General features: G+C 65.8%; 102 protein-coding genes, 1 other RNA gene and 3 pseudogenes (2 of these 106 only partly in view). 29 read left to right on the forward strand and 77 right to left on the reverse strand.

The window, feature by feature from the left end:
* Together ruvB and BMI01S_RS02550 are read left to right on the forward strand one after the other, a co-directional pair.
* A protein-coding gene (gene ruvB, locus BMI01S_RS02545) for a Holliday junction branch migration DNA helicase RuvB (RefSeq protein ID WP_028230088.1) crosses the window boundary here: on the forward strand, positions 1-380 show its 3' end. Its footprint begins 697 nt before the window's first position; only the last 380 of its 1077 coding nucleotides appear in the window; the start codon falls outside the window, past its left edge; the stop codon is at positions 378-380.
* Between the two features lie 37 nt (positions 381-417).
* On the forward strand, positions 418-1377 hold the full coding sequence (locus tag BMI01S_RS02550; RefSeq protein WP_028230087.1) for an oxygenase MpaB family protein: 960 nt from the start codon (positions 418-420) through the stop codon (positions 1375-1377).
* Between the two features lie 85 nt (positions 1378-1462).
* Here BMI01S_RS02550 and BMI01S_RS02555 read toward each other — a convergent pair whose 3' ends face one another.
* The 4 genes from BMI01S_RS02555 to tyrS all read right to left on the reverse strand — a co-directional run bounded on the left by BMI01S_RS02555 (position 1463) and on the right by tyrS (position 5353).
* Entirely contained in the window at positions 1463-2617 is a 1155-nt protein-coding gene (locus BMI01S_RS02555; protein WP_028230086.1) for a branched-chain amino acid ABC transporter substrate-binding protein, read from the reverse strand.
* Between the two features lie 316 nt (positions 2618-2933).
* Positions 2934-3617 (reverse strand): histidine phosphatase family protein, encoded by a 684-nt coding sequence (locus BMI01S_RS02560; protein ID WP_028209431.1) that lies wholly within the window; start codon positions 3615-3617, stop codon positions 2934-2936.
* Between the two features lie 3 nt (positions 3618-3620).
* Positions 3621-4091, reverse strand: coding sequence for a D-aminoacyl-tRNA deacylase (gene dtd / locus BMI01S_RS02565; protein WP_028230085.1), 471 nt, complete (start codon positions 4089-4091; stop codon positions 3621-3623).
* Positions 4088-5353, reverse strand: a complete 1266-nt coding sequence (tyrS, locus tag BMI01S_RS02570; protein WP_028230084.1) for a tyrosine--tRNA ligase — start codon at positions 5351-5353, stop codon at positions 4088-4090. The genes dtd and tyrS overlap by 4 nt, the downstream gene beginning before the upstream one ends.
* A 264-nt stretch (positions 5354-5617) precedes the next feature.
* Between tyrS and BMI01S_RS02575 the strand changes: the two are divergent.
* From BMI01S_RS02575 to BMI01S_RS02585, 3 genes and pseudogenes are all read left to right on the forward strand, one after another.
* A pseudogene (locus tag BMI01S_RS02575) lies at positions 5618-6197 on the forward strand (IS607 family transposase).
* Positions 6191-7387 (forward strand): RNA-guided endonuclease InsQ/TnpB family protein, encoded by a 1197-nt coding sequence (locus tag BMI01S_RS02580; protein WP_028230083.1) that lies wholly within the window; start codon positions 6191-6193, stop codon positions 7385-7387. The pseudogene BMI01S_RS02575 and the gene BMI01S_RS02580 overlap by 7 nt, the downstream one beginning before the upstream one ends.
* A 58-nt stretch (positions 7388-7445) precedes the next feature.
* Positions 7446-8600, forward strand: a complete 1155-nt coding sequence (locus BMI01S_RS02585) for an anhydro-N-acetylmuramic acid kinase (protein ID WP_028230082.1) — start codon at positions 7446-7448, stop codon at positions 8598-8600.
* 88 nt (positions 8601-8688) lie between these two features.
* On the opposite strand, the gene erpA is transcribed toward BMI01S_RS02585, so the two are convergent.
* The 3 genes from erpA to rplM form a co-directional block, all read right to left on the reverse strand.
* A complete protein-coding gene (gene erpA, locus BMI01S_RS02590) occupies positions 8689-9054 on the reverse strand; it encodes an iron-sulfur cluster insertion protein ErpA (protein WP_028209426.1) in 366 nt (121 codons plus the stop codon).
* A gap of 220 nt (positions 9055-9274) precedes the next feature.
* Positions 9275-9667 (reverse strand): 30S ribosomal protein S9, encoded by a 393-nt coding sequence (gene rpsI / locus BMI01S_RS02595; RefSeq protein WP_028209425.1) that lies wholly within the window; start codon positions 9665-9667, stop codon positions 9275-9277.
* Positions 9668-9678: 11 nt separating this feature from the next.
* Positions 9679-10107 (reverse strand): 50S ribosomal protein L13, encoded by a 429-nt coding sequence (gene rplM / locus BMI01S_RS02600; protein ID WP_027795838.1) that lies wholly within the window; start codon positions 10105-10107, stop codon positions 9679-9681.
* 635 nt (positions 10108-10742) lie between these two features.
* Between rplM and BMI01S_RS02605 the strand changes: the two genes are divergently transcribed.
* Positions 10743-11165 carry an OsmC family protein gene (locus BMI01S_RS02605; protein WP_028209424.1) on the forward strand — a complete coding sequence of 141 codons (423 nt, stop codon included), beginning with the start codon at positions 10743-10745 and terminating at the stop codon, positions 11163-11165.
* Positions 11166-11248: 83 nt separating this feature from the next.
* On the opposite strand, the gene rnpB is transcribed toward BMI01S_RS02605, so the two are convergent.
* From rnpB to BMI01S_RS40615, 4 genes are all read right to left on the reverse strand, one after another.
* An RNA gene (gene rnpB / locus BMI01S_RS38000) (RNase P RNA component class A) lies at positions 11249-11668 on the reverse strand.
* A 66-nt stretch (positions 11669-11734) separates the two neighbouring features.
* A complete protein-coding gene (locus BMI01S_RS02610) occupies positions 11735-12685 on the reverse strand; it encodes a DUF3025 domain-containing protein (protein WP_407668926.1) in 951 nt (316 codons plus the stop codon).
* Positions 12682-13737 (reverse strand): dihydroorotase, encoded by a 1056-nt coding sequence (gene pyrC, locus BMI01S_RS02615; RefSeq protein WP_028230080.1) that lies wholly within the window; start codon positions 13735-13737, stop codon positions 12682-12684. Before pyrC ends, BMI01S_RS02610 begins: the two co-directional genes overlap by 4 nt.
* A gap of 62 nt (positions 13738-13799) precedes the next feature.
* On the reverse strand, positions 13800-14162 hold the full coding sequence (locus BMI01S_RS40615; RefSeq protein ID WP_154671137.1) for a hypothetical protein: 363 nt from the start codon (positions 14160-14162) through the stop codon (positions 13800-13802).
* Here BMI01S_RS40615 and BMI01S_RS02625 point away from each other — a divergent pair.
* Positions 14161-15069 (forward strand): class II glutamine amidotransferase, encoded by a 909-nt coding sequence (locus tag BMI01S_RS02625; protein ID WP_081723312.1) that lies wholly within the window; start codon positions 14161-14163, stop codon positions 15067-15069. The genes BMI01S_RS40615 and BMI01S_RS02625 overlap by 2 nt on opposite strands.
* A 96-nt stretch (positions 15070-15165) precedes the next feature.
* Here the strand turns inward: BMI01S_RS02625 and BMI01S_RS02630 are convergent, their stop codons facing one another.
* The 6 genes from BMI01S_RS02630 to BMI01S_RS02655 all read right to left on the reverse strand — a co-directional run bounded on the left by BMI01S_RS02630 (position 15166) and on the right by BMI01S_RS02655 (position 21023).
* The gene (locus BMI01S_RS02630) at positions 15166-15891 is read right to left on the reverse strand and encodes an amino acid ABC transporter ATP-binding protein (protein WP_028209421.1); all 726 of its coding nucleotides are present in this window, start codon (positions 15889-15891) and stop codon (positions 15166-15168) included.
* Positions 15888-16565, reverse strand: a complete 678-nt coding sequence (gene gltK, locus BMI01S_RS02635) for a glutamate/aspartate ABC transporter permease GltK (RefSeq protein ID WP_028209420.1) — start codon at positions 16563-16565, stop codon at positions 15888-15890. The genes BMI01S_RS02630 and gltK overlap by 4 nt, the downstream gene beginning before the upstream one ends.
* On the reverse strand, positions 16565-17305 hold the full coding sequence (locus BMI01S_RS02640; protein WP_028230077.1) for an amino acid ABC transporter permease: 741 nt from the start codon (positions 17303-17305) through the stop codon (positions 16565-16567). Before BMI01S_RS02640 ends, gltK begins: the two co-directional genes overlap by 1 nt.
* Before the next feature lie 85 nt (positions 17306-17390).
* Positions 17391-18284, reverse strand: coding sequence for a glutamate/aspartate ABC transporter substrate-binding protein (locus BMI01S_RS02645; RefSeq protein ID WP_028209418.1), 894 nt, complete (start codon positions 18282-18284; stop codon positions 17391-17393).
* A 241-nt stretch (positions 18285-18525) separates the two neighbouring features.
* Positions 18526-19812 carry a Glu/Leu/Phe/Val family dehydrogenase gene (locus BMI01S_RS02650; RefSeq protein WP_028209417.1) on the reverse strand — a complete coding sequence of 429 codons (1287 nt, stop codon included), beginning with the start codon at positions 19810-19812 and terminating at the stop codon, positions 18526-18528.
* 227 nt (positions 19813-20039) lie between these two features.
* Positions 20040-21023 carry a LysR family transcriptional regulator gene (locus tag BMI01S_RS02655; RefSeq protein WP_028209416.1) on the reverse strand — a complete coding sequence of 328 codons (984 nt, stop codon included), beginning with the start codon at positions 21021-21023 and terminating at the stop codon, positions 20040-20042.
* Between the two features lie 341 nt (positions 21024-21364).
* Between BMI01S_RS02655 and purB the strand changes: the two genes are divergently transcribed.
* The gene (gene purB / locus BMI01S_RS02660; RefSeq protein WP_028230076.1) at positions 21365-22753 is read left to right on the forward strand and encodes an adenylosuccinate lyase; all 1389 of its coding nucleotides are present in this window, start codon (positions 21365-21367) and stop codon (positions 22751-22753) included.
* Positions 22754-22837: 84 nt separating this feature from the next.
* Here purB and BMI01S_RS02665 read toward each other — a convergent pair whose 3' ends face one another.
* The 4 genes from BMI01S_RS02665 to edd all read right to left on the reverse strand — a co-directional run bounded on the left by BMI01S_RS02665 (position 22838) and on the right by edd (position 27622).
* The gene (locus tag BMI01S_RS02665) at positions 22838-23344 is read right to left on the reverse strand and encodes a gluconokinase (protein WP_028209414.1); all 507 of its coding nucleotides are present in this window, start codon (positions 23342-23344) and stop codon (positions 22838-22840) included.
* 48 nt (positions 23345-23392) lie between these two features.
* Positions 23393-24754, reverse strand: a complete 1362-nt coding sequence (locus BMI01S_RS02670) for a GntP family permease (RefSeq protein ID WP_028230075.1) — start codon at positions 24752-24754, stop codon at positions 23393-23395.
* A 301-nt stretch (positions 24755-25055) separates the two neighbouring features.
* Entirely contained in the window at positions 25056-25697 is a 642-nt protein-coding gene (gene eda / locus BMI01S_RS02675) for a bifunctional 4-hydroxy-2-oxoglutarate aldolase/2-dehydro-3-deoxy-phosphogluconate aldolase (RefSeq protein WP_028209412.1), read from the reverse strand.
* 23 nt (positions 25698-25720) lie between these two features.
* Entirely contained in the window at positions 25721-27622 is a 1902-nt protein-coding gene (edd, locus tag BMI01S_RS02680) for a phosphogluconate dehydratase (RefSeq protein WP_028230074.1), read from the reverse strand.
* A 288-nt stretch (positions 27623-27910) separates the two neighbouring features.
* Here edd and BMI01S_RS02685 point away from each other — a divergent pair, with 288 nt between their 5' ends.
* Complete coding sequence (locus BMI01S_RS02685) at positions 27911-28768, forward strand: MurR/RpiR family transcriptional regulator (RefSeq protein ID WP_028230073.1); 858 nt, start codon at positions 27911-27913, stop codon at positions 28766-28768.
* Between the two features lie 103 nt (positions 28769-28871).
* On the opposite strand, the gene BMI01S_RS02690 is transcribed toward BMI01S_RS02685, so the two are convergent.
* From BMI01S_RS02690 to BMI01S_RS02730, 9 genes are all read right to left on the reverse strand, one after another.
* Positions 28872-29288 carry a CopD family protein gene (locus BMI01S_RS02690; RefSeq protein WP_036017489.1) on the reverse strand — a complete coding sequence of 139 codons (417 nt, stop codon included), beginning with the start codon at positions 29286-29288 and terminating at the stop codon, positions 28872-28874.
* Positions 29289-29351: 63 nt separating this feature from the next.
* On the reverse strand, positions 29352-30623 hold the full coding sequence (locus BMI01S_RS02695) for a glutamate-5-semialdehyde dehydrogenase (protein ID WP_028209408.1): 1272 nt from the start codon (positions 30621-30623) through the stop codon (positions 29352-29354).
* A gap of 243 nt (positions 30624-30866) precedes the next feature.
* On the reverse strand, positions 30867-32048 hold the full coding sequence (gene holA, locus BMI01S_RS02700; RefSeq protein ID WP_028230072.1) for a DNA polymerase III subunit delta: 1182 nt from the start codon (positions 32046-32048) through the stop codon (positions 30867-30869).
* A gap of 43 nt (positions 32049-32091) precedes the next feature.
* Complete coding sequence (locus BMI01S_RS02705; protein ID WP_028230071.1) at positions 32092-32655, reverse strand: LPS-assembly lipoprotein LptE; 564 nt, start codon at positions 32653-32655, stop codon at positions 32092-32094.
* A gap of 100 nt (positions 32656-32755) precedes the next feature.
* Positions 32756-35350, reverse strand: coding sequence for a leucine--tRNA ligase (gene leuS, locus BMI01S_RS02710; protein ID WP_028230070.1), 2595 nt, complete (start codon positions 35348-35350; stop codon positions 32756-32758).
* A 153-nt stretch (positions 35351-35503) separates the two neighbouring features.
* Entirely contained in the window at positions 35504-35935 is a 432-nt protein-coding gene (locus BMI01S_RS02715) for an ExbD/TolR family protein (protein WP_028209404.1), read from the reverse strand.
* A gap of 11 nt (positions 35936-35946) precedes the next feature.
* On the reverse strand, positions 35947-36675 hold the full coding sequence (locus BMI01S_RS02720) for a MotA/TolQ/ExbB proton channel family protein (RefSeq protein ID WP_028209403.1): 729 nt from the start codon (positions 36673-36675) through the stop codon (positions 35947-35949).
* A gap of 59 nt (positions 36676-36734) precedes the next feature.
* Complete coding sequence (gene dapB / locus BMI01S_RS02725; protein WP_028230069.1) at positions 36735-37532, reverse strand: 4-hydroxy-tetrahydrodipicolinate reductase; 798 nt, start codon at positions 37530-37532, stop codon at positions 36735-36737.
* A 205-nt stretch (positions 37533-37737) separates the two neighbouring features.
* Positions 37738-38679, reverse strand: coding sequence for an outer membrane protein assembly factor BamE (locus BMI01S_RS02730; protein WP_028230068.1), 942 nt, complete (start codon positions 38677-38679; stop codon positions 37738-37740).
* Between the two features lie 137 nt (positions 38680-38816).
* On the opposite strand from BMI01S_RS02730, the gene fur reads away from it, so the two are divergent.
* On the forward strand, positions 38817-39245 hold the full coding sequence (gene fur, locus BMI01S_RS02735; RefSeq protein WP_028209400.1) for a ferric iron uptake transcriptional regulator: 429 nt from the start codon (positions 38817-38819) through the stop codon (positions 39243-39245).
* Between the two features lie 132 nt (positions 39246-39377).
* On the opposite strand, the gene BMI01S_RS02740 is transcribed toward fur, so the two are convergent.
* The 3 genes from BMI01S_RS02740 to BMI01S_RS02750 are packed head-to-tail and all read right to left on the reverse strand — an operon-like array spanning position 39378 to position 42325.
* Positions 39378-39890, reverse strand: coding sequence for an ureidoglycolate lyase (locus BMI01S_RS02740; protein ID WP_028230067.1), 513 nt, complete (start codon positions 39888-39890; stop codon positions 39378-39380).
* A 13-nt stretch (positions 39891-39903) separates the two neighbouring features.
* Positions 39904-40923, reverse strand: coding sequence for an allantoicase (alc, locus tag BMI01S_RS02745; RefSeq protein WP_028230066.1), 1020 nt, complete (start codon positions 40921-40923; stop codon positions 39904-39906).
* Between the two features lie 58 nt (positions 40924-40981).
* On the reverse strand, positions 40982-42325 hold the full coding sequence (locus BMI01S_RS02750; protein WP_042288204.1) for a C4-dicarboxylate transporter DctA: 1344 nt from the start codon (positions 42323-42325) through the stop codon (positions 40982-40984).
* Positions 42326-42596: 271 nt separating this feature from the next.
* On the opposite strand from BMI01S_RS02750, the gene BMI01S_RS02755 reads away from it, so the two are divergent.
* Positions 42597-43322: a FadR/GntR family transcriptional regulator gene (locus BMI01S_RS02755; RefSeq protein WP_042288207.1), complete on the forward strand. Its 726-nt coding sequence runs from the start codon at positions 42597-42599 to the stop codon at positions 43320-43322.
* 54 nt (positions 43323-43376) lie between these two features.
* Here the strand turns inward: BMI01S_RS02755 and gap are convergent, their stop codons facing one another.
* Entirely contained in the window at positions 43377-44387 is a 1011-nt protein-coding gene (gene gap, locus BMI01S_RS02760; RefSeq protein WP_028209397.1) for a type I glyceraldehyde-3-phosphate dehydrogenase, read from the reverse strand.
* A gap of 137 nt (positions 44388-44524) precedes the next feature.
* Complete coding sequence (gene tkt, locus BMI01S_RS02765; protein WP_042288210.1) at positions 44525-46567, reverse strand: transketolase; 2043 nt, start codon at positions 46565-46567, stop codon at positions 44525-44527.
* Positions 46568-46941: 374 nt separating this feature from the next.
* On the opposite strand from tkt, the gene speE reads away from it, so the two are divergent.
* From speE to BMI01S_RS02780, 3 genes are all read left to right on the forward strand, one after another.
* Positions 46942-47808 (forward strand): polyamine aminopropyltransferase, encoded by an 867-nt coding sequence (gene speE / locus BMI01S_RS02770; protein ID WP_028230064.1) that lies wholly within the window; start codon positions 46942-46944, stop codon positions 47806-47808.
* 107 nt (positions 47809-47915) lie between these two features.
* Positions 47916-48329, forward strand: a complete 414-nt coding sequence (locus BMI01S_RS02775; protein ID WP_028230063.1) for a VOC family protein — start codon at positions 47916-47918, stop codon at positions 48327-48329.
* Between the two features lie 19 nt (positions 48330-48348).
* Positions 48349-49089, forward strand: a complete 741-nt coding sequence (locus tag BMI01S_RS02780) for a 16S rRNA (uracil(1498)-N(3))-methyltransferase (protein WP_028230062.1) — start codon at positions 48349-48351, stop codon at positions 49087-49089.
* A 108-nt stretch (positions 49090-49197) separates the two neighbouring features.
* Here the strand turns inward: BMI01S_RS02780 and BMI01S_RS02785 are convergent, their stop codons facing one another.
* The 3 genes from BMI01S_RS02785 to BMI01S_RS02795 form a co-directional block, all read right to left on the reverse strand.
* On the reverse strand, positions 49198-49755 hold the full coding sequence (locus BMI01S_RS02785; RefSeq protein ID WP_036044223.1) for a barstar family protein: 558 nt from the start codon (positions 49753-49755) through the stop codon (positions 49198-49200).
* Positions 49756-49762: 7 nt separating this feature from the next.
* Positions 49763-50161 carry a ribonuclease gene (locus BMI01S_RS02790; protein WP_028209391.1) on the reverse strand — a complete coding sequence of 133 codons (399 nt, stop codon included), beginning with the start codon at positions 50159-50161 and terminating at the stop codon, positions 49763-49765.
* Positions 50162-50476: 315 nt separating this feature from the next.
* The gene (locus tag BMI01S_RS02795) at positions 50477-52771 is read right to left on the reverse strand and encodes an NADP-dependent malic enzyme (RefSeq protein ID WP_042288214.1); all 2295 of its coding nucleotides are present in this window, start codon (positions 52769-52771) and stop codon (positions 50477-50479) included.
* A gap of 186 nt (positions 52772-52957) precedes the next feature.
* Here BMI01S_RS02795 and thiL point away from each other — a divergent pair, with 186 nt between their 5' ends.
* The 4 genes from thiL to BMI01S_RS02815 are packed head-to-tail and all read left to right on the forward strand — an operon-like array spanning position 52958 to position 55689.
* Positions 52958-53959, forward strand: coding sequence for a thiamine-phosphate kinase (thiL, locus tag BMI01S_RS02800; RefSeq protein WP_028230060.1), 1002 nt, complete (start codon positions 52958-52960; stop codon positions 53957-53959).
* Positions 53949-54551 (forward strand): phosphatidylglycerophosphatase A family protein, encoded by a 603-nt coding sequence (locus tag BMI01S_RS02805; RefSeq protein ID WP_028230059.1) that lies wholly within the window; start codon positions 53949-53951, stop codon positions 54549-54551. Before thiL ends, BMI01S_RS02805 begins: the two co-directional genes overlap by 11 nt.
* Before the next feature lie 47 nt (positions 54552-54598).
* A complete protein-coding gene (locus BMI01S_RS02810; protein ID WP_028230058.1) occupies positions 54599-55099 on the forward strand; it encodes a CinA family protein in 501 nt (166 codons plus the stop codon).
* 53 nt (positions 55100-55152) lie between these two features.
* Entirely contained in the window at positions 55153-55689 is a 537-nt protein-coding gene (locus BMI01S_RS02815; RefSeq protein ID WP_028230057.1) for a cupin domain-containing protein, read from the forward strand.
* A 76-nt stretch (positions 55690-55765) separates the two neighbouring features.
* Here BMI01S_RS02815 and pyrF read toward each other — a convergent pair whose 3' ends face one another.
* The 14 genes from pyrF to BMI01S_RS02885 form a co-directional block, all read right to left on the reverse strand.
* Positions 55766-56581 carry an orotidine-5'-phosphate decarboxylase gene (gene pyrF, locus BMI01S_RS02820; RefSeq protein WP_028209384.1) on the reverse strand — a complete coding sequence of 272 codons (816 nt, stop codon included), beginning with the start codon at positions 56579-56581 and terminating at the stop codon, positions 55766-55768.
* Between the two features lie 168 nt (positions 56582-56749).
* Positions 56750-57925 carry an aldose 1-epimerase gene (locus BMI01S_RS02825; RefSeq protein ID WP_042288217.1) on the reverse strand — a complete coding sequence of 392 codons (1176 nt, stop codon included), beginning with the start codon at positions 57923-57925 and terminating at the stop codon, positions 56750-56752.
* 309 nt (positions 57926-58234) lie between these two features.
* Positions 58235-59149: an SMP-30/gluconolactonase/LRE family protein gene (locus BMI01S_RS02830; RefSeq protein WP_028230056.1), complete on the reverse strand. Its 915-nt coding sequence runs from the start codon at positions 59147-59149 to the stop codon at positions 58235-58237.
* Positions 59146-59946: an SDR family NAD(P)-dependent oxidoreductase gene (locus BMI01S_RS02835; protein ID WP_028230055.1), complete on the reverse strand. Its 801-nt coding sequence runs from the start codon at positions 59944-59946 to the stop codon at positions 59146-59148. The genes BMI01S_RS02830 and BMI01S_RS02835 overlap by 4 nt, the downstream gene beginning before the upstream one ends.
* A 36-nt stretch (positions 59947-59982) precedes the next feature.
* Complete coding sequence (araH, locus tag BMI01S_RS02840; RefSeq protein ID WP_028230054.1) at positions 59983-60999, reverse strand: L-arabinose ABC transporter permease AraH; 1017 nt, start codon at positions 60997-60999, stop codon at positions 59983-59985.
* A 23-nt stretch (positions 61000-61022) separates the two neighbouring features.
* Positions 61023-62534 (reverse strand): L-arabinose ABC transporter ATP-binding protein AraG, encoded by a 1512-nt coding sequence (gene araG, locus BMI01S_RS02845; protein WP_028230053.1) that lies wholly within the window; start codon positions 62532-62534, stop codon positions 61023-61025.
* Between the two features lie 124 nt (positions 62535-62658).
* On the reverse strand, positions 62659-63660 hold the full coding sequence (locus BMI01S_RS02850) for an arabinose ABC transporter substrate-binding protein (protein WP_028230052.1): 1002 nt from the start codon (positions 63658-63660) through the stop codon (positions 62659-62661).
* Between the two features lie 143 nt (positions 63661-63803).
* Entirely contained in the window at positions 63804-64595 is a 792-nt protein-coding gene (locus tag BMI01S_RS02855) for an SDR family oxidoreductase (protein WP_028230051.1), read from the reverse strand.
* A complete protein-coding gene (locus BMI01S_RS02860) occupies positions 64592-65281 on the reverse strand; it encodes a 2-dehydro-3-deoxy-6-phosphogalactonate aldolase (RefSeq protein WP_028209377.1) in 690 nt (229 codons plus the stop codon). Before BMI01S_RS02860 ends, BMI01S_RS02855 begins: the two co-directional genes overlap by 4 nt.
* Positions 65282-65368: 87 nt before the next feature.
* On the reverse strand, positions 65369-66391 hold the full coding sequence (locus tag BMI01S_RS02865; RefSeq protein ID WP_042288221.1) for a 2-dehydro-3-deoxygalactonokinase: 1023 nt from the start codon (positions 66389-66391) through the stop codon (positions 65369-65371).
* Positions 66388-67320 (reverse strand): IclR family transcriptional regulator, encoded by a 933-nt coding sequence (locus BMI01S_RS02870; protein WP_028230050.1) that lies wholly within the window; start codon positions 67318-67320, stop codon positions 66388-66390. The genes BMI01S_RS02865 and BMI01S_RS02870 overlap by 4 nt, the downstream gene beginning before the upstream one ends.
* A gap of 470 nt (positions 67321-67790) precedes the next feature.
* On the reverse strand, positions 67791-68180 hold the full coding sequence (locus BMI01S_RS02875; RefSeq protein WP_028230049.1) for a RidA family protein: 390 nt from the start codon (positions 68178-68180) through the stop codon (positions 67791-67793).
* Positions 68181-68268: 88 nt separating this feature from the next.
* Positions 68269-69750 (reverse strand): N-acyl-D-amino-acid deacylase family protein, encoded by a 1482-nt coding sequence (locus BMI01S_RS02880; protein WP_028230048.1) that lies wholly within the window; start codon positions 69748-69750, stop codon positions 68269-68271.
* Positions 69751-69771: 21 nt separating this feature from the next.
* Positions 69772-70686, reverse strand: a complete 915-nt coding sequence (locus tag BMI01S_RS02885; RefSeq protein WP_028230047.1) for a MurR/RpiR family transcriptional regulator — start codon at positions 70684-70686, stop codon at positions 69772-69774.
* A gap of 127 nt (positions 70687-70813) precedes the next feature.
* Here BMI01S_RS02885 and BMI01S_RS02890 point away from each other — a divergent pair, with 127 nt between their 5' ends.
* Positions 70814-72094, forward strand: a complete 1281-nt coding sequence (locus BMI01S_RS02890) for an amino acid deaminase (protein WP_028230046.1) — start codon at positions 70814-70816, stop codon at positions 72092-72094.
* 97 nt (positions 72095-72191) lie between these two features.
* Here the strand turns inward: BMI01S_RS02890 and BMI01S_RS02895 are convergent, their stop codons facing one another.
* Together BMI01S_RS02895 and BMI01S_RS02900 are read right to left on the reverse strand one after the other, a co-directional pair.
* Positions 72192-72677: a MarR family winged helix-turn-helix transcriptional regulator gene (locus tag BMI01S_RS02895; protein ID WP_028209371.1), complete on the reverse strand. Its 486-nt coding sequence runs from the start codon at positions 72675-72677 to the stop codon at positions 72192-72194.
* A 65-nt stretch (positions 72678-72742) separates the two neighbouring features.
* Positions 72743-74338, reverse strand: a complete 1596-nt coding sequence (locus tag BMI01S_RS02900) for an MDR family MFS transporter (RefSeq protein ID WP_028230045.1) — start codon at positions 74336-74338, stop codon at positions 72743-72745.
* A gap of 130 nt (positions 74339-74468) precedes the next feature.
* Here BMI01S_RS02900 and BMI01S_RS02905 point away from each other — a divergent pair, with 130 nt between their 5' ends.
* Positions 74469-75356, forward strand: a complete 888-nt coding sequence (locus tag BMI01S_RS02905; RefSeq protein ID WP_028230044.1) for an EcsC family protein — start codon at positions 74469-74471, stop codon at positions 75354-75356.
* Here the strand turns inward: BMI01S_RS02905 and BMI01S_RS02910 are convergent.
* From BMI01S_RS02910 to BMI01S_RS42865, 4 genes and pseudogenes are all read right to left on the reverse strand, one after another.
* Positions 75326-76294 (reverse strand): alpha/beta hydrolase, encoded by a 969-nt coding sequence (locus BMI01S_RS02910; RefSeq protein ID WP_028230043.1) that lies wholly within the window; start codon positions 76292-76294, stop codon positions 75326-75328. The genes BMI01S_RS02905 and BMI01S_RS02910 overlap by 31 nt on opposite strands.
* A 141-nt stretch (positions 76295-76435) precedes the next feature.
* Positions 76436-76870 carry a CHRD domain-containing protein gene (locus BMI01S_RS02915; RefSeq protein WP_028209367.1) on the reverse strand — a complete coding sequence of 145 codons (435 nt, stop codon included), beginning with the start codon at positions 76868-76870 and terminating at the stop codon, positions 76436-76438.
* Between the two features lie 333 nt (positions 76871-77203).
* Complete coding sequence (locus BMI01S_RS02920) at positions 77204-78400, reverse strand: RNA-guided endonuclease InsQ/TnpB family protein (protein WP_028209366.1); 1197 nt, start codon at positions 78398-78400, stop codon at positions 77204-77206.
* Positions 78394-78667: pseudogene (locus tag BMI01S_RS42865) on the reverse strand (IS607 family transposase); the annotation flags it as partial. The gene BMI01S_RS02920 and the pseudogene BMI01S_RS42865, both read right to left, overlap by 7 nt.
* Positions 78668-79296: 629 nt before the next feature.
* On the opposite strand from BMI01S_RS42865, the pseudogene BMI01S_RS02930 reads away from it, so the two are divergent.
* A pseudogene (locus BMI01S_RS02930) lies at positions 79297-79657 on the forward strand (LysR family transcriptional regulator); the annotation flags it as partial.
* A gap of 125 nt (positions 79658-79782) precedes the next feature.
* On the opposite strand, the gene BMI01S_RS02935 reads toward BMI01S_RS02930, so the two are convergent.
* From BMI01S_RS02935 to hcp, 4 genes are all read right to left on the reverse strand, one after another.
* Positions 79783-80754: a threo-3-hydroxy-L-aspartate ammonia-lyase gene (locus BMI01S_RS02935; protein WP_028230041.1), complete on the reverse strand. Its 972-nt coding sequence runs from the start codon at positions 80752-80754 to the stop codon at positions 79783-79785.
* A complete protein-coding gene (locus tag BMI01S_RS02940; RefSeq protein ID WP_036044221.1) occupies positions 80751-81419 on the reverse strand; it encodes a helix-turn-helix transcriptional regulator in 669 nt (222 codons plus the stop codon). Before BMI01S_RS02940 ends, BMI01S_RS02935 begins: the two co-directional genes overlap by 4 nt.
* Before the next feature lie 167 nt (positions 81420-81586).
* Positions 81587-82609, reverse strand: coding sequence for a 2Fe-2S iron-sulfur cluster binding domain-containing protein (locus BMI01S_RS02945; protein WP_028230040.1), 1023 nt, complete (start codon positions 82607-82609; stop codon positions 81587-81589).
* 17 nt (positions 82610-82626) lie between these two features.
* Complete coding sequence (gene hcp, locus BMI01S_RS02950; protein WP_028230039.1) at positions 82627-84294, reverse strand: hydroxylamine reductase; 1668 nt, start codon at positions 84292-84294, stop codon at positions 82627-82629.
* A 322-nt stretch (positions 84295-84616) separates the two neighbouring features.
* Here hcp and BMI01S_RS02955 point away from each other — a divergent pair, with 322 nt between their 5' ends.
* Entirely contained in the window at positions 84617-84919 is a 303-nt protein-coding gene (locus BMI01S_RS02955; RefSeq protein ID WP_028209360.1) for a type II toxin-antitoxin system HigB family toxin, read from the forward strand.
* A gap of 5 nt (positions 84920-84924) precedes the next feature.
* On the forward strand, positions 84925-85329 hold the full coding sequence (locus BMI01S_RS02960) for a helix-turn-helix domain-containing protein (protein WP_042288227.1): 405 nt from the start codon (positions 84925-84927) through the stop codon (positions 85327-85329).
* 83 nt (positions 85330-85412) lie between these two features.
* Here BMI01S_RS02960 and BMI01S_RS02965 read toward each other — a convergent pair whose 3' ends face one another.
* Together BMI01S_RS02965 and BMI01S_RS02970 are read right to left on the reverse strand one after the other, a co-directional pair.
* Positions 85413-85943 (reverse strand): single-stranded DNA-binding protein, encoded by a 531-nt coding sequence (locus BMI01S_RS02965; protein WP_028209359.1) that lies wholly within the window; start codon positions 85941-85943, stop codon positions 85413-85415.
* Between the two features lie 161 nt (positions 85944-86104).
* A complete protein-coding gene (locus tag BMI01S_RS02970; RefSeq protein ID WP_306303678.1) occupies positions 86105-87298 on the reverse strand; it encodes an MFS transporter in 1194 nt (397 codons plus the stop codon).
* A gap of 228 nt (positions 87299-87526) precedes the next feature.
* On the opposite strand from BMI01S_RS02970, the gene uvrA reads away from it, so the two are divergent.
* Positions 87527-90418 carry an excinuclease ABC subunit UvrA gene (gene uvrA / locus BMI01S_RS02975; protein ID WP_028230037.1) on the forward strand — a complete coding sequence of 964 codons (2892 nt, stop codon included), beginning with the start codon at positions 87527-87529 and terminating at the stop codon, positions 90416-90418.
* Between the two features lie 113 nt (positions 90419-90531).
* Complete coding sequence (locus tag BMI01S_RS02980) at positions 90532-91617, forward strand: AI-2E family transporter (protein ID WP_028209356.1); 1086 nt, start codon at positions 90532-90534, stop codon at positions 91615-91617.
* 30 nt (positions 91618-91647) lie between these two features.
* Here the strand turns inward: BMI01S_RS02980 and BMI01S_RS02985 are convergent, their stop codons facing one another.
* The 13 genes from BMI01S_RS02985 to BMI01S_RS03045 all read right to left on the reverse strand — a co-directional run bounded on the left by BMI01S_RS02985 (position 91648) and on the right by BMI01S_RS03045 (position 109841).
* Positions 91648-92370 (reverse strand): response regulator, encoded by a 723-nt coding sequence (locus BMI01S_RS02985; RefSeq protein WP_028230036.1) that lies wholly within the window; start codon positions 92368-92370, stop codon positions 91648-91650.
* 68 nt (positions 92371-92438) lie between these two features.
* Positions 92439-94421, reverse strand: a complete 1983-nt coding sequence (locus BMI01S_RS02990) for a type IV pili methyl-accepting chemotaxis transducer N-terminal domain-containing protein (RefSeq protein ID WP_028230035.1) — start codon at positions 94419-94421, stop codon at positions 92439-92441.
* A 307-nt stretch (positions 94422-94728) separates the two neighbouring features.
* Positions 94729-95412, reverse strand: a complete 684-nt coding sequence (gene narI / locus BMI01S_RS02995; protein ID WP_028230034.1) for a respiratory nitrate reductase subunit gamma — start codon at positions 95410-95412, stop codon at positions 94729-94731.
* Complete coding sequence (gene narJ, locus BMI01S_RS03000; RefSeq protein WP_042288231.1) at positions 95409-96131, reverse strand: nitrate reductase molybdenum cofactor assembly chaperone; 723 nt, start codon at positions 96129-96131, stop codon at positions 95409-95411. Before narJ ends, narI begins: the two co-directional genes overlap by 4 nt.
* Positions 96132-96148: 17 nt before the next feature.
* Positions 96149-97702 carry a nitrate reductase subunit beta gene (narH, locus tag BMI01S_RS03005; protein ID WP_028230033.1) on the reverse strand — a complete coding sequence of 518 codons (1554 nt, stop codon included), beginning with the start codon at positions 97700-97702 and terminating at the stop codon, positions 96149-96151.
* On the reverse strand, positions 97699-101436 hold the full coding sequence (locus BMI01S_RS03010; RefSeq protein ID WP_028230032.1) for a nitrate reductase subunit alpha: 3738 nt from the start codon (positions 101434-101436) through the stop codon (positions 97699-97701). Before BMI01S_RS03010 ends, narH begins: the two co-directional genes overlap by 4 nt.
* A 216-nt stretch (positions 101437-101652) precedes the next feature.
* Positions 101653-103047, reverse strand: coding sequence for a NarK family nitrate/nitrite MFS transporter (locus BMI01S_RS03015; RefSeq protein WP_028230031.1), 1395 nt, complete (start codon positions 103045-103047; stop codon positions 101653-101655).
* A 64-nt stretch (positions 103048-103111) separates the two neighbouring features.
* A complete protein-coding gene (locus tag BMI01S_RS03020; RefSeq protein ID WP_042288233.1) occupies positions 103112-104443 on the reverse strand; it encodes an MFS transporter in 1332 nt (443 codons plus the stop codon).
* Between the two features lie 237 nt (positions 104444-104680).
* Entirely contained in the window at positions 104681-105550 is an 870-nt protein-coding gene (gene purU / locus BMI01S_RS03025) for a formyltetrahydrofolate deformylase (RefSeq protein WP_028209355.1), read from the reverse strand.
* A gap of 74 nt (positions 105551-105624) precedes the next feature.
* Entirely contained in the window at positions 105625-106494 is an 870-nt protein-coding gene (locus BMI01S_RS03030) for an NUDIX hydrolase (RefSeq protein WP_028230029.1), read from the reverse strand.
* An 18-nt stretch (positions 106495-106512) separates the two neighbouring features.
* Positions 106513-107127, reverse strand: coding sequence for a LysE family translocator (locus BMI01S_RS03035; RefSeq protein ID WP_028230028.1), 615 nt, complete (start codon positions 107125-107127; stop codon positions 106513-106515).
* 32 nt (positions 107128-107159) lie between these two features.
* Complete coding sequence (locus BMI01S_RS03040; protein WP_028209352.1) at positions 107160-107726, reverse strand: adenine phosphoribosyltransferase; 567 nt, start codon at positions 107724-107726, stop codon at positions 107160-107162.
* A 99-nt stretch (positions 107727-107825) separates the two neighbouring features.
* Positions 107826-109841 carry a cation:proton antiporter domain-containing protein gene (locus BMI01S_RS03045; protein ID WP_028230027.1) on the reverse strand — a complete coding sequence of 672 codons (2016 nt, stop codon included), beginning with the start codon at positions 109839-109841 and terminating at the stop codon, positions 107826-107828.
* Between the two features lie 197 nt (positions 109842-110038).
* On the opposite strand from BMI01S_RS03045, the gene kdsD reads away from it, so the two are divergent.
* The 4 genes in view from kdsD to lptA are tightly spaced (at most 31 nt apart) and all read left to right on the forward strand, a layout consistent with a single transcriptional unit that may run on beyond the window.
* Entirely contained in the window at positions 110039-111025 is a 987-nt protein-coding gene (kdsD, locus tag BMI01S_RS03050; RefSeq protein ID WP_028209350.1) for an arabinose 5-phosphate isomerase KdsD, read from the forward strand.
* On the forward strand, positions 111025-111579 hold the full coding sequence (locus BMI01S_RS03055; protein WP_028230026.1) for a KdsC family phosphatase: 555 nt from the start codon (positions 111025-111027) through the stop codon (positions 111577-111579). Before kdsD ends, BMI01S_RS03055 begins: the two co-directional genes overlap by 1 nt.
* Positions 111576-112175 (forward strand): LPS export ABC transporter periplasmic protein LptC, encoded by a 600-nt coding sequence (gene lptC / locus BMI01S_RS03060; protein WP_028209348.1) that lies wholly within the window; start codon positions 111576-111578, stop codon positions 112173-112175. The genes BMI01S_RS03055 and lptC overlap by 4 nt, the downstream gene beginning before the upstream one ends.
* Before the next feature lie 31 nt (positions 112176-112206).
* Positions 112207-112648: the 5' portion of a lipopolysaccharide transport periplasmic protein LptA gene (gene lptA, locus BMI01S_RS03065; RefSeq protein WP_028230025.1), read on the forward strand. The gene runs 254 nt beyond the window's last position; 442 of the gene's 696 nt are visible here — the first part of the coding sequence; its start codon is at positions 112207-112209; the stop codon falls past the right edge of the window.

Here is a 112648-nt window from a genome sequence, read left to right on the forward strand (position 1 = left end):
TCGCGAACCGCCTGCTGCGCCGTGTGCGCGACTATGCCGAGGTGAAGGCAGACGGCGCGATCACCGCGAGCGTCGCCGACGCCGCGCTGCGCATGCTCGACGTCGATCCCGTGGGCTTCGACCTGATGGACCGCAAGCTGCTCGAAGCCATCCTGCACAAGTTCGATGGCGGCCCGGTGGGCGTGGACAACCTTGCGGCCGCGATCGGCGAGGAGCGCGACACGATCGAAGACGTGCTCGAGCCGTATCTGATTCAGCAAGGCTATCTGCAGCGCACGCCACGCGGCCGCGTGGCCACGCAGCTCAGCTATCGCCACTTCGGCCTCACCGTGCCGGACCAGGCATCGACGGGCGAATTGTGGGATCCGGACGCGTCATAAGGCGCGCGATCAACCACGCAGCGAGCGAGAGAACACGATGTCCGACCACGCCGGCCGTCCTCACAACGCTGCCGAACCGACCGGATTCGCCGCTCAGTTCGCATGGCGCCTGCGCATGACGCTCGCCGAGAGCGTCACGCATCTCACGACGGGCAGCGGCCCGAGACTCGATTACTCCCACCCGCCGGGCGACCCTGGCCTCTTCGGACCCGACGCCGTCTGCTGGACAGTCCACGCCGATTTCGCCGCGATGATGGCGGGCGGCGTCAGCGCGCTGCTGCTGCAGGCGCTGCATCCGCTCGCGCTCGCGGGCGTCTGGGACCACTCGACGTTTCGCTCGGACATCCTCGGGCGGCTGCGACGCACCGCAACGTTCATCTCGGGCACGACCTACGGCAGCCGCGACGATGCGCTCGCGCTCATCGAGCGCGTCAAGCACATCCATCTCGCCGTGACCGGCATTGCGCCCGACGGCCGCCCCTATCGCGCGAGCGATCCCGCGCTGCTGACCTGGGTGCACGTGGCCGAGGTTTCAAGCTTTCTCGGCGCGTATTTGCGCTACGTGAATCCCGCGCTGGCAGCCGGCGCACAGGATCAGTACTACGCCGAAGTCGCCCGCATCGCCGAACTGCTCGGCGCGACGAACGTACCGCGCTCGCGCGCCGAAATCGCTGCGTATCTTCGGTCGATGGAGCCCGAACTCGTTGCCAGCGAGCGCACGGCCGAGGTCGTACGCGTGCTCATGGAAGCGCCCGCGCCGCGCCCCGGAATGCGCCCCGCCGGGGCGCTGATCAGGAACGCCGGTATCGACCTGTTGCCGCCGTTTGCGCAACGGATGCTCGGCTTCGACACCTTCGCCTTGGCGCGCCGCGCCGTCGTGCGGCCGGGCATGCGCGCGATTGCGCCGGTGTTGCGCTGGGCGCTCGTCAACGGTGTCTCGAAACGGGCGCGGCGGCGGGCGGCGGCGAAGCCTCCGCCGGCAACGCCTTCGCAATAGGGACTGGCGCTATCCAATCAAGAACGGCCAACCCGCTCACGCAGGTTGGCCGTCTCGCTTGCAGCGCGTCGATGCGCCAGCGTGCTTACATCTTCACCACGTCGAGCAGCGTCTTCTTGCCCGCCTTGTAGTTGTACAGCGAGATCACGCCGTGCTTGAGGTCGCCTTTCGAATCGAAGATCGTCTCGCCAATCACGCCCTTGTAGTCCGTGCTCGGGATCTGCGCGAGGACCTTGGCGTGGTCGGTGGATTTCGCGCGCTTCATCGCGTCGACGATGATGAACACCGCGTCGTAGGTGAACGGCGCATCGAATTCGATCGGGTGACCGAAACGCTTCTCGTACTTCGCGGCGAAGGCCGCGCCGCCGTTCATGCGCTCGACCGCCATGCCGGCCTGCGAGCAGACGACGTTGTCCGTCGCCGCACCTGCGAGCTGCGCGAGGCTTTCCGTGCACACGCCGTCGCCCGACAGCACCTTCGCGCGCAGGCCGAGCTGCCGCGCCTGCTTCGCGAACGGGCCGCCGGTGGCGTCCATGCCGCCGTACATGATCGCGTCGGGGTTTTCGCCCTTGATCTTGGTCAGGATCGCGCGGAAGTCCACGGCCTTGTCGTTGGTCGCGTCGTGCGAGAGCACCTTGATGCCGAGCGCCTTCGCCGTCTTTTCGAACTCGTTCGCGAGACCCTGCCCGTACGCCGTCGAATCGTCGACCACGGCGACGGTCTTGACGTTCAGGTTCTTCGCCGCGTAGTCGGCAAGCGCCGGGCCTTGCTGGGCATCGGTCGCGACCACGCGATAGGTGGTCTTGAAGCCCTGCTGCGTGTACGAAGGATTCGTCGACGACGGCGAGATCTGCACGATGCCCGCATCGCTGTAGATCTTCGAAGCCGGGATCGAGGCACCCGAGTTCAGGTGGCCGATCACGGCGACGACCTTGTCGTCGACGAGCTTCTGCGCGACCTGGGTGGCCTGGCGCGGGTCGGCGGCGTCGTCCTGCCCGTCGAGCACGAGCGTGACTTTCTGGCCGTCGATCGTAAGGCCCTTGGCGTTGATTTCCTCGACGGCGAGGCGCGCGCCGTTTTCATTGTCCTTGCCGAGGTGCGCGGAACCGCCCGTGAGCGGGCCAACGTGGCCGATCCTGACGACCTGATCGGCCGCCGCCGCCGAGTGGTTAGCCGACAGCGCTGCGAGCGCCATGACTGCCGCGCTCAGCGGCGGCAGCTTGTGAAGCTTGAACGTCATTGATCTTTCTCCTGCGGTTTTTTTGGGGATACCCGGTTCGAATGCAACCCTCGGGTCGCAGCCTCACGCGTGGGATGCGTGCGCGCCCCTCTTCGACGCGAAGCCAGGCGTCGCGCCTGGCGGCTCGAACACGAAAGGTTGGATGGATATTAGCAGGACGCTTAAAATTCGGTTGGCTTTTGGAAAGAAACCGAAAGCATCCGGAAAGGATGAGACGCGCCGCAATGGCAGCGCGGACCGGGAACGGCGCGGATATGAAGAAAGGGGAAACGACAGCACGCGCGCGAGCGTGCCGCGCGCTTGAACGAAGTGCGGCTTAGCGCCCCGCCTCGGGCGCGCGCTTGAAACCGTCGTCGGCGCTGATGCCGCCGAGATGCGTTACGTCGCCCCAAGCGACGATGCCTGCCTGCGTCACGTAGTCGTCGCGCTCGAAATCGACGACGTTCACGCTCGTGTTGAGGAGCGGCCACGCACGCGGCGCGTCGAGCGCGAGGCCGTTTGCGAAGCGGTACACGCAGTCGAGCACGCCGCCATGCGCGACGCACGCAATGCGCCCGCCCGGATGCATGGCCAGGATCGGCTCCAGCGCATGGAGCACGCGGTGATAGAACTCGCGCTGCGACTCGCCCTCGGGCGGTGCGAAGCCGGGGTCGCGTGTTTGCCAGTGCGCGTACTCGTCCGGGAAACGCTCGGCGATCTCGTCGCTGTCATGGCCCTGGAATGCGCCATAGTTGCGCTCGCGCAGGCCTTCGGTGAGCTGCACCGGCAAACCCAGCGCCGCCGCGATGGGTTGGGCAGTCTGTTGCGCCCGCAACAGATCGCTCGACCAGATTGCATCGAGCTGCGCGCCCGCCCGCACTTCTTGCACGAGCCGCGCGCCCAGTTGCTGCGCCTGCGCCACGCCGCTTTCAGCGAGCGGAATGTCGATATGCCCCTGGATGCGCTTGATGCGATTCCAGTCCGTTTCGCCGTGGCGGATGAAGAGGATTTGCGTGTTCATGATTCAGTTGCGCACTTGCAGCCAGAACGTCACGGGGCCGTCGTTGACGAGCGACACCTGCATTTCGGCGCCGAACTCGCCGGTCTCGACGATCGGATGCTTCTCGCGTGCGGCCGCGACGAAGTAGTCGAACAGACGCCGCCCTTCTTCCGGCGGCGCGGCGGGCGTGAAGCTCGGGCGCAGGCCGCTGTTCGTGTCGGCGGCGAGCGTGAACTGCGAGACGAGCAGCAGGCCGCCAGAGGCGCCATTGCCGTCGATGTTCTGCACACCCAGGTTCATCTTGCCGGCGGTGTCGCTGAATACGCGATAACCGAGCAGCTTGGCGAGCAGCTTGTCGGCGCTGGCCTCGGTGTCGCCGCGTTCCGCGCAAACGAGCGCGAGCAGCCCCTGGCCGATCGCGCCGGTCACGCGCTCGCCGCCGCTGTCCGCCACGCGGACCTCGGCGCGGCGCACGCGCTGGATCAGCGCAATCATGCGGTGAGCGTCACGCGAGCGAAGCGGCGCTTACCGACCTGCACGACGAACTCGCCCGCCTCGACCTTCAGGCCCTTGTCGGAGACCGTCGCACCATCGATCTTCACGCCGCCTTGCTCGATATTGCGCAGCGCTTCGCTCGTGGACGGCACGAGGCCCGCCTGCTTGAGCAGCTGGCCGATGGCGAGCGGCGCGCCCGCGAGCGTGACCGAGGCAATGTCGTCCGGCACGCCGCCCTTCGCGCGGTGGTTGAAGTCTTCGAGCGCGCGCTCGGCGTCGGCCTGCGAGTGGAAGCGCGCGACGATTTCCTGCGCGAGCAGCACCTTGAAGTCGCGCGGATTGCGGCCCGCTGCGATCTCGCGCTTGAAGCCTTCGATCTCTTCCATCGGCCGGAACGAGAGCAGCGTGAAGTAACGCCACATCAGCGTGTCGGAAATGCTCATGAGCTTGCCGAACATGTCGTTGGGTTTCTCGCTGATGCCGACGTAGTTGTTCTTCGACTTCGACATCTTCTCGATGCCATCGAGGCCTTCGAGCAGCGGCATCGTGAGAATGCACTGCTGGTCCTGGCCGTACTGCTTTTGCAGTTCGCGGCCAACGAGGAGATTGAACTTCTGGTCCGTGCCGCCGAGTTCCAGATCGGCATTGAGTGCGACCGAGTCGTAGCCCTGCATGAGCGGGTACAGGAATTCGTGGATCGAGATGGGCACGCCGCTCTGAAAGCGCTTGGTGAAGTCCTCGCGCTCCAGAATGCGCGCGACCGTGTAGCGCGACGCGAGCTTGATCATGCCGTCGGCGCCGAGCGGCATCGACCATTCGCTGTTGTAGCGGATTTCGGTCTTGTCGCGGTCGAGCACGAGCGCGGCCTGATCGAAGTACGTCTTCGCGTTCGACTCGATCTGCTCGCGCGTGAGCGGCGGGCGCGTGGCGTTGCGCCCCGACGGGTCGCCGATCAACGAGGTGAAGTCGCCGATCAGGAAGATCACGGTATGACCGAGATCCTGCAACTGGCGCATCTTGTTGAGGACGACCGTGTGGCCGATGTGGATGTCGGGCGCGGTCGGATCGAGGCCGAGCTTGATGCGCAGCGGCTTGCCCGTGGCCGCGCTGCGAGCGAGCTTCTGCTCGAATTCTGCTTCGATCAGGAGTTCGTCCACACCGCGCCTGGTGACGGCGAGCGCGTGACGGACTTCGTCGGTGACCGGAAAGGCGTCTTTTGCGCCGCTGTTGGGCCCGTTGGGGGAGGTGGACTCGGTGCTCATGCTTCGATCGGTTCTGTCGTTAAGTCTGGGTCTAGACCGCGATTTTACGTGATTCGACTCGCCTGGCAGAGGTTTGCGGGTTGCGTGCGCGGCGTTTGCTCGCCGCACCCATCGGGCGAAATCGCTTTTGGCGAGGAGAATACGCGTAACAGTCGTCCATTGCGCTTACGCTCGGACCGCATTGCTCCGATAATCTTCGCGCAGGGCTTTAACTGCTGATCGCGTGATATTGCGCATTTTTGGTCATTTGTGTACATTTTGAGCGTGTCACGCAAACAGGTCAGTATCAACGAAGCCGACTCATTCCTGGGCGTATCCGCGCAAACATTGCGGCGCTGGGAGCGCGAAGGCAAGCTCATAGCAGATGAACGTACCGAAGGCGGTAGGCGTCGTTATGACCTCGCGCGCCTTCGGCCTGAGCAGTTTCATGCGCCTGAAGCCGCGCGGCGCACGATCGCCTACCCGTGTGTCGAGCCATGACCAGAAGGATGATCTGGAGCGGCAGAAGCAGGTGCTTGAACTTTACTGCGCCCGGCAGGGGTGGACATTCGAAGTGGTCGCGGATCCTGGATCGGGCATGAACTACCACAAGAAGGGCCTAAAGCGCCTGCTTGAGGACCGGCTGCTGCGCTTCGGCGCGGAACTGGTGTTCGCCATCTGCGAGGCGAAGAACGTGGAAGTGGTGATCCTCAATCGGGGCGAGGATATGACGTTCGAGGAAGATCTGGCCAGGGACGTGCTGGAGATCATCACAGTCTTCAGCGCCCGGCTCTACGGCAGTCGTTCGCGCAAGAACCAGAAGCTGATCGATGGGGTGCGCAAGGCCATAGAGGACGCATGCTGATCGCCCATCGCGTCGCGCTCGACCCGAACAACACACAGGCAACGTACTTCGTCCGTGCGGCCGGAACCGCACGCTTTGCCTATAACTGGGCGCTCGCCGAGTGGCAGCGTCAATACGAGGCCTGGAAGGCCGACAACGCGTTGCCCAAACCGTCGCAGATGGCGCTTCGGCGGCAGTTGAACGCGCTCAAGCGCGAGCAGTTCCCGTGGATGCTGGAGGTGACCAAGAACGCGCCCCAGATGGCGATCATCCAGCTCGGGCAGGCGTTCCAGAACTTCTTCGCGGGCCGCGCGCGCTATCCGAAGTTCCGCAAGAAACGCGTCCACGACCGCTTCTCCCTCACCAACGACCAGTTCAGTGTCGACGGTTCACGCATTCGCATCCCCAATCTTGGCTGGGTACGCATGCGCGAGTCGTTGCGCTTGACCGGCAAGATCATGTCGGCCACGATCTCCCGCGTGGCTGACCGCTGGTTTGCCAGCATAACCGTCGATGTGCCCGATAGCTCGCACCTGCCCCAAGCCGACAACCAAGGCGTGGGCGGTGTGGACCTGGGCGTTTCGGCCCTCGCGGCGATCTCGACGGGAGAGAAGGTGATCGGCCCGAAGGCTCAGACGGTCTTGCTGGGTCGCCTGCGTCGGCTCTCGCGCAGCCTGTCGCGCAAGCAGAAAGGATCGGCAAACCGCCGCAAGGCGAAGGCGAAGCTCGCAAAGTTGCACGCGCGTATCGCCTCAATCCGCCTGGATGCCCTGCACAAGCTCACGACGGATCTCACGCGCCGGTTTCACATCATCGGCGTGGAAGACCTGAACGTGCGCGGCATGATGAAGAATCCGCACCTGGCACGCAGCATCGCCGACATGAGCTTCTTTGAATTCAGGCGGCAGCTGGAGTACAAGGCCGGGATGCGTGGCGGGGTGATCGTCGCTGCCGACCGGTTCTTTGCGAGCAGCAAGACCTGCTCGGCATGCGGCCATAAGCTGGAAAAGCTCGCCCTGTCGGTGCGCGAATGGACGTGTCCCGCGTGCGGGACAATTCACGACCGCGATGTGAACGCGGCCGTGAACCTGAGAAACAACGCCGTGAGTTCCACGGTGTCAGCCCGCGGAGAGGAAGGCGCTGGTCTTCGTCGAAAAACGAAGACGAAACCGGCCTCAGCGAAGCAGGAAGCCAGCTTTGTTCCTGTTTGATCAGGAATGAGCAGTCTGGCAGAACGGCACTGGATTGCATTCACGAAAGGAGCACAACGTGGCGCGACGCGACGCACGAAACGAGAGCGCACACGCCGCCGACGGCGTGTATTTCGGCCTGATGTCGGGCACCAGCATGGATGGGGTGGACGGCATTGCCGTTCGCTTCGAGACGGGCCAGCGGCCGGTGGTGCTGGCCGAGGCGTTCGTCGGGTTCGCGCAAGGGCTGCGCGAGGCACTTTTTTCACTGCAACAGCCGGGCGCGAATGAGATCGAGCGCGTGGCGCTCGCCGGCAACGCGCTAGCGGCCCGCTATGCGGTTTGCTGCCACGAGTTGCTGCGCGCGGGCAGTATTTCCCCCGCCGAAGTGCGGGCGATCGGTGCGCACGGCCAGACCGTGCGGCATCGGCCCGAAAAGGGCTACACGGTGCAGATCCAGAACCCGGCGCTCCTCGCGGAACTCGCGCACATCGACGTGATCGCCGATTTCCGCAGCCGCGACGTCGCCTCGGGCGGCCAGGGCGCGCCGCTGGTGCCCGCGTTCCACGCGACCGTGTTCGGGTCCCATGAAGAAACACGCGTGGTCTGCAACCTGGGCGGCATCAGCAACATCACGGTGCTCTCGGCAACGGGCGCGGTGCACGGCTTCGACTGCGGCCCGGCCAATGCGCTGCTCGATCTCTGGGCCGAGCGGCATCTGGGCAAGCCTTACGACGAAAGCGGCAAGTTCGCCGCGAGCGGCACGCCGCATCAGCCGCTCTTGAACGCCCTGCTCGACGAGCCCTTCTTCGTGCAGCCGCCACCCAAGAGCACGGGCCGCGATCTTTTCAACGCGCAATGGCTCGACGACAAGCTCAAGGCATTCGAATCGCTGTCGCCCGCCGACGTGCAGGCCACGCTCGTCGCGCTGACCGCCGTCAGCGTGGCGCGCGAGATCGAGCGTCACGCGAGCGATTGCCGCGCCGTGTATGTCTGCGGCGGCGGCGCGCGCAATCCGGTGTTGATGGCGGCGCTGCAGAAAGCGCTCGAAACGGGCGGTGTGGCGGGCGTGACCGTCACGACGACCGAGGCGCTCGGCGTGCCGCCGCACCAGGTGGAGCCGCTCGCCTTCGCGTGGCTCGCCATGCGCTGCGTGGCGCGGGAGCCGGGCAATCTTTCGGCCGTCACGGGAGCGGCGGGCGAGCGCGTGCTGGGCGCGATGTATCCGCGCTGAGCAGGCTGCATATACGGAGCATGCTGGACGCGTAACAATAAAAAACGGGGCCGAAGCCCCGTTTCCCTGGATCAGCAGACGCTATCGCTCAAACCGAGAACGACGAGCCGCAACCGCAGGTAGTGGTCGCGTTCGGGTTCTTGATGACGAATTGCGCGCCGTTCAGATCGTCCTTGTAGTCGATCTCGGCGCCGACGAGGTACTGGTAGCTCATCGAGTCGATCAGAAGCTGGACGCCGTTGCGGTTCATCACGGTGTCGTCTTCGTTGATCGTCTCGTCGAACGTGAATCCATACTGGAAGCCCGAACAGCCGCCGCCCTGCACGAATACGCGCAGCTTCAGCTCCGGGTTGCCTTCCTCGTCGATCAGTTGCTTGACCTTGTCAGCCGCTGCTTCGGTGAAAACGAAGGGACCGGGCATTTCGGTCGCGGTAGTTTCGGTGACAGCGCTCATTCGAACTCTCCAAAAAAGCTTCTAGCCGCTATTGTAGGGCTCTTCCCGATATCGTGCTTAAGCCCACAAAATCAAGGGTTTCTCCAGTTTGTCGACGCTTGCGCGCGGTAGCTGTATCAGCCCGACAAACGAAAAAGCCGCCCGGCGCCGGAGAGCGCGGACGGCTTTTGCAGCAGCGCTGTGCTCTGCGAGGAGCACAGGCCGAAGTGCCAATCTGGGATTAACGCTTCGAGAACTGCTTGCGGCGGCGTGCCTTGTGGAAACCGACCTTCTTACGTTCCACTTCACGTGCGTCGCGGGTGACGAAGCCAGCTTGCGACAGTGCCGGCTTGAGCGTCGCGTCGTAATCCATCAGCGCGCGCGTGATGCCGTGGCGAACTGCGCCGGCCTGGCCGGTTTCGCCGCCGCCCGTCACGTTCACCTTGATGTCGAACGTCGTGCCGTGGTTCGTGAGTTCCAGCGGCTGACGCACGATCATGAGCGACGTTTCGCGCGAGAAGTAGTCGGCGATGGGCTTGCCGTTGACGACGATTTCGCCCTTGCCCGACTTGATGAAGACACGGGCGACGGCGCTCTTGCGGCGGCCCGTACCGTAATTCCAGTTACCGATCATGTGGGCTCCCCTTAGATCTCGAGCGCCTTCGGCTGTTGTGCCGAGTGCGGGTGCGTTGCGTCTGCGTAGACCTTCAGCTTCTTGATCATCGCGTAGCCGAGCGGGCCCTTCGGCAGCATGCCCTTCACGGCCTTCTCGAGCGCGCGGCCCGGGAAGCGTTCCTGCATCTTGCCGAACGTCGTTTCGTAGATACCGCCCGGGTAGCCCGAGTGACGGTAGTACTTCTTGTCGGTGGTCTTGTTGCCCGTGACCTTCAGCTTGCCGGCGTTGATGATGATGATGAAATCACCAGTGTCGACGTGCGGGGTGAACTCAGGCTTGTGCTTGCCGCGAAGACGGCGTGCCACTTCGCTGGCGACACGGCCGAGAACCTTATCCGTCGCGTCAATCACGTACCATTCGCGCTGCACTTCATGTGCCTTGGCGGAAAAAGTCTTCATGATCGATCCAAAAAAATATGCTGTGCCCTGTGCTTCTTTTGTCCTGCTTGTATGGTGACGCTCGTTGGCGCCGGCGCAGGCTCTCCCTGGTTCGAGTTTCCCCGTCTCCGCTCGGGCATGGATGCGGAGAACCTACGATTATAAAGGGAAAATTGGCCGCACGTCAAAATTTGCAGTCAACGAGGGCAAAGCAGCATGAGCGCGACGGACGAAAAAAAGCCCGAACGCGTTTGCTCGGGCTTAATCCACCTTTTGGAGGAGGGTGGAGGAGACATGCTGAGGTGTCGTGAAGCACGACAACCAACGAGATGAATTATACGGATTGGCCTTGTGCGGCGCAAGAAGATTTGCATTGCGAAATGCTGAACCACGATATGAAACGAAGAAGCTGCGAGTGGTGCGCAAGAAAATCCTTGTTTATCAGACACTTGATGCCAACGGCTACGGAGGCCACCTCAAGCGACATAGAGCGAAACCCCTAACCTGACCAGGGAAATCCGTCTCCAAGACAGCATCTTGCATTGCAGCATTCAAGGACAATTGTCGAGGCGCGCGCCGCCACGTCCCCTCGGACATACCAGTAAAGCGCGGGCTACAATGCCGTCTGAATCAAGAAACCGCGCAGGGGCACTCGCATGGAATGCAAAGTTAGCTGGATGGGTCAGGACGGCATGGCGTTCGCAGCCGAAACGGGCAGCGGCCATCTCGTCAACATGGACGGCGCGCCGGAAGGCGGCGGCCACAATCTCGCGCCGCGGCCCATGGAAATGGTGCTGCTCGGCACCGGCGGCTGCACGGCCTATGACGTGGTGCTGATCCTCAAGAAGAGCCGCCAGGAAGTGAGCGGCTGCAACGTCACGCTCAAGGCCGAGCGTGCCAGCGAAGACCCGAAGGTGTTCACCAGGATCCACTTCCACTTCACCGTGACCGGCAAGAATCTCAACCCGGCCACCGTGGAGCGGGCGATCAACCTGTCGCATGACAAGTACTGCTCGGCGTCGATCATGATCGGCAAGACGGCCGAGATCACGCATTCGTTCGAGATCGTTGCCGCCTAAGCTCAGCGGCAAAAATCGGCGGCGAAAAGAAAAAGCCGGCGCGGTTCTTCGATGAACCGCGCCGGCTTTTTGCATCGATGAGGCGGCAAAGCAGGCCGATAAGCCGGATTCTGTGCACACGCCGCGTCCGAAGACGCGCCGCGCGTGGCAGCCATTCCTCTAGGCGCGCCATTGCTGACGCGCTCAAGCTTCCTACCCGCAGACGAGACGGGGGCCCCATCCTGCATCCGTAGATGCGCGCCTGCCTACTTGGAATTGCTCCGGGTGGAGGTTGCCGTGCCGCCTACGTCGCCGCAGACGCGGTGCGCTCTTACCGCACCGTTTCACCCTTACCTGATCCCGACCGAAATCGGGCCATCGGCGGTCTGTTCTCTGTTGCCCTGTTCCGCGTGTCGCCACGGATGGCCGTTAGCCATCACCCTGCCCTGTGGAGTCCGGACTTTCCTCGCCCCCGCTGCTTCAACCCACCGAAGCCTTGGAGCCGCGACTGCCTGGCCTGCTTTGCGAGGCGCGATCTTAGCACGGCCGGGCAGACCGCACAGGGGGCCGGATCGCCGCGTGCTCTCCGTTCAGCGTGCGCGGCGGCCAGGACGGAAGACCGTCGTGTCGTCGTAGAACGCCGGGTCTGCGTTGGGCGGCCACCAGCCCGGGATGCCTAGCACCGGCAACGGGGCAAAGCTGCGGCCGTCGAGCATCGCGGCGTTTTCCAGGGTTGCGCTCACCGTTTCGTCCAGATGCGCATCGCGTTGCGCCCGCGACCAGGTGAACCAGGCTTCGGGCACCTCGACGACCCAGGCGTGCGCCGTGCACGCCGGATACGGCGCAATCAGCTTTTCGAGCAGCGCGTGCCCGAAGACGCGGACTTCGCAGCGCGCGCTGCCATCGCTCCCGCTCTCCAGGAGGTCCGGCGACTCCCAGGCCGCCCGCTGCGCGACGAACAGCGTGCGCCAGTCGAAGCCGCGCAGCGCCGCGACGAGCGCCGGGTCGGATGACGCGTACAGCACCGCATTCTCGTCGAACAGCGTAAGCGCGTCACGCACGCCGCCGCGCGTGGGACCCACGCCCAGCGCGTCGATCGCCGCGGCCTGGCGCGCGTTCAGCGCCGCCTTGATGCGAGGAAACGAGAACCAGGCGAGCGCGTTGAAAAAATCGTGCAGGTTGTGGCGCGTCGGCACGCAGCCCGTCGCGGCGATATGCGCCTCGTAGGCCGCGCCCTCGGGCAGATCGTCCTGGGCGATGAAGGAGAGCGGCTGGCCGCGGCCCGTCTGGCGGGCGGCGGCGCGCGCATCGGCGTTCAGTTCGTCGAGATACGGCGTGTAGCCCGCTAGCGCGGCCTGCTGCCAGCGCCGGCCGCGCGCGGCATGTTGCGCGAACCACGGCCGCGCCCAGTCGATATCGGCAAAGCCGCCGGCCGGCAGCGTCCGGCGCGGCGCACGCGCCAACATCGCTGCGCTCGCATCGCCGGTCGTGGCTGCAGCGATCGTTGCGCCCGCAGCCACACCGTGCCCCGCCTCGTTCAAGCGAGCTTCCAGCCGATCGGCTCGCCGCCGCGCAGCGGCACGACGGGCGTATCGCCCGCTTCGACCTCGGCCGGCAGCGTCCAGGTTTCGCGGCGCAGCGTGACCGTTTCGGTCGCGCGCGGCAAGCCGTAGAAGTCCGCGCCGTAGAAGCTCGCGAAGCCTTCGAGTTTGTCGAGCGCACCTGCGTTGTCGAACGCCTCGGCGTAGAGCTCGAGCGCGTGCAGCGCCGTGTAGCAGCCCGCGCAGCCGCAGGCGTGCTCCTTCAGCCCCTTCGGATGCGGTGCGCTATCGGTGCCGAGGAAGAAGCGATGGTCGCCCGAGGTCGCCGCTTCCACCAGCGCGACGCGATGCGTCTCGCGCTTGAGCACGGGCAGGCAGTAATAGTGCGGACGGATGCCGCCCTGGAAGATCGCGTTGCGGTTGTAGAGCAGGTGATGCGCGGTGATCGTGGCGCCCAGCAGGCCGGGTGCTGCTTGATCGGCGCGGATGTAGTCGACGGCGTCCTTCGTCGTGATGTGCTCGAACACCACCTTGAGCCCGGGGAAATCGCGGCGCGTCGGAATCATCACGCGGTCGATGAAGACTTTTTCGCGGTCGAAGAGATCGATGTCGGCGCTCGTCACTTCACCATGCACGAGGAGCGGCATGCCCACTTCCTGCATCGCTTCGAGCGTTTTCGCGCACTTGCGGATGTCGGTTACGCCGGCGTCCGAGTTCGTCGTCGCGCCGGCCGGATACAGCTTCACCCCGTGCACGAAGCCACTCGCCTTCGCGCGGCGGATTTCCTCGGGCGGCGTGTTGTCGGTCAGATAGAGCGTCATCAGCGGCTCGAACGTCGAGCCCGCCGGCAGCGCCGCGAGAATGCGCTCGCGATAGTCGGCGGCCTGCTCCGTCGTGGTGACCGGCGGCTTGAGGTTCGGCATGATGATCGCGCGGCCGAACTGGCGCGCCGTATGCGGCAGCACCGCCGCCAGCATGGCGCCGTCGCGCACGTGCAGGTGCCAGTCGTCGGGACGGGCGAGCGTAAGAGTCGTGGGGGAAGAGGCGTTCATGGCAAGAGTTCAGGCGCGGTAATGAATCGACAGCGAGGTCAACAACAGCGTCAACAGCAGAGTCAACAGCGGAATGAATGAACGGCGCCTGGCTCGAGGAAACGCGCGCAGGTTGCCGGAAATTCCGGGCATATCAGCAGCAGCGCGGGAAAGCGCACGGCGTCGGCCGATGCAAGACCACCGCGAGCACCGAGCGCACCGTCGCGTGCATACGACAATTCGCGAAGGCCATGCGGCTGCGCGTGCCGTTCAACGCATGCCTGCTTTGCATCCGACAAATTTCGTATTGGCGACGCGCAGGCCGGTGATATGCTTGGAAAATCATCATTGTACCGGTTCATGCAACAACTCAGCGGCGGGTTCTGCGTGCCACCATGGCCGCCGCGTCGAGTTGCCTTAGCTGCATCACGCACCATCAGCACCATGTGCCAACTTCTCGGAATGAACTGCGCCGCGCCAACGGACGTCACGTTCTCCTTCACAGGATTCGCGGCGCGCGGCGGCGCCACCGACCACCACGCCGACGGCTGGGGTATCGCATTCTTCGAGGACAAGGCCTGCCGCCTCTTCATCGACAACGAGGCTTCGGCGCGTTCGCCGATCGCCGAGATGGTCAAGCACTATCCGATCAAGTCGCGCAACACGATCGCGCATATCCGCAAGGCCACGCAAGGCAATTGCGCGCTCGAGAACAGTCATCCGTTCCAGCGCGAGCTGTGGGGCCGGCACTGGATCTTCGCCCACAACGGCGACCTGGAGGGCTTCGATCCGGTGCTGTCGGGCGTGTACCAGCCGGTCGGCACGACCGATAGCGAGCGGGCGTTCTGCATGCTCCTGCAGGGCCTTCGCAACGCGTTCCCCGGTGCCCAGCCGCCGCTCGACGAACTGTTTGCCGCGCTCGAATCGCTCACGCGCGAAGTCACGCAGTTCGGCGTGTTCAACTTCCTGATGTCGAACGGCCAGGCGCTGTTCGCGCATTGCTCGACGCACCTCCACTATCTCGTGCGCCGCTGGCCGTTTTCGACGGCGCATCTCGTCGACGCCGATGTTTCCATCGACTTCGCCAAGTACACGACGCCCGAGGACCGCGTGGCCGTGATCGCCACCGCGCCGCTCACCGACAACGAAGTCTGGACCCGCTTCGCGCCCGGCGACCTCATGATGTTCCAGCACGGCGATGTGATCGCCAGGACGAGTGTTCCGGTGCCGCAGAAAGTGCTCGACAAGCTCGCCAACCCTTGCCTCGATGCCTCCGCCAGCGCGCCGCGCGCGGCGCAGCCGGGCGAGGTGGACCCGGAAGCCGTCGCCGCACTGCAGACCTGGGGCGAGTAACGCAAGCGCCGCACCGCGCGTTCAGCCGCGAGAAATAAGAAAAGCCGCGCATCGAGCGCGGCTTTTCGCTTGCTGCAAGCGTAGGAACGAGCAGACTCAGTGGAGGATCTTCGCGAGGAAGTCCTTCGCGCGGTCCGATTTCGGGCTCGCAAAGAAGGCTTCCTTCTGGTCGTCCTCGACGATGGCGCCCTTGTCCATGAAGATCACGCGGTGCGCGACCTTCTTCGCAAAGCCCATTTCGTGCGTCACGCACATCATCGTCATGCCTTCCTGGGCAAGCTCCACCATCACGTCGAGCACCTCGTTGATCATCTCGGGGTCGAGCGCCGACGTCGGCTCGTCGAACAGCATGGCGATGGGGTCCATCGACAACGCGCGCGCGATGGCCACGCGCTGCTGCTGGCCGCCCGAGAGCTGGCCCGGGAATTTGTCGGCATGCGCGCGCAGGCCCACACGGTCGAGCAGTTTCAGGCCCTTTTGCGTCGCCTCGTCCTTGCCGCGGCCCAGCACCTTGATCTGCGCGAGCGTGAGATTCTCGGTGATCGACAGATGCGGGAACAGTTCGAAGTGCTGGAACACCATGCCCACCTTCGAGCGCAGCTTCGAGAGGTTGGTGCGCTTGTCGCCCACCGACTCGCCGTTCACGAGGATCTCGCCCTGCTGGAACGGCTCGAGCCCGTTGACGGTCTTGATGAGCGTGGACTTGCCCGAGCCCGAAGGCCCGCACACCACCACCACCTCACCCTTCTTCACTTCCGTCGTGCAGTCGGTCAGCACCTGGAACTGGCCGTACCACTTCGAAACGTTCTTGATTGAAATCATCTTGCGACCTTTTTCTGAAGACCTTTCACAAGGCTCGACGCGATCACGCAGATCACGAAATAGCATGCGCCCGCGAACAGTACCATCTCGACCATCGTCCCGTCACGGTCACCGATGTTGGTGGCCGTGCGGAAGAAGTCCGCGAGGCTGATCACGTACACGAGCGAGGTGTCCTGGAAAAGCACGATGGCCTGCGTGAGCAGCAGCGGCACCATCGCGCGGAACGCCTGCGGCAGGATCACGTAGCGCATGGCCTGGCCGTAGCGCATGCCGAGCGCGAACGCGGCGTTGACCTGCCCGCGCGCCACCGCCTGAATACCCGCGCGAATGATCTCCGAATAATACGCGGCCTCGAACAGCGAGAACGCGACCATCGCCGAGGCGAGGCGAATGTCGATGTCGGGCGAGAGACCCAGCACGTTTTGCAGCACCTGCGGCACGATCAGGAAGAACCACAGCAGCACCATCACGAGCGGGATCGAGCGAAAGATCGTGACATAGCCCTTGGCGAACCATTCGAGCGGCTTCACGCTCGAGAGCCGCATGAGCGCGAGCAGCGTGCCCCAGACAATGCCGACCACGATCGCGCACAGCGTGATCTTGAACGTGATGATCGCGCCCGTCCACAGCGTGGGCAATGCGCCAGGAATGCCGCTCCAGTCGAAGTGATGCATCACTTGCCTCCGATGTAGCCGGGCAGACGCGACTTCGCCTCGACCCAGCGCATGAGCGTCATGACGACGAGGTTGATGAGCACGTACGCGAGCGTGACGGCGATGAACGATTCATAGGTCTGCGCCGTGTAGTCGACGAGCTGGCGCGCCTGGGCGGACAGATCGAGCAGACCGATCGTCGAGGCGACCGCCGAATTCTTGAAGATGTTGAGGAATTCGGAGGTGAGCGGCGGCACGATGATGCGGTACGCGACCGGCAGCAGCACGTAGCGGTACGTCTGCCACTGCGTGAAGCCCATCGCGAGCCCGGCGGCGCGCTGGCCGCGCGGCAGCGCGTTGATGCCCGAGCGCACCTGTTCGCACACGCGCGCCGCGGTGAAGAGCCCGAGACAGACGACCGACGCCGAGAAGAACTGCACACCCGGCGGCGCCTGCTTGAACGCCGTGCCGATCGATTGCGGCACGATTTCAGGCAGCACGAAGTACCAGATGAAGAACTGCGCGATGAGCGGAATATTGCGGAAGATCGCCACATAGGCGGTGCCGATACCCGCGAGCACCCTGTTCGGCACCGTGCGCAGCACCCCGAAGAACGACCCGACGATGAGCGCGATCACCCATGCGCACAGCGACACCGAGACCGTTACCCAGAGGCCGGAGAGGATCCAGCCGAGATAAGTGGTCGGTTCGCCCGTCGAAACCGGGCTGAGCAGAATGCCCCAGTTCCAGTGATAGGACATAAAGAGACTCCAACAAAAAGAACGGAAGAAGCGGCGCTTCTTCCGTTCCGTGTTTGACGCTGGGTCGACGTTGGCCGCGGCTGCGTTAGTCGATTGCCTTGTCGTTCGGGTTCTTGAACAGCGCCCGCATGTCGTCGCTCATCGGGAAGTTCAGGTTGAGGCCCTTCGGCGGAATCGGCGACTCGAACCACTTCTTGTAGATCGTCTCGCCTTCGCCCGAGGTCTGCACCTTGGCGATGGCGTCGTCGGCGACCTTCTTGAACTCGGGGTCGTTCTTGCGCATCATGCAGCCGTACGCTTCACGCGACTGCGGCTGACCGACGATCACGAAATCGCCGGGATTGTTCGACTTGGCGCGCTCGCCCGCGAGCAGCGCGTCGTCCATCATGAACGCCACCGCGCGGCCCGTGGAGAGCGTCATGAACGACTCGCCATGGTCCTTCGCGCTGATGATATTCATGCCCATGCTCTTGTCCTGGTTCATCTTGCGCAGGAGGCGCTCGGACGTCGTGCCCGCCGTCGTCACGACGGTCTTGCCCTTGAGGTCGGCGAAGTCCTTGATCCCGGAGTCCTTCTTCGTCATGAGGCGCGTGCCGATCACGAAAATCGTGTTCGTGAAGGCGGCCTGCTGCTGACGTTCGGTATTGTTCGTGGTCGAGCCGCACTCGATGTCCACCGTGCCGTTCTGCACGAGCGGAATGCGGTTTTGCGACGTGACGGGCACGAGCTTGACCTTCAGGTTAGGCATGTTCAGCTTCTGCTTGACCGCCTCGACGATCTTCATCGCGTAGTCTTGCGAATAGCCGATCACATTCTGCTTGTCGTCGTAATACGAGAAGGGGATGGACGACTCGCGATGGCCGAGCGAAATGACGCCCGTGTCCTTGATCTTCTTGAGCGTGCCCGCGTCCTGCGCGAAAGCGCTGGTGGCGAAGCAACCAAGGAGTGCGAGCAGCGCGGCGGTCTGTTTGATTTGCATTGTTTTCTCCGGTACAAGAACCGCCGTTAGTTTATCAAAGTAATTTTTCTGAAAGAACCGAGAGTGACCCTGGCGCCACGCTCCCATGGGCCCAAGGTGCGAAGGCGGACGCCCCCTTGTGGAGGACGTCCGCCTTCTCTGCGCCTTGATGTGCAGCGCAAAAACTTGTCACCGTTTCGTCACTTGGCCGCGCGCCTTGCCCGGCACGGCGCGCAGCGTCTCACGCTCGTGACGAGGGCGATCAGGGATACAGGCCGCGCATTTCGCGCGCCATGAGGATGCGCTTGCAGGCGACGATGAACGCTGCGGTACGCATCGAAACCTTCTGCTCGCTCGCGACCTGCCACACGGCCGTGAATGCTTCGCGCATCACACGTTCGAGACGTTCGTTAATCTCGTTCTCGGTCCAGAAGAAGCTCGAGAAGTCCTGCACCCACTCGAAGTACGAAACGGTCACGCCGCCCGCGTTGGCCACCACGTCGGGGATCACGAGGATGCCCTTGTCGTGCAGGATGTCATCGGCTGCCGTCGTGGTCGGGCCGTTCGCGCCTTCCACGATGATCTTCGTGCGGATCTTGCCCGCGTTCTTCTCGGTGATCTGGTTTTCCAGCGCGGCCGGGATGAGGATGTCGGTTTCGACGGTCCAGAATTCGTCGTTCGCCATCACTTCGGCGCCCGCGAAGCCGGCCACGCCGCCCGTCTTCGCGACGTGCTCGAGCAGCGCTTCGGCATTCATGCCGCTCGACTTGTAGAGCGAGCCGGTGTGGTCCTGAACGGCGACGATCTTCGCGCCCGCTTCCTGGTAGAGGCGCGCTGCGATGCCGCCGACGTTACCGAAGCCCTGCACGGCAATGCGCGCGCCTTCGATCGACAGACCCGTGCGACGAGCCGCTTCGCAGCCCACGACGAACACGCCGCGGCCCGTTGCCTCGCGGCGGCCGAGCGACCCGCCGAGCGAGATGGGCTTGCCCGTCACGACGCCCGTGGCCGTCTGGCCCTGGTTCATCGAGTAGGTGTCCATCATCCACGCCATGATCTGCTCGTTCGTGTTGACGTCCGGCGCGGGAATGTCGGTGTTCGGTCCGATGATGATGCCGATTTCGCTGGTGTAGCGGCGCGTCACGCGCTCGAGCTCACCGCGCGAAAGCGTGCGCGGATCGACGCGGATGCCACCCTTCGCGCCGCCGTACGGCACGTTCACTGCAGCGTTCTTCACCGACATCCACGCGGACAGCGCCATCACTTCGGAGAGCGTAACGTCCTGGTGATAACGCACGCCGCCCTTGCCGGGACCGCGCGAGACGTTGTGCTGGACACGATAGCCTTCGAAGTGAGCAACGGTGCCGTTATCGAGTTCGATCGGGCAGTCGACGATCAGGATGCGCTTAGGACGCTTGAGCGTTTCGAGCCAGCGCGAGAGCGAGCCGAGGTACGGCGCCACACGATCGACCTGACGAAGATAGTTGCCCCAGGGGCCGAGATCGTCGGCGTGGAGATAGGAGGGAACCGACTGCAGTTGGGATGACATGAACGCTCCAATGGAACAAGTGGTGCCATTGTCAGAAAACGCCCATACGAAATCCAATGCCGTTTGATTATCCCGTTATGCTTTTCTTGCATAACCTCCAGGAAGTCGAAAAAACGTGTCGCCGGAGGCTCGTTCGGGCGGTAGCGGCTGAAATAGCCTGACTGTTTCGAGCTTGCTTGTGCGTGGTCTACCGCACTCGTTGCGAGCGCGGTACACCGCAGCTTGCGTCAATTCGAGCGCCCGCTGCGCACCGCCGCGCCCTCGCCCTGCGCGCGTTCGTCGCTCACTGCCTCCCACAGTTCGCGCACGAGCGCCTGGCGCGCGTCGTCGCCTTGCGTCGCGAGTTTGTCCCGATACAGGCGAATCTCCATGTCGAGCGTGAACTGTCCCTCCGGGACGCCGCGCGTGCCGCGATCGAGCCGGATCAGCTCGCCCTGGGCCACCGCGTCCTCCACCGCGCTGTGCGGCAAAAAGGCGATGCCATGCCCCGCCAGCGTCATTGCCTTGAGCCCTTCCGCCATATCGGTTTCGTACACACGGTCCAGATAGAGCCGCGCCGGTGCGTTGGCAACGATCACCTCGGTCATGCGGCCGAGATACGCGTTCGGCGTATAGGAGAGGTACGGGGTGGGCGCATCGGGCGTGCCGGGCAGCGTGTAGCGCGCGCGCCCGGCTCGCTGGGGCGCGGAGTACGGGCTGATCGACTCGATGCCGAGGGTCAGCGTGTCGTAACGCGCGGGATCGAGCGTCACGGGATGGCTCGGGTGGTGATAGCCCATCACGAGGTCGCAGCCGCCCTCCACCAGCGAGAGCACGGCGTCGTGCACGTTCAGCGCGCGCAGCCGCGTGTGGATGCGGCCGAGCTTCGCCTCGATGTGCTGCAGCCAGCGCGGAAAGTAGGTGAGCGACAGCGTGTGCGGCACCGCGAATTCGATGGTCGCCTCGGGCGTGGCCGTATGGCCGCGCAAAAGCGTGCGCGCCTCGTGGAACTGGGAGAGCATCGCGAGCGCCTGCTCGTAGAAGACCTGCCCTGCCGCGGTGAGGCGGGTCGGATAAACCGAACGATCGATCAATTCGGTGCCTAGCCACGCTTCGAGCGCCTGGATGCGGCGCGAGAAGGCCGGTTGGGTCACGTGGCGCAGTTCGGCCGAGCGGCTGAAACTATGCGTCTCCGCGAGCGAAACGAAGTCTTCGAGCCATTTGAGTTCCATGCGAGGCCATGAAGCAGATGTGAAGTCCGCATTCTAGGCCCGCAGGCGTGCGCCTGGGGGATGGCGGCGTCGGCGGATTTTGCGGCGGCGTCTGCCGGTTGCACCTGCGGGACTGTCGGCCACCCCGCCGCTTGCCGCCCGGCACCCTCGCCATGCCGCTCCGAGGCGTGGCCGTGCCGACGGGCGGTCCGGGATGCCGCTCCCCAGTCCCCGCCTCGCCCCCTGTCGACGAGGTGATAAAATACGCGGTTCCCGCCGTCGCGAATCTGACCGCAACCGACTGCCAATTCACCGCCAACCGACCGCTAACTGAGCGTAACGACCTCCGTTACGTCCCCATCATGTCCGACACTCGTCCCGATACCCTGTTCGCGCTCAACGCGCTCTCCCCGCTCGACGGCCGCTACGCCTCGAAAACCGAAGCCCTGCGCGACTGGCTCTCGGAAGCCGCGTTCATGCGCAACCGCGTGAAGGTCGAGATCCACTGGCTGATCGCGCTCTCGCAGGCCGGCTTCGCGGAAGTGCCGCGCTTTTCGGAAGCGTCGGAGCAATTCCTGCTCAAGCTCGCCGAGAACTTCACGGCGCACGACGCCGCGCGCATCAAGGAAATCGAGCGCGTGACGAACCACGACGTGAAGGCCGTGGAGTACTGGCTCAAGGAGTCGGTGAAGGGTCAGCCGGAACTCGAGCGCGCAAGCGAATTCATCCACTTCGCCTGCACCTCGGAAGACATCAACAACACGTCGCACGGCCTGATGCTCGCGGGCGCCCGCGAGCATGTCATCCTGCCCGCGTTGCGCTCGGTGCATCAGCGCCTCGTGGCGCTCGCGCACGCGCAGGCCGATCAGCCGATGCTCTCGCGCACGCACGGCCAGCCGGCGAGCCCGACGACGCTCGGCAAGGAAATCGCCAACGTCGCGGCGCGTCTTTCGCGCGCGATCCAGCGCATCGAAAAGGTCGAACTGCTCGGCAAGATGAACGGCGCCGTGGGCAACTTCAACGCGCACCTCTCGGCGTATCCGGAATTCGACTGGGAAGCGTTCTCGAAGAACGTCGTCGAGCAGCGCCTGAAGCTCACGTTCAATCCGTACACGATCCAGATCGAGCCGCATGACTACATGGCCGAACTCTTCGACGCCATCGCGCGCGCGAACACGATCCTGCTCGATCTCGATCGCGACGTTTGGGGCTACATTTCGCTCGGCTACTTCAAGCAGAAGACGAAGGCCGGCGAGATCGGCTCGTCGACGATGCCGCACAAGGTCAATCCGATCGACTTCGAAAACTCGGAAGGCAATCTCGGTCTCGCAAACGCGACGCTGCGCCACCTCGCCGACAAGCTGCCCGTCTCGCGCTGGCAGCGCGATCTCACGGACTCGACGGTGCTGCGCAACATCGGCGTGGCGTTCGGCTACTCCCTGCTCGCCTATGACGCGCTGATCCGCGGCATCGACAAGCTCGAAGTGAATCCCCAGCGCCTGAACGACGACCTCGACGCGACGTGGGAAGTGCTCGCCGAGCCGGTGCAGACGGTGATGCGCCGCTATGGCATCGAGAACCCGTACGAGCAGCTGAAGGAACTCACGCGCGGCAAGGGCATCACGCGCGAGGCGCTGCAGACGTTCGTGTCCGGCCTCGCGATTCCCGAAGACGCGAAGAAGCGCCTGCTCGATATGACGCCTGCGTCGTATGTGGGCAAGGCGGCGGAACTGGCGAAGCGCATTTCGTAAGCACGCCATCGCCGTGTAGGCTGCGGCAAAGAAAAAGGCGCTCGATAATCCGGGCGCCTTTTTTCGTTTACCGCCGATTGCGCATCACAGCTTCGCGCCGCGCGCCTCGAGTTGCTTCATCACCTCGTCGACGATCTGCTCGGGGGTGAGCTCGATGCTCACCTCGATCGCCTCGTCCGCAGCCGGCACCTCGAGCGTCTCGAGCTGGCTTTGCAGCAGCGACGGGTCGAAGAAGTGGCCGGTGCGCGAAGCGAGGCGCTCGTGCAGCACCTCGAACGAGCCCTTCAGGTAGACGAAACAGACGTCGCGGTCGTTGCCGCGCAGGATGTCGCGGTACGAGCGCTTGAGCGACGAGCAGGTGAACACGGCCGTTTCGTGGGCGCGCTGCTTTTCCTCGATCGCCGCGCGAATCGCGCGCAGCCACGGCCAGCGGTCCTCGTCGGTGAGCGGGATGCCGTCGTGCATCTTCTTCTTGTTGGCTTCGCTGTGGAAGGCGTCGCCGTCGGTGAAGGCGCACTCGAGGCGTTCGGCGAGCATCTCGCCGATGCGTGTCTTGCCTGCGCCCGACACGCCCATTGCTATCAGAATCATCAACTGCTCCCTGGCGGGCCTGGCGGGCCCATGCAACATCGTTACTCGTTACAACACCGCTGCGAGGGCGAACGTGAGGCCGAGGCCCAGCAGCGAAATAATGGTCTCCAGCAGCGACCAGGTCTTGAACGTCTGACCCACGGTCATGCCGAAATACTCCTTGATCAGCCAGAATCCGCCGTCGTTGACGTGCGAGAAAATCAGCGAGCCCGAGCCCGTGGCGAGCACGAGCAGTTCCGGCTTCACCGTCATGGCGCTGGCCGAGGCGATCGGCGCGACGATGCCGCAGGCCGTGGTCATGGCGACCGTGGCCGAACCCGTCGCGAGACGGATCAGCGCGGCCACGAGCCAGCCGAGCAACAGCGGCGACAGATGCTCGTTCTGCGCGAGTTCGACGATCTGCTTCGACACGCCGCTGTCCATCAGCACGCGGCCGAAGCCGCCGCCCGCGCCGACGATCAGCGTGATGCCGGCGATCGGCGCGAGGCAGTCGCCGCAGAACTTCTGGATCTGCTCGCGCGTGAAGCCGCGCTGCGCGCCGAAGGTCCAGAAGCTCACCAGCACGGCGATGAGCAGCGCGACGTCCGAGGTGCCGACAAAGTGCAGGAGATTGTTCGGCAGCGTCTTCGGCGTGAAGACGAGATCGGCCCAGCTGCCGACCAGCATCAGGATCACCGGCAGCAGGATCGTGAAGAGCGTGATGCCGAAGCCCGGCAGTTCGCTATCGGGCTTGGGATCGGCCTTGCTCACGAACTGGTCGGAGAGCGGATTGCTCTCCGGAAGCTTGATGTAGCGGTGAATGAAGAGCGCAAAGAGCGGCCCGGCGATGACCGCCGTAGGCACGCCCACGATCAGGCCGTAAGCGATGGTCTTGCCGATATCGGCGTGATACGCCTGCACGGCCAGCAGCGCGGCCGGGTGCGGCGGAATCAGTCCGTGCACGACGGAGAGGCCCGCCACCATCGGCAGGCCGATCAGCAGCAGCGACTTGCCGGTGCGCTTGGCGACGTTGAACGCGATCGGAATGAGCAGCACGAAGCCGACCTCGAAGAACACCGGCAGGCCGACGATGATCGCGACGAACATCATCGCCCAGTGGATGTTCTTCTCGCCGAACCAGCGGATGAGCGTCGTGGCGACGCGTTCGGCGCCGCCCGATTCGGCCATCATCTTGCCGAGCATCGTGCCGAGGCCCACCACGATGGCGATGTGTCCGAGCGTGTTGCCGTTGCCGGTCTCGAACGACTTGACGATCTGTTCCATCGGCATGCCGACGGCGAGACCGAGCAGCAGTGAAACGATGATCAGGACGAGAAACGGATAAACCTTGAAGCGCGTGATCAGCAGGATCAGCGCGGCGATTGCGACGAGCGCGTAAATCAGCAGCATGCTGCCGTGGGCCACTCCCATGAGGCTCTTCTCCAGATAGTTGTTCGACGTTCTTTCGCCCGTGCGCCGACGCGATTGCGCGCAGCGGCTACCGCTCACGCGGCACGTGGAACGAAAGGACCGGCCGTCGCCGGGCCGGGGGATTGTAGAGCTTATAACGACTTTCGGTGCGGCGTGCCTGAAAGACGAGCGAGCCGCGCAGGGCGCGCGCCTGAAAGGCGCGGTTTGCGCGGCTCGTTGCGCCCCTCCAACCCCAGGGCACGCGGCGTTCCAGTCATCATTGCGCCGCAACATGCGGCGCGGTCCAGCGCGATCAGCGAAATCAGCGCACCGGGCGCGACAGCTCGCTCGCGGCGTGCGCGAGGCGCGTGACCTCGTCCCAGTTCTGCGCGGCGAGCGCGGCCTTCGGCGTGAGCCACGAACCGCCCACGCACACGACGTTGGGCAGCGCGAGGAAGGTCGGCGCCGATTCGGCGGTGATGCCGCCCGTCGGGCAGAACTTGAGCGTCGGGAACGGGCCGTGGAATGCCTGCAGCATGTTCAGGCCGCCCGCCGGCACCGCCGGGAAGAACTTCACGATCTCGTAGCCGAGTTCCATCGCGACGATGATGTCGGTCGGCGTCATGACGCCCGGCAGAAGCGGCAGGCCCGCGTCGAGCGACGCCTGGTGAATTTCGCGCGTGAGGCCCGGCGAGACGCCGAACTGCGCGCCGGCCTTTTTCGCGAGCGCGCAGTGCTCGGGCTTCGTGATCGTGCCCACGCCCACGACGATGTCCGGCGCGATCTGCGCGGCGCGCTCGATCGCTTCGAGGCCGGCCGCCGTGCGCAGCGTGATTTCCAGCACCTTCACGCCGCCCGCGTGGAGCGCGCGCGAAACGTGCTCGCCCTGCTCCGGCGTTTCGAATGCGAGCACCGGAATGACGGGACCCAGGCGGACGATGTCGGCCACTGTGCTGTTTGCCATGTTCAGGCTCCTTGATGATGAAATCAGTTCGCGGCGTGGGCCGCGGGGCTGGCCACAGGCGTGGCCGGTGCAGCCGGCGCAGTCGTGGCCTGCTCGCCCACGAGCGGCCCGAACACCGTTGCGCCCAGTTCGGCCGGCGCGGCGGCGGCGCGGAACACGCCGAACAGCTCGCGGCCGAAGCCCACTTCGTTGAGTTCCTGATGCGCGGGCTGGGCGACCGGGCGGGCATCCCATTCTGCCGCGTCCACTTCGACGTCGAGCACGCCTTGTACCGCATCGATCACGATCGTGTCGCCATTGCGCACCTTGCCGATGGGGCCGTGCAGCAGCGTTTCCGGCGAGACGTGGATGACCGCGGGCACCTTGCCCGAGGCACCCGACATGCGCCCGTCGGTGACGAGCGCCACGTGAAAGCCCTTGTCCTGCAGCACGCCGAGCAGCGGCGTGAGACGGTGCAGCTCGGGCATGCCATTGGCGCGCGCGCCCTGGAAGCGCACGACGGCCACGAAATCGCGCTCCAGCTCGCCGCGATCGAAAGCTTCCTGCACGGCTTCCTGCGAATCGAACACGATCGCGGGCGCACGCACCTTGCGGCGCTCGGGCGCCACGGCCGAAACCTTGATGACGCCACGGCCCAGCCGCCCCTGCATCAGGCGCAGGCCGCCATCGGGCTGGAACGGCTCGGCCAGCGCGCGCAGCACCGCCGTGTCGGCGCTCTGCTCCACGGCCGGCACCCAGGTGAGCTTGCCGTCGATGAGCTTCGGCTCTTCGGTGTAGTGACGCAGACCGCGACCCGCGACGGTATTCACGTCTTCATGCAGCAGACCGCCGTCGAGCAGTTCGCGCACGAGGAAGGCGATGCCGCCCGCCGCATGGAAATGGTTCACGTCGGCCTTGCCGTTCGGGTACACGCGCGCGAGCAGCGGCACGGCGTCCGAGAGCGCGTCGAAGTCGTTCCAGTCGATGATGATGCCGGCCGCCCGCGCCATCGCCACGAGGTGCAGCGTGTGATTGGTCGAGCCGCCGGTGGCCATCAGCGCGACGATGCCGTTGATCACGGCCTTCTCGTCGACCACATGGCCGATCGGCGTGTAGTTGCCGCGCTCGACGGTGAGTTCGAGCACGCGGCGCGCCGCGGCGGCGGTCAATTCGTCGCGCAGCGGGGTGTGCGGATGGATGAAGGCCGAGCCGGGCAGATGCAGCCCCATGACCTCCATCAGCATCTGGTTGCTGTTCGCGGTGCCGTAGAACGTGCAGGTGCCGTGACCGTGGTACGCCGCGGCTTCGGATTCGAGCAGCGCCGCCCGGTCGCACTGGCCGGTGGCGAACTGCTGGCGCACCTTGGCCTTGTCGTCGTTCGAGATGCCGCTCGTCATCGGGCCGGCGGGCACGAAGATGGTGGGCAGATGGCCGAACTGGAGCGCGCCGATCACGAGGCCCGGCACGATCTTGTCGCATACGCCGAGGCACAGCGCCGCGTCGAACATGTTGTGCGTGAGCGCCACGGCGGTGCTCATCGCAATCACTTCGCGCGAAAAGAGCGACAGCTCCATGCCGGCGTTGCCCTGCGTGACGCCGTCGCACATCGCCGGCACGCCGCCCGCGAACTGCGCGACGCCACCGCCTTCGCGGGCCGCCTTCTTGATGATGTCGGGGAAATCCTTGTAGGGCGCGTGCGCCGAGAGCATCTCGTTGTACGCCGAGACGATGCCGATGTTCGGCTCGCGAATCGCCTTGATCGCGATCTTGTCGCGGCCTTCGAGGCCGGCGAAGCCGTGCGCGAGATTCGCACACGAGAGCACGCCGCGCGCCGGGAACCGGTCCTGAGCCGCCGCAATGCGCGCGAGATAGGCCTCGCGAGTGGGCTTGCTGCGCTCGATCACGCGTTGCGTGACCTTCATCAACTGAGAATGCGGGGAAACCATCGAATATCCTTCCTTCTTGTCTCGGCGGAAACGCTCGGGGCCAGAACGAGAGCGCCAGTGGCGCTCCCGTCAGCGATGGGCCGATGTTAGTAGAAAAACTACAAGCCGGCAATCCCGGTAAGACCCTGGGAGCATACGGTTAAACGAACGCCTAGTCTTATTCTCAACGGGGCTCACAGGAATTTCCGCGCCTACCCGGGAAAGAAACAATCGCAGTCTTGTAGTTTTTGTACATAACCTCCGATCCGCTATAGTCCACGGATCTTTCAGCATAGTGCGAGTTTCCTGATGCTGCTGTCCCAGGTGAAAGCCATGCGCGAGCAATTGCGCCCATCGGAGCGCAAGCTCGCCGACTACGTGGTCGAGGCGCCGCGCGAGGTGCTCGACCTGTCGATGACCGAGGTCGCCGAGCGTGCGGGCGTGAGCCAGCCGACCATCGCGCGGTTCTGTCATGCGCTCGGGTTTTCGGGCTTTCGCGAGTTCAAGATCCGGCTCGCGCAGGCCGTTGCCGCGGATCTGCCGACGGGGCATCCGGCCGTCTACCGCGACGTGAGCCCCGACGAGCCCGTGCCGGGCGTCGCGGCCAAGGTGCTCGACCGCACCATCGGCGCGCTCCTGCAGGTGCGCAACAATCTCTCGACGGACTCGCTCGCCGCCGCGATCGACCTGCTCGCCCGCGCTTCGCGCATCGAGTTCTACGGCGCGGGCGGCTCAGGCATCGCCGCGCAGGACATGCAGCACAAGTTCTTCCGCCTCGGCATGCCGAGCGTCGCCTATTCGGACCCGCACACGTTTCTCATGTCGGCCACGCTGCTCGGGCCCGGCGACGTGGTCGTGGCGATCTCGAACACCGGGCGCACGCGCGACATCGTGGACGCCGCGCGCACGGCGCTCGAACGCGGCGCGAAGGTGATCGCCATCACGCACGGCACGTCGCCGCTCGCGCGACTCGCGAGCGTGGGCCTGCACGCGAACGTGGACGAGGACACCGACGTCTTCTCGCCGATGACCTCGCGCACGTCGCATCTCGCGATCGGCGACATACTCGCCGTGGGCGTGGCGCTGCAGCGCGGACCCGAACTCGCGGAAAAGCTCGCCGACGCGAAGGACATCATCGCGCGGCGACGGCTGGACACGAACGGCTGAATGCGCCGCAAAGCGCGGCGTGCGCAAACGGTCCCGATAAAAAAAGTGCGGACTCCCGAAGGAGTCCGCTTTGCGTATGCGCCTGAGAAGTCGGAAAGAAACGTCAGAAGGGCTTGATCACGACCAGCGCGACCGCGGCCAGCATGCCGAGCACCGGCAGCTCGTTGAACATGCGATACCACTTGTCGGAGCGCCGGTTCTCGCCGCGCTCGAAGGTGGCCAGCAGGCGCCCGCAGTACGCGTGGTACACGAGGAGCAGCACGACTACGCCCACCTTTGCGTGTATCCACCCCTGGCCTCGCCCGATCCCTACCACGAGCCACAGCCACAGCCCGCACAGCAACGCGGGCACGGCGATCAGGGTCATGAAGCGATAGAGCTTGCGCGCCATGATGAGCAGACGCTTGACGGCCGCGGGCTCGGTTTCCATCGCGAGATTCACGAAGATGCGCGGAAGGTAAAAGAGGCCCGCGAACCACGAAGCGATCAATACGATGTGAAACGTCTTGATCCAAAGCATCGGCAAATCCTTTTTTTCTTGTTAGCGGGCATCGGAGCGGCGCACGGCGCGCCGCCCGATGACTCACTGCCGGCCTTCGCCGTGGCCGAGCACCACGTACTTGAGCGAGGTCAGGCCTTCGAGGCCGACCGGTCCGCGCGCGTGCAGCTTGTCGTTGGAAATGCCGATCTCGGCGCCGAGGCCGAACTCGAAGCCGTCGGCGAAGCGCGTCGAGGCATTCACCATCACGCTCGCCGAATCGACTTCGCGCAGGAAGCGCATGGCGCGGTCGTGGTCTTCGGTCACGATCGCATCGGTATGGTGCGAGCCGTAGGCGTTGATGTGCTCGACCGCTTCATCGAGGTTGTCGACGACCTTCACCGCGAGCACCGGAGCCAGGTATTCGGTGCGCCAGTCTTCTTCGGTCGCGTCCACGAGCGGGCTCACGCCGGCATCGGCGAGAATCGTCCGCGCCGCGGCGTCCACGCGCAGTTCCACGTCCTTCTCGCGATAGAGGCGGCCAAGCGGCGGCAGCACCTCATGCGCGATGCCGCGCGCCACGAGCAGCGTTTCCATCGTGTTGCAGGTGCCGTAGCGATGCGTCTTCGCGTTGTCGCACACGGTCAGCGCCTTCGCCAGATCGGCGCGGTCGTCCACGTACACATGGCAGATGCCGTCGAGGTGCTTGATCATCGGCACGCGCGCCTCGGCCATCAGGCGTTCGATCAGGCTCTTGCCGCCGCGCGGCACGATCACATCGACGAATTCCGTCATGGTGATGAGCTTGCCCACCGCCGCGCGGTCCGCCGTTTCGACCACCTGCACCGCGTCCTGCGGCAGACCCGCCGCCGCCAGCCCTTCGCCGATCAGCTTCGCGAGCGCCGTGTTGCACTCGAGCGCCTCGGAGCCGCCGCGCAGGATCGTGGCGTTGCCCGACTTCAGACACAGCGCCGCCGCGTCGATCGTCACGTTCGGCCGCGACTCGTAGATGATGCCGATCACGCCGAGCGGCACGCGCATCTGACCCACCTGGATACCGCTCGGGCGGAACTTGAGATTGCTGATCTCGCCGATCGGGTCCGCCAGCGCCGCGACCTGGCGCAGGCCCTCGACCATCGTCTTCAGCGCCTTGTCCGAGAGCGTGAGGCGGTCGATGAACGCCGCGTCGTGACCCTTCTCCTTCGCGCGGGCGAGGTCGCGTGCGTTCGCCGCCTTCAGCTGCGGCGCTTCGCGTTCGATGGCTTGCGCCACCGCTTCGAGCGCTGCGTTCTTCGCTGCCGTCGAGGCCCGTGCCATCGCGCGCGAAGCCTTGCGGGCGCGGCGGCCGAGGTCGGTCATGTACTGGTCGATATCCATGATGTCTTTTGTGGTGCGGCGCGCCAGACGTGGTTGGGTGGATGCGCACGCGCGGTTCGATTCAAATGCGGTTCGGACCGATTTTAATGCCAAGCCGCCGGGGTTTGCTGGGCATTCCCAGGATGCTGGGGCCACGCTGATCGGGCACGCAAGCCTCTGAAGTGGCGAGCGGGACACACACGCAGCCGCGCAGCGGAGCGGATGCAGGTGCCGAAGCGCCGATTCGGGCGAGCGAGGAACGCTTCAGCCCGGCCGGCGCGACGGCCCTGCGGTGCGCGGTCGTGCCGCGGCCGCAGCGGCAGCCGCCGCGGCTGGGTTGCCCGGCTGAGCGCGAGCGGCAGCGTTGCCCCGCGCGGCCGGCGCAGCCGTGTCGCGTGGCGCGGCCACGGTCATCGCCAGTTCGAACAGCCCGTCCCAGGCATCGGGCGGCAAGGCATTGCGCCAGTCGGCGCGCGCCTGGCCGGAAAGCCCCTTCACCAGGCGGTCGAGCCGTGCCGCGAGCGCGAGGCCGCGTTCCAGCGTCTGCTCGGACAGGCGCGACAAAGCGGGGCCGATGAGCCGCTCGCGCGGCCCCCACACGCGGTTCTCGCGCAGCAGCATGGCGAGCGGCTTGCCCGCCGCCACGCCGCGCTTGATGCGCAGCAGCGTGCGAATTTCCTCGACGACCGCCCACAGCACCAGCACCGATGCCTCGCCCTCGCCGCGCAGGCCGTCGAGCATACGCGCGAGGCGGCCGACATCGCCCGTCAGCATCGCTTCGTTCAACTTGAAGACGTCGTAGCGCGCGACGTTGAGCACGGCGTCGTGAATCTGCTCGAAGCTCAGGACGCCTTGCGGATAAAGCAGGCCGAGCTTCTGGATTTCCTGATGGGCCGCCAGCAGGTTGCCTTCCACGCGCTCCGCCACGAATTGCAGCGCGCGCCGGCCGTCCTCGCCGGGCGCCACGCGCTGGCCTTGCAGCGCGAGACGCTGGCCGATCCAGTTCGGCAGTGCCGCGCGCTCGACAGGATCGACTTTGAGCGCCACACCGCCTTCAGCCAGTGCCGTGAACCACGCGGACTTCTGCGTGGCGGCGTCGAGGCGCGGCAACGTGACGAGCATCAGCACGTCGGGATTCGCGGCTGCCGCGAGCGTCTTGAGCGCGTCCGCACCTTCCTTGCCGGGCTTGCCCGAGGGAATGCGCAACTCCACCAGCTGGCGATCGCCGAAGAGCGACATCGACTGACTCGCGCCGAGGAGAGAGCTCCAGTCGAAGCCGCGCTCGACCGTGAACACCGAGCGGTCGGTGAAGCCCGCGGCGCGCGCGGCCGCACGGATGCGGTCGCACGCTTCCTGGGCCAGCAGGTGTTCGTCGCCGTAGACGACGTACAGGCCGGCCAGCCCTTTCGCGAGGTGCGGTTCGAGTGCGTCGGGTCGCAGTTGCATGGCGCTCGGTCGAAGTTCGCTCAGAAGGTGAAGACGGCGCGCATCACAGCGGCGGCGGCGGCAGCGGCGCGCGCGGCGCCACGCCCGGCACGACCTGAGCGGGCGTCGGCGTGAGCGTCTTGACGACCGCGAGGCGCCGCATGAGCTGGTCGACGGCGTCCCGCTGCATATCGGCGAACAATAGATCGGCTTCCTGCATCTTGGCGGTCGCGAACTGAGAGCTATAGGTCATCGCGCGGTTCAGCCCGATCGTGCTCGGCTGCATCAGCAGGGTGCCGTCCGCGCTCACCAGCGAATAGTTCAGCCAGTAGTTGACCTGATATTCCTCGACTGCGCCGAGCGAGTTGAGCGTAAGCGTGCTGAAGCTTTGCGCTTCGGAAACGTGCAGCACGGCGTCGGCGTTGGCCACCGAATCGACCACCACCGAATCGCTGCCGCCTTCGATCATGCGCGTGAGGCGCGCGGTGAACGGCGGCGGCCCGCCGACGACGGCGAGGCGCTTGAAAGCGAAGTTCTGCTCGCCGCGCAGCTGGAAGCCGCACGCCGACAGGACCAGCGCGCCGCCGGCCACGAGCGGGAACAACCTGAGGAACGATCTGCGAATCACATGGACTCCCTGGGTTCGCGACAGAGTCGCCGGTGTCGGCGAGCGGCGCAGCACGCGTTTGTCTTGCGCTGCGCCGCTGCCAGCATGGCCTGGATTGCCTTTAGACGACGACGTTCACGAGACGGCCCGGCACGACGATGATCTTCTTCGGCGCACGGCCTTCGGCGAACTTCACGAACATGTCGTGCGCGAGCGCCGCCGCTTCGATTGCGTCCTTGCCCGCGTCTTTCGCCACGGTCACGGCGCCACGCACCTTGCCGTTCACCTGCAGCACGAGTTCGATCTCGGCCTGCTCCAGCGCCTTTTCGTCGACCTTCGGCCAGGGCGCATCGAGCAGCGGGCCGTATTCGTCGGCATACGCGAGCGCCTTCCAGAGTTCGAATGCGATGTGCGGCACGACCGGGTACAGCACGCGCAGCAGCACGCCGAACGTTTCGCGCTGCACGCCCGCGCCCGCTTCCTTCGCGCCGTCGATGGCGTTGAGCATCTTCATCGCCGCCGAAACGACGGTGTTGTACTGCAGACGCTGATAGTCGAAGTCGGCCTGCTTGAGCACGCTATAGATTTCGCGGCGCAGCGTCTTTTCGACGTCGGTGAGCGCCGCTGCGTCGAACGATGCGCGCGACCTGATCGCTTCGGCGTTCGCGAAACCGAACGCCCACACGCGGCGCAGGAAGCGGCTCGCGCCTTCCACGCCCGCGCCCGACCATTCGAGCTGCTGCTCGGGCGGCGCGGCGAACATCGTGAAGAGACGCGCCGTATCCGCGCCGTACTGGTCGATCAGCACCTGCGGGTCGACGCCGTTGTTCTTCGACTTCGACATCTTCTCGACGCCGCCCAGCACCACGGGCTGGCCATCGGCGTTGAGCGTCGCGCCGACCGGGCGGCCCTTGTCGTCGTGCGTGACGGTCACGTCGGCCGGGTTGTACCAGGTCTTCTTGCCCGACGCGTCTTCGCGATAGAACGTCTCGTTCAGCACCATGCCCTGCGTGAGCAGGTTCTTCGCCGGCTCGCCGAATTTCACGAGGCCCAGGTCGCGCGAGACCTTCGCCCAGAAGCGCGAATACAAGAGGTGAAGAATGGCGTGCTCGATCCCGCCGATGTACTGGTCCATCGGCATCCAGTAGTCGGTGCGCTCGTCGACCATGTTCTTCGCATCGGGCGCCGCGTAGCGGTAGAAGTACCAGGCCGAGTCGACGAACGTGTCCATCGTGTCGGTTTCGCGCTTCGCATCGGCGCCGCACTTCGGGCACTTGCAGTTCAGGAACGCCTCGGACTTCGCGAGCGGGTTGCCCGTGCCGTCCGGCACGAGGTCTTCCGGCAGCACGACCGGCAGGTCCTGCTCGGGCACCGGCACGTCGCCGCAGCTCGGGCAGTGGATGATGGGGATCGGCGTGCCCCAGTAGCGCTGGCGCGAAATGCCCCAGTCGCGCAGGCGCCACGTGACCTGCTTGTCGCCCAGCTCGAGCGCCTTGAGGTCGGCCGCCACGGCATCCACGGCCTGGGTGTAGTTCAGGCCGTCGTACTTGCCGCTGTTCACGCAGACAGCGCGTTCCTTGTCGCCGTACCATTCCTGCCAGCCGTCGAGCGAATACGTCTCGCCTTGGGCCGCGATGACCTGCTTGATTGGCAGGTTGTATTTTTTGGCGAACGCGAAGTCGCGCTCGTCGTGGCCGGGCACGCCCATCACGGCGCCTTCGCCATAGCTCATCAGCACGTAGTTGCCGATCCACACCGGCACCTGCTCGTGCGTGAGCGGGTGCGTCACCGTGAAGCCCGTGGGCACGCCCTTCTTTTCCATCGTCGCGATGTCGGCTTCCGCCACGCCACCGCGCTTGCATTCGTCGATGAACGCCTGAAGCTCCGGCTTGCCTTGAGCCAGGCGCGTGGCGAGCGGATGCTCGGCCGCGATCGCGGCGAAGGTCACGCCCATGATCGTGTCGGCGCGCGTAGTGAACACGCGCAGCAGCTTCTTCTCGCCGTCCAGCTCGTACGGAAAGCCGAAGTTCACGCCGAAGCTCTTGCCGATCCAGTTCTGCTGCATGATCTTGACGCGCTCGGGCCAGCCGAGGCCGTCGAGGTCATTCAGCAGTTCGTCGGCATACTGCGTGATGCGCAGGTAATACATCGGGATTTCGCGCTTTTCCACGAGCGCGCCCGAGCGCCAGCCGCGGCCTTCGATCACCTGCTCGTTGGCGAGCACGGTCTGATCGACCGGATCCCAGTTCACCGTGCCGGTCTTCTTGTAGGCGATGCCCTTCTCGAGCATCTTCAGGAAGAACCACTGGTTCCACTTGTAGTAATCGGGCTTGCAGGTGGCGATTTCGCGCGACCAGTCGATCGCGAGACCCATCGACTGCATCTGGCCCTTCATGTACTCGATGTTGTCGTACGTCCACTTCGCCGGCGGCACGCCGTTGGCCATGGCGGCGTTTTCAGCGGGCATGCCGAACGCGTCCCAGCCCATCGGCATCAACGTGTTGTAGCCGTTCATGCGCAGGTAGCGATACATCACGTCGTTGATCGTGTAGTTCCGCACGTGGCCCATGTGCAGCTTGCCCGACGGATACGGCAGCATCGAGACGCAGTAGAACTTGGGCTTGTCGGCCTTTTCGGCCGTCCGGTAAGCGTCGGTGGCGCGCCATTCGCCTTGCGCGGCGGATTCGACGTCGGAGGGAACGTATTTTTCGAGCATGGTGTGGGTGGTGAACGCTGCAAACGGGCGGACTCGGTGCCGGATGCACCGGGCCGGCCGTTCACGATACCTGGACGATACCCGGCGGGTTGCGGCGCTTCGCCAGGCTCGTTTTCAAAGGAAACGTTGATTATACCGTCGACTGGCGCGTGCTCAGTGCGCGCCGGTGGCAGGCTCGGTCACGAAGCCGAGTCGAGTGAGGCCGGCCTGCTGCGCGGCGCCCATCACCTGGGCGATCACGTCGTAGCGCGTCTCGCGCGCGGCGCGCAGCTGCAGATCGGGCTGCTGAGCCTCGGGCGCCTTGCCGGCGGCCGTGAAGCGCGCGCGCAGCTCGTCGAGCGTGATGGGCTGGGCGTTCCAGTAGAGCTTGCCGGCGGCGTCGATGGACAGCGTGACGGTCTGCGCCGTCTGCCGCGCGGCCTCTGCCTCGACTTTCGGCAAATCCAGCCGGATCGCGTGCGTGAAGAGCGGCGCGGTAATGATGAAGATGACGAGCAGCACGAGCATGACGTCGATGAGCGGCGTCATGTTGATGTCCGACATCGGTGCCGAATCGCGCTTCTTTTCGAGTCCGCCGAATGCCATGACTGTCGCTCCTACGACTCCGCGCGCACGCCTTCGCGCAATGTGCCCTGCGTGCCTTCGCGGCGCAGCGGCGCACCCTCGGGCGCGCAGGCATAAGCGTGCAGGTCGTGCGCGAAGCCGTCGAGATCGTCGCAAAGCTGGCGCACGAGGCGGCCCAGCACGTTATAGGCAAGCACCGCGGGAATCGCGACGACGAGGCCGAAGGCCGTCATGATGAGCGCCTCGCCCACCGGGCCGGCTACGTTCTCGATCATTGCCTGGCCGCTCGCGGCGATGCTGCCGAGCGCGTGATAGATGCCCCAGACCGTGCCGAGCAACCCGACGAACGGCGCCGTGCTGCCCACCGAGGCGAGCAGCACCTGCCCGAACTCGAGCCGCCGCTGCGACGCCTGCAACGCGCCGCGCAGCGCGCGCAGCACACGCTCGCCGCGGTCCACGCGCGCGAGCATCATGCCGGGGGCGTCGGCTTCCTCGGCGGCGAGCGCCGCCTGGGCGAGCGGCAGGAACACGCGCTCGTGGTCGACCGCTCCCATGGCGGCCACGCCGTCCGCGAGCGTGCGCGCCTGCCAGAAGCGGGCAATGGCGCGCGGGCCTTGGCGCTTCGCGCGCAGGAGCACCCAGCTCTTCACGATGAGAAAGCACCAGCTCGCGATCGACATGGCGAGCAGGACCCACGCTACGGCGTGGGTGACCGCGTCGCCGGTCTGCAGATAGTGAATGACCCCGGAACTCGCTGCCATCGGACCTCGCTCACTGTCTGTCCGGCGCCGTGGGTGGCCCGGACGGTGGAAAAAGCCGCTCAGCGCAGGCCGAGCACGTCCTGCATATCGTACAGGCCGGTGGCCTTGTCCTGCAGAAAGCGCGCGGCGCGCACGCTGCCTTGTGCGTACGAGAGACGGCTCGACGATTTGTGCGTGATCTCGATGCGCTCGCCGATGCCCGCGAACAGCACCGTATGATCGCCGACGATGTCTCCGCCGCGAATCGCCGAAAACCCGATCGTCGAGGGGTCGCGCTCGCCCGTCACACCCTCGCGGCCGTACACGGCGCATTTGTCGAGGTCGCGGCCCAGCGCGCGCGCCACGGCCTCGCCCATCGCAAGCGCGGTGCCCGACGGGGCGTCCACCTTGTGGCGATGATGGGCCTCGATGATCTCGATGTCGTAGCCGGTCTCGAAAAAGCGCGCCGCATATTCGAGCAGCTTGAGCGTGACGTTCACGCCCACGCTCATGTTCGCCGCGAACACGATGCCGGTCTTTTGCGCGGCCGCGCCGAGCTGCGCCTTTTGCTGGGCGTCGAAGCCGGTCGTGCCGATCACCATTTTCACGCCGTGGCGCTGCGCCGCCTCGAGGTGCACGAGCGTGCCTTCGGGGCGCGTGAAGTCGATCAGACAGTCGCTTTGCGCGAAGACCTGCTCGATGTCGTCGGAGATGCGCACGCCGGTTTCCTTGCCGAGGAACGCGCCCGCGTCCTGGCCGAGGGCGGTCGAGCCCTTGCGCACGAGCGCGCCCGAGAGCGTGACATCGGGAGAAGCGAGGACGGTTTCGATGAGCATGCGGCCCATGCGGCCCGATGCGCCGGCGATTGCGATTTTCATGAGTCTTCCTGCGGGTTTTGCTGCGAGCTTTCCTCGCAAGGTGCCGCCGGCCGCCGCGCGTCGCGCCGCGTCCAGCCACCCTCAAATAAACGCGGCGGCCCGAAGCCGCCGGCTCGACACGTGGCGCGCCGCGCGCACCACGCCCTGATTGTCTGACCGCCGCGGACAGCCGGATCGTTGATGCCTGGCAACCGCTGCGCTACGGTCAGTTGGGAGCCACAGCCCCGGAAGCCGGCACGGTGGGCGGCGCCGCGAGGGCCGAATCCCGCGCCGGCCCCGAGGGCGGCGGCGCATTGTTGTCGCCGGTGCCCTGGGCGCCGGCAGTCGGGCCCACCGGGTTGCTCGGCGGCACGCCCTGGATCTGGGGCGGCGGTTGACGATGCAACTGGACCTGCGACGGCATCGTGCCGACGTTCTGCGGCAACGCCGACGAAGTGGGATTGCCCGCGCGCACCGAAGGCGTGAGGCCTGTCGGCGTTTGCACCGCTTCGGTGGCGCGGTTCGCGGCGGCGGCGGCCTGCGCGTTGGCGTCCTGCGGCAGAGCATTGGTGGCCGCGCCGACTTCGGACGACGGCGTGCGCACCGTGTCGACCACGGTCGGGCCGGTCGCGCTCGAAGTCTCGGTTGCCGCACCGGATGCAGCGGCTGCGGCGGCAGGCGCCGAAGCGCCCGACGCCGGCGCAGCGGCGACGGCGTGCTTCTTGCCGCTGCGGTCGCCGTCGATTTCGGCGAGCAGTTCGAGGTTGGACGGGAGGTCTTCGCCGCCCGACCAGCTCGCCACACGGTCGCCTTCGAACAGCACGACGAAGTCGCGCTGCTGGACCACGGCGGTCGAGCCGCGCTTGAAATAGAAGATGTAGTCCCAGCGGTTCGCATGGAACATGTCGGTGAGGAGCGGCGTGCCGAGCAGTTGCTTGACCTCGGCCCGCGACATGCCAACGCGCATTTGCGCCGCGGCTTCCGCCGAAACGAAGTTGCCTTGCACGATGGTAATGCGATAAGGCGTGATGCTTTGGGCCACGCGCTGCGTCACGCTGTCGTAGGATTTGCAGCCGGCGAGCGCCGCGAACGCGGCCGCAGCCAGCAGGGTGCACGCCAGGCGGCCGCCGTACATGCGTCGGCCGATCGTTGTGAATTCTGGAATCATTTCCCTCACCGTGCGGGCTTTTTCGCGAAGCCGCGCGTGTTCTCTAGAAGTTCGTTCGAAGTTCTGCCGAAAATGCCCGTGACGGCAAAAACCCATTAACATAAGAACCTAGCATTGTACTCCAGGGACTTATCGTCATGACCAATCCAACCGATCTCAAGAACATCGGTCTCAAGGCGACGCTGCCTCGCCTCAAGATCCTGGAGATTTTTCAGCACAGCGCCGTGCGTCACCTCACCGCCGAAGACGTCTATCGCAATCTGCTGAACGAGGAGCTCGACATCGGCCTCGCCACGGTTTATCGGGTTCTCACGCAGTTCGAGCAGGCCGGGCTGCTCACGCGCAGCAACTTCGAATCGGGCAAGGCGGTGTTCGAGCTCAACGAAGGCACCCACCACGACCACCTCGTGTGCCTCGACTGCGGCATCGTCGAAGAATTCTTCGACCCCGAAATCGAGAAGCGCCAGCAGATGATCGCCAACGAGCGCGGCTTCAAGCTTCAGGAGCATGCGCTCGCCATGTATGGCACCTGCACGAAGGAAAACTGCCCGCACCGCAAGCACTGAACTGCGTCAAGCGGGATAAAAGCAAACGCCACGGCAGACCTGCCGTGGCGTTTTCGTTTGGGCGCTGCCGTGTTTCGATTTCCCGGTGGCCTGGCGAGCCGATCTTGCAAAAGCTGCCGGCCAGGCCGGATCTCAGGCGAGCGCGAGCAGCGTATCGGCGGGCTCCAGCCGCCAGGCGCGCTCGAGCGTGATCTCGTCGCAGTTCGGCTGCGCGCCGCCCCGGTCGATCACAAGGAAGTCGCTCACGCGGTCGAAGGCGAGCAGCGGATGATGCCAGACGCCCTTGGCGTAATTGACGCCCTGCCCGGGCGCGGCCCAGAACGCCCGCATCCGCGCCGGATCGAACTCGCCCGCGGGCGCGACCACGATGGCGTAGCGCGCCCCGCCGAGCGGCACGAACGCCTGGCTGCCGAGCGGATGCCGCTCCATCATCGCAATTTCGACGGGCCACGCGCGCGGCTGGGCGCGAAACACGCTGACGATGGGCCGGCCGCCCGCCTCGTTCACATCGAGCGTGGCGAGGTCGTGGAAGCGCTCGGTCGTGCCGCCGTTGATCGGAAAGTGGCGGGCGCCTTCGAGTTCGATGACGTCGCCGAACGGCGCGAACGCCGCGCGCGTCAGCGGTTCCATGCGCAGGGTTTGCATCCCGGCTCCTCGCTCAAACGGGTTCGCCCCACAGGCGCAGGCGCGAGACGCCGCCGTCGGGGAAGATGTTGAAACGCACATGCGTGACCGCGCCGAGCGCCGCCACGCCGTCCTCGAACACGTGCTGCTTGTCCATTTCCAGCTTCTGCTCGCCGAGCAGCGTCGGCCAGAACATCGCCTGGGTCACGAGCGACTCGTCGGTGCCGCCCGCCACGCTGGCCGCCTGGAGTGAACAGCGGTCCGGATAGTTGCCCTTGAAGTGTGCGGTATCGACTTCGATCCTGCGGATGATGCCGGGCCGCGCGAGCGCCACGATCGCCCAGTCGTTGCCCGGCTCGCGGCGGCGGCGGGTCTCCCAGCCGTCGCCCATGTTCACGCCGCGGCCCGGCATGAGCAGCGTCGAGGCGAGCCCGAAATGCTGATTGTTGGCCGCGACGAGATACGCGCCGTTCTCGATCGCCGCGAGGTCGACGAGGCTGCCGCGCGCGAGCGTGCTCCAGTCGCGCCGGGGCTGGCCGTACACTCGCAGGCGCGCGAGGCCGCCATCGGGATAGAGATTCACCCGCAAATGCGTGAACGCGCGCGTGTCGCTCACATCGACGTAGTGATGCTGGTTGCCCTGCAGGGTCGTGGCCGGGACGATGGTCTGCCAGTCGGCATTGTCGCCCGGCGCTTCGTCGTCGCCCGTCGGCGCGTAGCACGCCTCGATCGACGCCGCCGGCGGAAAGTTGCCCGTGAAATGGCTCGTGTCCAGATCCACGCCGTAGATCACCCCGGGGCGCGCGAGCCGCACCACGCAGAAGTCGTGTCCCGTCGTGCGCTTGCGACGGGTTTCCCAGCCGTCCATCCACTTGCCGTGGTCATCGTACTTGCCGGGGATGAAGACCGCGGGCTGCGGATCGAGCATGCGCTCCTTCGGCGCGAAGAACTCGTCGCTCGCATGGAGCGCACGGGCGCCGAGACGCGGATCGGCGAGGTTCATGTAGCGGCGCGTGAAGGCGGGAGCGTTCGGGTCGAGAGTCGGAATGGCCATGATGGTGTCGTTCGCTAAATGTTCAGTTATCCAGATGAAAGTGCGACGGGATGAAAGCTCAGGCGTGAGCCGGCTTGCCGCCGAGCGGGTCCTCCTCGCCTTGCGCTTCGCCTGCGTCGCCCATACCGGCGGGCGCGTACAGGAAGCCTTCGTCGCGATTCAGCACGCGTCTCGCGCGCGCCTTGTCGATGTCGCGCTCCCACACCGCGACCACCACCGTCGCGACGCAGTTGCCGATGAGGTTCGTGAGCGCGCGGGCGATGCCGACGAACCAGTCCACCGGCAGGATCAGCACGAGGCCGAGCACGGGAATCGCGGGAATGGCGGAAAGCGTGGCCGCAAGGATCACGATGGCCGAACCGGGAATGCCGTGCGCGCCCTTCGAGGTGACGAGCGAGACGAGCACCACGACGATGAGGTCGTGCATCGACAGCGGCGTGTTGGTGGCCTGCGCGATGAAAATCACGGCGAGCGTGAGGTAGATCGAGAAGCCGTCGAGGTTGAACGAGTAGCCGGTCGGGATCACGAGACCCACGGTGGAGTCCTTCACGCCCATCCATTCGAGCTTGCGCATGACCTGCGGCAGCACGGCGTCCGACGAGGCGGTGCCGAGCACGATCGAAAGCTCTTCGCGCAGATAGCGGATCAGCTTGAACACGTTGAAGCCCGCGAGCCGCATGACGATACCGAGCACCACCGCGACGAACACGATGCAGCTCGCGTAGAAAACGATCACGAGCAGGCCGAGCTGCTTGAGCGACGCGACGCCGTAGGTGCCGGTCGTGAAAGCGATCGCGCCGAGCACGCCGAGCGGCGCGAGCTTGATGATGAAGCCCATCACGCGGAAGAACACCTGCGCGAGCTCGTCGATGATCGAATTCACGCGCTGCGCTTTCGGGCCGAGCAGCGAGAGCGCGCTGCCGAACAGCACCGAGAACACGAGAATCTGCAGGATGTCGCCCTTCGCAAACGCGTCGAAGGCCGTGTCGGGAATGATCTTGAGCAGGAACGCGGCGGTGTCCTTGAGGCTCTTCGCGTGCTCGGTGTAGGTCGCAAGCGATGCGGCGTCGAGCGAATGCAGATCGACGTTCATGCCCGCGCCCGGACGCGTGAGATACGCGAGCACGGCGCCGATCACGAGGGCGAGCGTCGTCATCGCTTCGAAGTAGATCACCGACTTCAGACCGACGCGGCCCACCTTCTTGAGGTCGCCCGCGTGCGCCATACCGCTCACGACCACGCAGAACACAATGGGCCCGATCACCATCTTGATGAGCTTGAGAAAACCGTCGCCGAGCGGTCTGAGCGACTGGGCGAAATGGGGAAACACCGCGCCAACGACGATGCCCAGCACGAGGGCGATGACTACGCGGCCAAACAGCGAATTGAAGAACTTCGTCACGACTCTCTCCTGAGGGCAAGTGGAGCAAGCAACTGTTCGGACTGGTCTGACCAGCACTGTTATAGCGGATAGTAGGAAGCCGATATAGTGGAGTCAAGGTCGCGATGTGCGGTGTTTACCCTCCTGCGGTCTGACCAGTTTTCGGGCCGGAGCGCAGACCCTTGCCGCCACTCGCGCCGGGCCTTGACGCAATCTACGCAACGCACCATGCGGGTGCGCCGGGCGAGGACTACAATGCTGGTCAGACCACGCGAGATGCCCACGCCATCCGATGAAGAACGTTCCGCACACCGTCACCGACGCCGCCATCGCCACGATCCGCGAACGGATCGAGGGCGGGCTCTATCCGGTCGGCACCCTCCTGCCCGCGCAGCGGCAACTGTCGGAGGAGCTGGCGATCAGCCGCGCGTCGCTGCGCGAGGCGCTCTCGACGCTCGAAGCGCTCGGCATGCTGTCGATCCGCGCGGGCAAGGGCGTCTACGTGACGAGCGCGCAAGCCGCGAGTGCGCACCCATGGCGCTTCGCCGAGCAGACGTCGCTGCCCGACACCTACCAGATGCGCTACGCGCTCGAGGGCTTCGCCGCGCGCATGGCGGCGCTCGCCATCGGCGACGCCGACGTCGCGTGGCTCGAAGCGAACACCGAGGCGTTGCACAGCGCCCTCGCCTGCGAGGAACTCGACGAGGCCGCGCAACTTGACTTCGAGTTCCACATGCGCATCGTGAATCTCGCGGGCAACGCGGCGATCGAGTCGATCCTGCGCAGCAGCGCCGACATCATGAAGGAGAGCCAGCGCATGCCCTTCTACCGGCGCGAGCGCGTGCTGTCCACGCACCGCGAGCACGCGCTGATCGTCGCGGCGCTCAAGGCGCGCGATTCGGCGGCGGCCGGCGAGGCGATCGAGGCGCACATCGCCAACGCGGCACAGCGCGCGGGCGTGTACTTTCCAACTCCGCCGGCCTTCGCCGGCGCGGCGCCACGTGCGATCGAGAAGTAAGGACGAAAAAAAACCGCCCCGAGAGGCGGTTTTTTCATGCAGCGCAGAGCGTGCTTACTTCGCGTTCGCGAAAGCCACAGCCGTATCGAGCATGCGGTTCGAGAAGCCCCACTCGTTGTCGTACCAGCTCGACACCTTCACGAGACGGCCCGAGACCTTCGTGAGCGTGGCGTCGAACGTCGACGATGCCGGGTTGTGGTTGAAGTCGACCGAAACCAGCGGTGCGTCGTTGTAGCCCAGAATGCCCTTGAGCGCGCCTTCCGAAGCTTCCTTCATGATCGCGTTGACTTCCTCGACCGTCGTGTCGCGCTTGGCGATGAACGACAGGTCGACGATCGACACGTTGATGGTCGGGACGCGGATCGCGTAGCCGTCGAGCTTGCCGTTCAGTTCCGGCAGCACGAGGCCGACAGCGGAGGCCGCGCCCGTCTTCGTCGGGATCTGGCTGTGCGTGGCCGAGCGCGCGCGGCGCAGGTCTTCGTGGTACACGTCGGTCAGGACCTGGTCGTTCGTGTACGCGTGGATCGTCGTCATCAGGCCGGTTTCGAGGCCGATCTTGTCGTTCAGCGGCTTGACGAGCGGCGCGAGGCAGTTGGTCGTGCACGATGCGTTCGAGATGACCGTGTGCTCGGCCTTCAGCACGTTGTGGTTCACGCCGTAGACGATGGTCGCGTCGACGTCCTTGCCGCCGGGCGCCGAGATGATGACCTTCTTCGCGCCGCCCTTGATGTGGGCGCTCGCCTTTTCCTTGGTCGTGAAGAAGCCCGTGCACTCCATCACGACGTCGACGCCCAGCTCGCCCCACGGCAGTTCGGCCGGGTTGCGGTTGGCCAGCACGCGGATCTTGTCGCCGTTCACGACGAGGTAGTCGCCGTCCACCGAGACTTCGCCCGGGAACTTGCCGTGTGCCGTGTCGTATTGCGTCAGATGCGCGTTGGTCTTCGCGTCACCCAGGTCGTTGATCGCAACGATCTGGATGTCGTGCTTCTTGCCGTTCTCGTAGAACGCGCGAAGCGTGTTACGGCCGATGCGGCCGTAGCCATTGATAGCGACGCGAATGGTCATGATTTATCTCCTGAGGGCTGAAAAAATTCTGAAACCAGTGCTGCACTGGCGTCTTCGCGCGCCGGGGCGGCGCTGCGCGACGCTCAAGGCAGCGGGCCCGCCCGATCTTGCCGATCAGGCGGGCCCGTCACGCTTGCTTAGTTGTCGAGCGCGGCCCTGGCCGTCGCCACGACGTTTTCGACCGTGAAGCCGAAGTGCTTGAACAGCACGCCAGCCGGGGCCGATTCGCCGTAAGTGTCGATGCCGACCACGCCGCCTTCGAGGCCCACGTACTTGCGCCAGAAGTCGGTCACGCCGGCTTCGATCGCGATGCGGCGCACGCCTCTCGGCAGCACACGCTCGCGGTATTCGGCGTCCTGCTTGTCGAACACGTTGGTCGACGGCATGGACACCACGCGGGCGCCAATGCCTTCGCGTTGCAGCGCTTCGACGGACTTCATCGCCAGTTCGACTTCCGAGCCCGTCGCGATGAGGATCACCTTGCGGCTCGGGATGTCGTCGTTCCAGTCCTTGAGCACGTAGCCGCCCTTCGCGATGTTGGCGATCTGGGCATCGGTGCGCTCGTTGAATGCGAGGTTCTGACGGCTGAAGATGAGGCTCGACGCGCCGTGATGCGCGATCGACTCGGTCCAGGCCACGGCGGTTTCCACGGTGTCGGCCGGGCGCCAGACCGTCATGTTCGGAATCAGGCGCAGGCTTGCGACGTGTTCGATCGACTGGTGGGTCGGGCCGTCTTCACCGAGGCCGATCGAGTCGTGCGTGAACACGAAGATCGACGGGCACTTCATCAGCGCGGCCACGCGCAGCGCGTTGCGGCTGTAGTCGGAGAACGTGAGGAACGTGCCGCCGAACGCCTTGTAGCCGCCGTGCAGGTTGAGGCCGTTGAGCGCCGCGCTCATGCCGAACTCGCGCACGCCGTAGTTGATGTGGTTGCCCCACTGGATGCCGGTCTCGCCTGCCTTGGCGACGCGCACGGGCTTCGAGGCCTTCCAGTTGGTGAGGTTCGAACCGGTCAGGTCGGCCGAGCCGCCCAGCAGTTCGGGCAGTGCGGCGGCGAGACCTTCGATGGCCTGCTGCGATGCCTTGCGGGTGGCGACGGTTTCCTTGCGCGAGTCCGCGCCGGCGACGATCGCGGCAGCCTTCTGCGCCCAGTCGGCCGGCAGCTGGTGAGCCATGCGGCGCTCGAATTCCGCGGCTTCGGCCGGGTACTTCGACTTGTACGCAGCGAACTGCTCGTTCCATGCGGCTTCGAACTTCGCGCCGGCGGCCTTCGCGTCCCAGTCTGCGTAGACTTCCTGCGGCAGCGTGAACGGCTCCCACTTCCAGCCTGCGGCTTCGCGCCATTTGGCGATTTCCTCCGCACCGAGCGCCGCGCCGTGCACGTCGTGGCCGCCCTGCTTGGTGGGCGCGCCCTTGCCGATGATGGTCTTGCAGCAGATCAGCGTGGGCTTGTCAGAAGCCTTGGCCTTCTGGATGGCCGCGTCGACCGCGTCCACGTCGTGGCCGTCCACGTGCGGGATGACGTTCCAGCCGTAGGCTTCGAAGCGCTTGGGCGTGTCGTCGTGGAACCAGTTGACCACGTCGCCGTCGATCGAGATGCCGTTGTCGTCATACAGCGCGATCAGCTTGTTGAGCTTGAGCGTGCCGGCGAGCGAGCAGGCTTCGTGCGAGATGCCTTCCATCAGGCAGCCGTCGCCGAGGAACACGTAGGTGTGGTGGTCGACGATCTTCGCATCGGCCTTGTTGAACTCCGCGGCGAGCAGCGCTTCGGCCAGCGCCATGCCGACCGAATTCGCGAGACCCTGGCCGAGCGGGCCCGTGGTCGTCTCCACGCCCGGCGTCATGCCGAATTCGGGGTGGCCCGGCGTTTTCGAGTGCAGCTGACGGAAGTTCTTCAGCTCCGCCATCGGCAGATCGTAGCCGGTCAAATGCAGCAGCGAGTAGAGCAGCATCGAGCCGTGGCCGTTCGACAGCACGAAGCGGTCGCGGTCGCTCCAGTGCGGGTTCGTCGGGTTATGGCGCAGATGGCGCGACCACAGCGCGACGGCGATCTCGGCCATGCCCATGGGCATGCCGGGGTGGCCGGAATTCGCTTGCTGGACGGCGTCCATGGACAGCGCGCGGATTGCGTTGGCCATCAGCTGGGTGGTAGCAGGGGAGGCGGAGGACGAGGTCGTCATGTCGAGTCCGGAAGTGTGCAAAAAGCGGCGTGGGGGCGATGTCACAAAGCGCGGGCGCGCGCAGCAGCGGAGGGTCCGGAAGCTCGGCAAATCGCCCGCTCGGGCGCACATGCGGCGCCAGGAGACGCGAAACGGCCAGAGCAAACGGAAGAGGCTGCAAAGCGCATTATTCTAGCAGATCGTGGGGATTATCCCTGGCCGCAGGGCGTCAGGCATCGGCATCCACGCCGGTCTGCGGCCGCTGCGGCCGGGGCCTGTTCCATGGACTTTATAATGGCGCTGTTGGCCCTCACTGTTGGCCCCATTTTCCGCGCCCGCTTTTTCACCGCCCTTCGAGCGCGGCTGGCTGCTCGGGCCGCGCCTCCAGGACTCTCGTGACCGACTCCCTCGTTTTCCACCCCGCGGCCAACGCGCTTTACGGCTTTCCCGGTGCGCGCCGCCTCGCCGCCGCCGACACGCCGTGGCAGCGCATCGAGGTCTGGGACACGCCGCAGCTCGGTTGCCTTTTCACGCTGGACGGCCGCCCGATGACCTCCGCCGGCGACGAATTCATCTACCACGAGTGCATGACGCACCCGGCCGCGCTCACGCATCCCGCGCCGCGCGCGGCACTCGTGCTGGGCGGCGGCGACGGCGGTGCCGCGCGGCAACTGCTGCGCCATCCGGGCATCGGGCGCATCGTCGTGGCCGAACTGGACCCCGAGGTCGTGCGCCTGACCGGCGACTACCTGCCCGAAGTGCGCGGCAGCGCCTTCGACGATCCGCGCGTGGAACTCGTGCTCGGCGATGCCGCGGCGTTCGTCGCCACGACTCAAGAGCGCTTCGATCTGGTCGTCTTCGATCTGACTCCGCCGGATTCGCCAGCCGCCGGGCTCTATACGCCTGCGTTTTACGGCGCGCTAAAACGCGTGATGACGGCCAACGCTCTCGTCTCGCTGCATCTCGGCTCGCCGTTCCATCACGCCGAGCGGGTGGCCGCGCTGCTCGCCGGACTGCGGGCGGCTTTCCCGGTCGTGCGGCCGCTCGCCGCCTATGTGCCGCTCTACGGTTCGCTCTGGCTCATGGCGGTCGCGAGCGACGCGCTCGACCCTGCCGCTGCCGACGCCGCCACGCTGCAGGCGCGCGCGGCCGAGCGGCATCTCGAAGGCTTGCGCTACTACGACGCGCAGTTGCACGCGGCGCTCCTCAAAGCCGCGCTCACCGCCCGCGATAAACTAGGCGAACTCCTACAGCTTTACTGACGCTGGCCATGGAAAATGGCAGTCCCTGATACTTGCCTCGTCGTGGGCGCATGAGCCCAGGAGCGGCAATGGGCGCCCCATCTGAAACGCGAATCTGGAGAGACTCGATGACCCCACCCCGCCCCGCCGGCGTGCCGTGGCTCACCCCGTATCTGACGGTGCGCGATGCGCGCGCCTCGCTGGCCTTTTATCAGGCGGCCTTCGGTTTTGGCGTCCGTGACAGCGTGGAAGACGACGGCGCACTCATGCACGTGGAAATGACCTATCACGATCAGCTGATCGTCATGTTCGCGCCGGAAGGGGCGTTCGGGTCGACGGCGCGCACGCCGCAAAGCGCAAAAACGGTCGCGCCTCAATCCTTTTATTTGTATGTCGACGATGTCGACGCGGTTTATGCGCGGGCACTCGAAGCCGGCGCCAGATCGTTGAGCGAGCCACAGGACCAATTCTGGGGAGACCGTTTCGCGCAGGTCGAAGACCTCGACGGTTACCGCTGGGCGCTTGCTCGCCACCTGTCCTGAATCAATGAGAAATAGTCTTATGCCCCGTTTTTTCGTCGGTAGTTCCCTCCAAACCGACGACGTTGTCACCCTTCCCGACGAGGTCACGCGGCACATCCAGGTGCTGCGCCTGCAACCCGGCGACACCGTCGTGCTGTTCAACGGCCTCGGCGGCGAATATAGCGCCGAGATTCTCGAAATGGAGCGCCGCGACACGCAGGTGCGTATCGGCCCGTACCGCGACATCGAGGCCGAACCGCCCTACCGGCTCACGCTCGCGCAAGGCATTGCGGGCAGCGACAAGATGGACTGGCTGATCGAAAAAGCGGTCGAACTGGGTGCCACGAACTTCGTGCCGCTCACCACCTCGCGTAGCGTCGTGAGACTCTCGGGCGATCGCGCAGTGCGCCGCCAGGCACACTGGCAGCGCATCGTGCAGGCCTCGTGCGAACAGTGCGGCCGCAACCGCATGCCCGAAGTCGCGTCCACGCGGGAAATCGCCACGTGGCTCGGGTCGTTGCCCAAGCGCCCCGGCGACGGCGAGTTGCGCGTACTGCTCTCGCCGCGCGCGAACGTGTCGTTCTCCACCCTGCCCGCCGAGCCGCCGACGGGCGAAGTGACGGTGCTGGTCGGGCCCGAAGGCGGGTTTTCGTCGCTGGAAGAAGCCGCGGCGCTCGACCACGGTTTCATCGCCGTGGGGCTCGGGCCGCGCGTCCTGCGCACCGAAACGGCTGGCATCGCCGTGCTTGCGGCGCTCGCCGCACGCTGGGGTGGCTGGTAAAAATGACAAAGCCCGCCGGAAGGCGGGCTTTGGGTTTTCTGTGGCATGCGCGCGACGCAATGTTCGCTCGTCCAGGGCAAAATCGCCCGGCAAAATCGCCTGACGAACTCAGGCGAACGAATAAAACACCCGGAACGGCACCTTGCGCTCGGCCCAAAATTCCGACGCTTCACGGAACACGTCGAGCAGTGTCTCGCGCCCGTCCTTGTCGAACTTCTGGGCGATCGGCAGTCCCTCAAGCACGATCACGAAACCCGGCTGCTCCCCAGCCTTCTGCACCAGATCGGTCAGGCAATCGTACAAACCATCGTAGTTCTTGCCGAAATGCTTCGGAAACAGAAACGATGTGGCAATGGTCTCGAGCACCTCCTGCCGGGTTTGCGCATTCGCGCAAAATGCGTAGAGGAAATGCTGCTGCAGCCGCTGGGCTTCGTCCGCGAGATCCTGAATGCGAAACGCCCGGATCGACTGGACGATATTCGGCTGCACGGTCGAAAACAGGCTCATGGCCCCCTCGTTCGATGAAAGCGCCGCCTCGTCCTGGCGCGCCTCGCTGTCTTGCTTCAATTGCATGACGCGCTGGAACAGGTTGCCCTCCCCGGACGCGAACAGATCGCTCGCGACCCGCGGGTCGTGTGCGTAAACGTTATCGCTCATACCGCTCATCCCGGTGTCAATCAATAATTCGCCTGAAACTGGCGTAGTGGTCGTCGGAGTAGTAACAGTTGTCGGTCCGCTTGCGCGGGCCGCCGCAAACAATGCGCTTGGCGCCGCGGTTGTGCGCGCCTGACGTCGGCACGGTGTACTCGTGATAGTAGCCCCGCCGGTGCGGTGGCAATATCTGCTCGAAATTGCCGAATACGACGCCGTCCTTCTCATACGGGAACGGGCCGCCTGCCGCAATCAGGCCCAACGTATTGACCGCCTCGCGCGGCAGTTCGTTGACCGAAATGCTGCCGACCGAAGTACTCGCCTCGTCTGCCTGATTCGTGCGCGCCTGAGCGCCGCAGGCTCCGAGCGCCGCCGTGACCGCTGCCGTGACCACCAGCGCGACCGCCGCAGCCCGCCGCATGCCGTACAAACCATCGCCGAAACAATGAGTTAGACGAGGCGCCATCACCTGGTTCCCGCTTCCCGAGTTACGTATTCGACGACGATGAAAGGTGTAAGGGTATCGCTAATGATGTCCAGAAGCAATGTTCGCCAGGCGACAACGGCCCGTGCTTGACTGCGCACAAAAACCAGACAGGTAAATTTTACAATCTGTTTTGTGCTATCACCCCTGCGGAGAAGCCTGATCTCCCCAAGCAAAAAGGCGGCGCGCCCATAGAGCGCGCCGCCTTTGGGAAGCAGTCACCGGCATTGCCGGTGCGACGGACGAATGCGCTTAGCGCGACGCGTTCACGTCCGCGACGAGCAGCGCCGTCATGTTGACGATGCGGCGCACCGTAGCGGACGCCGTCAGCACATGGACCGGCTTCGCCGCGCCCAGCAGGATCGGCCCGATGGCGATGTTGTTGCCGGCCGCCGTCTTGAGCAGGTTGTAGGAGATGTTCGCCGCGTCGATGTTCGGCATGATGAGCAGGTTCGCTTCGCCTTCTAGCGTCGATTCGGGCAGGACTTCCTTGCGCAGGTTCGCATCGATCGCCACGTCGCCGTGCATTTCGCCGTCCACCTGGAGGTCAGGAGCGCGCTCCTTGAGAATATCGAGCAGGTCGCGCATTTTCTGCGCGGAAGGCGCATTGCTCGAACCGAAGTTCGAATGCGAGCACAGCGCGATCTTCGGCTCGATGCCGAAGCGACGCACTTCCTCGGCGGCCATGATGGTGATTTCCGCGAGCTGCTCGGGCGTCGGGTCGACGTTGACGTGCGTGTCGACGATGAAGATCTGGCGATTCGGCAGCACGAGCGCGTTCATCGCCGCATAGACGTTGCAGCCGGCCTTCTTGCCGATCACCTGGTCGATGAAGTGCAGATGGCGGTGCGTCGTGCTGACCGTGCCGCAGATCATGCCGTCGGCCTCGCCCTTCTCCACGAGCATCGAGCCGATCAGCGTGGTGCGGCGGCGCATTTCGAGCTTCGCCATTTGCTGCGTGATGCCCTTGCGCGCCATGAGCTTCGCGTAGGTCTGCCAGAACTCGCGATAGCGCTCGTCGTGGTCGGTGTTGACCACCGTGTAGTCCTGGCCCGCGACGAGACGCAGGCCATAGCGCGCAATGCGCTGCTCGATCACGGCCGGGCGGCCGATCAGGATGGGCTTCGCGAGCTTTTCGTCGACCGCGATCTGCACCGCGCGCAGGATGCGCTCCTCTTCGCCCTCGGCGAACACGATGCGCTTCTTCTCCGGCTCCGCGGCGCGCGCGAGCTGGAAGATCGGCTTCATGGTCGTGCCGCTGTGGTAGACGAACTGCTGGAGGTGCTGCTCGTAGGCGTCCATGTCCTCGATCGGACGGGTCGCAACGCCCGACTCCATGGCCGCCCTGGCGACGGCCGGCGCGATCTTCACGATCAGGCGCGGGTCGAACGGCTTCGGAATCAGGTACTCCGGGCCGAACTGCAGATCCTGGATGCCGTAGGCCGTGGCCACGACGTCGCTCTGCTCCTGGCGCGCCAGCTCCGCAATGGCGTTCACGGCGGCGATTTCCATCTCGCGCGTGATGGTGGTCGCACCCGCGTCCAGCGCGCCGCGGAAGATGAACGGGAAGCACAGGACGTTGTTCACCTGGTTCGGATAGTCGGTGCGGCCCGTGGCGATCACGGCGTCCGGGCGCACTTCGAGCGCCAGTTCCGGCAGGATTTCCGGCGTGGGATTGGCGAGCGCGAGAATGAGCGGCTTGGCCGCCATCTGCTTGACCATGTCCTGCTTGAGCACACCGCCCGCTGAAAGGCCGAGGAAAATATCGGCGCCTTCGATCACTTCCGCGAGCGTGCGCGCGTGGGTCTCGCGCGCAAAACGCTCCTTGTCCGGGTCCATGAGCTCGGTGCGGCCCTTGTAGACCACGCCCGCGAGGTCGGTCACGACGATGTTTTCGAGCGGCAGCCCGAGGTCGACCAGCAGGTCCAGGCACGCCAGCGCCGCCGCGCCCGCGCCCGATGCCACGAGCTTGACCTCCTTGATGTCCTTGCCCACGACCTTCAGGCCGTTCGTGAAGGCGGCCGCCACCACGATGGCGGTGCCGTGCTGGTCGTCGTGAAAGACCGGGATCTTCATGCGCTTGCGCGCTTCACGTTCGACGATGAAGCACTCGGGCGCCTTGATGTCCTCCAGATTGATGCCGCCGAAGGTGGGTTCGAGCGCGGCGATCACGTCGACGAGCTTGTGCGGGTCCGTCTCGTTCAGCTCGATGTCGAACACGTCGATGCCCGCGAACTTCTTGAAGAGCACCGCCTTGCCTTCCATCACTGGCTTCGAGGCGAGCGGCCCGATGTTGCCGAGGCCGAGCACGGCCGTGCCGTTCGACACGACGCCCACGAGGTTGCTGCGCGCCGTGAAGCGCGCGGCGTTGAGCGGATTCTCGACGATCGCCTCGCACGCGAACGCCACGCCCGGCGAGTACGCAAGCGAGAGATCGCGCTGGTTGATCATCTGCTTGGTCGGCGCAATCGCGATCTTCCCCGGCGTGGGGAACTCGTGATAGTCGAGGGCGGCTTCGCGGAGCTTGTTCGTGGCGGGATTCGACATGAGAGGCAGGACGTGAGTGCAGATTAGAATAACAACTCGAACGCTACGTTGACCGATTGTAGCGCCAATCTCCCGCGGCATTCTTTACAGTTCGGGCGCAGGTGCCGCGACCGGCATGCAGGGAACGCCGCGCCGGTGCGCCCCCTCACGGCGTCGCCCCAGGCCATTCGTCATAGTCCTTTCGTCATGCTTTCCGAGTTCTCGCTCATCGACCGATATTTCGCCCGGCGCGCCCGCACGAACACACGGCGCGCCGTGCTCGGCATCGGCGACGACTGCGCGCTCATCGCGCCCGCCGACGGCGAAATGCTGGCCGTCTCCACGGACATGCTCGTGGAAGGCCGTCATTTTTTCCCCGATATCGATCCGCACGCGCTCGGCCACAAGGCGCTGGCCGTCAATCTGTCGGACCTCGCCGCGATGGGCGCGCAGCCGCTCGGCTTCACGCTCGCATTCGCGCTCCCGAAGCCGGCCGAGGATTGGCTCGCCGCGTTCAGCGCGGGACTCTTCGAGCTGGCCGACCGCTACGACTGCGAACTGATAGGCGGCGACACCACGGCCGGCCCCCTCAATCTGTGCCTGACGGTCTTCGGGTCGGTGCGGCAGGATGTCGCGCTTCGGCGCGACGCCGCCCGGGCAGGCGACGACATCTGGGTCTCCGGCACGCCCGGCGACGCGCGTGCGAGTCTCGGGCTGCTGCGCGGCGAATGGCAAGTCAATGGGCAGACGAATGAGCAGGACGCCGCGCACTTTCGCCGCGCGCTCGAATACCCGGAGCCGCGCGTAGCGCTGGGTCTCGCGCTGCGCGGCGTCGCACGCGCGGCGCTGGACGTGTCGGACGGCCTGGCCGGCGACCTGCTCCACATTCTCGAGCGCTCGAACCTCGCCGCGACGATCGATGTCGACAGTCTGCCGATTTCGCCCGCGCTCGCCCGCCTGCCGCGCGACGTGCAACTGCAGTGCGCACTGGCGGGCGGCGACGATTACGAGTTGTGCTTCACGGCGGCGCCTGGGCAGCGCGCCGCTGTCGAGGCGGCGGCGCAACACGCCGGCGTGCGTGTCACGCGCATCGGTACAATGAGTGCCCTCACTTCGCCGCAAACCGCTCCTGCGATCGCCTGGCGCGACGCCGCGGGCACGATGCTCAATCTGACGTTGCAAGGTTTCGACCACTTCCATGCAGACTGACCCCACGCCATCGCCCGCCAGCGATTACGCGAGCGCTGGACAGCCGGCTCCCGCGGCAGGCGCGGCGTCCAACGCCTCCGGGCCGGCCGGGCCAGGGCGCTCGGGCGGCCCGCGCCGCGCGGACGCGCCGTTCATGCTCACGCATCCGCTGCATATCCTCTCGCTCGGCTTCGGCTCCGGCCTCTCGCGGCTCGCACCCGGCACGGCCGGCACGCTCTTCGCGTGGGCCGCGTTCGAGGTGCTCAACCGCTACCTCACCGTGACCGAGTGGGGATTGCTGATCGTCGTGGGCTTCTTCGCGGGCATCGGCATCACGGGGTTCACGGCGAAGAAGCTGCGCACGGAAGACCCTTCCGCCATCGTCTGGGACGAGATCGTCGCGTTCTGGCTCGTCCTGCTGATGGTCACGCCCGTCGATTTCGAGGGCCGGCTGTGGGCCTTCGTCGTCTTCCGGTTCTTCGATATGGTGAAGCCGCCGCCCATTCGCTATTTCGACAGGCGTTTCAAGGGCGGCCTCGGCATCATGCTCGACGACATCGTCGCCGCGTTTTTCACGCTGCTCGTGATCGCGCTGTGGCGCATGTCGGTCTAACCGCCCGTCCACCAACGAGCCGCCGCCACTTCAACGGACTTCCAGCGATGCCCACCGATTCCGTCGTCTACCAACTCGCCATCCGCGTCGGCAACAAGCTGCGCGACGGGCGTCTCATGCTCGCGACCGCCGAGTCCTGCACCGGCGGCATGATCGCCACCGCCATCACCGACATTTCCGGCAGCAGCGGCTGGTTCGAGCGCGGTTTCGTCACCTATTCGAACCAGGCAAAGACCGAGATGATCGGCGTGCCGCCCGAACTCATCGAGAAGCACGGCGCGGTGAGCGAGCCGGTCGCCCGCGCGATGGCCGAAGGCGCGCTCACCAACAGCCGGGCACAGCTTTCGCTGGCCGTTACGGGCGTCGCGGGACCCGGCGGCGGCACGCCGGAAAAGCCGGTCGGCATGGTGTCGTTCGGCTGGAGCAACCGGCTCCATACGAGCATCGAGACGCTGGTGTTCAAGGGCGACCGCGAGCAGATCCGCGTGCAGGCGGCCGCGCACGCGCTGCGCGGGCTGCTCGCGTTCATCGACGAACAGGAACGCTAAACCCGCCCGCTGCGATCGGACCGCCGGTCGGGGCAACCACGGAGGTTCTCGCCATGGCCACAACGCATCCCGCAGTGGGAGAACTGATCCGCCGCTTCGGTCTCGAACCGCACCCGGAAGGCGGCTACTACAGCGAAACCTATCGCGCCGACAATCTCGTGCGCCGTGACGGCGCAAGCGACGCAGACGGCACGCGCGCGGCATCGACCGCCATCTACTTCCTGCTCGCGGAAGGTGCTTACTCGGCATGGCATCGCATCCGCTCCGACGAACTGTGGCACTTCTATGCGGGCTCGCCCATCGAGATCCATTCGATCGATGAGCGCGGCGTGCTCTCCACGCGCAAGCTCGGGCATGCGCTCGAACACCCCGGCACCGTGTTCCAGGCCGTCGTGCCGGCGGGGCACTGGTTCGCGGCGCGCTGCTGCGACCCGTCGACGTATGCGCTCGTGGGCTGCACGGTCGCGCCGGGGTTCGAATTCGGCGAGTTCGAGATCGCCGACGTCGACGCGCTCGCCGCGAAATATCCGCTGCATCGCTCGATCATCGAGTTGCTCGGCAAACCGGCTTCGGTCGCGAAGAAGGATTGAGCGGCCCCGCGCATCACGAAGGCCGCTCATCTTCGGAAACCGTCCGGCGCATGGGGAGCGCAGGACGTTTCCGCCGTCAACGATAAGCGTTGATCTTGTCGCGCGTCTCGCGGGCAGCCGTTGCAGCTGCCTGCGCGTAGTCCTCACCCTTGCTCGCGTAGATGATCGCGCGCGACGAGTTGATGAGCATGCCCGTGCCGTTGGCGGTGCGGCCTGCCTTCACGGTCGCTTCGACGTCGCCGCCCTGCGCGCCGATTCCCGGAATCAGGAGCGGCATGTCGCCCACGATCGCACGCACGGTTTCGATCTCCTTCGGAAAGGTCGCGCCTACGACAAGACCGAGTTCGCCGCTCGCGTTCCATTTGTTCGCCGCGAGGTCCGCCACCACTTGATAGAGCGGCTTGCCGTCGGTCGTCAGAAACTGGAGATCGGAACCGCCCGGGTTCGACGTGCGGCACAGCACGATCACGCCCTTGCCCTCGTGCGCGAGCCACGGCTCGATCGAGTCGTAGCCCATGTACGGATTGACCGTCACCGCATCGGCCTGGAAGCGCTCGAACGCTTCGCGCGCGTATTGTTCAGCAGTACTGCCGATGTCGCCGCGCTTGGCGTCGAGAATCACGGGCAAGCCCGGATGCTTTTCGTGGACGTGTGCAATGAGCGCTTCGAGCTGGTCTTCGGCGCGATGCGCGGCAAAGTAGGCGATCTGCGGCTTGAAGGCGCATGCATAGGCCGCGGTGGCGTCGACGATGTCGCGGCAGAACTCGAAGATCGCGTCGCTGCGGCCGGCCAGTGCGGCTGGAAATTTCGTCGGCTCGGGGTCGAGGCCAACGCACAGCAGCGAGCCGGTGCGCTGCCAGGCGGCGCTGAGGGTCTGGGTGAAGGAGGTCATGGTGAGCGCTCGCGGCGAGCGAGCCGGTGAAGAGAAACGGCGCGTATTTTACCCGGCTTGGGGCCGGACGCCTCCAGACACCTCGGGGCGTCCCCGGCCGGTCCCAGCGCCGCAAGCCGCGCCGCAGCCGGCCCCGGCCACGGTGCGCTTTCATCCGATGAAGTGCGCTCAAGCGCGCACGCGTGCCCCCTTGGCACCGCGCGCGCCCGAGCGGCCGCGCGCCCCGGCGCGGTGCGGGCTGGCCGCCGCCCGCATGTCCATGCGCTCTACCGTAAAGCTGAAGCGCCGCATGAGCCGCTCGCCGTGCCCGAGCACGGTCATGCCGTTTGCGTCACCGCCACCGCGCAGGTTCACGGCGTTGATCGGGTGATCGACGGGCTCGAAGCAGAAGAAGTCGGCGCCGGGGGGCGTGTAGAGCACGTAATAGTCCGTGTTGGCGCAAATGGACAGTGAGAGCCGCCGGCGCTCCCACACCACGGCGGCGCGCCCGCTCCAGCCGCTGAACGCATGATTGACGAGTTGCGCCGGCAACGGATACGCCACGCCGAACTGCCAGGCGGGCGGCGCGGGCACGTGGCGCACCGGCAGCCAGTCCTCGCCCGAGAGCCACAAGCCGCTCGCGGGTGCGGAAAGCTCGGTGCTCGCGTCGCGCGCGAGGAACGGATGCACGCCCAGGCCGAACGGCAGCGCATCGCGTCCCGTGTTCTCCACTTCGAGGCCGATCGTGAGCGTCGCGCCGTCCAGCGCATAAGTGAGCGCCGCGCGGTACGCGTAGGGGTCGCCGTCGCTGCGATCGAGCACGAGGCGCACGTTCTCGCGATCGGCGCTTTCGATGCTCCAGGGTGCAAGCCAGCCGTCGCCGTGAATGGGCATCGGCTCGCTGGCGCGATTGCGGGGCACCTCGACATCGCGGCCGCCGAAATGAAAGCGCCCTTCGCCGATGCGATTCGAATACGGCAGCAGCGGGTAGCACGCCAACTCGTTCGGGTCCATGCGCGCACTCACGCGCTCGCAGCGGCGGAAGACGGGCTCGAACGCGCCTTCGCTGCGCCAGTCGAAACGCGTGATTCCGCCGCCCAGCTGGGGCGCGACGTCGAGCCTCAGATACGCGTTCGCAAGGGTCACGCAGGCTACGTCGCTCGTGCCCGCCGCGCCGATTGCGACGGCGGAGGTGCTGGGCCCCGGCATCACAGGATGGGTGGCGGCTTCGAGCCGCGCGCGGCGCGCGGCGGCGGCAGGGGAGACAGCGGCGGAAGGCGCCACGCTCTGCGGCGTTGCGGCGGTGCCTGCGGTAACGGAACGGGAACGGGTAGATCGACGCACAGCGGAATTCGCGACGCTCATTAGATGCTCCTCGAGAGGCAAGTTTGATTGCCGCCGCAAAAGGCGGCTCACTGGTGGCCTGACGACGCCGTACGCTCGCTCAACTGCCAGCTCTCGCACGGGCCTGCGGCCGCTTCTTGTGTTCGCCCTTCTATTGGTACTGGCAAAGCCGACTGCACACTTTCGATCGACTGCATCTGTTGCTGAACTGCAACGACTATCCGTCTGCTTGTGCTGCGCGCTGCCCCGTTTCCTCGGCGCAAGCGGCGCGTGCTTATCGTCTGACGAGATCGCACGCACCCCTTTCAGGCAACGCTCGATACGGCGAACTCAAACGCGCCGCCGCCCCTGAAACCGCGGTTCTTCAAGGCCCAGGCGGCCGATCCGAAGCGCGAACACACCGCCCGCATGCGGCTCGCGCGCGAGGGCCTCCTCCTCCATCTCCTCGCGCGCGCTCGTGACGTAGAGCGTGTCCAGCAGCGCACCGCCGAGCGTAACGCAGCTTGGTTGCGCTGTGGGAATCTTTACGCGCTCGGTTTCCACGCCGTCGGGGCCGTAACGCACCACACGCTCGCCGCCCCACTGCGCGTTCCAGAGGCCGCCTTCGGCGTCGACGGTGGAGCCGTCCGGCACGCCGGTCTCGTCAGCGAGCGTTGCGAACGTGCGTTCGTTCGCAATCGTTCCATCCGCGCCGTAGTCGCATGCGCGGATCTCGCGCGTGGGGGAATCGCAGTAGTACATCGTCGCGCCGTCCGGGCTGAACGCGATGCTGTTCGAGATCGCGGGCGCGGGCAGCGGCAGGCGTTCCAGCGTCAAATCGTGATTCAGGCGATAGAAGCCGCCAATGGCTTGCCTCGGCGTGCCCTCGTACTTCGTGCCGAACACGAAGCGCCCCTGGCGGTCGCAGCGCCCATCGTTCAGGCGCGTCGGCACGCCGGGCTCGACCTCCACGATCGTCTCTATCTCGCCCGTCTCCAGATCGAAGAACGCGAGACGCGAGGCGAGGCCCAGTAGCAGCGTGCGCTCGTCTTCGCACAGCGCGAAGCAGGCGACCCGCTCCGGCATGTTCCACGTCATGAGCTTGCCGTCGCGCGTGTCGTAGCGCGCGAGCCGCTTGTTCGTGATGTCGACCCAGTAAAGCCGGCCGCTGCGCGCACACCAGGTCGCACCCTCGCCCAGCTCGCATTTCGAGTGAACGAGGAGCTCGGCCACCGCCTCGTTCGCTGCACTTTGATTCGCGCTCATGCCCAGCCCCCGTCCACGACGATGTCCTGCGAAGTGATCATGCGGCTGTCGTCGGCGGCGAGAAAGAGCGCCATGCGCGCGAGGTCTTCGGGCAGCAGTTCGGCGTCGATGCACTGGCCGCGCTTGATGTCCTCGCGGCCTTCGTCGGTGAGCCACAGGCGCCGCTGTCTGTCCGTCATGACCCAACCCGGCACGAGCGAATTCACGCGAATGCCGTACGGCCCCAAGTCCTTGGCGAGCCCGCGCGTGAGCCCCTGCACCGCCGACTTGGCCATCACATAGACCGGATACTGCGCGTTCTTGAGCATCCAGCTGATCGAGCCGAGATTGATGATGGAGCCGGCGCGCGCCGCTTTCATGTCCTCGACCACGGCCTGCGCCGCGAACAATTGATGGCGCACGTTCACGGCAATGCCGGCGTCGAACGACTCAGGTGTGACTTCGGCGAGCGTATGGCGCCTGTCGTTGGCCGCGTTGTTCACGAGCACCTCGATCGGCCCGAGCGCCGCTTTCACATCGGCGATGGCGGCTCGCAGGGCCGCGATGTCGGTGAGATCGACTTCGGCAAAAAGCGGCTCGTGGCGCGAGTCGCCGAGCTCGTCGGCGAGCGCCTGGCCGGCGCTCGCGTCGATGTCAAAGAACGCCACGCGCGCGCCCTGCGCGGCGAAGTGCTCGACGAACGACGCGCCGATGCCGGTCGCGCCGCCCGTGATGAGCACCACGCGGTCGGCCAGGCTCGGATAGCGCGCGTAGTTTTCGTGCGCGTGGCGCGCGAGCGCGTTAGCGGGAGACGACATCGTTTTGGGCTCCTGATGGATCGCTCAGTGGGTTGTTCAATCGCGCGCGCCGCGGTTCTTCAGCTGGTCGAGCAGCACTGCCGCGAGCAGGATCGCGCCGCGCACGAGGTACTGATAGAACGCGTCGATATTGAGCAGGTTCATCACGTTCTCGACCGTGCCCATGATCAGCACGCCGATCACGACGCCCGAGATCGTCGCACGGCCGCCCAGCAGCGACACGCCGCCGAGCACGCACGCCGAGATCACGTTCAGCTCGAAGCCTTCGGCCGCATTCGGCTGGCCCGAGGTGATGCGCGAGGCGAGGATCACACCCGCGAGCGCCGTCACCGCGCCCTGGATCAGGAAGATCCACACGCGTGTGCGCTCGACCTTGATGCCGGCGAGCCGCGACGCTTCCGGATTGCCGCCGATCGCGAGCGTATTGCGCCCGTACACCGTCTGATTGAGCATCACGCCGAACACGATGAAGCAGACGAGCGTGACCCAGATCGGCAGTTGCACGCCGAACAGCGACGCCGTGCCCATGGCGATGAACGTGTCCGACGACACACCCACGGCCTGGCCGTGCGAGGCGATGAAGCCGAGGCCGCGCACGATCTCCATCGTGGCGAGCGTGGTGATCAGCGCATTGATGCGCAGATACGCGATCACCGCGCCGTTCACGAAGCCGATCGCGGCGCCCGCCGCAACGGCCGCGACGATGGCGATGAACGTGTTGTTCGTGGCGTTGAGCACCATCGCGCAGAGCACGCCCGCGAATGCGACCGTCGAGCCCACGGAAAGATCGAAGTCGCGCGAGGCGAGACAGAACATCATCGTGCAGGCCACCATGCCGATCTGCGAGACCGACAGCGCGAGGCCGAGCATGTTGTCGATCGAGAAGAAGTGATCGACCGTGAGCGACATCACGATGAACATGACCACGAAGATCACGATGAGGCTGTACTCGGTGATCTGCTGCCACCACTTCTGCTTGTCGGTGGGACTCGGAATCAGCGCGTCGGCGACGCTCTTGGCAGTTTCAGCCGCCAGGTTTTCTCTTGCTTGCATTTCAGTCACTCCTCCCCATCCACTCATGCGGCTCTCGCTTGCGCGCGCCTGGGCAGCGCAAGCTCGAGCACCGCGTGTTCGCTCGCCGCGCTGCGCGGCAACTCGCCCGAAATACGGCCTTCGCGCATCACCACGATGCGATCCGACACGCCGAGCACTTCCGGCAATTCCGACGACACCATCACGATCGCGCAGCCGCGCGCGGCGAGCTGGTAGATCACGTTGTAGATTTCATGCTTCGCGCCGACGTCGATGCCGCGCGTCGGCTCGTCGAGAATCACGACCTTCAGGTCGGGCTCGGCGAGCCAGCGCGAAAGAATCGCTTTCTGCTGGTTGCCGCCCGAAAGAAAGCGGATCTTCTGGCGTCGGCTCGGCGTCTTGATCTTCAGAAGCTTGATGAAGCGGTCCGCCGTTTCGGCTTCCTTCTTGCGGTCGAGGAACATGCCCGCGCGCAGGAAGTGGCGGCGGCAACTGATGTTGATGTTCTCCGAGACCGTTGCCATCGCAACGATGCCCTGCTCCTTGCGGTCCTCCGGGCACAGCACGATGCCGTGGCGGATCGCGTCGCTCGCGCTCTTCACGCGTATGGTCTTGCCGTCCAGCTCGATCTCGCCCGCGCGCCGCTTGTGCGTGCCGTAAATCAGCTGCATCAGCTCGCTGCGCCCCGCGCCCACGAGGCCGAAAAAGCCGACGATCTCGCCCGACTTCACCTCGAAGCTGGCCGCCTCGTTCAGCGGATGCCCTTCCACGCCACGCACGGCGAAGCGCACATTGCCATGCTCGCGCGGCGAATAGTTGTAGATGTCGCTGATCTCGCGACCGACCATCTCGGCCACGAGCGTTTCGCGCCTCACCTCGGCAAGCTTCTCGTGCGACGCCACCTTGCGGCCGTCGCGGAAGATCGTGCAGGCGTTGCACAGCTCGTAGATCTCGTCCATGCGGTGCGAGATGTAGATGAGCGCGCGATTGTCGGCGCGCAGCTCCCGCACGAGGTTGAACAGCACCTCGGTCTCGCGGTGCGAAAGCGAGCTGGTGGGCTCGTCGAGCGCGATCACGCGCGCGTTGCGCAAGAGCGCCTTGCAGATTTCCACCATCTGGCGCTGCGCGATGGAGAGCTTGCGCAGCTTCGCGGCCGGATCGAGGTCCACGCCCATCGCCGCGAGACGCTCGCGCACGAACTTGCGCGCTTCGCCGCGCTTCACCCAGCCGAGCGAATTGGGCAGCGCGCCGAGCAGCAGGTTTTCGGCGACCGTGAGATCGGGCACGTACTGCAGTTCCTGGTGAATCACCGCGATGCCCGCGCCGATCGAAGCCGCCGCATCGGAGAAGTGCACCTCGTTGCCGTCCATCAGGATGCGGCCGGAATCGGGCTGATACTCGCCGCCGAGGATCTTGAGCAGCGTCGACTTGCCCGCGCCGTTCTCGCCCATGAGGCCGTGCACCTCGCCCGCGTTCACTTCGAACGACACGCCGTCGAGCGCACGCACGCCCGGGAACACCTTGCCGATATTGTCAAAACGCAGTGTCGCTGACACTTCGGTTTCCTCTCATTCGATACGCCGCGGGTACGGTCTTCAGGTCATCTCGGGCCATCTCAGGTCATGAAACCTGGGGACCGTCCCGCGGCGGGAAACACCTCAAACCCTTTCCATCAAGCCTTTACTTCGAGGCGAGACCCATCTGCTGACGCACGTTCTCCACGTTGTCGCGCGTCGCCAGCATGCCCGTCGTCAGCGTGAGCAGCGGCGGTTCCTTGCCTTGCGTGATCCACGTGTACATCAGATCCGAAGTTTCCTCGCCGTGACGCTTCGGGCTGATGATGACGGTGCCGTAAAAGCCCGTCGGCTGCGGCTTCTTGAACTCGTTGAGCGCCGAGTCCGAACCGCCGATGCCGATGCCGATCATGTTGTCGGCCTTGAAGCCGCGGCCCTCTGCTGCGCGCACGGCGCCGAGCACGGCTTCGTCGTTCAGGCCGTAGGCCACCCAGTGCTTGTACTGCGGGTTCTTCGTGAGTGCGATGTTGGCGGCGTTGAACGCGTTTTCCGTGTCGGTCTTCGCTTGCGGCGCGGCGATGATGTTCGCCTTCGGGAAGCCCGCGGCCACGAGCGCGTCGGTCGCGCCGGTCGTGCGGTCATGCGCCGTCGGCAGCTGCTCATAGGTCACGTCGATCGCGCCGACGTCCTTCATGTCCCAGCCGCGCTTCTTGATTTCGGCGGCAATGCCGTCACCCACCTGCTTGCCGATGTTGTACGCCGAGATGCCCATGTGCGGCACCGACTCGATCGGCTTGCCGGCGCCGTCCACGAGGCGGTCGTCCACCGTCATCATCTTGAGCTTGTCGGCCTTGGCCTTCGCAACGATGCCCGGTCCGAGCTTCACGTCAGGCGTGCAGATGATGAAACCCTGCGCCTTCTGGGCAGCGAGGTTGTCGATTGCGCTCATCACCTTCTCGCCCGAGGGTGCGCCGATTTTCACCAGCGTGAAACCCTTTTCCTTCGCGGCCATTTCCGCGAACTTCCATTCGTCCTGGAACCACGGCTCTTCGGGCTGCTTCACGAGAAAGCCGATCTTCACCTGGTCGGCGGCCTGCGCGACGGGCGCTTGCGCGAACACGGCGGTAGCAGCGGCAGCCACCAGCGTCAGAAAGATGCGTCGTTGCATGTTGTCAGTCTCCTGTCTTCTTCAGTCACGGGAAGGGTTTCCGGCCGCCTCTTCTTTTTCCCGTCGAAGCGCGCGGCCAGCGCCTCGGCGGATTCCTGCGCATTCGTGATCCTTCGTGCTACGAACTACTTTTTACCGTCGATTCAGTCGTGATACAACGCCGTGCGTCCGCCATCGATCGTGATACAGCTCGCGTTGATGAACGGCGCTTCGTCCGAGGCGAGAAACACGGCCGTCATGGCGACTTCCTCGGGGCGGCCGATGCGCTTCATCGGCGGCAGATCGAGCGTGGCCTTGCGCGCCGCCTCAGGGTCGGGCTGTGCGTTCCACCAGTCGTGCGTGAGCTGCGTTTCGATATATCCCGGCGCAATCGCGTTCACCCGCACGTTCTTCGGCGCGTACTCGATGCCGAGCGCGCGCGTGAGCCCGATCACGCCATGCTTGGCCACGGGATACGGAAAGCAGCCGGGAATGATCTGGAACGCGTGCGTCGAGGCGATGTTGATGATGCTGCCCGCGCGCCGTTCGACCATGCCCGGCAGCACGGCGCGACAGCCGTTCCACACGCCGTCCAGATCGACGGCGAAACAGCGGTGCCAGTCGTCGTCGGTCATCGTGAGCGGGTCGGCGAACACGTTGATGCCGGCGTTGTTCACGAGCACATCCACGGGGCCGAACGCGCGTTGCGCCGCTTCGACTGCGGCACGCACCGAAGTGGGCTCCGAGGCGGGCTGCGTCACGTCGGTTTGCACGGCGAGCGTTCGCGCGCCTTCGAACGCGCCGGCGATCTCGCGCGCCGTGGCAACGGCCGTCGCGCCGTCCAGCTCGGCGAGCACGACAGCCGCGCCTTCGGCCGCGAACGCACGCGCAATCGCCGCGCCGATGCCGCGACCGGCGCCGGTCACCAGTGCGACCTTGCCCGCGAGACGATTCACTTCTGCGCTCCGTGCATGGCCAGCTGCGTGACCCGCCAGCCTTCGATGAAGGCCAGCGCGTTCGCACGCGTGGCGGCCGCATCCTGGCCCGGCTTGTAGAGCGCCGAACCAAGGCCGAAGCCGCTCGCGCCCGCGGCCAGCTGCGGCCCCATGTTGTCGGGCTTCACGCCGCCCACGGGCAAGAGCGGCACCACCGGCGGAATCACGGCGCGCCATGCCTTCGTCACGGCCGGGCCGAGCTGCTCGGCGGGAAACATCTTGAGCGCGTCCGCGCCGTGCTCGAGCGCAGCGAACGCCTCGGTCGGCGTGGCGACGCCCGGCACGCACGCGAGGCCCTGGAGCTTCGCGGCGAGGATCACGTCGATGTCGGCGTGCGGCATCACGATCACTTCGCCGCCCGCCTCCCTCACGTCGCGCACGCGAGCGGTCGTGAGCACGGTGCCCGCGCCGATCATCGCGTCTTCGGGCAGCGCTTCGCGCATCGCCGCGATGCTGTCGAGCGGCTGCGGCGAGTTCAGCGGCACCTCGATGATCCGAAAGCCGGCTTCATAAAGCGCGCGGCCATGCTCGGCGGCTTCGGCGGGTTTGATGCCGCGCACGATCGCGATCATCGGGCAGGCGCCGAACGCGGCGACGAAGCCCGCATGCGGCGTGTACGGGGCGGGCAGATTCAGTTCGGGTTCCATATCGGCTTCCTGTTGCCTTTTCGTCTCGGGTTCGCTGCGGCTCGTTCGAATCCGCTGGTTCAGTCCGGCTGTCGTCGCCTGGACGCACTAGCGCGGCGCGACGAGCCCCGCCTGCACGGCGATGCGCCACAGTCCATGCTCGGTCGCTTGCCGCACGAGGTGCGCGCCGGCGCAGCCGAACGCACCAAGCGCGAGGCGGTAGCGTTCGCACAGCGCTTCGGCGCCGATGAGCCTCGGCGCACAGCCGGCGAGCGCCACGTCGCGCCGCGCGAGCGCCGCTTCGAGGCCGGCGAGTTCGTGTCCGATCACGAGGCCCGAGAGATAGTCGGGCTGCTCGTCGGCGGCAAGCTGCGCCGTGAGGCCGAGCGTGCGCGTGCTGAACGCCGTGGCGAGCAGACCGACGCAGCCCTGCTCGCGCGCCACGTTGACACCGCGCAGGAACGCGGCGGTGTCGGGCGTGGCCGGATGCTTCATCGTGCGCCCGAGGATCGTATGCGCGCACAGCGCGGCGTAGACCTCGCCCGTCATGAAGGTGTAGAAGCGCGCAATGCGCTCGCCCTCGACCACGACCCACTTCGCGTGGGTGCCTGGGAGTCCGATCAACGACGTTTGCTGCCCCTCGTCGCCCGATTCGCCTAGCGCGCCGAAAATCTGGGTTTCCTCGCCGCGCATCACGTTGGGTAGCGCGCCCGGCTCCAGCACGCCGGGCACCACGGCCACTTCGGCGCCGCTCGCTGCACGCACGCGCACGATGCCCGCCACCAGCGCCTGCGCGCTAGCGGGCGTTTCGACGTAGGGCGCCTGCACCCAGCCCTGGGCGCTGCCCACCATGCCCGCCGCCAGCACGGGCAGCGAGGGCGCCTCGCTGAGCCACACGCCGCACGCTTCGTCGAAGGCGGCGTCGAAGCCGCCTTCTTCGGCGGGCACGGGCAGATTCATGATGCCCGCCGTCGAAACGCGTGTAGCAATCACCTTGCCCGCTGCATCGAACAGATACGCGCGCAGCGAAGTCGTCCCCCAGTCGAGCGCGATCAGCGCGGCTTCGCGCGCGACGGCGCCGTCACCGACGTCGATGGCGGCGCCGGTCGCGTGCTTCTCGCGCGCTTTCATCGACGAATCCTGCGGGTCGTGGGCTGCGGCGCACGCCAGCCCAGTTCAAGCGAGATCGCGCGGGCCTCACGCTGTACCACGGGGATCAGTTCGTCCATGCGTTCCAGCGGCATGTAGGGAATCGTGCTCGCCACCGAAAGCGCCGCCACGATCGCCCCCGAGGCGTCGCGCACGGGCGCCGCCACGCAGCGGATCGAAATTTCGTTCTCCTCCAGATCGAACGTGTAGCCGCCCGCCGAGTATGTCGCCATGCGCTTGATGAACGTTTCCGGTTCGAGGCTGTGATCGGGACGGAAGCTCACGCCCGCGAGCGTGCGGCGCGACGCATCGAAGAGTTCGCGCCACGTTTGCGGCGACAGGTCGAGCATCATCGCCTTGCCGATGCCCGTGGACGCGAGCGGCATGCGATGCCCGACGCGCGAACGCATCTCCAGGCCGCGCTGGCCGGGAATCTTGTCGATGTAGAGCACGTCGTCGCCGTCGCGCACGCCGAGATGGATCGTGTCGAGCGTTTCGTCGGCGAGCGCCTGCAGATGCGTGCGCGCAACGGCCGTGAGCGGCATCTGCTCCAGCGCGATCGTACCGAGTTCGATGAGCTTCGGACCAAGCAGATAGCCGCCCTGCACCTGGCGCAGGTAACGCGCTTGCACGAGGCTCGAAACGAGGCGATGCGTGGTGCTACGCGTCGTGCCGAGCACCGCGCCGAAGGAGCGCAGATCGCGCACGCCCGCAGCGGCCGCTTCGAGAATCGCGAGCCCGCGCAGCAGCGTCTGCGTGCCGGCCTGCTGCATCGAGCCGTCGAGCAGCGTGCTCGCGAGGCCGATTTCATCGGCGGCGCGCGGCGCTTTCGGCTGGGCTTGCGTGGAGGTTGCCGGTGCGGCCTCGTCCGGGAGGTCTGCGGCGAGCGTGGAAGACATCGCTTTGTTCATGGCGAGGGCGATGAAGGAGACGATTGGAGGAGGCGCGTGCCGTCAAGCGGCGCGCGAACCTTGCTTCGGGAGACGGACGGGCGCCTGAGCGCCCGGGGCACATCGGACATGGAGCGGCGGGCGGCGCGTGGTCGCGCATTGCGCTGGCTTGAGCATGGCGAACGTCTCCTTTGCGGTCCGGTTCGCTGCGCATCTTGTGCGTGCGCCGGATTTATCTGGGTCTGCTGACGTGTGTGCCGCGCAACGTGTCAGAGCGGCGTGTCGTATGGGTTGGATTGTAGGCAGGTTTTTTCGAGTCCTCCAATATGTGATTGGGTCGCCCATATATTGGGAAATTGAGCTGCCAGTTCAGAACCCGGGCGTCAAACGAGGGACATACCGCTCGCTTCAGCCCTCGGCGGCAAAAAAAAAGCTGCCGGATCACTTCCGGCAGCCGTTTCCTGCACTCGAGGCACAACTGCGCCGTGCCCTTACTTCGCGGCGGGCGCCTTGTAGGCCACGCAGTCGATCTCCACCTTGCAGTCCACCACCATGCTCGACTGCACACAGGCACGTGCGGGCGGATGCTCGCCGAAGTACTCGCGGAACACCTTGTTGAACGAAGTGAAATCGCGAGCGTCGTCGAGCCACACGCCACAGCGAACCACGTGCTCCGCGCCGTAACCGGCTTCCTTCAGGATGGCGAAAAGATTCTGGATGGCCTTGTGCGAATGCTCGACAATGCCGCCGTTGATCACCTCGCCGCCTTCCATCGGCGTCTGGCCCGATACATACAGCCAGCCATCGGCTTGCACGGCACGCGCGAACGGCAGATGCTGGCCGCCCTGGCCCTTGCCGCCTTCGGCTCCAATTCGTTTCATCGTTTGCTCCTTTGAGATCGTGCGGCGCGCGCGGCTCTTTGGCACGCGTGCGCCGAGGGTCGAAATTCGACGGATTGATTAGTGATGCCTAGAAGGCGCTCGCCTCGACCTGCGCCTCGCGCTTGCCGCGCGCGACGAAGTGGCCCGCGCGCTCGCCCGTGGGCTGGCCGTCGCGGTATGACAGCACGCCGTTCACCCACACCGCGTCGATGCCTTCGGCTACTTGCTGCGGCTGATCGAAGGTCGCCGCGTCGCGCACGCGTTCGGGGTCGAACAGCACGAGGTCGGCGTGCCAGCCCACATGCACCTCGCCGCGTTGCGCGAGGCCGAAGCGCCGCGCGGAAAGGCCCGTCATCTTGCGCACCGCCTCTTCGAGCGGCAGCAGGGCGGCGTCGCGCGCGTAGTGTCCGAGCACGCGCGGAAACGCACCCCACAGACGCGGGTGCGGCAGCGGGTCGTTCGGCAGCCCGTCGGAGCCGACCATCGTGGCCGGATGCGCAAGAATGCGGCGCACGTCCTCTTCGGACATGTTGTGATAGACCGCGCCCGCCGGCTGCAGGCGCTTCGCCGCCTCCTGCTGCGAGACGCCCCACCCGGCCGCGATGTCCTTGATGAGCTTGCCCGCCTGCTCGGGATGCGGCTCGGACCAGGTGATGGTGATGTCGATGTCGCCCGTCACCTGTTTGAGGTCGAGCGTCGAAGAACTGCGGCTGTACGGATAGCAGTCGCAGCCCACCGGCTGGTACTTGCGCGCGGCTTCGAGCGATGCGAGCACCTCCGCGCTGCGCCCCCAGTTCGATGGGCCCGCGCACTTCAAATGCGAAATCACCACGGGCACGCGCGCATGCTTGCCGATGTGATACGCCTCGTTCATCGCTTCGAGAATGGCGTCGAACTCGGTGCGCATGTGCGTCGTGTACACCGCGCCGGCCGCGGCGAGCGGCTCTGCGAGCGAGGCGACCTCTTCGGTCGAAGCCTCGAATGCCGATCCGTATGCAAGCCCAGTGGAAAGGCCGAGCGCGCCGTGCGCGAGCGCGTCCGCGAGCTGTGCGCGCATGGCCGCGATCTCGTCGCCGGTCGCGGCGCGCTTCAGGTCGTTCATGTGATTGTTACGCAGCGCCGTATGGCCGATCAGCGCGCTCACGTTCACGGCGGGCCGCGCGGCGTTCACCGCGTCGACATACGCGGCGAAGGTCGGATAGCTGAACGCGTCGCGCTCGCCGAGCAGGTTCATCGGGTCGGGCGGGTCGCCCTTGAGCGTGACCGGCGAGGCGCTGATCCCGCAATTGCCGACGACCACCGTCGTCACGCCCTGGCTGATCTTGGGCAGCATCTGCGGCGCGCGGATCACGTGGGTGTCGTCGTGCGTGTGGACGTCGATGAAGCCGGGCGCTAGCGCGCGTCCGTTGGCCTCGATCACTTCTTCGGCGAGCCAGTTCGACAGGTTGCCGATCGCAACGATGCGCCCGTCGCGCAATGCCACGTCGCGTTCGACGGGCGGCGCGCCCGTGCCGTCGTAAAGCATGGCCCCGACGATCAACGTGTCGGCGGCTTCGGGGTGCGAATGCATACGTGTCTCCTTATGTGGCGCTCAGTCACCGAGCGGCTGGCGTTCGCCGCCGCCGCGATGCGCGTCCAGCGTGTGCTTCATGCGGCGCAACAGTTCCCGGCTCTCGGCGGGTTGCGCGAGCGCCAGCTCGGTCACCAGCACGTCGAGTGCCATCATCATCGCGTAACGTGACGATGATGGCTTGTAGATGAAATCGGTCTCGCTCGCGACGATCGGCACGAGCCAGTCAGCGAGCGCGGCGAGCGGCGAGGCGGGCGCGGTGAGCGCGACGAGCTTCGCGCCGTAGTCGCGCGCGATGCGGCAGGCGTCGAGCAGCTCGGGCACGCGCCCTGTTACGGATAGCGCGACGACCACGCTCTCAGGTGACAGCGTGCTCGCCACCATGCGCTGCAGCAGGCTGTCCTGGTAGGACGCCACCGGACGACCGAGGCGCACGAGGCGAAAGCGCATTTCGTCGGCGAGCGCGCTGGACCCGCCGCCCATGCCGAATACGTAGATCATGCGAGCAGCGCCAAGCGCTGCGGCGACCTGCGCCAACGGCGCCTGGCGCAGCAGTTCGTGGTTGCGCGCGAGCGCAGCCTGGATTTCGTCATAGACGCGCGTCGCCAGCGGCTCCGGGGCTGCGTGCGCGGCGCCCGCGCCTTGCATGGAATCCGGGCCGCCGCGAAGGAAGCGCTCGCCCACCGTGGCCGCTTGAGCAAGCCGCAGCTTCAGTTCGCGCACGTCGTGGCAGCCCACCGCCTTCGCAAAACGCGTGACCGAGGCGACGCTCACGCCCGCGCGCTGCGCCAGCTCGCCGATGCTCGCGCGCGCGGCGCTGGCAAGATCGTCGAGGATGAGCGCGGCCACGTCGCGCTCGGCCGGACGCAGATCCGGCACGCGTTGCGCGATACGCGCGACGATGTCGAAGCGGACCGGATCGGCGGCGGTATTCATCGCAGGGAGTCTGTTAATAAATAACAATTCACGAGGCGATGTTACTTTGTGTACTATCTCCGAGTCAACGCTGGTCGCGTAAGTGCCGGCGCAGCGGAGCCGCATGACGCAAATGGAGCAAAGGGAAATGAAAGTTACAAACTATCAGAGTGCGACGATCGACCCCAACAGCAAAGGCCTCGGCAACCTGCCGGGCGCAAGCGTGCCGCTCGGGGATGCCGGACGCCTCGAATGGAATCTGCTCGAAGAGGACGTGAGCCTGCCGGCGGCGGTGCTCTACGCCGATCGCGTCGAGCACAACCTCAAGTGGATGCAGGACTTCGTCACGCGCTATGGGGTGAAGCTCGCCCCGCACGGCAAGACGACGATGGCGCCGCAGCTCTTTCGCCGCCAGATCGAAACGGGCGCGTGGGGGATCACGCTCGCCACGGCGCACCAGACGCGCGCCGCTTACCGGGGCGGCATCTCGCGCGTGCTGATGGCGAACCAGCTGGTGGGGCGCCGCAACATGGCGATCATTGCGGAACTGCTGAGCGATGCGACCTTCGAGTTCTTCTGCCTCGTCGATTCCGTGGACGGCGTGGAGCAACTGGGCGAGTTCTTCCGCGCGTCGGGCCGCACGCTGCAGGTGCTGCTCGAACTGGGCGTGCCGCGCGGCCGCACGGGCGTGCGCGACGCCGATACGCGCAACGCCGTGCTCGCAGCCATCGCCCGCTACCCCGACTCGCTCAAGCTGACGGGCGTCGAGATCTATGAGGGCATTCTCAAGGAAGAGAGCGAGGTGCGCACTTTCCTGCGCGACGCGCTGAACGTCACCCAGGAGCTGGCCGCTGCGGGACGCTTCGCGCGCACACCCGCGCTGCTGTCGGGCGCCGGATCGGCCTGGTACGACATCGTCGCCGAGGAGTTCGCGCCGGCCACGCAGGCGGGCACGATCGACGTGGTGCTGCGCCCCGGGTGCTACGTGACGCACGACGTAGGCGTCTACAAGCAGGCCCAGTCGCAGATCCTCACGCGCAACCCCGTGGCGCGCGAGATGGGCGTGGCGCTGCTGCCCGCGCTGCAGTTGTGGGCCTATGTGCAGTCGATTCCGGAACCCGGCCGCGCCATCATCGGCTTCGGCAAGCGCGATGCCGCCTTCGATGCGGGCTTTCCGGAGCCGTCGCGCCACTATCGCCCCGCGAACGGCGGCATGCCGCGCGAAGTGGCGGCAAGCGAAGGCTGGGAAGTGTTCCAGATGATGGATCAGCACGCCTACCTCAAGATACCGGCGGGCGCGGACCTCAAGGTCGGCGACATGATCGCCTTCGACATCTCGCACCCCTGCCTCACGTTCGACAAGTGGCGCCAGGTGCTCATGCTCGATGCGAAGTATCGCGTGACGGAAGTGATCGAGACGTTCTTCTGAGCGCAACGCGCGCCGGCCGTCTCGTGAATGCTGCGCGGCGGCGATGTCGTGAACGTCGCACGCCGCCGCGCGCATCGACGACGCTCAGGCCGCCTGTTCAGCCCGCTTCGGGTTCGGCTTCCTGAGGCTGTGCGGGCGCGACGGCAACGGTCGCCGCAGTCGCCGCCTCGCCGAGGCGCTCCTCCATCATCTTCAATGCGCCCGATAGCGCCGCGAGCGCGTCGTCGGGCAGCGACATCGTCATGTTCAGGAACGCGTTGCGGCGCGGCAGCCCTTCTTCGATGACTGCGCGGCCCGCCGCGCTCAGGGTCACGTTGGTGATGCGGTTATCGCGCTCGTCGGCACGGCGTGCGATCCAGCCGAGCGACTCCAGCGCCTTCAATTGCCGCGTGAGCGCGCCCGGGTCCACGCGCAGCCGCTCGACGAGCCGCTTTTGCGACGACTCGCCGTTCTGGTCATAAAGCGCGAGCAGGATGCGCCAGCGCGGCAGCGGATGCCCGACCTGCGCCTCGAACGCCGACATGAACGCGCGATAGGTCCGTCCAAACTGCTGCACGATGGCGATGCGATCCTGAATTTCCATGTTTTGTTTTCCTGCAGGCCTCATTGCCGCCTTCATGACCCGTATCTGCCGCGCGCCGGAGCGACTCAATCCGCGTGAATCACGGGCTCCATCTTGCGATGCAGCTTGACCGGCGGCACGCGCCGGGTTTGCCAGACCGCCACCACAGCGATCACGGCCGCCACGGCAATGCCCAGATGAATCGCCCCCACCAGCGCCTCGCGGGCGGCTTCGAGCAGCGGCGCGCCATTATGCCCGGCGTGCGTGAGATCGGCGATGAGCGCAGCCTGCGCGTCGCGGTTGATGAGGATCTGCGGATCGGCAAGCTGCGGCAGCCAGTGCGTGGCGTGATCGGCCTCGAGCGCACGCTGCACACCGCTCGCATAACGCTGCGTGACCATCGTCCCGGTCAGCGCCGTGCCGATCATGCCGCCGATCATCCGCAGTGACTGCAGGAGCGCCGTGGCGATGCCCAGGTGTTCGCGCCCGGCGGTCTGCTGCGCGAACACGGTGAGATTGGGCATGACGAAGCCAAGGCCGATGCCCGCCGTGATCATGAGCGCCATTAGCAGGCCCCGTGGAGTCCCGCGCGTGGCGATCGCAACGGCGAAGCATGCCGCCGCGAGCATCGCGAAGCCGATGTAGAGCATCAGGTTCGGATTGCGGATGCGCGAGACGATGCGCCCGTTCGCGATGCTCCCGATCGTGATGAACACGACGAGCGGCGTGATGACGACGCCCGCTTCCTTCGGCGTCATGCCGAAGCCGCCCTGGAACAGCAGCGGTGCGTAAAAGAGCAGCGAGAACATCGTGAAGCCGCCCAGCACGGCGAGCGTGAAGAGAGCGTTCAGGCTCGCGTTGCGGAACATGTCGACGGGTAGGATGGCCTGCGGGAAGCGCCGCTCCCATTGCCAGAGCGCCCAGCCAGCCGCGAGCGCGAGCGCGAGCAGGCCGATGGCCGAGGCGCTCAGGCCATGCCCCGGCAAACGCTCGACGAAAAGCTGCAAGCTGCCCAGTGACACCGCGATGAGCAGCGCGCCGGGCCAGTCGAGCCGCATGCGCGCCTCGTGCGCGACGTGGCGCAGATGCGGCAGATACTTCCAGACGAAAAACAGCGACAGCATGCCGACGGGCAGATTCACATAGAACACCGAGCGCCAGCCGCAGTACTGCGTGAGAAAGCCGCCGAGCGAAGGCCCGACCGCGTTGGCGATGCCGAACGCGGAACTCATCAGCACCTGCCAGCGCAGGCGCACTACGGAATCGGGAAAGAGATCGGGAATGCAGGCGAACGCCGTGCCGACCAGCATGCCGCCGCCGATGCCTTGCAGCCCGCGCGCGATCACGAGGAACAGCATGCTGTTGGCCGCCCCACACAGCACGGAAGCGCCCGTGAAGACGACGATCGACGCGATCACGAAGGGCTTGCGGCCGTAATAGTCTCCGAGCCGCCCGAAAATGGGGACGGTGATGACGGACGTGAGCAGATAGGACGTGGCGACCCACGCATACAGCTCGAAGCCGCGCAGTTCGGAGACGATGGTCGGCAGCGCGGTGCCCACGACGGTCTGGTCGAGCGCGACGAGCATCGTCACGAATGAGATACCGAGCATCGCGAGGAGCGATTCCCGGAACGGCAGAACCTGCCCGCTCGAGTGGTGGGCGGCGGTATGAACGGCCATTTTTGATCCAGCAACGGTTGACGCGTCAAAGATTAGCATCTTAGCACGGCGCGATCCACTACACTGGGGCGTCGAACGGTGGCGATGCCGCCTTTGCTGGAAACCGACGTCGCCGAAATTCGGGAGCGCAATGAAACCCACAATCGCAGATCCTGCCCACGAGGATGCCGCAGCGCCCTTCACCGAAGCGGATTGGGACGCGCTGCGGCGCGCCAAACATCAGCTCGAAACGCCACCGCTCGGCATCAAGCTCGCGGCGATCGTGGGCGCGCCGGTGGAAAAGCTGATAGCGCGGCTGCCCGGCGTCGCGAACGACAAGGTGACCGACGCGACGCAAATCGCACTGCGCAAGTGCCTGCAGCTCGCGTTGAAGACGCTCGGCAAACCCGGGGCGCTTGCCGCGACCGACGGCGCAGTGGCCGTGCGCGGCGCGTTGCGCGAACGCGCGAGGCCGAGCAATCTGCTGCACAAGTTCGCGGTGGCGACCACCGGCGCCGCGGGTGGCGCGTTCGGCCTTTTCGCGTTGCCAGTCGAGCTGCCCGTCACGACCACGCTGATGTTCCGCTCGATCTGCGACATCGCGCGCAGCGAAGGCGAGAATCTGTCCAGCACCGACACGCAGCTGCACTGCCTGACGGTGTTCGGCATGGGGGGCCGCTCGGCCGCCGACGACGAAGCCGATTTCGGCTACTTCATCGTCCGCGGGGCGCTCGCGAAGGCCGTGTCGACAGCTTCGTCGGAGATGGCGACGAAAGGCTTCGCCGCGCATGGCTCGACCGCGCTCCTCAAGCTCATGCAAACCGTGGCCGCCCGATTCTCCGTACAGGTGAGCGAGCAGGTGGCGGCGAAGTCGATTCCGGCCATCGGCGCGGTGCTCGGCGCAATGGTCAACACGGTCTTCATCGACCACTTCCAGCAGGTGGCGCATGGGCACTTCACCGTGCGCCGGCTCGAGCGCCAATACGGCGAGGCCGCCGTGCACGCCGCTTACGAGGCGATCGACGTCGCGCTCGATTGAGGCGGCTCGGGTCTCTCGCCGCCGCGCCCCGCCGCGGCGGTCACGCTGCGCACGAAGCCCGCGGCGACGTCGAGTGTGCTGCGCGCTTCGGGCATGAAAGGCGCGTAGATCGGCCAGATATGCGGCATCCCGCGCGCGATTTCGCACTCCACCGCCACGCCGGCGGCGCGCGCGCGTTCGGCTACGCGGCGCGTGTCGTCGAGCAGCGTCTCAGTGCTTCCCACGAAAAGGCTCAGCGGCGGCAGGCCGCGAAAGTCGGCGTAGAGCGGCGACACGTACGGATCGGTCGCGCTCGCCGAACCGACGTAGAACGGTGCGATGCGCGCGAACACTTCGCCGCAGAACATCGGATCGCGCCCGTCGTTCTCGCGTATCGAGGCCCCCGTGACCGCGAGATCGGTCCACGGGGAAAACAGGACGGCGCCGGCCGGAAGCGGGTCGCCCGCGTCGCGCAACGCCACGAGCGCGGCAAGCGCGAGGCCGCCGCCCGCCGAATCGCCGGCAATCACAATGGAGTTCGCCCGCCTTCCGCTTGCCAGCATGTGGCGGTAAGCAGCCAGCGCGTCTTCGAGCGCCGCGGGAAACGGATGCTCGGGCGCCAGGCGATAGTCGAGCGAAAACACATCGGCGTCCGCACGCTTGCCAAGACCAAAAGAGATCGCGCGCTGCGAACGCGGCGAGCAGAAGTAATACCCGCCGCCGTGCAGATAAAGGAGCGCGCGCTGCGCGCTCGAGCGCTCGCGGACGAGCCACTCGCCGCGCATCGGGGAATCGGTTGTGCCGTACTGTTCGCGCAGGCGCCAGCCCACTGGGACGCCTGGCGTCCAGATGCGCCGCGCTGTCAGCATGCGCACCCGCGCGACGTTGATCTTCCTGCGCGTTTGGGGCAGAAAGGTGCGGCGCAAAAACCTGCAGATCAGCGTGCTTTGCCAGCTCATCGGCTCCCCCATCGCGGCGATTCATCGCCGGGCAATCAGCGCTCGGCCAGCGCGCCAGCGAGCGCGTCCCGCAATCCGACCGCGACTGCGGGCAAGGCCGGCACGCTCAAGACCACGAATCAGGCCGACGACCGGCGCCGCTCAGTTGGCAGGTAGCACCTGGCCGCGAATCTCGCCCGACGGGTTCTGCGCCGTATGAATGTTGAAGTACCACTGGCCGCCCATCAACTGGGTGACCTGCTGCTCGTTGAGCGTGGCAGAACCCTTGATGGGGCTCGCCAGCTCGCTCTTCGGAATCGGCACCTGCGGGTTCGCGTTCTGGCCGACCGGAGCGGGGCCGTGGAAGTGCGCGGCAACAGCCGGGCCCGAGAGGCCTTCGTAGGTGACGGTCCAGTTCAGCGTTTTCGTGGATGTATCGAACGTCGCGTTGAGCATGCCGTGGCCCTGGCTCACTCGCGGCGGCACTTCGCTGGAGGGTTCGAGATCGGCCTTCAGCGCGACGGTGTCGGCGAAGGCGGCGCTGGAGGCGACCATGCAGAAAGCGAGGACGAGTTGCAACGGACGAATCACATTCATGGGATTTCTCCTGTTCTTGTGGCGCGCGGCACCAGAGGGCGGCCGTGCTCCCACATGCTAGAGCAAATCCGTCGGGTGCGTCCGCTGCACCGATGTCAGCGCAACGTGAACTGCATGCAACAAAAAAGGGCGCCGCAGCGGCGCCGTTCAACCCGGGAACTAGCTTCGTGCCATTCGGTTCTCGCTCCCGTTCGCGACACGCATGAGGATCGCAACCGGGAGCGCGACACCCGAATTCCTAGAAGCGGTGATGGATGCCCGTCGTAACGATGCCCTGGTTCTTGCTCGACGAGAAGTTGTTGCTGCCGTTCCGTCAGACTTGCTCATTCCTGCTCAAACAGGAACAAAGCTGACTTCCTGCTTCGCAGAGGCCGGTTTCGCTCGGGTCTTGCGACCTGAGCCAGAGCCTTCCTCTCCACTGGCTGTTACCGTGGAACTCACGGCCATGACCTTCAGGTTGACTGCGGCGTTCACGTCGCGGTCATGGGTCCCGCCGCAGGCCGGACACGTCCACTCGCGCACCGCAAGCGGCAGATCGTTCAGCTTGTGCCCGCACGCCGAGCACGTCTTGCTGCTGGCAAAGAAGCGCTCAGCCACCACCACCTGACCGCCGCGCATCGCGCCCTTGTACTCCAGTTGCCGCCGGAACTCGAAGAAGCCCATGTCGGCAATGGAGCGTGCCAGATGGCGGTTTTTCACCATGCCGCTCACGTTCAGATCCTCGATGCCGATGGTGTGGAACCGGCGTGTGAGCTCCGTCGTAAGGTTGTGCAGGGCGTCCGAGCGAATGGCGGCGATGCGCGCATGAAGTTTCGCCAGCCGGGCCTTGACCTTGCGGCGGTTGGCCGATCCCTTCTGTTTTCGCGACAGGCTGCGCGAGAGCCTGCGCAAGCGGTCCAGCATCGCCTTGTGGGGCTTTGGACCAGCGATCGTTTCTCCCGTCGAGAGTGTTGCCAGCGCCGACACGCCCAGATCGACACCGGCCGCGCCTTGGTTTTCGGCTTTGGGCAGGTGCGAACTGTCGGGAATCTCCACGGCGATGCTGACGAACCAGCGGTCGGCCACACGGGAGACCGTGGCCGACATGATCTTGCCAGCGAAGCGCAACGTTTCGCGCATTCGCACCCACCCGAGATTGGGGATGCGAATGCGCGTACCGTCGAGGTCGAACTGGTCGTTGGTGAGCGTGAAGCGGTCGCGCAAGCCTTTCTTTCGGAACTGCGGATAGCGGGCGCGGCCCGCGAAGAAATTCTGGAACGCTTGGCCTAACTGGATGATCGCCATCTGCGGCGCATTCTTCGTGACCTCCAGCATCCACGGGAACTGCTCGCGCTTGATCGCATTCAGTTGGCGGCGCAGTGCCATCTGCGATGGCTTCGGCTGCGTGTTATCGAGCTTGTGCGCCTCGTATTGCCGCTTCCACTCGGCCAACGCCCAGTTGTACGCGAAACGCGCCGTACCCGCAGCGCGGGCCAGATACGTGGCCTGCACGTTGTTCGGGTCAAGTGCGATGCGGTGGGCGATCAGCATGAGGCTTGCTCCACGACCTGCCGAATGCCATCGAGCAACTTCTGGTTCTTGCGTGAGCGCGATCCGTACAGCCGCGCACTGAAGACCGTAATGATCTCCAGCCCAACACTCCCCTCGATGACGGCATCCAGGAGGCGCTTGAGGCCCTTCTTGTGGTAGTTCATGCCAGAGCCCGAATCTGCGATGACCTCGAATGTCTACCGCTGCTGCGCACAGTACTGTTCAAGCACTTGCTTGCCTGGATACTCGGGCATACGCAACCGTTCGGCGTGCCACGGAGAGATGCTCAAAATGTACAGGCGTGCGCAACTATGCGCAACTACTACGCGAGCAGTTTAAGCCCCGGCCGCCACCACGGGCCCGCAAAAACACGGCTCGTTTGTGGATTTCACCGTCGAGTCGTTTCGGTGCAGCGCGACGCCGCAACGGCGAGGGCGATTACAGACACTCCGCGTAACAGTTAATTGATCGAAATTATCTCGATTTCTCGTTGCGCGCCGACTAATCTTCTAGATGCGAGAAGTGACTCTTCATTGAAGGGTCTCCAAGCTTGAACGCGGCTTCGGCCGCGTTTTTTTTGCCCGCCCTTCCAGCGCTCACGACAGGTTCGCAGGCGAATCGGCCGGACCAGGAAGGGGAATGCGCAAGCAGATGTTCATGCGAGGTGGGCGAGCCGCTGCTCGATTCCCCCAAGCATCACTTGGCAGTTCCGTTTGAGCGCGTAGCCCTCCTCGGGCAGCCGTGCGACATCCGCTTGCTTGGGGGCGGCGGCAACGCATCGACGTCGTCTCGCATTGCCGAGACGACGGAGCGGAGCAGCGTCCTCACGGTGGCCTCACCGACCCACCCAAGATTCCGACTTTCCGAATCGTAACGACGCCGCTCGAGGCACAGTCATGAACGCACGTGGTTTCGATCTCGCGCAATTGCGGTCGATTGCCGTTGCGGCGGCAGGCAGCGTCTCACCCGGCGCCGAGCGGGTGTTCCTCTCACAATCATCGGTGAGCGAGCAGCTCAAGACGCTCGAAGTACGCATCGGCCACCCGCTTTTCGTGCGCAACAAGCACGATATGCGCCACGGCGGCGGGCGCGAAGCTGTTCAGTCACGCGCGCCGCGTCGTCGCGCTGTGCGACGCCGCGTTTGACGAATATGATCGGCCGCACGCTCGACGACGAGGTGCGAATCGCGATCATGGACTACTACGCCCGCACGATGTCGTCGAAACGATCTGGCGCTTCGCGAGTCAGCATCCGCGTTTCTGCTCTAGGTGATGAACGCCCGCGCCGCCCTCGCGGAACTGAGGCGCGTTCAGCCAAGGCAACCCAAGTCGGCGCCCTCGCCGACTACATCGCGACTCGCGAAACGTATCGGCCGCGACGTATCAGCCCGCCGCCTGTACCAGCTCCGCGAAGCGCAAAAGGTCCACGTTGCCCCCGGAGATGAGCACGCCCACGCGCTTGCCGCGCACATCCACCTTGCCGTGCAGCACCGCGGCCGCCGCGAGGCATCCCGTGGGTTCGACCACGATCTTCATGCGGCTCGCGAAAAACTTCATCGTGTCGACGAGTTCGGCGTCGCTCACCGTAACGATTTCGCTGACTCGCTCGCGAATCACCTCGAAGGTCAGATTGCCCAGATGCTGGGTCTGCGCGCCATCCGCGAGCGTCTTCGGTGTGTCGATATGGACGATCTTGCCCGTCTGCAGACTGCGCTGGCCGTCGTTGCCGGCCTCCGGCTCTACGCCGATCACCGCGCACGCGGGCGCGAGCGCATGCGCCGCAGTCGCGCATCCCGAAAGCAGGCCGCCGCCGCCGAGCGGCGTGAGCAACAGGTCGAGCTCGCCCGCTTCCTCGAACAGCTCCTTCGCTGCGGTGCCCTGCCCGGCCATCACGTGCGCATGGTCGTAAGGCGGAATCAGCGTGAGGCCGCGCTCGGCCGCGAGGCGCTGCCCGAGCGCCTCGCGGTCCTCCGTGTAACGGTCATAGAAGACGATCTCGCCGCCATAGCCGCGCGTGGCCCCGACTTTGACGGCAGGCGCGTCATACGGCATCACGATCACGGACTTCACGCCGAGCAGGTTTGCCGACAGTGCGATCGCCTGCGCATGGTTGCCGGACGAAAACGTGATCACGCCGCCCGCCTTCTGCTCCGGCGTGAACTGTGCAATCGCGTTGTAGGCGCCACGGAACTTGAACGCGCCCATGCGCTGGAGGTTCTCGCACTTGAAGAAAAGCTGCGCGCCCGTGCGCTCGTTCGCGGTGCGCGAAGTCAGGACCGGTGTGCGGTGCGCGACGCCGCGCAGGCGGTCGTGGGCCGCAACGACGTCTTCGAAGGTAATGGGCAACGTGCTCATATTCGTTCTTCCACAGGCAGGTAGGTGTAGACGGTCGAGCGCGCGACGCCGAGCGTGGCGGCCACGTCGGCGAGCGCATGGCGCAGGTTCAGAAGGCCGCTCGCCGCGAGTTCGCGCACGGCTTCGCGACGCTGCGCGAGCGTCATGCCGATGGGCGTGGTATTGCGCGTGGCCGCGAAACGTTCGAGCGCCTCGCGCACGCAGCCGGCGGCGCGCGGCGCGAGCGTTTCGGCCACGGGCGCGGCCGTGCTGGTCTGGATCAGTTGGCCGAGGCCTGCCGTCACCGCGCTGAGCAGAGAAACATCCATGTTCAGGCAGATGGCTGCGACGTACTCGCCCGCGCTGTTTTTCAGGCCGATCGACGTGCTCTTGGCGGGACGCCCGTCGGGAAAGCGGTTCGGATAGTTGGCCACGACTTCGGGAAAACCGGGATCGGTGATGCGCGCGAGACCCATTTCGGTGGCGGCATCGCCGACCTGCCGCCCGGACAGGTTGTTCGCGATCGCCACGACCGACCGCTCGGGCCGCATGAGATCGTGCAGCACCACTTCCACGAGCGGCGCGAGAGACTGGCCGAGCGCCGCGACGATCTTCTCGCCCTCGCGCAGCAGCAGTGCGTTTTCCTCAGATGAACGGCTGGAGCGTCTTTGGCGGGTTGGCTTCATATTGGATATTTTGACAGTAAATGACGGAATGTCAATCAAGTGAGGCCAAGGCTTCGGTTCATCGCTTTGGCAACGCCGCCCCGGACCGCGCGATGCGTGAAAAAAACCCGCCCGAAGGCGGGTTCAACAGACACGAAGAAAGACAACACATTGCGCAGCGCCGTCACTCAGACGGTGAACCGCTCGCTGACGAACTGTGCGGACGGCACCCGCGCGCGCGCCGCCATCGCCTGCGCCGCGCTCACCATGGCGGGCGGCCCGCACACATAGAGGTCCGGCGCCGGGCCGCCGGCGGCGAGCGCGGCGGCGAGTGCGTCGACCGGCGTGCTGTGTGAGCCCTGCCCTTCATCGGTCGCTTCGCGAACGCAAACTTCGACGCGCAACTGCGGCAACGCCGCCTGAAGCTCGTCCAGCGCATCGAGCATGAAAAGCTCGCTTGCGCGATTCACGCCGAAGAAGAGCCGCGCATCGTTCATCTCCTGATACTCGGCCATGCGGCGCAGCATCGACAGCACGGGCGCGAGGCCCGTTCCGCCCGCCACGAACCAGCGCGGACGCAGGCTGTCGGCGATCATGCCGAAGCCGCCTTGCGGGCCGTGCACGGCAAGCATGTCGCCGGGCTGCGCGCGCTCGCGCAGATACGCCGAAAACTCGCCTTCCGGCCGCAGCCGGATCAGAAACTCGAGGCGCCCTTCCCAGTTGCTCGTGTTGGCGAGCGAGAACGGCCGCCGCACATCGCTCCCGGGCAGGCCCAGCTCGACGAACTGGCCTGCTTCGAACTCGGCGGCGCTGCCGTTGGCATCGTCGGGTTCGAGCTGCAGTTCGAGGCGGCGCGTATCGTCGGCGATCGTCTCGAGCGCAACGATGCGCGCCCAGCGCTCGGCCACCGGCTGCAGCAGCACCTTCGAGTGGTCGTACGGCGCGGCCACGCGCAGGTCGGCCGCAGGCGTCGTACGGCACAGCAGGACCGCCCGCGGGTCGCCGGAAGGAAGCGCATCGGCGCTATGATCGCCGAGCGTGTACGCACCTTCGGTCACGGTGGCATGGCAGGCGCCGCAGCTGCCGCGCTTGCACTGCGACGGCAGCGTGATGTCCGCCGCCGCCGCCGCGCTCAGCACGTCCTGGCCCGGCGCGCACGCGAAGCCGAACGCCTGGCCGTCGCGCGTGATGAGCTCGATCTGATAACTCATGGCGTCTTCACCCGCGCTCATGCGGCCTTGCGTGCGAGCGCGGCCTCGAGGTCCGCTTTCGCCTCGCCGATCGGCGCGATGCCGAACTGCTTGACGAGGATGTCGAGGACATTCGGCGTGAGGAACGCAGGCAGCGTCGGTCCGAGATGGATGTTGCGCAGGCCGAGCGCGAGCAGCGTGAGCAGCACCGCGGCGGCCTTCTGTTCGAACCACGACACCACGAGCGTGAGCGGCAGATCGTTCACGCCGCAGTCGAAGGCCTTCGAGAGCGCAATCGCGATCTGGATCGCCGAGTAGCTGTCGTTGCACTGGCCGAGATCGAGCAGACGCGGAATGCCGCCGATGTCGCCGAACGGATGGCGGTTGAAACGGTACTTGTTGCAGCCGAGCGTCATGACGACGGTGTCGTCGGGCGCGCCCTGCGCGAATTCGGTGTAGTAGTTGCGGCCCGGCGCGGCGCCGTCGCAACCGCCGATCAGGAAGAAGTGGCGGATCTGGCCAGCCTTCACCGCGTCGATCACCTTGTCGGCCACGCCGAGCACGGTGTTGCGCGCAAAGCCGATCGTGATGGTCTCCTCGGCCGCCGTTTCGCGGAAGCCGGGCAGCGCGAGTGCAGCCTGCACGAGCGGCGCGAATGCATGATGCTCGAGATGGCGCACGCCGGCCCAGCCCACCGGCCCCGTCGTGAAGATGCGCTGACGGTACTGCGGCAGCGGCTCGATGAGGCAGTTGGACGTCATCAGGATCGGGCCGGGGAAGTTGGCGAAGTCCGATTGCTGGTCCTGCCACGCGCCGCCATAGTTGCCGGCGAGATGCGGATAAGCCTTGAGCTTCGGGTAAGCATGCGCGGGCAGCATTTCACCATGCGTGTAGACCTGCACGCCGGTGCCCTGGGTCGCTTCGAGCAGCGCTTCCAGATCGCCGAGATCGTGGCCCGAGACGAGAATCGCCTTGCCCGCGACCGGCGTCACGCGCACGGTGGTGGGCTCGGGCATGCCGAAGCGGCCCGTGTTCGCGGCGTCGAGCAGTTCCATCACTTTCAGGTTGAGGTTGCCGAGCGCGAGCGCGTGCTCGAGCAGATCACCGGCCCGCGTGGGTTCGCTCGCGAGAAAAACCAGCGCATCCTCGACGCCTGCGTAGACCTCTTCGCTCTCGTAACCGAGCACGCGTGCGTGATGCGCGTACGCGCACACGCCCTTGAGACCGTAAAGCACGAGGGCGCGCAGGCCCACAACGTCCTCGCCGACCTCCGCGAGCCCGGACCGGATGCCGACGAGCGCGGCCTGCGCCTGGAGTTCAGCCAGATCGTTGCCCGGCTGCCAGAGCGCAGCGCCGGATGGTTGAGCCGCGGCGGCGCCTTGTGCGAGCGCGAGCGCCTCGCAGGTCGCCTTGGCGCGATCGCGGTGTTGCGCGGCCTCGCGCAGCATCGCCACGAATCGGCTTGCATTGAAGTTGACGTTGGTGAGCGTTGTGAACAGCGCGTACAGAATGAAGCGGTCGGCTTCGCGATCGGGGCTGCCGAGGCTGCGCGCGAGCGCGCCATACTGTGCGATGCCCTTGGCCGCGTAGATCAGCAGGTCCTGCAGATCCGCCGTCGTGGCGTCCTTGCCGCAGTTGCCCCTGGCCGAGGCGCACCCCGGTGTGGCCTGGGTGCGGTCGGTCTGTTCACATTGATAGCAAAACACGGCTTTCTCCTTTTCCTTGTGGGATGACGGCGCGAGCTGTCATGTAAGATGCAAGATAAATGCATCTTTTAGATGGTGACGCGCCGGCGGGAGTTGTGCCGTGACAAAAATCAGGAAAAGTGGCGCTTCAGGCGCAAATGCGGTGACGTGTGCGAAAACGCCGCAGCGCTGCCGGCGGGTCGTGCTAATCGACAACACCGCTTCCCGGTGCCGCTCCGTCTTGAAAGGAGGGACATCCGAATTTGCAAAGAGGTACGACCTTTCGCCAACAGCGATGCCACGACGCTTGCAGTAGTCCCAATATGGGACTAATCTCTGCCCGATGAGAGTCGTTGCGAAAAAAGTCCTCCTGGCGTTCTGCGACAAGCATCCGGTCGCGCGGCAATCGATACTCGCATGGCACGAGGAAGCCGTTAAAGCCGTCTGGATGACACCGCAGGACATTAAGGCCAGATATTCGAGCGCGAGCTTCGTCGGACGCAACCGGGTGGTATTCAACGTCAAAGGCAACGACTACAGACTGGTCGTTGCAGTCGCCTACCGCATCGGCGTCGTCTACATCAAGTTCGTCGGAACTCATGGCGAGTACGACAGGATCGATGCTGAAACTGTAGAACTGGAGTAGCCACGATGGACATTCGCCCGATCCACAACGAACGCGATTACCACGAAGCGTTGCAGACCGTTTCGAGCCTGGTTGACGCCGACCCGGCTCCGGGCACGCCGGAAGGGGACCGCCTGGAAATCCTGGCTACCTTGGTCGAGCGCTACGAAACTGAACACTTTCCTCTCGATCTTCCCGATCCTGTCGAGGCCATCAAATTCCGGATGGAGCAGGCTGGGCTGTCGGCCAGCGACATGCAGCCGTATCTCGGCAATCTGAACAGAGTCTACGAAGTGCTCAATCGAAAACGTGGGCTAAGCCTGGCCATGATTCGTCGCCTGAATCGAGGATTGAATATCCCGGCCGAAGTACTCATCGGAGAGGAAAATTGCAGCCAGACTGCACGCGGGGAAATGAAGCGGACACAATGAAGAAGGCCGGATGGACCACACGTAACCGGTTGATTACGTCTGGTCTTCCGGCCAGCATTTGACAGGCAGCGAAAAGGTTCCGTTCAGAACGGAATATCGTCGTCCATCTCATCAAAGCCGCCGCCAGCCGGCGCGCTCGAACGGCCGCCACCGGCGCCGCCACCGCTCGAACGCGGCGCACCGCCGCCGCCCGCCGCACGACCGCCGCCGCGCGGTGCCGACGGCTCACGGCTGTAGCCGCCGTCATCGCCCGCGTCGCTGCCCATCGAGGCGCCGCCGCTGCGGCCGCCCAGCATCTGCATCTGGTCGGCGACGATTTCCGTCGAGTAACGGTCGGTGCCGTCCTGCGCCTGCCACTTGCGCGTGCGGATGCGGCCTTCGATATACACCGACGAGCCTTTCTTCAGGTACTCCGAGACGATCTCGGCCAGACGCCCGAAGAACGACACCCGGTGCCATTCGGTCATTTCCTTGAACTCGCCGGACGCCTTGTCCTTGTAACGGTCCGTCGTGGCGAGGCGGATGTTCGCCACGGCGTCGCCGCTCGGCAGATAGCGCACTTCCGGATCGGCGCCGAGGTTGCCGACGAGGATCACCTTGTTCACGGATGCCATGAATTTCTCCTGTTTGATTCCGTTGCGAGGAGCGGCCGCGCGGCACGCGCCGGCGAGCGCTTAATGCGCCTTCGCCAGTCGCAAACCGCCTCCGCGAATTGCGTTGCTTGCTGTGAACCACTGGTTCGAATAAAGGCCCGCCGGGATCAAGCCCGCTGGGTTCAAGCCCGCTTTGGCGGCGCCTTCATATTGGCCGCGATTATAAGCCAGCACAAGACGAGCCCCGAGCACGCATAGAACACGGCGCTCGCGCCGTCGTGCTTGAGCAGCCAGCCGCCCACCACGCCGCCGAGCGCGAGCCCGATCGACTGCGTGGTGTTGTACACGCCCGTGGCCGCGCCCTTGCGGTTGCCCGGCGCGAGCTTGGAAACCAGCGACGGCTGCGACGCCTCCAGGATGTTGAAGCCGAGGAAGTACACGAACAGCACGGCCGACACGATGACAAGTGTATGTGCCAGCGAGCCGAGCAACAGCTGGCCGATCAGGATAAGACCAATGGCCGATACCACGACGGCCTTCATCTTGCCCCGCTTCTCCGCGGCGATGATGGCCGGCACCATCATGACGAACGCAAGGCCCATGACCGGCAGATAAATCTTCCAGTGCGACGCGACCGGCATGCCCGCATCCACGAGCAGGCGCGGCACGACGAGAAAGAGCGCAGTTTGCGTGGCGTGCAGCACGAGCACGCCGAAATTCAGGCGCAGCAGTTCGACGTTGTGCAGCACCTCGGCGAACGGGGCGCGCACGTGCACGGGCTTCTTCGGCGAATCGGGCACGACCCAGATCACCACGCCCACCGCGAGAATCGAGAACACGCCGACGAGCGCGAACAGGCCGCTCATGCCGACCCAGTGAAACACGATCGGCGCGCCCACGATGGCCACGGCGAACGAGATGCCGATCGAGCCGCCCACCATCGCCATGGCCTTGGTGCGGTTCTCCTCGGCGGTCAGATCGGCGATGAACGCGAGCACCGCCGAAGACACCGCGCCCATGCCCTGGATGACCCGGCCGACGATGATCCACATCATGTCGTGCGCGCCCGCGGCGACGAAGCTGCCAATCGCGAAAATGACGAGGCCGGTGGCGATGACGGGCTTGCGGCCCACCATATCGGAAGCCCAGCCGTAGAAGATATAGAGAAGCGACTGCGTCACGCCGTACGCGCCGAGCGCGATACCGACCAGCAGCAGATTGTCGCCGCCGGGAATGGTTTTCGCGTAGACCGAAAACACCGGCATGATCATGAAGAGGCCCAGCATGCGCAGCGCGAAGATCGCCGCGAGCGATACGGTCGCGCGCAGCTCGGGCGCGCTCATGCGTGAGGAGGTAGCGGGTGAATTGGAGGACATCGGAGCGTTGTGTGTTTGGGCCGCAGTCAAATGCCGCAAGTACCCGCACGTTGGTAACCAGACTCAACCAGACGAAGCGCGGACCTGGCGGACGCCGCCTGACGCGCCACTTTCGGGGGCCTTGCATGTGCCGCTCCGGGCCCCTTCGAAGACCGTCAGCAAGCCGTAACGGCGGTCTGGAAAAGTCGCTATAGTAGCAGGTTTGGTTTCCCTTTCTCGCGCAGGTTCATGGAACAGATCCGTATCCGTGGGGCCCGAACCCACAACCTGAAGAACGTCAATCTGGACCTGCCGCGCCACAAGCTCGTGGTGATCACCGGGCTCTCCGGCTCGGGCAAGTCCTCGCTGGCGTTCGACACGCTCTACGCCGAAGGCCAGCGCCGCTACGTGGAGAGCCTCTCGGCCTACGCGCGCCAGTTCCTGCAGCTCATGGAGAAACCCGACGTCGATCTGATCGAGGGTCTGTCGCCGGCAATTTCCATCGAGCAAAAGGCCACCTCGCACAATCCGCGCTCCACGGTGGGCACGGTCACCGAGATCCACGACTACCTGCGGCTGCTCTACGCACGCATCGGCACGCCCTACTGCCCGGATCACGAGATTCCGCTGGAATCGCAAAGCGTCTCGCAGATGGTGGACGCCGCGCTCGCCCTGCCCGAGGAAACGAAGCTCATGATCCTCGCGCCCGTGATCGTCGACCGCAAAGGGGAGCACGCCGAACTCTTCGACGACATGCAGGCGCAGGGCTTCGTGCGCTTTCGCGTGCGCTCGGGCGGCGGCACGGCCAACGAAGGGGAAGCGAAGATCTACGAAGTCGAGTCGCTGCCCAAGCTCAAGAAGAGCGAGCGCCACACCATCGACGTGGTCGTCGACCGGCTGAAGGTGCGCCCCGACATGAAGCAGCGTCTCGCGGAGTCGTTCGAAACCGCGCTGCGCCTCTCCGACGGCCGCGCCATCGCGCTCGAAATGGACACGGACAAGGAGCATCTCTTCAGCTCGAAGTTCGCCTGCCCCATCTGCTCCTATTCGCTGCCGGAGCTGGAGCCGCGACTCTTCTCGTTCAACAACCCGATGGGCGCGTGCCCCGAATGCGACGGCCTCGGCCAGATCACGTTCTTCGATCCGAAGCGCGTGGTGGCGCACCCGTCGCTTTCGCTCGCCGCGGGCGCGGTGAAGGGCTGGGACCGGCGCAACCAGTTCTACTTCCAGATGCTGCAGAGTCTGGCCGCGTTCTACGACTTCGACATCGACACCGCGTTCGAAGACCTGCCAGAAAAGGTGCGCAAGATCCTGCTGTACGGCTCGGGCAAGCAGGAAATCCCGTTTTCGTACATCAACGAGCGCGGCCGCACCTCGGTGCGCGAGCACGTATTCGAAGGGATCATCCCGAATCTCGAGCGCCGCTACCGCGAAACCGACTCGGCCGCCGTGCGCGAGGAGCTTTCGAAATACCAGAACAACCAGGCCTGCCCGCACTGCGAAGGCACGCGCCTGCGCCGCGAAGCGCGCTTCGTGCGCATCGGTGCGAACGAGGACGCGCGCGCCATCTATGAAGTGAGCGGCTGGCCGCTGCGCGACACGCTCGGCTACTTCCAGACGCTGCGCCTCGAAGGCGCCAAGCGCGAGATCGCCGACAAGGTGGTCAAGGAAATCGTTGCGCGCCTCATGTTTCTCAACAACGTCGGGCTCGACTATCTCTCGCTCGAACGCAGCGCCGAAACGCTCTCCGGCGGCGAGGCGCAGCGCATCCGCCTCGCCTCGCAGATCGGCTCGGGCCTCACGGGCGTGATGTACGTGCTCGACGAGCCCTCCATCGGCCTGCATCAGCGCGACAACGACCGCCTCATCGCTACGCTCAAGCACCTGCGCGACCTCGGCAACTCCGTGATCGTCGTCGAGCACGACGAGGACATGATCCGCATGGCCGACTATGTGGTCGATATGGGTCCGGGCGCCGGCGAGCACGGCGGCATGGTGATCGCCCAGGGCACGCCTCAGGACATCGAGCGCGACCCGGCCTCGATGACGGGCCAGTACCTCTCGGGCGCGCGCCGCATCGACTATCCCGACGAACGCATCGAGCCCGGGGAGCGCCGCCTGCGCATCGTCGAGGCGTACGGCAACAACCTCAAGCACGTGACGCTCGACCTGCCGGTGGGGCTGCTCACCTGCGTGACGGGTGTGTCCGGCTCGGGCAAGTCCACGCTCATCAACGACACGCTGTATCACGCCGTGTCGCAGCATCTGTATGGCTCGTCGGCGGAACCGGCGCCGTTCGAGGCGATCGAGGGCCTCGAGCACTTCGACAAGGTCATCAACGTCGACCAGTCGCCGATCGGCCGCACGCCGCGCTCGAACCCGGCCACCTATACGGGCCTCTTCACGCCCATCCGCGAGTTGTTCGCGGGCGTGCCGGCGGCCAAGGAACGCGGCTACGAATCGGGCCGCTTCTCGTTCAACGTGAAGGGCGGCCGCTGCGAAAGCTGCCAGGGCGACGGCGTGCTCAAGGTGGAAATGCACTTCCTGCCGGACGTCTATGTGCCCTGCGACGTCTGCCACGGCAAGCGCTACAACCGCGAGACGCTGGAGATCCAGTACAAGGGCCGGAACATCAGCGAAGTGCTCGACATGACCGTCGAAGCCGCCTACGAGTTCTTCAAGGCCGTGCCGGTCGTGGCGCGCAAGCTCAAGACGCTGCTCGACGTGGGTCTGGGCTATATCCGCCTCGGCCAGTCGGCCACCACGCTTTCGGGCGGCGAGGCGCAGCGGGTGAAGCTTTCGCTGGAGCTTTCCAAGCGGGACACGGGCCGCACGCTGTATATACTCGATGAACCGACCACGGGCCTGCACTTCCACGACATCGCACTCCTGCTCGAAGTGATTCACCGGCTGCGAGATCAGGGCAATACGGTGGTCATCATCGAGCATAATCTCGATGTCATCAAAACCGCCGACTGGATCGTGGACATGGGCCCCGAAGGCGGCGCGGGCGGCGGCCAGATCGTGGCCCAGGGCACGCCCGAGCAGGTGGCGAAGTCGAAGGCGAGCTTTACGGGCCGCTATCTCGCGCCGCTGCTCAAGCGCCAGATAGCCGCGCTCGACACGGCCTCGGGCAAGTAAACAGGTAACCGGGCCGGCGACGGAGCCGGAAAAATTAGCAGTAGAAATGGCTGCGGCAACAACGGGCCGGGGACGCCAGCGTTCCCGAGGCCTGGAGACGGAATACACCCAAAATGGTCAAGCGCAACGAAGCGACCGAAGATAAACAGGTGCGCGACCTGCGGCCAAGGACGGTCAGGCTCACGAGCGACATGAGCCTGCCGAAGCTTTCGGCAGTGGAGATCGGCAGCTATGTGGCCGCGCTCGCCGGCATGTTCGCGGTGCTGCACCTGAACCTGCTCGGCGCGCTGCTCGCGGGGATGCTCGTGTTCCAGCTCGTCCACACCATTTCGCCGCTCATCGAGCGGCGCATGTCGAGCAGCCGGGCGCGCTGGCTTTCGGTGGTGCTGGTTTCCATCGTGATCGTGGGCGTCCTGACGGGGCTCACGGTGGGCGTGATCGAGCAGTTCGAAAGCGACGTGCCGAGCGTGCAGAAGGTCATGGCGCAGATGATGACGTTCGTCGACCAGGCGCGCGGGCGCATTCCCGAATCCATCGCGGCCTACCTGCCCGTGGATGTCGCCCAGATGAAGCTCAAGGCGCTCGCGCTGATGCACGAGCACGCCACGCAACTGGGCCAGGGCGGCAAGAGCGCCGCGCGTGTCTTCGGGCATATCGTGATCGGCATGATCATCGGCGCGATCATCGCCATTGGCGCGCAGAAGAACGCCACGCGGCTGCCGCTTTCCACGGCGTTCGTCGCGCGCGTCTCGCGTTTTGCCGACGCGTTCCGCCGCATCGTGTTTGCGCAGGTGAAGATTTCGGCGATCAACACGACGTTCACCGGCCTCTTCCTGCTGGTCGGGCTGCCGCTCTTTCACGCACCGCTGCCGCTCGCGAAGATGCTGGTCGTGGTGACCTTCGTGGTGGGTCTCCTGCCCGTGATCGGCAATCTGATCTCGAACACGCTGATCGTCGCCATCGCGCTCACCGTGAGCCTGCCCGCGGCAGTCACGGCGCTCGTCTTCCTGATCCTGATCCACAAGCTCGAATACTTCCTGAACGCACGCATCGTGGGCGGCCAGATCGAGGCGCGCACCTGGGAGCTGCTCGTCGCGATGCTGGTAATGGAAGCCGCGTTCGGCATTCAGGGCGTGATCGCCGCGCCCATTTTCTACGCGTATATCAAGCGCGAACTCATCTATCTGCGGCTCGTCTGAGCCGCTTTACCGCATGCCCGCGCGCGGCGCTCAACGCCCGCGCGGCTCGCCGCCCGCGTCCGTCATGCCGTCCTGCCCCATCGCATAGATCGCCACTTGCACCCGGCTCGTGAGATTGAGCTTGCGCAGGATGTTGCGCACGTGAATCTTCACCGTGCTCTCGGCCAGGTCGAGCGTTCGCGCAATCTCCTTGTTGCTCGCGCCGCGCGCCAGCTCGCGCACGATGTCGCGCTCGCGCGCCGTGAGCGCCTCGGCGCCCGGACGCGCGGCGCCGGGAGCGCTCGCCACGCCGGCCGCGCCGCTCGCGCCGATCCCACCGGTCGAATGGACGGGCTTGCGCATCTGCTCCACGAGCTTCGCCGTCATGTGCTCGGTGATGACCGGCTGGCCGCTCGCGGCCTTGCGGATCGCAGCCACCAGCGCGTCCGCGTCGATGCTCTTGAGCAGGAAGCCGCGCGCACCCTCGCGCATCGCGGCCGTGAGTTCGTCGGCGTCTTCGGAGACGGTGAGCATCACGACCGCCGTCCCCGGCAGATCCTCAACCAGCAGCTGCAGCGTTTCGAGCCCCGAGAGGCCGGGCATGTTCAGGTCGAGCAGGATGACATCGGGCAAGTACTGCTTGGCGCGCTTGACGCCTTCGACGCCGTCCGACGCCTCGCCCACCACTTCGAGGTCGGGCTGGCGCTGCAACAGCGCGCTCACGCCCGAGCGAAAGAGCGTGTGATCGTCGATCAGCAGGATGCGTATGGTCATGGAATCGTTATCGGTCGTAGCGTTGAGGCGAGGTCTTCCGGTTCCGGTCGGGATGCCTGCCGCCCCGTTCATGCGGCCATGCGGCTCGCGCCCGGCAGCACGAGTTCGACGCGTGCGCCGCGCCCCGGCGCGCTGTCGAGCGCGAGCACGGCGGCAAGGCGTCTCGCGCGCTCCTGCATGATGTGAAAGCCGACATGCGATTCGCCGCGTGAGGCGATCTCGGCGGGATCATAGCCCACACCATCGTCCTCGATCGTCAGGCGAAAGTCGCGTCCGTTCACGACGCTCACGTGCACGTGCAGCGCCTCCGCATGCTTGCGCGTGTTCGAGAGCGCCTCCTGCAGCACGAAGAGCACCTGCAGTTGCTGGTCGGGCGGCAGCGGCGGCCCGTCTTCGTCGCGATAGTCGAGCACCAGCTCGGCGTCCGACTGGCGCCGAAAGCGTGCGACGGTGTCCTCGACGGCGAGGCGCAGCTTGCCCGGGGCGAGCTTCGTGCGGAAATTGAGCAGCAGCTCGCGCACGTCGTCGTAGCTTTCTTCCACGCCGCCCGCGAGGAGCGGCACGATTTCGCGGATCTCGTCGAGATCGCCGCGCCCGGTGGCGCCATCGAGCAAATGCACCTGCATCTTCAGGAAGCTCAGGCCCTGGGCGATGCTGTCGTGCAGACCCTGGGCGACGAGATTGCGCTCCTCGGAGACGGCGAGCTGGCGCCCGAGCGCCACGAGACGCCGGTTCATGAGCGCCACGCCGAGATGACGGCCGAGCGTCTGGAGCAGTTGCACGCCGGAAGGCGCAATCTCGCGCTCGCGCCGGAAGTGCAGGGAAAACGTGCCCAACGTCTCGTTCTGCGCGACGATGGCCGACACCACGACACTCACGAACCCCGCCTTCAGGCAACGCTGCGCGAGCACGCTGTCTTCGCGGATGCCCGCGCCCGAGCCCTGCGGCGCCATCAGACCGAAGACGACCGGCGCCTCGGCCGAAGCGCCGCCACAGGTGCAATCGGCCGCGGGCATGCAGTGCTCGGCGCGTGTAATCGCTTCGGGCATGCCTTCGGACACCAGCAGATGCAGATTGCCGTCGTCGGGCGAGACGACGCGCACGGTGCCGCCGTCGGCGTCGAATTCGCGCATCACGCGCGTGAGGAAATCGCGGCAGACGTCTTCCGTAGCCCCCGGCGTGTTGAGGAACGCCGCCATCTCGTAGAGCGTGGCGAGTTCGCGGTTTTGCGCCGCCAGCTGCGCGGTCTTGGCGTCCACGCGTTCGGCGAGATCCCGGTACAGCGCCTGCAGCTCCGCGACCATGCGATTGAAGCCTTGCGTGAGGTGGCCGAACTCGTCGGACGTCTCGACCGGCAAACGCGTGTCGAACTCCTGCGCCTCGATGCGCGCGAGCCCTTCCTGCAAACGCTGCACGGGCGCCACGAACCATTGGTAGAGCAGATAGACGATGGCTATCGTGCCCACGCAGGAAAGCGCCGCGAGCGCGACCTGCGAGATGCGCAGCCACGCGGTCTTGCGCGCGTTCTCGCGCTCGATCAGGCTGACGAGCCCGTTTGCCTCGTCGATGAAACCGGGCAGGAGGCCGATGTACGTCGAAGGCGCTCCCGCGCCGGCGGCGAGCTCGCGCAGCGCAGCGGGCTTCAGTTGCTGGCTCCACGCCGTTGCGACGCGCTCGAACTGCGCGTGGATGCCGGCATCCGCGGGAAGGAAGAGCGGCCGCGCCGGATCGCCGTCGCGCAAGGCGAGCAGCGTCGCGTCGAGCTGGCGCATCTGCGTGTCGACTTGCGCGGGTTTGCCGGTGCGGGCCTCCCATAGCGCGATCGCCACCGCGTTGGCGCGCATGCGCAGGCTCCCGGCGTCGTTGATCGCGGCCCCGCCGCCTTCGAGCTGCCACGAGAGCCACAGTGTGCCGCTGATCATCGCGAGCACGAGCGCGAGGGCGACCGTGGAGAGCACGACGATGCGCGTGGAGAGCCGCCGCGGGAACGGCGCGGCCTGCGCGCCGGCGCTTTTGGCAGAACCTGTTGCGGAATCGGAAGACTCGGTCATGGCGGGTTAGGGAAAGCGGCTGCGCGGAAACGTCGGCGCTTGCACCTGGCACTACCTCGCATCACCAGGCATTATCTGACGGAGCACGGCGGATGGCTCGCAATGTCGTATATCGGCAGACGGCTGCGACACTATGCGGCAGGTCATCCGTCTTCCCCGGCAAGCTCAAGCCGTTGCCGTTGCGCGACCCGGTCCATGTGCATCGTAAAAGTGCGGGGAATGCGAGCGCGGCTCGCTCCCCGCGAAAGAACGGCCATCCCCACGGCCGTTCACAGGCAAGCACAGCCCGCCGCGCCCGCGCCGCTTGCTAGCGGCTACGCACGAGCTGCCAGGCGCGCGACAGATAAGTGATCGAGGCAAAGCCGCTCCACACGTGCACGAGGCGCGTGAACGGGAAGATCACGAACAGCGTCATGCCCATGAAAAGGTGCAGGCGGAAGACGAGCGGCGCGCCAGCCACATGGCTCGCCGCGTCGCCGCGGAACGTGACGATGTGCTGTGCCCAGGTCATGAGCCGCACCATCATCGCGCCGTCCATGTGGGTCGCCGATTCGCCGATCGTCGTGAGCCCGAGCAGCAGCGTGACGAGCAGCCACAGCAGCAGCACCTTGTCGCCCACGCGCGTCACGGCCGAAACGCGTGCGTTCGAAAGCCGCCGATGCAGCAGGATGGCGAGGCCCACGAGACACATCGACCCCATCACGCCGCCCGCGACCATCGCCACGAGCTGCTTGACCGCATGCGGCACGCCGAGCCAGTCCCACACCGCGACGGGCGTGAGGAGCCCGAACAGATGGCCGAAGAAGAGCCCGAGAATGCCCACGTGGAAGAGAATGTTGCCGAGCCGCAGATGCCCGCGATAGAGCAGCTGCGAGCTGTCCGCCTTCCATGTGTACTGCTCGCGCTCGAAGCGCGCGAGGCTGCCGAACAGGAAGATGGCGGCGGCAATGTAGGGATAGATGCCGAACAAAAACGGGTTGAGCGTGTTCATGGCGATTCCTTTGCGCAGGCAGCCGAGGCGGCCGAGGCAGCTGAGGTGGCTGCGGCGGTCACGGCGGCAGACCCCGCTCGCGGGTGAAAATGAACGACCTGCGGTGAATGGCTCGCGCCGAATGTGTGCATGAGCGGCTCGACGCCGTCCGCACCGGTGCCGAAGCGCTCGAGCGCCTCGTCCATGTCGCGCACGGGCGCGCCCGCGAGCGGCAGCGGCTCGACGTCGCTCAGCTGGCACAGCACCGTGAAGATGCCCGCATAGGGGCTTTCGTTCTTTTCGAGCTGATTGCCGAGCGCGGCAAGGACGTGAATCGCCTCGCCAAGCAGCGCGCTCGCCTCCTTTTCACCGATCAGGCCGAGCACTTCGAGAAAGAGCGGTACGTAGTCGGGCAGCTCGTTCGTCGCCACGTCGAGCCCATGGCTGCGGTATTCGTCGAGCAGATCGACCATCGCCTGGCCGCGTGCGCGGCTCTCGCCGTGCACGTGCTCGAAGAGATGCAGCGAGTGGCGCGGATTGCGGTCGAAAGTCGCCACGTAGTCTTCCTGCGACGCGACGAGCGAGCGAGCGCGCAGCGCCGCGATGAGCGGCGCGAGCTCGCGCGCGGCCATTGCGCCGTTCGGTGCGGCGTCGAGCGCGGCCTCGATGTCGTCGAGGGCGTCGAGCAGGGGCTGCCCGGGATAGTCAAGCAGCGCGGAAAGCACGGAATAGAGCGACATGATCGAAGTCCTCCCGCTCAAGCTTCCGAAGGCGTCTTGCGACGCGACTTCGGCATGTCGACATACACCACGCTGCCTTCGACCTTCGAGCCGAAGAGCGAGCCGTCCGAAACGCCGCCCGAGCAGCCGTTGCCGAACGAGAAGCCGCAACTGCCCTTCTCGTTGAACGAGTCCTCGACCATCTCCTTGTGCGACGACGGCACGACGAAGCGGTCTTCGTAGTTCGCGATCGCCATGATGCGGTACATGTCCTCGACTTGTTGCGCCGTGAGGCCCACACGCTCGAGCACGGCGTCGTCGTTCACGCCGTCCACGGTCTGCGTGCGCTCGTAGGCGCGCATCGCCAGCATGCGGCTGAGTGCGCTGACCACGGGCTTCTCGTCGCCGGCGGTGAGCAGATTGGCGAGGTAGCGCATTGGAATGCGCAGGCTCTCGACGTCGGGAATCACGCCGTCCATGCCGGTATGGCCCGCGTCCGCTGCCGACTGGATCGGCGAAAGCGGCGGGACGTACCAGACCATCGGCAGCGTGCGGTACTCGGGATGCAGCGGGAACGCGATCTTCCACTCGACCGCCATCCGATACACGGGCGAGCGCACGGCGGCGTCGAGCCAGCTTTGCGGCACGCCCTGGCGACGCGCCTCGGCCTGAATCGCGGGATCGTGCGGATCGAGAAACACGTCGAGCTGCGACTGATAGAGATCCTGTGTCGATTCGACCGAAGCCGCCTCACTGATCCGGTCCGCGTCGTAGAGCATCACTCCGAGATAACGGATGCGGCCCACGCACGTTTCCGAGCACACGGTCGGCTGTCCCGCCTCGATGCGCGGATAGCAGAAGATGCACTTCTCGGCCTTGCCGCTCTTCCAGTTGAAGTACATCTTCTTGTACGGGCAGCCCGAAATGCACATGCGCCAGCCGCGGCACTTGTCCTGATCGACGAGCACGATGCCGTCGTCTTCGCGCTTGTACACCGAGCCCGACGGGCACGACGCCACGCAAGCGGGGTTCAGGCAGTGCTCGCACAAACGCGGCAGATACATCATGAAGGTGTTTTCGAAGCTCGAGTACATCTCCTTCTGCACGTTCTCGAACAGCTTGTCGCGGCTGCGCTTCTCGAACTCGCCGCCAAGATCGTCTTCCCAGTTGGGACCCCAATGGATCTTGTCCATCTTCTTGCCGGTGATGACCGACACGGGGCGCGCGGTGGGCGGCGTCTGCGAGAGAGGCGCCTTCTGCAGATGCTCGTAGTCGTAAGTGAACGGCTCGTAGTAGTCGTCGATGCCGGGCAGGTTCGGGTTGGCGAACAGGTTGGCCAGCACCTTGAGCTTCGGACCCTGGCGCGGCTCGATCTTGCCGTTCGGGTTACGCACCCAGCCGCCGTTCCACTTCTCCTGGTTCTCCCATTCCTTCGGATAGCCGATGCCGGGCTTCGTCTCGACGTTGTTGAACCACGCGTATTCGACGCCATCGCGCGAAGTCCACACGTTCTTGCACGTGACCGAGCACGTGTGGCAGCCGATGCACTTGTCGAGGTTCAGGACCATCGCCACCTGGGCGCGGATTTTCATGATGCGGCTCCTTCCTCTGCTCGTTCATCGAGCGGCCCTTCGAGCCACTCGACCTTCTTCATCTTGCGCACGATCACGTACTCGTCGCGATTGCTGCCAACCGTGCCGTAGTAGTTGAAGCCATACGCGAGCTGGGCATAGCCGCCGATCATGTGCGTCGGCTTGAGCACCGTGCGCGTGACCGAGTTGTGAATGCCGCCGCGCATGCCGCTCGTTTCCGCGCCCGGGACGTTGATGATCTTTTCCTGCGCGTGGTACATGAGGCACATGCCGCGCGGCACGCGCTGGCTCACCACCACACGCGCGGTGAGCGTGCCGTTCACGTTGAACACTTCGACCCAGTCGTTGTCGACCAGGCCCGCCTCCTTCGCCTCGGCTTCCGACACCCACACGTGCGGGCCGCCGCGCGAGAGCGTGAGCATGCGCAGGTTGTCCGTGTAGGTCGAGTGGATGCCCCACTTCTGGTGCGGCGTGATCCAGTTCAGCACGAGCTCGTGCTCACCGTTGGGTCTCGCGCCAAGCATCGGCGAGATCGTCTTCGTGTCGATGGCGGGCTTGTAGTTGCACAGGCCTTCGCCGAAGTCGAGCATCCAGCGGTGATCCTGATAGAACTGCTGACGGCCCGTGAGCGTGCGCCAGGGAATCAGCTCGTGCACGTTCGTATAGCCGGCGTTGTAGCTCACCTCTTCCGATTCGAGCCCCGACCACGTGGGCGCCGAGATGATCTTGCGCGGCTGCGCCTGCACGTCGCGAAAGCGGATCTTGTCGTGCTCGCGGCCTTCGGCCAGATGCGCGTGGTCGCGGCCCGTGATCTTCGAGAGTGCATCCCACGCCTTCACCGCAACATGGCCGTTGGTTTCCGGCGCGAAGGTGAGGATCATCTCGGCGGCGTCGATGGCCGTCTCCAGACGCGGGCGTCCCTCGGCTGCGCCACGGTTCTGCTGGATGCCCGTGAGCTGCGCGAACTCGCCCACCTCGTGCACGGTGTTCCAGTTGATCCCCTTGCCGCCGTTGCCCAGCTTCTCGAGCAGCGGCCCGACGGAGGTGAACTTGTTGTAGATCTCGCCATAGTCGCGCTCCACGAGCGTCATCGAGGGCGCGGTCTTGCCCGGAATGAGATCGCATTCGCCAAGACGCCAGTCCTTCGGCTCGAAGGCCTGGCCGAGTTCGCCGGGCGTGTCGTGCATGAGCGGCGTGCAGACGAGGTCCGTGCGCTTGCCCAGATGCGCGCCGCCGATTTCGGAGAACTTTTTCGCGATGGCCTTGTAGATCTCCCAGTCGGTCTTGCTCTCCCACAACGGCTGCACTGCCTCCGAAAGCGGATGGATGAACGGGTGCATGTCCGACGTGTTGAGGTCGTCCTTCTCGTACCACGTGGCCGAGGGCAGCACGATGTCGCCGTACAGGCACGTGGTGCTCATGCGGAAGTCGAGCACCGTGAGCAGGTCGAGCTTGCCTTCGGCCGCTTCGCGCACATTCACCTCGGCAGGCCTGATCGCATCGGCTTCGTCGCCGAACAGCGCGTGCTGGGTGCCGAGCAGGTACTTGAGGAAGTACTCGTGTCCCTTGCCCGAGCTGCCCAGAATGTTCGAGCGCCAAACGAACATGTTGCGCGGGAAGTTCGCGGGATTGTCGGGGTCGTCGCAGGCGAAATTCAACGCACCCGACGTCAGCTGATCCACGGTGTACTGCACCGGTGGCACTCCCGCGCGCTGCGCGGCTTCCACCACGTCGAGCGGATTCGCGCCCAGTTGCGGCGCCGAAGGCAGCCAGCCCATGCGCTCGGACTTCGCGTTGAGGTCGAGCATCGAGAGCCCTTCGTAGCGCGCGCGATCCGCGCCCGGCCCGAGGATCTCGTCCACGCTCACCTTCTCGTGACGCCACTGGCTCGTGTGGTTGTAGAAGAACGACGTGCCGTTCATCTGGCGCGGCGGGCGCGACCAGTCGAGCGCGAACGCGAGCGGCGCCCAGCCGAACTGCGGACGCAGCTTCTCCTGGCCCACGTAGTGCGCCCAGCCGCCACCGCTCTGGCCGATGCAGCCGCACATCATCAGCAGATTGATGATGCCGCGGTAGATCATGTCGTTGTGGTACCAGTGATTGAGCGCCGCGCCCACGATCACCATGCTCTTGCCGCGCGTGCGGTCGGCGTTGTCGGCGAACTCGCGCGCCACCTGGATCACGAGCTTGCGCGGCACCGTGGTGTGCTTCTCCTGCCATGCCGGGGTGCAGGGGATGTCGTCGTCGTACGAGGACGCCACGTTCGGGCCGCCCAGGCCCTGATCGACGCCGTAGCTGGCCATCTGCAGGTCGTAGACGGTCGCCACCAGCACGCTCGTGCCGTCCGCGAGCGCCACGCGCTTCGCGGGTACGCGGCGCGCGAGCAGTGCGCCGTGCTCGCCGCCGAAGTACGGGAAGCTCACCTCGACGACTTCGTCATGCCGATCGATGAGCGACAACTGCGGATCGATTTCGCGGCCACTGCCGCCGTCCTTCATCTCGAGGTTCCAGCGGCCCGCCTTCCTGCCGCCGTCGTGCTCGCCTTCGCCCCAGCGAAAGCCGATCGAGCCGTTCGGCGCGACGATGTCGCCCGTCGTGGCATCGATGGCGAGCGTCTTCCATTGCGGGTTGTTCGCTTCGTCGAGATTCGCGGCGAGCTGCGAGGCGCGCAGGAACTGGTCCGGCACGAGCGCGCCGTCGCGCCGCGCGAGCGTGACGAGCATCGGCATGTCGGTGTACTGCTTCACGTAATCGCGGAAGTACGTAGACCTGGCCGTAGCGTGGAACTCCTTGAGCACCACGTGGCCCATTGCCAGCGCGAGCGCAGCGTCGGTGCCCTGCTTCGGCGCGAGCCAGATGTCGCCGAACTTCACCATCTCGCCGAAATCCGACGACACCGCCACCGTCTTCGTGCCCTTGTAGCGGACTTCGGTGTAGAAGTGAGCGTCGGGCGTGCGCGTTTGCGGCACGTTCGAACCCCACACCATGAGATACGTGGAGTTGTACCAATCGGCCGATTCCGGCACGTCGGTCTGCTCGCCCCAGATCTGCGGCGAAGACGGCGGCAAGTCGCAATACCAGTCGTAGAACGACAGACACGCGCCGCCGATCAGGCTCAGATAGCGCGCGCCCGCGGCATACGACACCATCGACATGGCCGGAATGGGCGAGAAGCCCACCACGCGATCGGGGCCGTACTTGCCGATGGTGTAGGCGTTGGCCGCGGCGATGATCTCGCTGGCCGTGTCCCAGTCCGCGCGCACGAAGCCGCCCTGCCCGCGCGCACGCTTGTAGCGTGCCGCCTTCTTCGGGTCCTCGACGATATCGGCCCACGCCGCTACAGGGTCGAGCGTCTTGCGGGCCTCGCGCCACATCTCGATCAGGCGGCCGCGGATCATCGGGTACTTCACGCGCTGCGCGGAGTACACGTACCAGCTATACGATGCGCCGCGCGGGCAGCCGCGCGGTTCATGATTGGGCAGATCCGCGCGCGTGCGCGGGTAGTCGGTCTGCTGCGTTTCCCACGTGATCAGGCCGTTTTTCACGTAGACCTTCCACGAGCACGAGCCCGTGCAGTTCACACCGTGGGTCGAACGCACGATCTTGTCGTGCTGCCAGCGGCTGCGATAGCCGTCTTCCCATTTGCGGTCCTCGTTCACCACCGCGCCGTGGCCGTTCGAAAACGTCGACTTCACGCGCGACATGAACTTCAACCGGTCCAGAAAATGACTCATCAGGTTCTCCGGGACTGCTGCTGGAATCGTTCGATCGAGCCCGTCGCCGCACCATGTATTGCCTGCGCGGCGCCTGGCGCTCGTATCGTTCCGAGTATGGCGAGCAGGCGCTTGCCTGCCCATTCATCGAGCGGAGGGTGCGCGCAGCGCATCGGGAGGAGTCCCGTTGCGCCGCGCTACGCCTAAAGGACTAGTCCGCTGTCGTCTCCGCTCGCTTCAGCAAGGCATGGAAGCGTTGCGGCGCGCGTAGAACAGCCACGTCACCGCGGCGCATACCACGTAGAAGCCGATGAAGCAGAGGAGCGCGCCGACAGGCGAGCCCGTCAGGTCGAGCGAGGTGCCGAAGCTCTTCGGAATGAAGAAGCCGCCGTAAGCGCCCATTGCACCGGCGAAGCCGAGCACCGCCGCGGATTCCTTGCCGGCCTCGGCAAGCGCGCGCTGCTGCTCGCCCGCGCCGCCGGCCTTCGCCGCGCGCTGGTGTTGCGTGAGGAAGATCACGGGAATCATGCGGAAGGTCGAGCCGTTGCCAATGCCGGTGAGCGCGAAGAGCACGACGAACATCGCGAGGAAACCGCCGAAGCTGCCCTGTGTGCCGCCCAGCGCGCCGCCCGGCAGGAAGGCGATCACGCCCGCCACGGCCGCGATCATCGCGAGGAAGGTCCAGAGCGTGACGCGCGCGCCGCCCAGCTTGTCCGAGATCCATCCGCCAGCGGGGCGGGTGAGCGCGCCGGCGAGCGGCCCGAGGAAGGCCCATGCAGTGGGGTTGATGGCGGGAAATTCCGCCTTCGTGAGCAGCGCCAGGCCAGCGGAGAAGCCGATGAACGAGCCGAAGGTGCCGACATAGAGAAAGCACATGATCCAGTTGTGCGCGCGGCGGAAGATCACGGCCTGCTCGCTGAACGACGCTTTTGCATCGGCGATGTCGTTCATGCCGAACCAGGCGGCGAACGAAGACACGACGATGAGCGGAATCCATACGAAGCCCGCGTTCTGCAGCCAGATGGTGTGCTCCACGCCGTCCTTCACCCAGCTCTGCCCGTCGCCGAGCAGGCCCGCGAATACGGCCGTCGAGATGACGATCGGCGTGACGAACTGCACGAGCGAGACACCCAGGTTGCCGATGCCTGCATTGAGGCCGGTGGCGAAGCCTTTGCGCGACTTCGGGAAGAAGAAGCTGATGTTCGCCATCGACGAGCTGAAGTTCGCGCCGCCGAGTCCGCACAACAGGGCGAGCACGAGCAGCGTCGCATACGAGGTCGACGGATCGCGCAGTGCGAAGCCCATGCCGAAGGCCGGGATCAGCAGGCTCGCCGTGGAGATCGCCGTGAAGCGGCGGCCGCCGAATATCGGCACGAGGAACGAATAGAAGATACGCAGCGTGGCGCCCGAAAGCGCGGGCAGCGCCGTGAGCCAGAAGAGCTCGTTCTTCGTGAAGTGAAAGCCGCCTTTATCGAGGTTGACGACCGTGACGCTCCACAGCGACCACACCACGAATGCCAGCATCAGCGCCGGAATCGAGATCCAGAGGTTGCGGGTGGCGATCTGTTCGCCGGAAGCTTGCCAGAACTTCCTGTTCTCGGGCTCCCATTGGGTCAGCAAATATTTGGACATGATTGTGCTCTTGCATCAGGTGCCGCACGCGCGGCGCGGGTTGATTCGATTAACCGACCATTCATCAGGGTTGCGAAGTTTCTTTCACCAGAGCGCTCCCTTCGGGCGTCTTGCCCGCGAGCTTTGCGCGGCCGTTGACGAGCGCTTCGGGGCGGAACGAGAAGTGCATGAACAGCAGGCTCACCGCGGTGGCGCCGAACATCAGCATGAAACAGGTGGTGCGGACGCCGGTGAGATCCACGAGGAAGCCGAACAGGATCGGCAGGACGAACCCGGCGAGGCCGCCCGCCAGCCCCACGACGCCGGAGACCGCGCCGATGTTGGCGGTGTAGTCGTCGCCGATGAACTTGAAGACCGAGGCCTTGCCCACCGCCATCGCGATGCCGACGACGAACATCAGCACCGTGTAGAAGACCGGTCCCGTGCTGATATGCAGGCCGAGCGGGCCATGCGCGCTATGGATCACGAAGTCGGTAGGCGGGTAGCTCAGCAGGAAGAAGCACGCGAGCGAGACCCACATCACGGCCCATGTCGTGCGATACGCACCGTAGCGGTCCGACAGCCAGCCGCCGAACGCGCGCAGCACACCGCCGGGCAGCGAGAAGCACGCCGCGAGAAACGCCGCATGCTCGATGCCGAAGCCGTACTGGTTCACGTAGTACTGCGGCATCCACAGCGCAAGCCCGACATAGCCGCCGAACACCACCGAGTAGTACTGCGCATAGCGCAGCACGCGCGGGTCGGCGAGCACGCGCATCTGGCCCGCCACGCTGGCGGAGTCCCCGACGCGGTGCGCCGGATCGGTCGCGGAAAACAGCCAGAACAGCAGCGCGGTCACGAGCATGGCGACCGCGTAGATTTTCGGCACGATGGTCCACGTACCGGCCGCGACGATCAGCACCGGCGCCACGAATTTGTTGAGCGCGGCGCCCGAATTGCCCGCGCCGAAGATGCCCATCGCGAGGCCCTGGCGCGACTTCGGGAACCAGCGCGCGACATAGGGCGTGCCGACCGAAAACGATGCGCCCGCGAAGCCCACGAACAGGCCGAGGACGAGGAATTGCCAGAATTGCGTCGCGTACGAGACGAGCCAGATCGGCACGATCGTAGCGAGCATGGTAAGGAAGAAGACGATGCGCCCGCCGAAGCGGTCGGTCCAGATGCCGAGCGGCACGCGGGCGAGCGAACCGGTGAGCACCGGCGTTGCCGCGATCAGGCCGAATTCGGTGTCGGTGAGGTGCAGCTGTTGTTTGAGCGGAATGCCGAGGATCGCGAACATCATCCAGACGGCAAAGCAGATCGTGAACGCGAAGGTGCTCGAACCCAGCACGCGCCATGCACGACTATCGGCGACAGGATCCGCGCGCGGGGCCACGCCAGCTTGCTTGCCTTTCATGATTTTCCCTCTTGTCGTTTTGTTGACGTGACAAGCGTAGGAAAGACGAAAGGTGCGGGCTATTCTCCGCAGGGAGTGAGCGACGATGCGCCGCTAGATCTTAAGGAGTATACCGGGGATGTGACGGCGCGGAACAAAAGCCGCAGGAATGCGCCGGGGTCAACAAGAACAGATGGGAAAGCCGTAGCGCGTCATGAAACGCGCTACGGCATGGTTCGCAGTGGCATCAACGCAAGATCAGCGGAAGACCACCGTCTTGTGCCCGTTGAGCACGATGCGATGCTCGACGTGCCACTTCACCGCGCGCGCGAGCGTCACGCATTCCACGTCGCGGCCGATCGCCGTGAGCTGGTCCGGCGTCATGTTGTGATCGACACGCTCCACTTCCTGCTCGATGATCGGGCCTTCGTCGAGATCGGACGTCACGTAGTGCGCCGTTGCGCCAATGAGCTTCACGCCGCGGTCGAACGCCTGGTAGTACGGCTTCGCGCCCTTGAAGCTCGGCAGGAACGAGTGATGGATGTTGATCGCGCGGCCTTCGAGCGCCTTGCACAGCTGCGGCGAAAGGATCTGCATATAGCGCGCGAGCACCACGAGATCGGCGCCTTCGCGGTTCACCACTTCGAGCACGCGCGCTTCCTGCGCGGCCTTGTCGGCATCGGTGCCGCCGAGCAGCGGGAAGTGATGGAACGGAATGTTGTAGCTCGCCGCGAGCTGATAGAAGTCCTTGTGGTTCGAGATGATCGCGGGAATCTCGATGGGCAGCTGGCCGGTGCGGTAGCGGAACAGCAGGTCGTTCAGGCAGTGGCCGATCTTCGAGACCATGATGACGACGCGCGGCTTCACGTTCGCGTCATGGAGCTCCCAGCGCATGCCGAACTCCTGCGCGAGCGGCTCGAACGCTTCGCGCAGGCCGTCGAGGCCCGGGTCGCCGCCCACCTGCTGGAAGTGCACGCGCATGAAGAACTCGCCCGTATGGCTGTCGCCGAACTGCGCCGAGTCGAGAATGTTGCTGCCGCGCTCGAACAGAAAGCCCGACACGGCATGCACGATGCCCGGCCGGTCGGCGCACGATAGTCTGAGAATGAAGCTGTGATCGGTCGACATGACCCTGGTAACTCCCGTCTATACCTGGTGATTCAAAAGGGCTTTGGGGCTTTCCTAAAAGAACCGGCGCCCTTTCACAGCGTCGGCGCCTCGAAGATCGCGGCAATGCCCTCGCACGCGTCTTCGTCTATCCATTGGCGGCGCAGCAGGCAGTCGAGCGTCGCGAGGCTCGCGTCCACCGTCATCGCGCCTTCCTCGATCCAGCGCGCGGCTTCGTCGATACGCGCGAGGCGGTGCTCGCCGACTTCGCCGTCCTGGTTGTGCGGCACGAAGTCGGCCGGAAGCACGAGATCGTAGACGAAGATCTGCTCGGCCTGCGTGCCTTCGGGCAGCGACTGCAGCACGTGCACGGTGCGGCCGGCACGCGCCTCGCGCGCGAGATCCGCGCCGATGCCCGCTTCTTCCCAGCATTCCTTCACGAGCGTGGCCTCGATGTCGAAACCCCAGCCGATGCCGCCCGCCACGACGTTGTCGAGCATGCCCGGGTCGGTGGCCTTGGTGTGGCTGCGCCGCGCGATCCATAGCTGCGGTGCGCCGGGCGACAAGGAATGCGCGTATTCTACGACGCCGTTCAGATGCACCGCGTACGTCATCGTGCCGAAGAAGCGCGAGGCCGCGCGTTCGATGAAGGCGAGCGGCGGTGCTTCGAAGGCGTTGCGGATCGCGTAGGTTTCGTTGCGCCAGCCGGGAATGCGGCCTTCTGCCGCCAGCGCGCCGATCACCGAGCCTAGCGCCGCGCTGCGCGCCGGCACGCTGTCGAAGTGCCCAGCGAGCGTCACGCGCGCGCTTTGCGCGTCGCCATCGATCTCGAACACGTCGGGCCAGCGCGCGAGCAGCGCGACATCGTCCTCGCGGATCCAGCCCACGCGCTCGTCGCCGATATGAAACGGCAGATGCGCAGCGACGTCGAAACGCCGCGCGTCGATAATGCAAGGCAACGTCATCGATCAGGACTCCGTAGATCAGTCGCGCAGGGCGATTCGAATTCCAATGGCGATAAAGGTGAGGCCCGCAAGGCGATCGAGCCACACGCCCGCGCGCGGTCGGCGCTTGAGCCAGCCGCCGATCGTGCCCGCACAGAGCCCGAAGATCGAGAACACCACGACCGTCTGCGCCATGAACACGAGGCCGAGTTCGAGCATCTGCAGGGTGACGCTCTGTGCGCCGTGCGCGTCGACGAACTGCGGCAGGAACACGACGAAGAACAGCGTCACTTTCGGATTCAGCATGTTGCCGAGCACGCTCTGGCGAAAGATCGCCAAAAGCGGCTGGCGCGGCCGGTCGCCCGCGGCGGCGAGGCCCTGGCTCTTGAGCGCCTTCACGCCGATCCACACGAGATACGCGGCGCCCGCGAGCTTGAGGATCTGGAACGCGAGTGGCGACGCGCGCAGGACAGCGGCCACGCCGAGGGCGGCGAGCGTGGTATGGAACGTCACGCCCGCGGCGAAACCGAGCGCGGCCACGAGACCAGCGGCGCGGCCCTGCGAAATGCCGCGCGCGAGCACCTGGAGGTTGTCGGGGCCCGGCGCGAAGGTAATGGCGAGGGACGTGGCGAGAAAGAGCGCGAAATTCGGCATGAGATCGACTCGTAACGGTGCGCGTTCGGGTTTCAGTGGCCGCCGAAGGCGGTGACGGTGAAGAGCGGCAGGCCCGCCTCGGTCAGCAGCTTCGAGCCGCCCAGCTCCGGCAGGTCGATGATCGCGGCGCCCTCCACCACGGACGCGCCGAGGCGTTCGAGCAGCAGCTTGCCGGCCATCATGGTGCCACCGGTGGCGATCAGGTCGTCGACGATCACGACCCGGTCGCCCTTGCCGCAAGCATCCTCGTGGATCTCGACGGTCGCTTCGCCGTATTCGAGCTTGTAGGTCTCGGAGACGGTCTTGTACGGCAGCTTGCCGATCTTGCGGATCGGAATGAAGCCCACGTTCAGCTCGTACGCGACGATCGGCCCGATGATGAAGCCGCGCGCGTCGAGCCCCGCCACGTAGTCGAGCTTCGCGTCCACGTAGCGCTCGACGAACAGGTCGATCAGCACGCGCAGCCCCTTCGGGTCGCCGATGAGCGGCGTGATATCGCGGAACTGCACGCCGGGCTGTGGCCAGTCCGGCACCGTGCGGATCAGGCTGTTCACGAACTGGGCGGCTTGCGCGCTCGGATTCGCAGGTGCGTTGGACATGATTTCTCCGGGTATTGACGGGATAAAGAACAGTAGGGCGTATAAACGGGGCAGGACCTTTGCATGGGCGGTCGCCAGCCAGCGATCCTGGCGGCCGCGTCAGGCCGCCGCCGCGCCCGCACCAGCGGCGCCCGGCTTGCGGTGCCGGGAGAGCCGCTCCTCGGCCAGCGCGAGTTGCTCGGGCAGGCCGCGCAGCACGACGATGTCGGCTTCGCGCAGCTTCGTCGACGGGTCCGGCTCGACGCCGCGAATGCCGTGGCGGCGGATCGCCGTCACCTCGACACCGAGCTCGACAAGCCCCAGGTCCGCGAGCGTGCGGCCCACGGCGTCGGCGCGCTCGTCGACCGGTACGGATTGTAGCCGCACCTGCTCGTGACCGTCCTCGCCCACATCGTCGGTGCCGTGGAAGTAGCCGCGCAGGAGGCTGTAACGTTCGTCGCGCAGTTCCTCGACGCGACGCACCACGCGCCGCATCGGCACGCCCATCAGCACCAGCATGTGCGAGGCGAGCATCAGGCTGCCTTCCACGATCTCGGGAATCACCTCGGTCGCGCCCGCGGCGAGCAGGCGTTCGAGATCGGCGTCGTCGACGGTGCGCACGATCACGGGCAAGGTGGGCTCCAGTTCGTGAATGTGATGGAGCACGCGAAAGGCCGACTGCGTATTGGCATAGGTGATCGCCACCGCAGCCGCGCGGTGGATGCCCGCGGCGACGAGCGACTCGCGCCGCGCGGCATCGCCGAACACCACCGACTCGCCCGCCGCTGCCGCGGCCGCCACGCGGTCCGGGTCGAGGTCGAGCGCGACGTACGAGAGGCCCTCGTATTCGAGCATGCGCGCGAGGTTCTGCCCCGCGCGGCCATATCCGCACACGATCACGTGGCCGCTTTGCTTGATGCTTTGCGTGGCGATGCGCGTCATCATCAGCGACTGCTGCATCCATTCCGTCGAGGAAAGGCGCAGTACGATGCGGTCGGCGTTCTGGATCAGGAACGGCGCGGCGAGCATGGAAAGCAGCATGGCCGCGAGGATCGCCTGCAGGAGCGTCGGATCGACGAGATGCCGGTCGAGAATGAGGTTCAGCAGCACGAAGCCGAATTCGCCGGCCTGCGCGAGGCCGAGACCCGTGCGCATCGCCACGCCCGGCGAGGCGCCGAACATGCGCGTGAGCGCCGTGATGAGCACGGCCTTGAGCACGACCGGCCCGACCAGGAAGCCCGCCACCATGAGGGGGTGCTGCCAGATCACGTGCGGGTTGAGCAGCATGCCCGTGGTCACGAAGAAGAGGCCGAGCAGCACGTCGCGAAACGGCTTGATGTCCTCTTCCACCTGATGCCGGTACGGCGTCTCGGCGATCAGCATGCCCGCGATGAAGGCGCCGAGCGCGAGCGAGAGGCCGAACTTGTCGGTGATGAACGCGGCGCCCAGCGTGACGAGCAGCACGTTGAGCACGAACAGTTCCTGCGAGCGGCGCCGCGCGACCACGTTGAACCAGCGCGTCATGAACTTCTGCCCCACGATGAGCAGAATGCCGAGCGCGAGCACGATCTTCACGGCGGCCATGCCGAGCGACTCGAAGAGCGACGCCGAAGAGCCGCCGAACGCCGCGATCACGATGAGGAGCGGCACCACGGCCAGATCCTGGAACAGCAGCACGCCCAGAATGTTGCGGCCGTGCTCCGATTCGATCTCGAGCCGCTCGGACAGCATCTTGCTGACGATGGCCGTGGACGACATGGCGAGCGCGCCACCCAGCGCGACGCACGCCTGCCAGGTGATATGCACCCACGGCTCCAGCACGAGCCCGAGCAGGAGCGCCACCAGGATCGTGCCCATCACCTGCGAGAGACCGAGGCCGAACACCGCATGGCGCATGGCGCGCAGCTTCGAGAGCGAGAACTCGAGGCCGATGGAGAACATCAGGAACACGACGCCGAACTCGGCCAGGTTCTGCGCGCCGTGCGTGTCCGGCACGATGCCAAGCGCGCGCGGGCCCACGAGGATGCCGACCGTGAGGTAGCCGAGCATCGGCGGCAGATTCAGATAGCGGAACAGGACGACGCCGACCACCGAGGCGAGCAGCAGGAACAGCGTCATTTCCAGCGGGGAGATCATCGTGTGGAGCGTCCTCGTTCGTCAGCCGCGGTTTGCATGAGCGGCGATGCAAAATCTGCCCCGCGCCGTCTCAATGATCGACGCAAAGGCGGCTCAATGGGAAGGGCTGCGGGAGAAACTGCGGGGCGGCGCGCGCACGAGGTTTTCGCGCTGGGGGCGCCGGCGCGGCGCGCAGACGCCTTTGCTATACTCCGCGGATGATAGCGAAAATCAATGGCGATCGGGCACTGAAGCTCGCTCGCGACGTGCTCGACACCGAAGCCGACGCCGTGCGCGGGCTTCGCGACCGGCTCGACGACAGCTTCGTCAGCGCGGTCGATCTCATCCTCAGCTGCCGCGGCCGCGTGGTCGTTTCCGGCATCGGCAAATCGGGCCACATTGCCCGCAAGCTCGCGGCCACGCTCGCCTCCACCGGCACCCCGGCGTTCTTCGTGCATCCGGCCGAAGCCAGTCACGGCGACCTCGGCATGGTCACCGCCGAAGACGTGTTCATCGGCCTGTCGAACTCCGGCGAATCCGAAGAGCTCGTGGCGATCCTGCCGCTCGTCAAGCGCATCGGCGCGAAGCTGATCGGCATGACGGGCAATCGCCCGCAATCGACGCTCGGCAAACTCTCCGACGTGCATCTCGACGCAGGCGTGGAAAAGGAAGCCTGCCCGCTGAACCTCGCGCCCACCGCGAGCACCACGGCGGCGCTCGCCTTGAGCGACGCGCTCGCGGTCGCGGTGCTCGACGCGCGCGGCTTCGGCGCCGACGACTTCGCGCGCTCGCATCCGGGTGGCGCGCTCGGCCGGCGCCTCCTCACCTACGTGCGCGACGTGATGCGCACCGGCGACGAAATTCCAAAAGTGCGCGACGACGTAACCGTGCGCGACGCCCTCTTCCAGCTGACGGCCAAGCGTATGGGCATGACGGCGATCGTCGGCGCGGACAACCGCGTGGAAGGCATTTTCACCGACGGCGACCTGCGCCGCGTGCTGGAGCGCGTCGGCGATTTCCGCGACCTGCCGATCGCGCAGGTCATGACCCGCGCCCCGCGCACCATCGGCCCGGACCAGCTCGCAGTCGAAGCCGTGGAACTGATGGAGCGACATCGCATCAATCAGATGCTGGTCGTCGATGCCGAGGGCACGCTGATCGGCGCGCTCAACATGCACGACCTGTTCTCCAAGAAGGTAATCTGATGGCACTCCCCCTCGACGCGACCGCGCGCGCAGCGCGTGTGCGGCTCATGATCTTCGACGTCGACGGTGTGCTCACCGACGGCGGCCTGCTCTTCACCGGCGCGGGCGACACCATGAAGGCGTTCAACTCGCTGGACGGCCACGGCGCGAAGCTCCTGCGCGTGGCCGGCATCGACACGGCCATCATCACCGGGCGCCGCTCGGAGATCGTCGCCATGCGCGCGAAGGAGCTGAAGATCACGCACCTGTGGCAGGGCGTGGAAGACAAGCGCGTGGCGTTCGCCGAGCTGCTGTCGCAAACGGGCATCGCGCCCGAAGCGTGCGGCTACATGGGCGACGACTGGCCCGACCTCGGCGTGATGCTCCAGTGCGGCTTCGCGGCCGCGCCCGCGAACGCCCATCCCGACGTGCTTTCGCGCGCCCACTGGGTGTCCGACAAGGTGGGCGGCCACGGCGCCGTGCGCGAAGTCGCCGACCTGATCCTGCGCGCGCAGAACCGCTATGAGTCCATGCTCGCCGAGGCCTGCGCGCCGCTGTCCGGGATGCCGCGATGAACCAGAAGTTCCGCCTCACCTCGCTCGTGCCGCTCGTGTGCGTGGCCGCGCTCGCCGGCTTCACGTGGTGGCTGCTGCAGGCCGTCCAGCCGCGCGAAAAAGAGGCGGCGCCGCGTCCGCTCACGCATACGCCCGACTATTTCGCCGACAACTTCTCGGTCTCCGAGCTCGATCAGTCCGGCGCGACGCAGTACCGGCTCACCGCCACGCACATGGTTCACTACGAGGACGACGAGAACAGCGACCTCACGAATCCGGCCGTGCGCGCGTTCCAGCCGGGCAAGCCGATCGTGACGGCCACGGGCGAGCGCGGCACGGTCAATGCCGACGCCTCGATCGTGAACCTGTACGACAACGCGCGCATCCTGCGGGCGGCCGGCGCCGGCGATCCGGAAATGCAGGCTGACTCGGAGCATTTCAAAGTGCTGGTGAACGACGATGTGATCCTGACCGAAAAGCCGGTTAAACTTCGTCGCGGCCAGTCGGTCATGACGGCCACCAGCGGCATGAACTACAACAACGTCACCCGGGTCATCCAGCTCTTCGGCAACGTCCGCGGAGCCATCGCCCCGGCTGACTCCGGCGGCTCGTCCTGAGCGCCGGGCCGTCCACGCAAGGCATGATTGCATGAACGATTCGCTTCCCCGTCCTCTGAACGGCCGTTCGCCCGAAGCGCGCCGCGCCCTGTTCGCGGCGCTGTCGGCGCTCGCGCTGCTGCTCGGCGGCCTCGCGCCCGCGGCCCACGCCGAGCGCGCCGACAAGGACAAGCCGCTCAATATCGAAGCGGACAACATGACGTATGACGATCTGAAGCAGCAGACCATCTTCACCGGCCACGTGGTCGCCACCAAGGGTACGATTCTCATCAAGGCCGACAAGGTCGTCGTCACGCAGGACCCGCAGGGCTACCAGTTCGCGACGGGCACCGTCGCGCCGGGCACGCCGGCCGAGAAGCTCGCCTATTTCCGCCAGAAGCGCGAGGGCCTCGACGAATACGTCGACGGCACCGCCGAGCGCATCGACTACGACGGCAGGCAAGACCTCACCACGCTCACGACGCGCGCCACGG

It is taken from the genome of Paraburkholderia mimosarum LMG 23256 = NBRC 106338 (assembly GCF_000739815.1).
In the GTDB taxonomy this organism is placed as follows: domain Bacteria; phylum Pseudomonadota; class Gammaproteobacteria; order Burkholderiales; family Burkholderiaceae; genus Paraburkholderia; species Paraburkholderia mimosarum.

What these genes read in the sequence shown, in the direction of transcription:
- BMI01S_RS02550 (WP_028230087.1), top strand. Translation starts at nt 418, where the DNA reads ATGTCCGACCACGCCGGCCGTCCTCACAACGCTGCCGAACCGACCGGA.
- BMI01S_RS02555 (WP_028230086.1), bottom strand. Translation starts at nt 2,617, where the DNA reads ATGACGTTCAAGCTTCACAAGCTGCCGCCGCTGAGCGCGGCAGTCATG.
- BMI01S_RS02560 (WP_028209431.1), bottom strand. Translation starts at nt 3,617, where the DNA reads ATGAACACGCAAATCCTCTTCATCCGCCACGGCGAAACGGACTGGAAT.
- dtd (WP_028230085.1), bottom strand. Translation starts at nt 4,091, where the DNA reads ATGATTGCGCTGATCCAGCGCGTGCGCCGCGCCGAGGTCCGCGTGGCG.
- tyrS (WP_028230084.1), bottom strand. Translation starts at nt 5,353, where the DNA reads ATGAGCACCGAGTCCACCTCCCCCAACGGGCCCAACAGCGGCGCAAAA.
- BMI01S_RS02580 (WP_028230083.1), top strand. Translation starts at nt 6,191, where the DNA reads ATGCTGATCGCCCATCGCGTCGCGCTCGACCCGAACAACACACAGGCA.
- erpA (WP_028209426.1), bottom strand. Translation starts at nt 9,054, where the DNA reads ATGAGCGCTGTCACCGAAACTACCGCGACCGAAATGCCCGGTCCCTTC.
- rpsI (WP_028209425.1), bottom strand. Translation starts at nt 9,667, where the DNA reads ATGATCGGTAACTGGAATTACGGTACGGGCCGCCGCAAGAGCGCCGTC.
- rplM (WP_027795838.1), bottom strand. Translation starts at nt 10,107, where the DNA reads ATGAAGACTTTTTCCGCCAAGGCACATGAAGTGCAGCGCGAATGGTAC.
- BMI01S_RS02605 (WP_028209424.1), top strand. Translation starts at nt 10,743, where the DNA reads ATGGAATGCAAAGTTAGCTGGATGGGTCAGGACGGCATGGCGTTCGCA.
- pyrC (WP_028230080.1), bottom strand. Translation starts at nt 13,737, where the DNA reads ATGAACGCCTCTTCCCCCACGACTCTTACGCTCGCCCGTCCCGACGAC.
- BMI01S_RS02625 (WP_081723312.1), top strand. Translation starts at nt 14,161, where the DNA reads ATGTGCCAACTTCTCGGAATGAACTGCGCCGCGCCAACGGACGTCACG.
- BMI01S_RS40615 (WP_154671137.1), bottom strand. Translation starts at nt 14,162, where the DNA reads ATGGTGCTGATGGTGCGTGATGCAGCTAAGGCAACTCGACGCGGCGGC.
- BMI01S_RS02630 (WP_028209421.1), bottom strand. Translation starts at nt 15,891, where the DNA reads ATGATTTCAATCAAGAACGTTTCGAAGTGGTACGGCCAGTTCCAGGTG.
- gltK (WP_028209420.1), bottom strand. Translation starts at nt 16,565, where the DNA reads ATGCATCACTTCGACTGGAGCGGCATTCCTGGCGCATTGCCCACGCTG.
- BMI01S_RS02640 (WP_028230077.1), bottom strand. Translation starts at nt 17,305, where the DNA reads ATGTCCTATCACTGGAACTGGGGCATTCTGCTCAGCCCGGTTTCGACG.
- BMI01S_RS02645 (WP_028209418.1), bottom strand. Translation starts at nt 18,284, where the DNA reads ATGCAAATCAAACAGACCGCCGCGCTGCTCGCACTCCTTGGTTGCTTC.
- BMI01S_RS02650 (WP_028209417.1), bottom strand. Translation starts at nt 19,812, where the DNA reads ATGTCATCCCAACTGCAGTCGGTTCCCTCCTATCTCCACGCCGACGAT.
- BMI01S_RS02655 (WP_028209416.1), bottom strand. Translation starts at nt 21,023, where the DNA reads ATGGAACTCAAATGGCTCGAAGACTTCGTTTCGCTCGCGGAGACGCAT.
- purB (WP_028230076.1), top strand. Translation starts at nt 21,365, where the DNA reads ATGTCCGACACTCGTCCCGATACCCTGTTCGCGCTCAACGCGCTCTCC.
- BMI01S_RS02665 (WP_028209414.1), bottom strand. Translation starts at nt 23,344, where the DNA reads ATGATTCTGATAGCAATGGGCGTGTCGGGCGCAGGCAAGACACGCATC.
- BMI01S_RS02670 (WP_028230075.1), bottom strand. Translation starts at nt 24,754, where the DNA reads ATGGGAGTGGCCCACGGCAGCATGCTGCTGATTTACGCGCTCGTCGCA.
- eda (WP_028209412.1), bottom strand. Translation starts at nt 25,697, where the DNA reads ATGGCAAACAGCACAGTGGCCGACATCGTCCGCCTGGGTCCCGTCATT.
- edd (WP_028230074.1), bottom strand. Translation starts at nt 27,622, where the DNA reads ATGGTTTCCCCGCATTCTCAGTTGATGAAGGTCACGCAACGCGTGATC.
- BMI01S_RS02685 (WP_028230073.1), top strand. Translation starts at nt 27,911, where the DNA reads ATGCTGCTGTCCCAGGTGAAAGCCATGCGCGAGCAATTGCGCCCATCG.
- BMI01S_RS02690 (WP_036017489.1), bottom strand. Translation starts at nt 29,288, where the DNA reads ATGCTTTGGATCAAGACGTTTCACATCGTATTGATCGCTTCGTGGTTC.
- BMI01S_RS02695 (WP_028209408.1), bottom strand. Translation starts at nt 30,623, where the DNA reads ATGGATATCGACCAGTACATGACCGACCTCGGCCGCCGCGCCCGCAAG.
- holA (WP_028230072.1), bottom strand. Translation starts at nt 32,048, where the DNA reads ATGCAACTGCGACCCGACGCACTCGAACCGCACCTCGCGAAAGGGCTG.
- leuS (WP_028230070.1), bottom strand. Translation starts at nt 35,350, where the DNA reads ATGCTCGAAAAATACGTTCCCTCCGACGTCGAATCCGCCGCGCAAGGC.
- BMI01S_RS02715 (WP_028209404.1), bottom strand. Translation starts at nt 35,935, where the DNA reads ATGGCATTCGGCGGACTCGAAAAGAAGCGCGATTCGGCACCGATGTCG.
- BMI01S_RS02720 (WP_028209403.1), bottom strand. Translation starts at nt 36,675, where the DNA reads ATGGCAGCGAGTTCCGGGGTCATTCACTATCTGCAGACCGGCGACGCG.
- dapB (WP_028230069.1), bottom strand. Translation starts at nt 37,532, where the DNA reads ATGAAAATCGCAATCGCCGGCGCATCGGGCCGCATGGGCCGCATGCTC.
- BMI01S_RS02730 (WP_028230068.1), bottom strand. Translation starts at nt 38,679, where the DNA reads ATGATTCCAGAATTCACAACGATCGGCCGACGCATGTACGGCGGCCGC.
- fur (WP_028209400.1), top strand. Translation starts at nt 38,817, where the DNA reads ATGACCAATCCAACCGATCTCAAGAACATCGGTCTCAAGGCGACGCTG.
- BMI01S_RS02740 (WP_028230067.1), bottom strand. Translation starts at nt 39,890, where the DNA reads ATGCAAACCCTGCGCATGGAACCGCTGACGCGCGCGGCGTTCGCGCCG.
- alc (WP_028230066.1), bottom strand. Translation starts at nt 40,923, where the DNA reads ATGGCCATTCCGACTCTCGACCCGAACGCTCCCGCCTTCACGCGCCGC.
- BMI01S_RS02755 (WP_042288207.1), top strand. Translation starts at nt 42,597, where the DNA reads ATGAAGAACGTTCCGCACACCGTCACCGACGCCGCCATCGCCACGATC.
- gap (WP_028209397.1), bottom strand. Translation starts at nt 44,387, where the DNA reads ATGACCATTCGCGTCGCTATCAATGGCTACGGCCGCATCGGCCGTAAC.
- tkt (WP_042288210.1), bottom strand. Translation starts at nt 46,567, where the DNA reads ATGACGACCTCGTCCTCCGCCTCCCCTGCTACCACCCAGCTGATGGCC.
- BMI01S_RS02775 (WP_028230063.1), top strand. Translation starts at nt 47,916, where the DNA reads ATGACCCCACCCCGCCCCGCCGGCGTGCCGTGGCTCACCCCGTATCTG.
- BMI01S_RS02780 (WP_028230062.1), top strand. Translation starts at nt 48,349, where the DNA reads ATGCCCCGTTTTTTCGTCGGTAGTTCCCTCCAAACCGACGACGTTGTC.
- BMI01S_RS02785 (WP_036044223.1), bottom strand. Translation starts at nt 49,755, where the DNA reads ATGAGCGGTATGAGCGATAACGTTTACGCACACGACCCGCGGGTCGCG.
- BMI01S_RS02790 (WP_028209391.1), bottom strand. Translation starts at nt 50,161, where the DNA reads ATGCGGCGGGCTGCGGCGGTCGCGCTGGTGGTCACGGCAGCGGTCACG.
- BMI01S_RS02795 (WP_042288214.1), bottom strand. Translation starts at nt 52,771, where the DNA reads ATGTCGAATCCCGCCACGAACAAGCTCCGCGAAGCCGCCCTCGACTAT.
- thiL (WP_028230060.1), top strand. Translation starts at nt 52,958, where the DNA reads ATGCTTTCCGAGTTCTCGCTCATCGACCGATATTTCGCCCGGCGCGCC.
- BMI01S_RS02805 (WP_028230059.1), top strand. Translation starts at nt 53,949, where the DNA reads ATGCAGACTGACCCCACGCCATCGCCCGCCAGCGATTACGCGAGCGCT.
- BMI01S_RS02810 (WP_028230058.1), top strand. Translation starts at nt 54,599, where the DNA reads ATGCCCACCGATTCCGTCGTCTACCAACTCGCCATCCGCGTCGGCAAC.
- BMI01S_RS02815 (WP_028230057.1), top strand. Translation starts at nt 55,153, where the DNA reads ATGGCCACAACGCATCCCGCAGTGGGAGAACTGATCCGCCGCTTCGGT.
- pyrF (WP_028209384.1), bottom strand. Translation starts at nt 56,581, where the DNA reads ATGACCTCCTTCACCCAGACCCTCAGCGCCGCCTGGCAGCGCACCGGC.
- BMI01S_RS02825 (WP_042288217.1), bottom strand. Translation starts at nt 57,925, where the DNA reads ATGAGCGTCGCGAATTCCGCTGTGCGTCGATCTACCCGTTCCCGTTCC.
- BMI01S_RS02830 (WP_028230056.1), bottom strand. Translation starts at nt 59,149, where the DNA reads ATGAGCGCGAATCAAAGTGCAGCGAACGAGGCGGTGGCCGAGCTCCTC.
- BMI01S_RS02835 (WP_028230055.1), bottom strand. Translation starts at nt 59,946, where the DNA reads ATGTCGTCTCCCGCTAACGCGCTCGCGCGCCACGCGCACGAAAACTAC.
- araH (WP_028230054.1), bottom strand. Translation starts at nt 60,999, where the DNA reads ATGCAAGCAAGAGAAAACCTGGCGGCTGAAACTGCCAAGAGCGTCGCC.
- BMI01S_RS02850 (WP_028230052.1), bottom strand. Translation starts at nt 63,660, where the DNA reads ATGCAACGACGCATCTTTCTGACGCTGGTGGCTGCCGCTGCTACCGCC.
- BMI01S_RS02860 (WP_028209377.1), bottom strand. Translation starts at nt 65,281, where the DNA reads ATGGAACCCGAACTGAATCTGCCCGCCCCGTACACGCCGCATGCGGGC.
- BMI01S_RS02865 (WP_042288221.1), bottom strand. Translation starts at nt 66,391, where the DNA reads ATGAAAGCGCGCGAGAAGCACGCGACCGGCGCCGCCATCGACGTCGGT.
- BMI01S_RS02870 (WP_028230050.1), bottom strand. Translation starts at nt 67,320, where the DNA reads ATGAACAAAGCGATGTCTTCCACGCTCGCCGCAGACCTCCCGGACGAG.
- BMI01S_RS02875 (WP_028230049.1), bottom strand. Translation starts at nt 68,180, where the DNA reads ATGAAACGAATTGGAGCCGAAGGCGGCAAGGGCCAGGGCGGCCAGCAT.
- BMI01S_RS02880 (WP_028230048.1), bottom strand. Translation starts at nt 69,750, where the DNA reads ATGCATTCGCACCCCGAAGCCGCCGACACGTTGATCGTCGGGGCCATG.
- BMI01S_RS02885 (WP_028230047.1), bottom strand. Translation starts at nt 70,686, where the DNA reads ATGAATACCGCCGCCGATCCGGTCCGCTTCGACATCGTCGCGCGTATC.
- BMI01S_RS02890 (WP_028230046.1), top strand. Translation starts at nt 70,814, where the DNA reads ATGAAAGTTACAAACTATCAGAGTGCGACGATCGACCCCAACAGCAAA.
- BMI01S_RS02895 (WP_028209371.1), bottom strand. Translation starts at nt 72,677, where the DNA reads ATGGAAATTCAGGATCGCATCGCCATCGTGCAGCAGTTTGGACGGACC.
- BMI01S_RS02900 (WP_028230045.1), bottom strand. Translation starts at nt 74,338, where the DNA reads ATGGCCGTTCATACCGCCGCCCACCACTCGAGCGGGCAGGTTCTGCCG.
- BMI01S_RS02905 (WP_028230044.1), top strand. Translation starts at nt 74,469, where the DNA reads ATGAAACCCACAATCGCAGATCCTGCCCACGAGGATGCCGCAGCGCCC.
- BMI01S_RS02910 (WP_028230043.1), bottom strand. Translation starts at nt 76,294, where the DNA reads ATGAGCTGGCAAAGCACGCTGATCTGCAGGTTTTTGCGCCGCACCTTT.
- BMI01S_RS02915 (WP_028209367.1), bottom strand. Translation starts at nt 76,870, where the DNA reads ATGAATGTGATTCGTCCGTTGCAACTCGTCCTCGCTTTCTGCATGGTC.
- BMI01S_RS02920 (WP_028209366.1), bottom strand. Translation starts at nt 78,400, where the DNA reads ATGCTGATCGCCCACCGCATCGCACTTGACCCGAACAACGTGCAGGCC.
- BMI01S_RS02935 (WP_028230041.1), bottom strand. Translation starts at nt 80,754, where the DNA reads ATGAGCACGTTGCCCATTACCTTCGAAGACGTCGTTGCGGCCCACGAC.
- BMI01S_RS02940 (WP_036044221.1), bottom strand. Translation starts at nt 81,419, where the DNA reads ATGAAGCCAACCCGCCAAAGACGCTCCAGCCGTTCATCTGAGGAAAAC.
- BMI01S_RS02945 (WP_028230040.1), bottom strand. Translation starts at nt 82,609, where the DNA reads ATGAGTTATCAGATCGAGCTCATCACGCGCGACGGCCAGGCGTTCGGC.
- BMI01S_RS02955 (WP_028209360.1), top strand. Translation starts at nt 84,617, where the DNA reads ATGAGAGTCGTTGCGAAAAAAGTCCTCCTGGCGTTCTGCGACAAGCAT.
- BMI01S_RS02960 (WP_042288227.1), top strand. Translation starts at nt 84,925, where the DNA reads ATGGACATTCGCCCGATCCACAACGAACGCGATTACCACGAAGCGTTG.
- BMI01S_RS02965 (WP_028209359.1), bottom strand. Translation starts at nt 85,943, where the DNA reads ATGGCATCCGTGAACAAGGTGATCCTCGTCGGCAACCTCGGCGCCGAT.
- BMI01S_RS02970 (WP_306303678.1), bottom strand. Translation starts at nt 87,298, where the DNA reads ATGTCCTCCAATTCACCCGCTACCTCCTCACGCATGAGCGCGCCCGAG.
- uvrA (WP_028230037.1), top strand. Translation starts at nt 87,527, where the DNA reads ATGGAACAGATCCGTATCCGTGGGGCCCGAACCCACAACCTGAAGAAC.
- BMI01S_RS02980 (WP_028209356.1), top strand. Translation starts at nt 90,532, where the DNA reads ATGGTCAAGCGCAACGAAGCGACCGAAGATAAACAGGTGCGCGACCTG.
- BMI01S_RS02985 (WP_028230036.1), bottom strand. Translation starts at nt 92,370, where the DNA reads ATGACCATACGCATCCTGCTGATCGACGATCACACGCTCTTTCGCTCG.
- BMI01S_RS02990 (WP_028230035.1), bottom strand. Translation starts at nt 94,421, where the DNA reads ATGACCGAGTCTTCCGATTCCGCAACAGGTTCTGCCAAAAGCGCCGGC.
- narI (WP_028230034.1), bottom strand. Translation starts at nt 95,412, where the DNA reads ATGAACACGCTCAACCCGTTTTTGTTCGGCATCTATCCCTACATTGCC.
- narJ (WP_042288231.1), bottom strand. Translation starts at nt 96,131, where the DNA reads ATGTCGCTCTATTCCGTGCTTTCCGCGCTGCTTGACTATCCCGGGCAG.
- narH (WP_028230033.1), bottom strand. Translation starts at nt 97,702, where the DNA reads ATGAAAATCCGCGCCCAGGTGGCGATGGTCCTGAACCTCGACAAGTGC.
- BMI01S_RS03010 (WP_028230032.1), bottom strand. Translation starts at nt 101,436, where the DNA reads ATGAGTCATTTTCTGGACCGGTTGAAGTTCATGTCGCGCGTGAAGTCG.
- BMI01S_RS03015 (WP_028230031.1), bottom strand. Translation starts at nt 103,047, where the DNA reads ATGTCCAAATATTTGCTGACCCAATGGGAGCCCGAGAACAGGAAGTTC.
- BMI01S_RS03020 (WP_042288233.1), bottom strand. Translation starts at nt 104,443, where the DNA reads ATGAAAGGCAAGCAAGCTGGCGTGGCCCCGCGCGCGGATCCTGTCGCC.
- purU (WP_028209355.1), bottom strand. Translation starts at nt 105,550, where the DNA reads ATGTCGACCGATCACAGCTTCATTCTCAGACTATCGTGCGCCGACCGG.
- BMI01S_RS03030 (WP_028230029.1), bottom strand. Translation starts at nt 106,494, where the DNA reads ATGACGTTGCCTTGCATTATCGACGCGCGGCGTTTCGACGTCGCTGCG.
- BMI01S_RS03035 (WP_028230028.1), bottom strand. Translation starts at nt 107,127, where the DNA reads ATGCCGAATTTCGCGCTCTTTCTCGCCACGTCCCTCGCCATTACCTTC.
- BMI01S_RS03040 (WP_028209352.1), bottom strand. Translation starts at nt 107,726, where the DNA reads ATGTCCAACGCACCTGCGAATCCGAGCGCGCAAGCCGCCCAGTTCGTG.
- BMI01S_RS03045 (WP_028230027.1), bottom strand. Translation starts at nt 109,841, where the DNA reads ATGATCTCCCCGCTGGAAATGACGCTGTTCCTGCTGCTCGCCTCGGTG.
- kdsD (WP_028209350.1), top strand. Translation starts at nt 110,039, where the DNA reads ATGATAGCGAAAATCAATGGCGATCGGGCACTGAAGCTCGCTCGCGAC.
- BMI01S_RS03055 (WP_028230026.1), top strand. Translation starts at nt 111,025, where the DNA reads ATGGCACTCCCCCTCGACGCGACCGCGCGCGCAGCGCGTGTGCGGCTC.
- lptC (WP_028209348.1), top strand. Translation starts at nt 111,576, where the DNA reads ATGAACCAGAAGTTCCGCCTCACCTCGCTCGTGCCGCTCGTGTGCGTG.